Here is a 113,891-nt window from a genome sequence, read left to right on the forward strand (position 1 = left end):
CGACTCGGCATCGGACGCGGACACCGTCACCGTCGCACTGCCCACATAGTTACCGGAAGCGTCCTTCGTACCCGACACAGTCGCCGACGTCTCCGGCGCGGTGGTGTCGCCGCCGGCTGCGGGGGTGACGACGAGCTCGCCCGTCATCGACTGGTGGCCCGGCATCGCGCAGAAGTAGCGGTACACGCCGGGCTTGAGGTTGACCTCGGCCGTGTACTTGCCCCCGTTGGAATCGAAGGGGCTCGCGAAGATGTTGAGGCTGACGTCGTTGTTGTAGTCGGAGCTCGAGACGTCGAACGTCAACGTGTGCGGCATTCCCGTGGTGTTGCCGGTCGCCGCGCTGTTCTCGAACACGATCGTCGCCGGTCCGGCCTCCGCGGTCTTGGGTGCCGACCCGTACTTCGTGTAGTCGTCGCCGGCCGTCCAGGTGAGCACCTGGTTCGCCGCCTTCTCGGCCCCCCGGCTCGTCGCCGCGTACGCGGCCGGCACGGCCAGCGAGAAGGCTGCGAGGACAACGGTCACCAGCGCCACCAGCACCGGATGTGCGCGGAATCGGTTGCGTGGCGCTGATCTGGAGAGGGGCGGATCCGTATTGGCATGGAGCAGTCTTCTGAACACCGCTGCACCTTTCGCGAATTCGCTTGTGCGGCACCGCGCAGGGACTCGCGGTCCCGTCTAGTGGATGACCAGCCGCCAGGATGAGCGCGTCGAGGGGGTGGTCTCCCGGACCCAACCTCTCTCAAAGTGCGGCAACGATGGGAAGCTACCGGCCTTTTGACTACTCGCCAAGGTCTATGACCACAATCCAACCAACTTTGACCTGAGTCTGGAAAAACTGGAGGGGCGCCCGCTACGGTGAGGCGGTCCCGAGGCGAATCCCGTTCGCCAGCCGTCCCGATCCCCGCCGTATCCGGCACATCGAGCCAAGCCGGAGGGCTGCCACCGGAGTCCGATCCGACGACCGCCCCGCCTGCCCCCCGGCCCGAACGCCCCGCGCACCACCGCTCACCGCCCTGCCGGGACGGCAGCCGTCGGCGGCGGCTCACATCACCACCACGCGACGCCTTCGGGCCCGCACGCGTTTCGAGGATTGGAGAACGATGACCGACTCAGGCGCAGGTACGAGACGCCTTTCCCGGCGGGCCTTCGCCACCGGGGCGGCCGCCGCGGCGGTCGTACCCACGGTGCTCGGCATCACCGCCACCGCCGCTGCCCCGAAGGACAAGCCGGTGGAAGGAAACGGACAAGGAAACAACAAGGGCACCGTCCGCAACCTGACGCTGTACATGGAGAAGCTGCCGAACGGGGACATGGGCTACGGCCTGAAGCCGGGCGAGGCGACGGTTCCCGGTCCGCTCATCGAGCTGACCGAGGGCGACACGATGCACATCGAGGTCGTCAACAACCTGGACGTCGCCGCCAGTCTGCACGTCCACGGCCTGGACTACGACGTCGCCAGCGACGGCACCAAGATGAACGACAGCGTGGTCGAGCCGGGCGGCCGGCGGACCTACGTCTGGAAGACCCACGCCCCTTCGAACCAGGGCGGGATATGGGACGCCGGCAGCGCCGGTTACTGGCACTACCACGACCACAACGTGGGGACCGAGCACGGCACGGGCGGCATCAAGAAGGGCCTGTACGGCCCGGTGATCGTGCGCCGAAAGGGCGACGTGCTGCCCGACAAGCAGTTCACGGTCGTGTTCAACGACATGATGATCAACAATAAGGGCGCCCACGACGCACCCACCTTCAAGGCCGTCCGCGGTGAGCGGGTGGAGTTCATCGTGATCACCCATGGGGAGTTCTTCCACACCTTCCACATCCACGGCCACCGCTGGGTGGACAACCGCACCGGGATCCTCCAGGGGCCGCAGGACGTGAGCCGGGTCATCGACACCAAGACGGTCGGCCCGGCGGACTCCTTCGGGTTCCAGGTGGTCGCGGGTGACCACGTCGGCGCGGGCGCCTGGATGTACCACTGCCACGTCCAGAGCCACTCGGACATGGGCATGGCCGGCGTCTTCCTGGTGACCGAGGCCGACGGCTCGTACCCCGGCGGCGACATGCACCACCACTAGAGGACAGCGGCGGGGCCCGACCGGACCCGCCGCCCCCAAACCACGCCCGTCGTTCCACCTGACGGTCCGACGGGCGTGTACGACTGCCGCCGGCCGGTCCTCACCCGCAAGGACCTGAGGCGAACCCGGCCTCGTTCCTCCGGCACCCGTCCTTCCCGGGCATCGTGACCGCCCACCGGGATCCCCTCGTCCGGCGCACGCCCGGGCGGGACGTCCGCGGCAGCCCTCGCTCCATCCCCTGATCACTCTTCCGTTGTCGGATCGAGTCAAGGAGCAACCATGGGCAAGAGAGACAGATTCGCCCTCTCACGACGAAGCGGTGCGCCGCCGTCTCGTCCCGCGCGGGCATCTGGTCACGCGTGGTCCTGGCGCCGCGCCGTCGTCCTGCTGTCCAGCGCCGCGCTGACCGTGGGACTGTCCACGCTGCCGGCCGTGCAGGCGAACGCGCAGCCGCCCGCGGAGAACACCGGGGGCGCCGGCGGGAGCCAGGTGAACGTCCTGGTGTTCCACGGACCGGCCGCCAAGCAGGACGACCCCGTCAAGAAGGCCGCGGCCGCGATCGAGACGCTCGGCGAGAAGAACGGGTTCAAGGTCGTCGAGTCCGATGACGCTGGTGTGTTCACCGCCGCCGGCCTCGCCAAGTACCGAGGGGTGGTGTTCCTGTCGGCCGACGGCGTGACCCTCAACGCCGAGCAGGAATCCGCGTTCCAGTCGTACATCAAGAACGGCGGCGGCTTCGTCGGCGTCCACGACGCCGCCCGGGCTCAGTCCGACTCCTCCTGGTTCACCGGGCTGATCGGCACCCGCCCCGCCCTGGGCCTGCCCGACGCCGAGAAGGTCGCCGAGAGCGCGGTCAACTCGGAGAACCCGCCGAGCGAGACCAAGGACAAGCTGTTCGACGGCAAGGACGACACCAAGTGGCTGGCCCGTACGCCGACCGCCTGGGTCACCATGAAGCTGGACAAGCCGGTCGCGGTGGTCAACTACGCGCTGACCTCCGCCAACGACTACCAGGGGCGGGACCCGAGGGACTGGAAGCTCCAGGGCTCGCAGGACGGCCAGAACTGGACAACCCTGGACACACGGAGCGGCGAGACCTTCCCGTCGCGGTTCCAGACCAGGCAGTTCCAGTTCACCAACACGCAGGCCTACCAGCACTACCGGCTGGACATCACCGCGAACAGCGGTGAGCCGCTGACCCAGCTGGCCGAGCTGCGGCTGTTCAACGCCAACCCGACGCCTCCGCAGGCCTCCAAGGTCCAGCAGGCCGTGGTCGACGTGACGGACCGCCAGCACCCGGCCAACGAGGGCCTGCCGCTCAACTGGACCCGCTCCGACCAGTGGATCAACTGGGACCCCAACCCCATCGGCAAGGTCCACACCATCGCCCAGGTCGAGGAGTGGAAGTACAAGCCGGGAGCCGGCGCCAACGGCGCGTTCCACCCGATCTCGTGGTGCCGTGACTACGACGGCGGCCGGTCCTTCTACACCGGCATGGGCCGCACCGAGGAGAGCTACACCACCGACACCAAGTTCCAGAGCCACCTCCTCGGCGCCATCCAGTGGACCACCGGCATGGTGCGCGGCGACTGCCAGGCGACCATCGCGTCCAACTACAAGACGGAGCGGCTGACGGCCCAGAACCAGGCGGGGCAGCTCGACCAGATCGGTGAGCCGCACGGTCTCACCATGGCCCCCGACGGCAAGGCCTTCTACATCGGCAAGGCCGCCTGCCCGTCCGGCCCGATCGTCGACTGGAACAACCCCAAGGTCGGCCTGGGCTGCGGCACCATCCACCAGTGGGACCCCAAGACCCAGAAGGTCAAGCTGCTCACCACGCTCGACGTGATGGGCAACCGGGGCAGCGGTAGCGAACTGGTCAAGAACGAGGAGGGCCTGGTCGGCATCACCCTCGACCCGAAGTTCGAGAAGAACGGGTGGATCTACATCTACTGGATGCCGCACGAGTCGATCGACGTCGACAAGCGGATCGGCCAGCGGACGGTCTCCCGGCTGACCTACGACTTCGCTTCCGAGTCCATCGACCAGGGCACCCGCAAGGACCTGCTGCACTGGGACACCCAGATCCACAGCTGCTGCCACGCCGGTGGCGGCATGTCCTTCGACAAGGACGGCAACCTCTACATCGGCTCCGGCGACAACAACTCCTCCGAGGGCTCCAGCGGCTACTCCGGGAACAACTGGACGCAGGACTACAAGGGCGTCTCGTTCCAGGACGCACGCCGCACCTCCGGCAACACCAACGACCTCAACGGCAAGATCATCCGTATCCACCCCGAGGCCGACGGCACCTACACCATCCCCAAGGGCAACCTCTTCCCGCCGGGTACGGCCAAGACCCGCCCGGAGATCTACGTGATGGGTGTCCGCAACATCGCGCGGCTCTCCATCGACCCGGTGCACAACTGGCTGAACGCCGGCTGGGTCGGTCCGGACGCGGGAGCCTCCAGCCCGGAGCTGGGCCCGGCCAAGTACGAGACGGCCACGGTCATCACCTCCGCGGGCAACCAGGGCTGGCCGTACTGCATGGGCAACCGGCAGCCCTACCGTGACCGCAGCAGCACCGACGCCAGCGTCCTCACCGGCTGGTACGACTGCGACCACCTCAAGAACGAGTCGCCGCGCAACACCGGCCTGGTGGACATCCCGCCGGCCCGCGACAACATGATCTGGTACTCGCCCCAGGGCGGCGGACCGGTCTTCCCCGAGCGCTCCGACGGCAGCGGCCTCCCCAGCTACGTCGACAGCGAGGCCACCTACACCCAGCCGTACCTCAAGGGCGGCGGCCAGGCCATCATGTCCGGTCCGACCTACCACCGCTCCCAGGTGGACACCAAGAGCGGTGTCGCCTGGCCGGCGTACTGGGAGGACAAGTGGTTCATCGGCGACGAGTCCAACGCCAACAACCGGGTCGCGGTGACCCTCGACCCCGACCACATCAAGGACCAGGGCGCGCCGGCCTTCGGTGAGGACGTGCGCAGCATCATCGCGCCCGGCAGCGGCGCCACCCAGCTGCAGAGCTGGATGGACGCCAAGTTCGGTCCCGACGGTGCCCTGTACATGCTCGACTACGCGGGCGGCTTCTTCAGCCTGCACAACAACCAGAAGCTCATCCGCATCAGCTACCAGGGCGGCCCGGCCACCCCGAAGCCGCAGGACGCGGGGGCGCGGGTCATCACCCAGAGCAAGCCGAAGACGGTGGCCTTCTCCAGCGCCAAGACCGGCGGTGTGGCCTGGGAGTGGGACTTCGGCGACGGCAGCAAGCCCTCGCACGAGGCCAACCCCACGCACACGTACGCCGACTACGGCACGTACCACGCGAAGCTGACGGTCACCTACGCCAACGGTGAGAAGGCCACCGCGACGCTCGACGCCAAGGCCGGCTGCCCGGCTCCCGACGCGCGGCCGACCGTCCAGCTGCTGGACACCGACACGGGCGTGACCAACCACAAGGCCGGAGGCGGCTGCACCGTCAACGACCTGATCGACGACGAGGCCTCCTGGTCGAACCACGGCGAGTTCGTCAGCCACGTCAACTCCGTGGTCAACGACCTCCGCAAGGAGGGCGTCCTCGACAACCAGGAGTCGGCGGCGATCAGCAAGGCGGCGGCGAAGTCCGAGATCGGCAAGGTCGCCGGGTACAAGTCGATCTTCGACGGGACCGCGGCGAGTCTGTCCGACTGGCGGCAGGCGGGCGCGGGTTCGTTCTCGGTCCAGCCTGACGGCACCATGCGCAGCACCGGCGGCATGGGCATGCTGTGGTACGCCAAGGAGGAGTTGAAGGACTTCTCGGTCAGGCTCCAGTTCCGGGACGTGGCTCCGGGTACGGCCAACACCAACAGCGGAGTCTTCGTCCGGTTCCCGGACCCGCGGACACCGCTGGCGGAGCGCCCGGCCGGCAGTTGCGGGACGGTGGGCTCGGCCCGCACCGCCCCGGAGTGGGTCGCGATCTACTGCGGCCATGAGATCCAGATCTACGACGGGGCCACGGGCGAGGTCCAGAAGACCGGTTCCGTCTACAACTTCAAACCGCTCGGACTGGACAAGGCGGGGGTGACCCCGAAGGGCCAGTGGAACGACTACGAGGTGCGTGCGGTCGGACAGCACTACACGATCATCCGCAACGGCGTGGTGATCAACGAGTTCGACAACACGCCCGGCAAGTCGTCGTCCCGTGCGGGTGACCCGCCCACGGACCTGCGTCAGTTCCTCAGCGGGTACATCGGGCTGCAGAACCACAGCAACACCGATCTGACCGAGTTCCGCAACATCCGGGTACGCGGTCTGTAGCCGGCCGGCAGAAGGAGCCGGGCCCGGGGCGGCAGCCCCGGGCCCGGCTCTTGCCCGTCGTCAGCCCAGTTGGAGGTCCAGCCAGTGCATGATCTCGGGGGTCACGGGGTCGGTGATGTCGGCGAACTCCTCATGTCTCTTCAGGAACTTGGCCACGTATGGGCAGACGGGCACGATCCGCTTTCTGGACTCGCGCACATCGGTGAGCGCCTCCTGGACCAGCCGGGAGGCCAGGCCCTGTCCCGCGAAGGCGTCGTCGACCTCGGTGTGGAAGAAGACGCGCTGGTCACCGTGGTCACGGTAGGCGGTCAGGCCGACGCGCGCGCCGTCCACCAGGATCTCGTAGCGGTGTTTGGCGTCTGTCCGCCGGACGGTCGTCGAACTGGAAGGCTGACTCATGGATGTTCCTCTCGGATGGGTCGGTGACTGCTTCGGACGGATCAGTGGCGCGGTGGGTTCTTGCGCGGCCTGATGACGGCGTTCGGCAGGGCGGGGGCGGGGAGCCGGTCCCCCGGGTAGCCCTCGACGGCGCCGAAGCGGTCGGAGGAGCTCTGCCACTCGTCGCGGGCCTTGGCGATATCCTCGTGGCTGCGCCCGATGAAGTTCCACCACATGACGATCTCCTCCTCGAACGGGGTTCCGCCGAGCAGGACCGTCCGCGCGATGTCGTCCGACTCGTTCGTCAGCGTCAACGCGTCGGTGCCGGGGTGGACGTAGCCCAGCTCCGCGGCGCCCACGAGGGCGCCGGACAGGCGCACGTCTCCCTGGTCGACCAGGAGGCCGTGCTCGAAGCGGGGGTCCACGGCGAGGCTGAGGGTCGCGCGCGGCTGGAGGACGATCTCGGCGCCGAGCAGGGGTGTGAAGGTCCGTACCGGGGAGGTGCGGCCGGCGAGGGCGCCCAGGAAGACCTTGATCTCGGCGCCGTCGGTCCGCGCGGGCTCGGGTGCGTAGTGCTGGAAGTCGCGGTCGGCGTCCCGGTGCTCCTCCGGCAGCGCCACCCAGAGCTGGACGCCGTGCAGGACGGTGGTCCGCGGGGTGGAGACCTCGGAGTGGCTGATGCCGTACCCGCCGGTCATCAGGTTCAGCTCGCCGGGCCGTACGCAGGCGTGGCTGCCCAGGCTGTCCCGGTGCTCGATCTCGCCGCTGAACAGCCAGCTCACCGTCTGGAGCCCGGTGTGCGGGTGCGGGGCGACGTCCATGCCGCCGGTCACCGAGACGTCGTCGGGGCCGTAGTGATCGGCGAAGCACCAAGCGCCGATCAAGGTGCGGGCGCGCTGTGGTAGCGTCCGCCGCACGGTCATCGCCCGGGGACCGCCGAGGGGCACATCACGCGAGGTCAGGACGTCGATCCGGGCCGCGTCGGTGGCCCGCTCACCGTCCGCCGGCCCGCCGCAGCGCATTTCCGCGGGTTTGGTCTCGGCGTTGCTCACCGTGGACCGCCTCCCTCAAGGTTCGTTTCATTTTCAACTATTATGCTGGATAATAGGGCTCCGGCACCGGCAGGTACACCACCTGCCACCACCACACGACAAGGGGGCCGGACGGTCCCCGGAGGAGTCCCGGATTGAGCACCCGCGCGACGGAGTCCGAGCACCGGCGGATCTTCATCGACAAGCAGAGCCCGGCCGCCCATCGCGCGCTCGTGCAGACGTCGGAAGCGGTCCGTACGGTCGCCGCAGAGGCGGGACTCGACCGGACACTCGTGGAATTGATCAACCTGCGCGTGTCGCAGATCAACGGCTGCGCCTACTGCCTCAACGTACACACCAGGGCGGCCCTGCGCGCGGGCGAGACGACGCAGCGGCTCGGCGTGCTGGCGGCCTGGCGGGACACCGAACTGTTCACCCCCGACGAGCGCGCGGCTGCTCGCGCTGGCGGAGGCGACGACGAGTCCCGGTGACGCGGCACTCCAGGAGACCGCGTACGACACGGCCCGCGAGGTGCTCACCGACGACCAGATCTCCGCCGTGATCTGGGTGGCGGTCACCATCAACGCGTTCAACCGCGTCTCGATCATGAGCAAGCACCCGGTACGACCACAGTGACCGCACCCGGGGTCCACCGGCGCCGAAACACGGAAAGGGCCGCCTCCCACGAAGGGAAGACGGCCCTCGACCTGCTGCCTCGCAAGTCGGGACGACAGGATTTGAACCTGCGACCCCTTGACCCCCAGTCAAGTGCGCTACCAAGCTGCGCCACGTCCCGGTGCGTTCGTACGGTGGTCCGCCCGAACGCGCAGGTGAACCCTACCTTACGCGGGCGGGTGGGGCCGACTTCGGGCAACGGGCCGTTTCGCGACAGGCCTTAGGTCCTGTCGCCAAATTCCCGTCGTCGCCCGAAGGGCGGCCCCGCGGCGTCTGGTGCGTGCTCTCGGCGTGCCCGGGCGGAAGTCCTCGTACTGGACGTACTCGGGCTTTCGCCCGGTGCGGCGAGAGTGCGTGCCAGGCGTCGCGGGGCAGACGGGAATTTGACGACAGGTCCTATCCCTCGGCGCCCGTGTAGAAGGCAGTGGTGCGGTCGGCGGCCTCGCGTGCGTCTGCCGGGTCCTCGCCGCTCGCGACGTTGGCCTCGCACCAACCGTCGCTGCTCTCGGCGACGAACCGGCGGCCGTCCTCGGAGCCCATCCAGGTCATGGCCTTGCCGGGATCGACCTGAGCGCCGCTCGACAGGTGGAGGGTCAGGCCGATGAGCATCATGTCCCAGCCGACCCCGACCGCGCCGGGGCCGTACTCGCCCCACTTGGTGTCGTCGATGCGGAAGAGGTGGTCCAGCTCGAAGCGGGTGCCGCCGCCGTCCCGCGCGGTCAGGCGCAGCTCGATCCAGCTCGTCTCGTCGCCGTACTCCCAGGTCGCCGCGAAGCTCTCGGGCGGGTCGCAGCGCTCGATCGTGCCGCCCGCGTTGCCCTGGAGCTGATAGCGGCCGCCCAGGCGGAGTTCACCCGTGACGGGGAGAAACCAGCGCGGGATGCGCTCGGGGTTGGTACACGCGTCCCAGACGTCCTCGACCGGGGCGTCGTAGTCCTGGCTCACGGTGACCACGCGGGCCTCGGACGCCTTGAAGCTGCGGCGGCCGACCCGGCGGTGTACGGCGTTGATCTGCTGGGTCACGTCGATCATGGGATGCTCCTCGGAGGGTCGTCGGCACCGCGCAGCCGGCGTTCGCGCCTGCCGCGGGCCAGCTCGGTGGCCAGCGCATCCAGGGGCTGGGCCCAGAAGCCGCGGAACCGGTCGAGCCAGGCGTCGACGTCCCTGAGCGGCGCGGAGTTCACCGCGTACAGCCGCCGGGCGCCCTCGGGGCGGACGGTCGCGAAACCGTTCTCCCGCAGCACCTTCAGATGCTGCGACACCGCGGGCTGCGAGATCCCGAACTCGGCGGTCACGGCCTCGCAGACCGTGCCGGAGGTCTTCTCGCCGTCCGCGAGGAGTTCCAGTATCCGCCGCCGGACGGGGTCGCCGAGGACGTCGAACGCGTGCATGGCCGCCAAGATATCACCCGCCACTTATATAAGCCACCATTGATATGCACTCCGATGCGGACCCGGGACCCGCCGGACCCGGCGCCCCCTCAGCGGGTGCGTCGAGCGGTCTCGGCGGTCTCCTGTTCGTCGTCGACGTGCTGGGCGTAGACGAGGAAGTCGTCGACCATGCGATGGAAGAGTGCCGCGAGTCGGCGCAGATCCTCCGGGGACCAGTCGGCCAGGGCCAGCTCCATGCCGCGGGCCCCGGCCTCCCGGACGCGGGAGATGGCGTCCCGGCCGAGGTCGGTGAGCTGGATGCGCTGGGCACGGCGGTCGTCGGGGTCGGGGATCCGGGTCACATGGCCGGACCGCTCCAGTTGCTGCACCGTGCGCGTGACATGGGAGGCCTCCACGCCCAGCCGGTTGGCCAGCTCCCCCGGCCGCTGCGGCTCGCAGTCGGCGATCTGCCGCAGCAGGGCGACCGCCGCACGGTCCAGTGGCACACCGGCCAGGCTCATCAGTCTCTCGTGCTGCCGGGCCCGTGTACCCAGGTAGGTGATGCGCATCAGTGCGCGCTCGATCTCGGCCACTTCGGGCGAGACGGGTCCGGTGGGCAACGATGGAGTGACCATACGGGCAACTTTACCATATCATTGCCTTACTCAAGCAATTTGCAGCGCGCCGGCCCACGTCCCTGGGACGTCCCAGCCGTCCCCTGGGACACGGGGACGGCATTGCGGGGGTGCGGCGCGGAAACGCTGGGCGGCATGTGATCGCGACGCGTGATCACAGGAACGACAGCCCGGAGGCTTCCATGATCCGACGGACCCTCACCAGCGGTGTGCTGGCCACGGTCGCGGCGCTCGCACTCCTACCCACGGCGGCCGTCGCCGCCCCGGCCGACCTCGGCTCGCGCCCGGCCGTGTCGGCGGCCGCCTCGCACCTGCCCCCCTCGCTGCTGCCCGAGCCCGCCCAGCCGGCGGGTCACGTCAACCGGTTGGCGACGCACCACCGTTCGATCCACTCCCTCGGACGCGTGGTCACGCACTACCGGGCGCTGAACGTCCGCTCCGGCCCCGGCACCCGGTACCGGGTGATCGGCTCCCGGCACGCACACCGCCTGGTGGCGCTGAAGTGCCGGACGCACGGGTCCCGGGTGGGCGGCACCCGGCAGTGGTACCGCCTCGCGCACGTGCGGGGTTACGTCTCCGCGCACTACGTGCGGGTCCGGAACACCCTGCCCTGGTGCTGACGCACCGTCACACACGGCCGAGGTGACCGGCCGGGCCCGTTCGGGGGCTGCGCGCCCCCGAACGGGCCGTCGGCTCGAGGTGTACCAGTGCCCTCGACCCGGGAAACCATCCCGACAACCGGGGCGAAACGCCCAAAGCGGGAGTGGAGTCGGGAGCAGCAGCATGCGGCAACCCCAAGGAACGGCAGCCTCACCCGGGCAGTTGACGAGAGCCCTGCGCGAGCTGCGGGACCGTACGGGTCTGAGCCTGGCGGCCCTGGCCGCGCGCACTCCGTACAGCAAGTCCGCCTGGCACCGCTATCTGAGCGGAGCCAAGCGCCCTCCCCGTTCGGCCGTGGAGGCGCTCGCCCGGCTTTCGGGCGCCGATGCCGCCCCGGCGCTGGCCCTGTGGGACGCCGTCGACGCGTTCCCTTCCGCGCCGGCCGACCCCGGAACCGGGCCCGAGGCCGACCCTGGGCGCGACTCCCAGTCCCAGGCCCGGCTCCAGGCCGAGCCCAAGCCGCGGTCAGAGTCCCAGCCTGCGTCCGGGTCCGGGCCGGAGGTTCCGCCCAGGGCGCGGGCGGGCCGGCTGACGCTGCTGACGGTTCTCGTCCTGCCCGCCGCGGTCACCGTGGTGGCCGCGGTCCTCCTCACGTCCTCCCCCGGCAGGCCGGCGGGCACCCGGGTGGTGATGGCGGCGCCACGCTGTCACGGCACCCCCTGCCAGGGCGAGTTGCCCGACGCCTCGGCCTGCGCCGGGGACGCGCGGACCCAGAGCGCCGTGGCCGGCGCGACGTACACCGTGCGGCTGCGGTACTCACCCTCCTGCCGCACCGTCTGGTCCCAGGTGCGGGTACGGGGCGCGGTCGCCCGGGAGATCTCCGTACGGGTGGGCGGGAACGTCCTGTCGGCCACCTACGCCGCCGGCGACACCAGCGGCGACACGAGCCCGATGCTCAGCGTCTCCTCGCCCCGGGGCGTGGAGGCCTGCGCCGAGGTCGAGGGGAAGCTGGCCTGCACCGGTCTGGACCCCGACGCACCGGACCACCCGTGACGGTCTCCCCGCCCCAGGAGGGGCCGGTGGGCTCAGCTCGCGGTCAGGAGGTCCTGGCGGGAGCCGCTCCGCGCGGGTCGCTTCGGGGTGCGCAGGGCCGCCCCGGAGGCACGAGTCCGCACTCGACCGCGAACGGCCCGTTCGCCGCCCCCGGAAGCGACGAAGTGTCCCCGGACCGGCGCCGATCCCCCACACTCTGTCGGCGTTCCGGCGCCCTCCGCACCGGCTAGGGTCGCGGCATGACGCACAGTTTCGTTCTGCATGTCCCCGACGCCGACCTCGTGCCCGAGCCGCTCGAACCCGAGCAGATCGTGTCCGGGACGCCCGAGGTGACCGGCAAGGTGGTGTGGGAGTCGGCGGACGGCAAGCAGGTCCGCGGGATCTGGCAGATCACCCCCGGGGTCGTCACCGACACCGAGGCGGACGAGCTGTTCGTGGTGATCAGCGGCTCGGCGACCATCCAGGTCGAGGGCGGGCCGACCCTGCACGTCGGCCCCGGCGACATGGCGGTGCTGCGCGAGGGCGACCGCACGACGTGGACGGTGCACGAGACGCTGCGCAAGGCGTACGCGATCAACCTGTGAGGCCTGCAGGGGAGTTCAGCCGGCCACCGGGTGCGGCGGCATGTTGTACGGGGTCACCACCTGGATCGCCGACAAGAGCGTCGGTCCGGCGGGCGGCAGGGCGCCGTGGGCCCGCATCACCAGGTGGCAGGCCTCCCTCAGGTCCTGGCGAAGATCGTGGTGGAGCACGGCGGACAGGCGGTGCTCGCGCAGCAGACGGGTGTTGTCCTGGTCGAGGTCGTGGGCGATGAACACCGCACACTCGCGACCGAGGTCGGCGAACGCCCGCAGGGTGGCGATGTTGCCGCCGCCGATCGAGTAGACGGCGCGGATCTCCGGGTCGCGCTCCAGGGCGGCCCGCACGAGGTCGTACTGCGTGGCGTCCAGGCCCTGCCCCTCGGCGATCTCCACCAGGGTCCGCCGGGGGTGACGGGCGCGCATGGCGCCGCGGAAGCCCATCTCGCGTTCCTCCTCGTTGCGGAAGAAGCCGCTGCTGAGGCTGGTGAGCACATTGCCGGGCCGGTCGCCGAGCCACTGGCCCATCAGGTACGCGGCCGTCGCGCCCGCCGCCCGGTTGTCGCTGCCGACGTAGCCGAGCCGGGCGCTGGCGGGCAGGTCGGTGACCAGGGTGACGACCGGGATGCCGGCCGCCACCAGCCGGCCGACCGCCGCGGTGACCTCGGGGACGTCCGGGGCCTTGAGGATCACGCCCTGCGAGCCGCGCCGCGCGATCCGGTCGAGGACGGCGACCTGCTCCCGTACCGGACCGGTCTCGCGGAAGTGGAAGCGGGAGCGCACCACGGCCGGGTGCAGGGACGGCAGTTCGGCCTCCAGGGCGGCCCGAACGGCGGTGCTGAACCGCTCGGGCGCCTGCATCACGATGTCGACCATGAAGGTCCGGCCCATCAGCCGGACCTGGGTGCGCTGCCGGTCCAGGTCGGCGATGGCCCGGCGCACCTCGCCCGCGGTGCTCTCCCGCACCCCGCCGCGGCCGTTGAGCACCCGGTCGACGGTGGCCTCGCTCAGCCCTGCCTGACGTGCTATCTCGCGGATCGGGAAGGGGTGGCCCATGCGCCGGCTCCTTGAGGGGTTTTTGATGGCTCGCCGATGGTTGTTCGAGAAGTTTGTACTGACAAGAATGACAGGGCGCGACGGCCCTCGTGACGCGACGACCGAAAGGACGACGATGTCCTCCACCTCCGTACACCGCCGTGCCTGGCTGTCCGAGCAGGACTGCGACCTCGGCTCCTTCCGCGCGCTCGTCGAGCGCGGGACCGATCCCGCCGGCTATCCGCACGCCTCGGCGGTGGACCAGGGCGTCCTCGTCTACGACGCCGAGCGCGTGCGCGGGGCCGGGGACGGCCTCTCCCTGCGGGCCGAACTGGTCCGCGCCCTGGACGAGGGCCCCGGCATCGTGGTGTTCCGGGGCGCCTTCCCCGACACCGCGGTGGTCGACCGGGCCACCGCCGTCTTCCACGCCCTGATCGCCGAGCAGCGTGCCTCGGGCGCGGGCGCCGGGGACCACTTCGCCAAGCCGGGCGCCAACGACCGGGTGTGGAACGCCCTGGAGAAGGCGGCGCTGCACGACCCGGAGACGTTCGCCGACTACTACGCCAACGACGTCCTGGCGCTGGTCGGCGAGGCCTGGCTGGGCCCCGGCTACCAGGTCACCTCGCAGATCAACGTGGTCAACCCGGGCGGCGCGGCCCAGACCGTGCACCGCGACTACCACCTGGGCTTCCTGGCGAACGAGGTCGCCGCCGCCTACCCGGCGCACGTCCACCGGCTCTCCCCCGTGCTGACCCTCCAGGGCGCGGTCGCCCACTGCGACATGCCCGTGGAGTCCGGACCCACGATGTACCTGCCGTACTCGCAGCGGTACGAGCCGGGCTACCTCGCCTGGCGACTGCCCGCGTTCCGGGCCTACTTCGAGGACCACCACGTGCAACTGCCGCTGGCCAAGGGGGACGCCGTCTTCTTCAACCCGGCGCTCTTCCACGCCGCCGGGACGAACCGGTCGGCGGACGTCCGGCGCATGGCCAACCTGCTCCAGGTCTCCTCCGCCTTCGGGCGCGCGATGGAGACCGTCGACCGCGAGGCCGTCGCGGGCGCCGTCTTCCCCGTGCTGCTCAAGCGCAAGGCGGAGGGCGCCGACGCCGCGTGGCTGGACCGGGTCGTCGCCGCGAGCGCCGAGGGCTACCCGTTCCCCACCAACCTGGACAGCGATCCGCCGGTCGACGGTCTCGCCCCGCCCTCGCAGGCGGACCTCGTACGGCGGGCGGTACGCGAGGAGTGGACGCCGGCCGCGCTCCGCGCGGAGCTGCGGTCCGCCGCCGAGCGGCGCGAGAGCTGAGGACGGTCATGGGACTTCTCGGCAAAGCCGCGGACGGCCTGCTGCACGGCAAGGTCGTCCTCGTCAACGGCGGCAGCCAGGGTGTGGGGGCCGCGATCGCGCGGGCCGCCGTCCGCGAGGGCGCCGTGGTCGCCGTGTCCGGGCGGCGGACCGAGCCCGGCGAGGCACTGGTGGCGGAGCTGACGGCCGCCGGGGGCACGGCGGTGTTCGTCCGGGCCGACCTCGCCGACGCGGAGCAGGCCAAGGGGTCGGTGGAGCGGGTGGTCACCGCGCACGGACGGATCGACTGCCTGGTCAACTCCGCGGGGCTGACCTCGCGCGGCACGCTCCTCGACACCACGCCCGAGCTGTTCGACGCGCACATCGCGGTCAACCTCAAGGGGCCGTTCTTCGCGATGCAGGCGGCGGTGGCCGACATGGTGCGGCGCGGGGCCCCGGGCACGGTCGTCAACATCATCACGTCCTCGGCGCACGGCGGGCAGCCGTTCCTGGCCCCGTACGTCGCCGCCAAGGCCGGCCTGATGGGGCTGACCCGCAACGCCGCGCACGCCCACCGCTTCGACCGGGTGCGGATCAACGGCCTGAACATCGGCTGGACCGCGACCGAGGGCGAGGACGCCACCCAGCGCGCCTTCCACGGCGCCGGCGACGACTGGCGGGAGCGGGCCGCCAAGCGGCTGCCGATGGGCAAGCTCGGCCAACCGGACGAGATCGCCGACTTCGTGGTCCTGCTGCTGTCCGAGCGGTCCGGGGTGGTCACCGGTTCGGTGATCGACTGGGACCAGAACGTGCTCGGCGGACTGGACTGAGGCGCACCGAACCGACGTACTGCCGCACCACCACGCACCACCCACGCACCCAAGGAGCATCAGCCCCCATGCGCATCGGAATTCTCGGCCTCGGCCGGATCGGCGCCTTCCACGCCGAGACCCTCTCCGGACTCGACGCGGTCGAGTCGCTCGTCGTCGCCGACCCGTTCACGGACGCCGCCAAGGCCGCCGCCGAGCGGTTCGGGGCCGAGGTGGCCGACTCGCCCCGGGCGGTGCTGGCCGCCGGGGTGGACGGCGTCGTCGTGGCCGCGGCGACCGACGCGCACCCGGCGCTGATCCTCGCCGCCGTCGACGCCGGTGTCCCCGTCTTCTGCGAGAAGCCGGTGGCCCGCACCATGACGGAGGGAGCCGAGGTCCTCAAGGCGGTCCAGGACGGCGACGTGCCCGTGCAGATCGGCTACAACCGCCGCTTCGACGCCGGTTTCGCCGCCGCCCGCGCCGCCGTGCGGGCGGGCGAGCTGGGCAGGCTGCACACCGTGCGGTCCACCACGCTCGACCCGGCGCCGCCGCCGGCCGCGTACATCGCCTCCTCCGGCGGGATCTTCCGGGACTGCTCGGTGCACGACTTCGACATCATCCGCTGGGTGACCGGGCGGGAGGTGGCCGAGGTGTACGCCGTCGGCGGCAACCGGGGCGCCGGCTACATCAGGGAGGCGGGCGACGCCGACACCACCGGCGCCGTGCTCACACTGGACGACGGCACGATCGCGGTGGTCTCCAACAGCCGCCACAACGCCCGCGGTTACGACGTCCGGATGGAGCTGCACGGCTTCGAGGACTCGATCGCCGTCGGCCTGGACGACAAGCTGCCGGTGCGCTCGGTCGAACCCGGGGTGACCTTCCCCGCCGGCACCCCGCACGACTTCTTCATGGACCGCTTCGCCGCCGCCTACCGCGCCGAACTCACCGCGTTCACCGAGGTCGTGGCCGGCCGGCTGCCCTCCCCGTGCACGGTCGCGGACGCCCTGGAGGCCGGCTGGATCGCCGAGGCCTGCACCCTGTCCTTCCACGAACACCGCCCGGTACGCGTCGAGGAGGTACGGACGGTTTGATCCGGTCCACCGGGCGCCACCGGGCCGTAAGCGTCCTCAGGGCTGCGGGCCCGTGCTCGCCAGGGCGGCGCGTTCGCGGGCCGCGCGGACCGCTGCCGTCAGGGTGGTGATGTCGTAGGCGCCGTGGTGGCGGCGGCCGTTGATGAAGAAGGTCGGGGTGCCGGACACGGCGCTGAGGTCGGCCGACTCCACGTCGTCGGCCACCCGTTGCGCGCCCGCCCGCTCCCGCAGGTCCCGGCGGAAGCGGTCCATGTCGAGGCCGACCCGCTCGGCGTGGCGCAGCAGGTCCCTGGGGCTCAGGTCGCCCTGGTGGCTGATCAGGACGTCGTGCAGCTGCCAGAAGCGGCCCTGGCGCGCGGCGGCCTCCGCGGCCTCGGCGGCGAGCTGCGCGTTCGGGTGGACGTCGGTCAGCGGCAGGTGCCGCCAGACGTAGCGCACGTCGTCGCCGAAGTCGGCGAGCAGCTCCCGCACGACCGGCTCGGCGAGTCCGCAGTACGGGCACTCGTAGTCGCCGTACTCGACCAGGGTGACCGGCGCGTCGAGCGGCCCGCGGACGTGGTCGCGCTCGGGGTCGACGGGTTCGCCGAGGTCGACGATGACCCGGCCGCGGCCCAGCAGCGCGCGGGCCCGGCTGCGCGGGGGCAGCAGGGAGAGGACCCCGGTCACCAGCCAGGTGACGGCGAAGGAGCACAGGACGGTCGCCAGGATGCCGATCTTCGCCTCCTCCAGGCGGGGCCCGCGGAAGGCGAGGGTGGCGATCAGCAGGGACACGGTGAAGCCCACCCCGGCCAGACCGCCGCCCGCGGCGATCGCGCCCCAGCCGATCGGCGGGCGCAGCCGGCCGCGGCTGAGCCGTACGGCGAGCCAGGTGGAGCCGACGACGCCGATCGGCTTGCCGAGCACGTAGCCGAGCAGGATGCCGAGGGTGACGGGCGAGGTGAAGGCGTCCGCGAGCCGGGCAGCGCCGAGTGGGAGACCGGCGTTGGCCAGCGCGAACAGCGGCACGATCAGATAGCTGGTCCAGGGGTGGAGCATCCGCTGGAGTCGCTCGTTGGGCGACAGCGCGGTGGCCAGGCCCCGGCGCAGGGTGCGTTCCAGCTCGGGTGTGGGCTGCTCGCGGAAGCGCCGGAAGAGCCGGCTGGCGCGTTCCAGGGCGTGCCGCTGGGCGGGGTGGGCGTAGGTGAGCAGGCCCATGACCAGCCCGCTGACCACCGGATCGACGCCGGAGCGCAGCAGCGCGCCCCACAGGACGAGGGCGACCAGCGCGTACACGGCGGAGATCCGTACGCCGGCCACACGCATCGCGAGCAGCACGGCGAGGACGCCGATCGCGGTGAGCAGGGCGGGCACGTAGAGGGTGCCGCTGTAGGCGAAGGCGATGACGGCGAGCGCGAGGAAGTCGTCGGCGACCGTCACGCCGAGCAGGAAGACGCGCAGGCCGCCGGGGAGCCGGGAGCCGAAGACGGCGAGGATGCCGAGCGCGAACGCCGTGTCGGTGGACATGGCCGCGCCCCATCCGGGCGCGGTGGCGTGGCCCGCGTTGACGGCCAGGTAGATCGCCACGGGCACGGCCATGCCGCTGATCCCGGCGATCGCCGAGAGGGCGAGCCGTCTGCGCTCTCTCAGCTCCCCGATGTCGAACTCCCGGCGGGCCTCCAGGCCGACGACGAAGAAGAACAGCGCCATCAGGCCGCTGTTGATCCACTCCCGCAGTCCCAGGGAGACCCCGGTCGAGCAGACCAGGAGCGACACGTGGGTGCGCCAGAACGACTCGTACGTGCCGGGCGAGGCGTTGGCCCACACCAGCGCGGCGACGGCGGCGGCGAGCAGCACCGCGGCGCTGCCGGTCTCGGTGCGCAGGAAGGTGCGCAGCGGGCCGTGCGCGCCGGCGCCGCAGGCGGTCTGCCCGCTCATGGGCGGCGGTGCCGGAGGTGTGGTCGGGTTCCGGGACACGTCGTCAGTCCGTGGAGCGGCCGGTCACCGGGCGGCCGTCCGGGCCGGCAGGTCGAAGACGTGTCCCGGGGTGACGATCTTCGTGATCGCCTGGCCGAGCAGGGTGCTGGGCTCGGTCCCCGCCTCGGCGATGTCGCTGTTCAGCAGGACGACGAGGGTCGTGCGCGCCGAGGGGAGGTAGACCGTGAGGGACTCGTAGCCCGGCAGGGAGCCGTTGTGGCCGATCCAGCCGCGCACATCGAAGATGCCGAGGCCGTACGCGGCGCCGGGGACCGAGGTCGGGGATGCGGTGAGCCGCTGCTTCTGGGAGGCGGGGCTGATGAGCCTGCTGCCGTCGGGCAGGACGCCCGTGGCGACGGTGCGCGCCCAGACGCGCAGGTCGTCGAGGTTGGAGACCATCGCCCCGGCCGCCCAGGCCCAGGAGGGGTTCCAGCCGGTCGCGTCGCGCACCTCTCCGTTCGCCGTCTGGTTCGTGTAGCCGTGCGCGTGCGGGCGCGGGAACTGCGCCCCGGCCGGGAAGAAGGTCTCGTCGAGCCCGGCCGGGCGCAGTACGTGGGTGGCGATGTAGTCCGCGAGCGGCCGGCCGCCGGCCTTCTCGACGACCAGGCCCAGCAGGATGAGGTTGGTGTTGCTGTAGTCGAACTTCCGGCCGGGCGGGAAACGCGCGGTGTGCTTGAAGGCGTAGGAGAGCAGCTGGTGCGGGGTGAACGTCTGGCGCGGATTCGAGGTCAGCGCCTTGCGGAAGCCTGCGTCCGCCGTGTAGTCGAACAGTCCGCTGCGCATTCCGGCGAGCTGCCGCAGGGTGATGTTGTTCCCGTTCGGCACGCCGGCGACGTATGTGCCGACGGGGTCGTCCAGGCGCACCTTGTGCCGGTCCACGAGGTGCAGCAGCGCCGTCACGGTGAAGGTCTTGGTCTCGCTGCCGATCCGCATGTACAGCTCGGGCGACATCTTCCGCCCGGTGCTCTTGTCGGCGACGCCGAAGGACTTGACGTACTCCCCCTGGTCCGGCGTCCACAGCCCCACGGTCACCCCGGGCACGCCCGCCTGCCGCATGACGCGCAGCACGGCCTGGTCGAGCTGCCGGACCACGCCGGGGCTCAGTTTGCGCACCCCGGTCGGTGACATGCCCGGGGGCGCGGTGACGGTCACGGCGCCGGGGCGGGCCGCGGGACCCGCGGAGGCGGTCCCGCCGGCGAGCGGCACCACGAGGACGCCGACGGCGGTCGCGGTGACGACAGCCCGTCGCAGTCGTGGACACGCGTGGGTCATGCGCCGGCTCCAAACGCCTGGGAACGAGCCCGCGCCCGTCCCGGACGAGCGGGTGACGAGGGAGACCGCCCACGCTTCCGCGGCGACCCGCGCCGCCCATCAGCTTAGAAGCGCGGACACGGGCCCGCCTGTCGGCGCCGGTGAGCTGCCCGGGCCGCGGGAGGCCCTGCATCCCGCCCGGACGGGGTGTCAGATCACGGCGAGCCGGTCCACCAGCAGTTCTACCCTGCGCTCGGCGTCCCCCCGCGGCAGCCGTCCCGCCCGGGTCAGGGTGGCCAGCCCGTGCACGGCCGCCCAGAACACCTCGGCGAACAGCCCCGGGTGGACGCCGTCCCCGGCGACCTCGCCGAGGCTTTCCAGCAGGGCGGCGAAGGCGTCCTTCAGCGGCTCCGGGGTGTCCTCCTGCGCGAACGCCAAGCCGCCGTCGAGCTGGAACATGGCGTCGTAGACCGCCGGGTTGCGCTCGGCGAAGTCGAGGTAGGCGCGGGCGAGGGCGGTGACCCGGGCGCGCGGGCCGTCCGCGGCGGAGGCCGCGGCCCGCAGCGCCACGGCCATCTCGGCGGCACCCTCGAGGGCGACGGCGCCGATGATCTCGCGCTTGCCGCGGAAGTGGCTGTAGAGGACGGGCTGGCTGTATTCGATGCGCTCGGCGAGCCGGCGGGTGGTGACCGCGTCCCAGCCCTGCCGCTCGGCGAGTTCGCGGGCCGTCGCCACGATGAGGCGCTCGCGGTTCGCCCGTTCGCGCTGCTTGCGTTCCTGTACCGACATGACCCCATCCTAGCATCGCTAGACAATCGATCGGCAGTAGTACTAACGTTGCCTCGGCAGCTAGCAGCACTAGATCCCAGGGGGCATCATGCTCAAGGCACTCGAGGTCTTCACCATCGTGGTCGTCGGCCTGATGGTGGGGGTGGAGTTCTCCGTCGCCTTCGTCATCAACCCGATCCTGAACGGACTCCCCGGCGACAGCGGCCTGCGCGGCCGCACCCACGGGGGCCGGATGCTCGGCGCCGTGATGCCGTTCTGGTACATCGGCTCGCTCGTCCTCGTCGCGGCCTGGGCCATCGCCGGATGGCATCACCACGGCACCGGCCTCGTCGTCGCGGCCGCCGCGCTGCTGATCCTGAGCGTGATCATGTCGCTCCTGCTGCTCGTCCCGATCAACAACCGGGGCAAGACGTGGACCCCCGAGAACCTGCCCGAGGACTGGAAGGAGCAGATGAACCGCTGGGACCGCTTCCACTACGTCCGCGTCGCCGTCATCGTCGCCGCCTTCGCCCTGCTGGCCGCCGCCCTCGCCTGAGCCCGCGGGCCCGGCGTGGGGCCGCACGGTGGGGCCGCCCGGTGGGGGTCTACGCGCCGCGCCAGACGTTGGCGAAGGCCGCGTCCTCGATGGCGCGGCGCTGGCGGACGGCCTCCAGTTCCATCACCGCGTCGTGGACGGCGGCGAGAACGGTGAGGACGGCGTCGTCGGTGACGCCCGGTTCCGCGCTCATCTCGTCGCGGATGCCGACCGCCGCGGCGAGGGTGAGCAGCACCGGCTCGTCGGCCGCCCAGCGGTAGGCCGCGCGGCGCCGTGCCCCGGTGTCGCTGAGGACCGTGCGGCCGCCCCGGAAGGGCAGCCAGCGGCTGCGCTCCCAGGTGACCTGGCCCTCCTGTTCCAGGGCGGTCATATAGGCCCTGGCCAGGCCGCGCCCGCGCCGCCAGAGCCAGTCCTCCAGGCTCTCGTAGGGCACCTGGCGCACCAGCGAGGAGGCGGCCTCGGCCAGCAGCGGGTCGCCGAGCTCCGGCAGGAGCCGCGGCACGATCCGGTCGCCGTCCAGCTCCAGCAGTTCGGCCCGCAGAAGGTCGTACGCCTCGGCGCCGGCCAGCGCCAGGGAGAGGTCCCCGCGCTCGGGCGGCCGGCTCGGTTCCACGTCCAGGGCGACGATCATCAGGTCACGCGCTGTGCTCATTACGCTCCCCGTCGAGGAGGTGCCCGCCGCTGCGCCACCGGCACGCAGAACGCGACGTTTCGTGCTTCCCGTACGCCCCGACTTTAGCGCGGGGCGTACGGCGCGTGTCATCCGTACAGCGGCGGGCGTTCGGGCAGTTCCACCTCCACCCGGCCGCCCTCGGTCAGTGAGCGCACGCCCGCCGCGCAGACCGCGGCCGCGGCGAAGCCGTCCCAGGCGCTGGGCCCGGTGGGTGTGCCGTGGCGGACGGAGTCGATCCAGGTCTGCACCTCGCGGTCGTAGGCGTCCTCGAAGCGTTCGAGGTAGTCCTGGGCGATGATGCCGCCCCAGCGGCCGTCCGTCTGGGTGACCATCGCGTGGCCGTCGCCGACCTGGGCCGTGCCGCGCTCGCAGACGGCCTCGGCCCGCACCTGGTAGCCGAAGCCGCAGTTGACGAAGACCTCCACGTCGGCGATGGCGCCGCCGTCCGTCTCGAGGACGACGAACTGCGGGTCCTGGAGGCCGCCGGGGGCGTCGCGGGACGGCCTGGGGCGCAGGACGGTCACCGCGGTGATCTCCTGGCCGAGCAGCCAGCGGGTCGCGTCCGCCTCGTGCGCGAGCGAGTCGCCGATGAGCAGGTCGCTGGTCCAGCCGGGTGGGGAGGCCACGTTGCGGTGCCGCTGGTGGAGCAGCAGCGGGCGGCCCAGCCGGCCCGTCCGCAGGAGCTGTTCGAGCCGCAGGTACTCGGCGTCGTAGCGCCGCATGAAGCCGACCTGGATGCGCCGCCGGCCGAGCCGCCGCTCGGCTTCGAGCACGCGCAGGGCGGAGGCCGGGTCAGGGGTGAGGGGCTTCTCGCACAGGACGGGGAGGTCGTGGGCGAGGGCGGCGAGCAGGGCCGCCTCGTGGGCCGGGCCCGGCGAGGCCACGAGCACCGCGTCCACGTCGGCGGCGGCCAGCGCGGCGGCCGGGTCGGTGTGCGCGGCGCAGCCGCCGGCGCGGGCCGCGACGGCCGCTGCGCGTTCCGCGTCCAGGTCCACGACGGCGCTCACCCGGGCGCCGCTGACGACCTCCTGGATCCGGCGCACATGGTCGGCGCCCATGCGGCCCACGCCGATGACGGCGACGTTCAGAGTCGATGACCGGGTCATCGTCGTACCTCTCCTCGGCGTCCGGGCGTCGTCACGTCCTGGACCTCCGTGCCTTTCCCGGGAGGGTCAGGCGCCGCAGGACCGCAGGAACCTGCGCGTGCGGACCGCGATGGGCAGGGGCCTGTCCGGCTCGCACGGGTACATGTCCTGCTCGACGATCGCGAAGAGGTCCACGCCGAGTCCCTGCGCGGCCGTCAGGACCGGTTCCAGCGCCGGCACCCCGGCCGGCGGCTCACACATCACGCCCCGCTGGACCGCGGGACCGAACGGCACCTCGTTCGCCACCACCTCGGCGAGGATCTCCGGGTCGACCTGCTTGAGGTGCAGGTAGCCGATGCGTTCGCCGTAGGTCTCGATCAGCTTGACGCTGTCGCCGCCGCAGTAGGCGTAGTGCCCGGTGTCCAGGCAGAGGTTGACGAGACCGGAGTCGGTGGAGTCGAGGAAGCGCTCGACGTGGGCCTCGGTGTCGATGTGGGTGTCGGCGTGCGGGTGGACGACGATGTCGAGGCCGTATGTCTCCCTGACCTGACGGCCGAGCCGTTCCATGCCCCGGGTCAGGTGTGTCCACTGCTCGCCGGTCAGCTCGGGCTGCTCCAGGATCTCGGCGGTCTTGTCGTCGCGCCAGAAGGAGGGGATGACGACGAGGTGGCGTGCGCCCATGGCCCGGGTGAGTTCGGCGACCTGGCTGACGTGCTCCCAGGTGGACTCCCACACCGACGGGCCGCGGTGCAGGCCGGTGAAGACGGTGCCCGCCGAGACCTTCAGGTCGCGCCTGGCCACCTCGTCGGTGAGCCGGGCCGGGTCGGTCGGCAGATAGCCGTAGGGGCCGAGTTCGATCCAGGAGTAGCCGGCCTCGGCCACCTCGTCGAGGAAGCGTTCCCAGGGCACCTGCGCGCGGTCGTCGGGGAACCAGACGCCCCAGGAGTCGGGGGCGGAGCCGACCCGGATGCGGTCCAGCACGGGGGCCATGTCATCAGTTCCCTTCGGTGAGTTCCGGTGCGGACGCGGTGGGCGCGGCGAGGTCCTCCGCCTCCGGGAGCTCCTCGGTGTCGACACCGCGGACCTGCGACAGCTCGTGCTTGAGGGCGGCGAGTTCGGTGCCGCCCGCCATGTGGTGGGTCAGCTCCTCCAGACCGACCTCGCTGCGGCCCGCGCTGAGTTCGAGGGTGCCCAGGCGCAGCACGCTGAAATGGTCGCCGACCATATAGGCGTGGTGGGGGTTGTGGGTGATGAAGATGACGCCGAGGCCTCGGTCGCGTGCGGCGGCGATGTACTTCAGCACGACACCGGACTGCTTGACGCCGAGGGCGGCGGTGGGCTCGTCCAGGATGAGGACGCGGGCGCCGAAGTGGACGGCGCGGGCGATGGCGACGCACTGGCGCTGCCCGCCGGAGAGCGTGCCGATGGGCTGTTCCAGGTCGTCCAGGACGATGCCCATGTTGCGCAGTTCGTCGTCCGCGGTCCGTTTCATCCGGGCGATGTCGAGGCGGCGTACGGGCCAGGGGCCCCGGGTCAGCTCGGAGCCCAGGAAGAAGTTCCGCCACACGGGCATGAGCGGGACGGTCGCCAGGTCCTGGTAGACGGTGGCGATGCCCCGGGCGAGGGCGTCGCGCGGGCTGGAGAAGCGGACCGGTTCGCCGTCGACGAGGAACTCGCCCTCGGTGTGCTGGTGCAGTCCGGAGACGATCTTGATGAGGGTGGACTTGCCGGCGCCGTTGTCGCCGAGGACGCAGGTGACGCGTCCGGGGCGGACGGCGAGGTCGACGCCGTGCAGGGCGCGGATGTTGCCGTAGGACTTGCCGGCTCCGCGCAGTTCGACGACGGGCCCGTCGTGCGCGGGCGGGGTGTCGGGGAGGACGGCTCCGTGGGTCGCCGCCTTGTCGCTGGTCATGTCGGTCACCTCCGGGTCGCCGTGCGCCGTACCCACAGATTGATGAGGACGGCGCCGAGCAGCATCACGCCGAGGAAGGCCTTGAACCAGTCGGGGTTCCAGCCCGCGTAGACGATGCCCTGGTTCACCATGCCGAACATGAAGGCGCCGAAGACGGGACCGATGGCGGAGCCGTAGCCGCCGGTGAGCAGGCAGCCGCCGATCACGGCGGCGGCGATGTAGATGAGCTCCTGGCCGACGCCCTCGCCGGACTGCACGGTGTTGAACGAGAAGAGCTGGTGCATTCCCACGAACCAGGCGCCGAAGCCGACCAGCATGAACAGGGTGATCTTGGTGAAGGTGACGGGCACGCCGACCGCGCGGGCGCTGTCCTTGTTGCCGCCGACCGCGAAGATCCAGTTGCCGTACTTGGTACGCAGCAGGACCCAGGTGGCCAGTGCGGCGAAGACCAGCCACCACACCACCGTGATCTTCACCTCGACGCCGCCGACGTCGAAGGACGAGGCGAAGACCGCCTTGGCCTGCCCGAAGCCGTCCATGTCGCTGATGTCGTCGGTGGCCACGTTGCCGGTGACCAGTTTGGTGACGGCGAGGTTGACACCCTGGAGGATCAGGAAGGTGCCGAGGGTGACCAGGAAGCTCGGCAGGCCGGTCTTCACCAGCAGCCAGCCGTTGAAGGCGCCGATGCCCAGGGACACCGCCAGGGCGACGATCACGCCCACCCACACGTTCATGGTGAGCTGGTAGCTGAGCATGCTCGCGGTGAGCGCCGAGGTGATCACGGCGACACCCGAGGAGAGGTCGAACTCCCCGCCGATCATCAGCAGCGCCACCGGCAGGGCCATGATGCCGATGGTCGACGACTGGTACAGGACCGTCGCCATGGAGCCGCCCTGACGGACCGAGGGCGCGGCGACGAGGAAGAACACGAGCACGGCGACGGCGCCGAGGAAGACCCCGACCTCCGGGCGGGCCAGCAGCCGCAGCGCCATCGGGCGCCGTACGGTGCGGCCGTCGGTCTGCTGGGAGCCGGGAGCCGGCGGTGCGCTCACCGCCGGCGCGGCCTGTGGGGACATGTCGCTCACCGGGTGCCCTTCGCGGCGAACCCCGCGATCTGCTCGACGTTGGACTTGTCGACGAAGGCCGGTCCGGTCAGCACCGGCTGCTCACCGCCGCCGCTGTAGTTGCCGTTGTTCTTGTACAGCCACAGGCCGTCCACGGCCAGGTAACCCTGGAGGTAGGGCTGCTGGTCGACGGCGAACTCGATGTCGCCCTTCTTGACGGAGCCGGCCAGTTCCTTGTTGAGGTCGAAGGTGGCGACCTTGGCCTTGCTGCCCGCGTCGCCCACCGACTGCACCGCGGTCATCGCGACCGGGGCGCCGAGGGTGACGACGTGGTCGATCGAGCTGTCCTGCTTGAGCTTGGCGGTGATGGTGGACTTCACCGACGGCCTGTCCGCGCCGTTGACGTAGAGGTTCTCGATCGAGCCCTGGAAGGTCTTCTTCACACCGTCGCAGCGCTGGGTAAGGCCGATGTTGCCCTGCTCGTGGATCACGCAGACGGCCTTCTTGGCGCCGACCTCGTTCAGCTTCTTGCCGAACGCCTCGCCCGCCACCGACTCGTCCTGGCCGAAGAACTCCAGCAGGTTGAGCTTCTTCCAGTCGTTCAGGCCGGAGTTGAGTCCGACGACGGGTATGCCGGCCTGCTCGGCCTTGGCCAGCACGCTCCGCATCGCGTCCGGCTTGGCGAGGGTGACGGCGATGCCGTCGACCTTCTGGTCGATGGCGTTCTGGACGAGGTTGGCCTGGGTGCCCGCGTTGGGGTCGGCGGAGTAGACGAGCTTGATGTTGTCCTTGGCGGCGGCCGCCTCCGCGCCCTTGCGGACGATGTCCCAGAAGGTGTCGCCGGGCGCCTGGTGGGTGACCAGCGCGACCGTCATCCGGGGCGTGGTGGCCTTGCCCGCGGCGCTGCCGCCGTCCCCGCCGTCCTCGGCCTTCTTTCCACCCGAGCCGCTGGAGCAGCCGGCGAGAGCCAGGGCCGCCATCGCGGCCACGGCCACGAAGGGGGCGACTCTGCGGGAGCGGCGAGAAGAGCGGTCCATCTTTCCTGCACCTCACTGTGGCTGGGGAAAAGCTCGGGTGGAACTGGTTGGAACTTAGGGGAACTTGGGGGAACTTGGGAAAGCTAGGGCATCGGAGGGGTCCGGGCCCAGGGTCGGCGAGGACGAATCCAGGGCCAGGTGCCGCTTGCGCGACTGGTGCCGTTGCGACCGGATCCAATCCCGTGACACGCCCGCTGTCAATACTTTGTCAAGACATCTGTTCTACGACCTAGTCCGAATGTAAGAACAAACGCTTGACAGTGCGGCCCTCCGGGTCCTACATCTGGGAGGGCGGCAGGCCCCGGGATCCGCATCCCGTCACAGGGCCCCCTGGGATCCGCACCCCAGCCCAGCTCGAGGAGCGTCGCGCATGCCAGAGCCCGTTGAGTCCGCCGAGTCCGTCCCGTCCCTGGACCTGATCACCATGGGACGCATCGGCGTCGACCTCTACCCCCTGCAGTCGGGCGTGCCCCTGGCGCAGGTGGAGACCTTCGGCAAGTTCCTCGGCGGTTCCGCGGCCAACGTGGCCGTCGCCGCGGCCCGGCTCGGCCGCTCCACCGCGGTGATCACCCGCACCGGCGACGACCCGTTCGGCGCGTATCTGCACGAGGCGCTGAAGGGCTTCGGCGTCGACGACCGCTGGGTCACGCCGGTCGCCGCGTACCCGACCCCGGTGACCTTCTGCGAGATCTTCCCGCCGGACGACTTCCCCCTCTACTTCTACCGCCGGCCCAAGGCCCCCGACCTGGAGATCCACCCCGGCGAACTGGACCTCGCGGCCATCCGCGCGGCCCGGATCTTCTGGATCACCGGCACCGGTCTGAGCGAGGAGCCGAGCCGCTCGGCCACGCTCGCCGCCCTGGCCGCGCGCGACAAGGCGGGCACCACCGTCTTCGACCTCGACTGGCGCCCCATGTTCTGGCCGGATCCTGCCGGGGCCCGTCCGTACTATGCCGAGGCGCTGCGGCACGCCACCGTGGCGGTCGGCAACGTCGACGAGTGCGAGATCGCCACCGGCGTACGCGAGCCGGAGGCGTGCGCCGAGGCGCTGCTTGCGGCCGGTGTGGAACTGGCCGTCGTCAAGCAGGGCCCCAAGGGCGTCCTCGCCGTGCACCGGGACGGCAGCCGGGCCGAGGTCCCGCCGGTGCCCGTCGAGGTCGTCAACGGCCTCGGCGCGGGCGACGCGTTCGGCGGCTCGCTCTGCCACGGCCTGCTGTCCGGCTGGGACCTGACGACGACCATGCGGTACGCCAACGCGGCCGGCGCCCTCGTCGCCTCCCGCCTCGCCTGCTCCGCCGCGATGCCCACCCGTGCGGAGGTCGACGACCTCCTCGCGCGAGCCACTGCCTGAACGGAGCCTCCTCTTGAGCCTCAGCATCCCCGACCTGACCGCGGTCCGCGCCCGGCACCCCGAGGCCGTCGCGGAGGCGGCCGCGCGCCGGGTGCGCCGCCCGCTGATCGGCGACAGCGGCCGGCTGATGATCGTGGCCGCGGACCACCCCGCGCGCGGCGCGCTCGGCGTCGGCGGCCGCGGACTCGCCATGGCCAACCGGGCCGACCTGCTGGAACGCCTGTGCGTCGCGCTGTCGCGGCCCGGCGTCGACGGGGTGCTCGCCACCGCCGACGTCCTGGAGGACCTGCTGCTGCTCGGGGTGCTCGACGGCAAGGTCGTCATGGGCTCGATGAACCGCGGCGGCCTGTCCGGCGCCTCCTTCGAGATGGACGACCGCTTCACCGGGCACCGCCCCCGCGACATCGCCCGGTTCCGCTTCGACGCGGGCAAGCTGCTGCTGCGCATCGACTACGACGACCCCGGCTCACTGACCACCATGGAATCCACCGCGCGGGCCGTCGACGAGATGGCGGAGCTGCGCCTGCCGGTCTTCGTCGAGCCGTTCATCGCCCGCCGCTCCGGCGGCAGGGTCGCCAACGACCTGTCCGCCGAGGCCGTCACCCGCTCCATCGCCATAGCGTCGGGCCTGGGCGGCACCTCCGCCTACACCTGGCTGAAACTGCCCGTCACCGAGGACCCGGACGACATGGCCGAGGTCCTGCGGACCTCCACGCTCCCGGCCGTGCTGCTCGGTGGCGAGATCGGCGACGACCAGGAGGGCGCCTATGAGCGCTGGCGCAAGGCGCTCAGGCTCCCCACCGTGCAGGGCATGGTCGTCGGCCGGTCGCTGCTCTACCCGGCCACGGGCAGTGTGGAGAACGCGGTCGACACGGCGGTGAGCCTGCTGTGACCGGCCCCTTCCCGAGCGGTCCCGCCCCTTCTCGTCCGTAACCCGCCGCGCTCCAGCCGCGACAAGGAGGCATTTCGTGACCAGCCCGTACCACCTCCCCGCCGGAAAGGCCGTCAGTGGGCCCTACGCGGTGGACGTGAGCCCGGAGTCCGCCGGCTGGGGCCACTCCAGTCTGCGCGTCCTGGAACTGCCGCCGGGCGGCTCGCAGACCTTCGACACCGGCGACAGCGAGTGGATCGTGCTGCCGCTCGCCGGTGGCTGCACGGTCGTGGCCGACGGCGACCTCGGCAGTGACACGTTCCGACTCACCGGCCGCGACAGCGTGTTCAGCGGCGTGAGCGACTTCGCGTACGTACCGCGCGACGCCCGCGCGACCGTCTCGTCGACCGGCGGCGGACGGTTCGCGCTCACCGGCGCCCGCTGCACCCGGCGCCTGCCCGCCCGCTACGGTCCGGCCTCCGGCGTACCGGTGGAGCTGCGCGGCACCGGCACCTGCTCCCGCCAGGTCAACAACTTCGCCGCGGCTGACGTCTTCGAGTGCGACAAGCTGATCGCCGTCGAGGTGATCACCCCCGGCGGCAACTGGTCCTCCTTCCCGCCGCACAAGCACGACGAGCACCGGCCGGGCGAGGAGTCGGTCCTGGAGGAGGTCTACTACTTCGAGTTCGCCGACCACGACGGCACCCCCGGCCTCGGCTACCAGCGGGTCTCCCCGTCCGGTCCGGGCCGGGAGACGGACGTGCTGGCCGAGGTGCGCGGCGGTGACGTGGTCCTGATCCCGGACGGCTGGCACGGGCCGTCGATGGCCGTGCCCGGCCACCACATGTACTACCTCAACGTCATGGCGGGACCGGACGACGAGCGCGCCTGGCTGATCTGCGACCACCCCGACCACGCCTGGATCCGGGGCACCTGGCCCGAACAGCCCGTCGACCCCCGTCTGCCCCTGTACACCGCCCCTTCCCCGTGAGGTCACGATGAGCCACTCCACGATCCGCCTCACCGCGGCCCAGGCCCTGGTGCGGTTCCTCGCCGCCCAGTACACCGAGCGGGACGGCGTACGGCACCGGCTGATCGCCGGCACCTGGGGCATCTTCGGCCACGGCAACGTGGCCGGCCTCGGACAGGCGCTGATGGAGGCCGGCGAGGACGTCATGCCGTACCACCAGGGCCGCAACGAGCAGGCCATGGTGCACGCTGCGGTCGGGTACGCCCGGCAGCGCGGCCGGCTGTCCACGCAGGCGGTCACGACGTCCATCGGCCCCGGCGCCACCAACCTCGCCACGGGTGCGGCCCTGGCCACGATCAACCGCCTCCCGGTGCTGCTGCTGCCCGGCGACTACTTCGCCTCGCACGCCGCCGACCCGCTGCTCCAGCAACTGGAGCACCCCGTCGAGGCGGACGTCTCGGTCAACGACACCCTGCGCCCGGTCTCCCGCTGGTTCGACCGGATCACCCGCCCCGAGGCCCTGATCCCCTCTGCCCTGAACGCCATGCGGGTGCTCACCGACCCGGCCGAGACCGGCGCGGTCACCCTCGCGCTGCCGCAGGACGTGCAGGCGGAGGCCTTCGACTGGCCGGAGGAGTTCTTCGGCGAGCGGGTGTGGCGGGTCCGGCGCCCGGCCCCGGACCCGGCCGAACTCGCCGACGCGGTAGGGGCCGTGCGGGCCGCCCGGCGCCCGCTGGTCGTCGCGGGCGGCGGCGTCCACCACAGCGGGGCCGAGGACGCGCTGAAGGCGTTCGCCGACGCCACCGGCATCCCGGTCGCCTCCACCCAGGCGGGCAAGGGCTCGCTGCGCCACGACCACCCGGCCGACCTCGGCGGCATCGGCCACACCGGCACGGCCGTCAGTGACGACCTGGCCCGCACCGCGGATCTGATCATCGGCGTCGGCACCCGCTACACCGACTTCACCACGGCCTCCGGCACGCTCTTCCAGAACCCGGAGGTCCGGTTCGTCAACCTCAACGTCACCGCGTTCGACGCGCACAAGCTGGCGGCCACCACGCTCGTCTGCGACGCGCGGACCGGTCTCACGGCGCTCACGGAGGTGCTGTCCGGCCACCGCGTGGACGCCGCGTACGAGGCGGAATACCGCGCGGGCAAGGAGCGCTGGGAGCGGGTGGTCGAGGCGGCGTTCGGCGCCGGTGACGACAGTGCCGTACCGACCCAGAGCCAGGTGCTCGGCGCCCTGGACTCGGTCGTGGGCGACGACGACGTGGTGATCAACGCGGCCGGTTCCCTCCCCGGTGACCTGCACAAACTGTGGCGGGCCCGCTCCCCGCGCCAGTACCACCTGGAGTACGGCTACTCCTGCATGGGCTACGAGATCCCGGCCGCGATCGGCGTCCAGCAGGCCGCGCCGGACACGCCCGTGTGGGCGCTGGTCGGCGACGGCACCTATCTGATGATGCCGACGGAGATCGTCACCGCAGTCCAGGAGGGCCTGCCCGTCAACGTGGTGCTGGTGCAGAACCACGGGTACGCCTCCATCGGCGGCCTTTCGGAGTCGGTGGGCGCCGAGCGCTACGGCACCGCCTACCGTTACCGGGCCGCCGACGGCTCCTTCACCGGCGCGCCCCTCCCCGTGGATCTCGCCGCCAACGCCGCCAGCCTGGGCATGGAGGTGCTGCGCGCCAAGACGGTCGGCGAGCTGCGCCAGGCGCTCGGCGCGGCCCGTGCCTCCGACCGCCCGACGTGCGTCCACGTCGAGACCGACGTCGAGCGCCCCGCCCCGGCCGCGCCCCCGGCCGAGGCCTGGTGGGACGTGCCGGTGGCCGAGGTGGCCGCCCGTGAGCCCGCCGTCCGGGCCCGGGCGCGCTACGACCGCGAGGTGGCCGCCCGCCGCCGTCATCTGTGACCGTGCCCCGGCCTGTTCGCGCCCGTGTCCCACCAGACCCGACCCGAAGGGGGTGCCACTGTGGCGACGACCGGTGACCGGTCCCGTCCCGGGACCGTCTGCGCGCTCGACTCCCTGGACTTCGCCCTCGACCGGGGCAGTCCGGTACCGCTGTACTACCAGTTCGCCCAGCAACTGGAGGCCGCGATCGAACGCGGTCTCCTCACCCCGGGGAACCTCCTCGGCAACGAGATCGACCTGTCCACCCGCCTGGGCCTGTCCCGCCCCACGGTCCGCCAGGCCATCCAGTCCCTGGTCGACAAGGGCCTGCTGGTGCGGCGGCGCGGGGTGGGCACGCAGGTGGTGCACAGCCGGGTCAAGCGCCCTCTGGAGCTGAGCAGTCTCTACGACGACCTGGAGACGGCCGGGCAGGCCCCCACCACACTCGTCCTGCGTAACGAGCGCGAGCCCGCGACCGCCGAGGTGGCCGCCGCGCTCGGCCTCGCCGAGGGCGCCGAGGTCACGGCGCTGGAACGGCTGCGCTTCACACACGGCCAGCCGGTGGCGTACCTGTGCAACCACCTGCCGGCGGCCCTGCTCGAACCGGCCACCGCCCGGCTGGAGTCGACGGGCCTGTACCGCATGATGCGCTCGGCGGGCATCACCCTGCACAGCGCCCGCCAGACCATCGGCGCCCGCACGGCCACCCCCGAGGAGGCCCCCCTCCTCGACGAACACCAGGGCGCCGCCCTCCTCACCATGCACCGCACGGCCTACGACGACACGGGCCGCGCGGTCGAATACGCCCACCACGTGTACCGCGCGTCCCGGTACACCTTCGACTTCGAGCTGCTGGTGAGGTCGTGAGGTAACCGCGCGCACACGTGAGAGGGCCCCGCGGGCTGTCGCCCGCGGGGCCCTTTCACACCGTCGGGACGACAGGATTTGAACCTGCGACCCCTTGACCCCCAGTCAAGTGCGCTACCAAGCTGCGCCACGTCCCGGTGCGCGGTCGTGCGGTGGGCCGCTTGATCGCGCGAACGTCACTTTACCGCACCTGGGGGGCCGGGCCGAAAACGGGCGCGGGGTCGGGGAGAATCGGCGTATGAGCGGCACTTCCTCGGGCAGCACATCCTCCGGCAGCACTCCTTCCGGCGGGCCGTCGGACGCGCGGGACCGGGACAGCGAGGGGCGGGCGCGCAACGCGCGGCCCCGGGACGGGCTCGGGCGGCCCCTGCCGTACGGCGCCGACGGGGTGCCGCGGCAGCCCGAGGGCGTGGTGCGTACGCCGGCGGAGACGGTCGCCGAGGCTCAGGCGCTGCTGGACGCGGGCAAGCCGTTCCACGCGCACGAGGTCTTCGAGGACGCGTGGAAGTCGGGGCCGCAGGGGGAACGTGCGCTGTGGCGTGGTCTTGCCCAGCTCGCCGTGGGGCTCACGCACTCGGCTCGTGGGAACGTCACCGGCGGCGCCCGGCTGCTGCGGCGGGGCGCGGGGGCCGTGGAGGAGTGGGTGGCGGGCACCGGGGAGCGCACTCCGTACGGCATCGACGCGTCCGGGGTGGTGGCGTGGGCGCGGGAGCTGGCGAGTGGGGTGGAGAGCGGGGCGGCGGGCGCTGTCGACGCGGCTGAACGTGCGCCTCGGCTGAGCGGGGGTGGGGCGTAGCCGGCGGGCTGGGTGCGCGGTGCCGGTGGCAGTCGGTGCGGCACCGGGGGACGGGTTGTCGATGCCGTACGGCAGACTCGGGGCGTGCGAAAGATTCATGTGATCGGCATCGGCGCGGGCGACCCCGACCAGCTCACTCTTCAGGCGGTCAGGGCGCTGCGCGACACGGACGTGTTCTTCGTCCTCGGCAAGGGCGAGGCGAAGTCGGACCTCGTGGAGCTGCGCCGGGACATGCTTCGCACCCACATACCGGAGGGCACGTACCGCGTGGTGGAGGCGCGTGACCCGGAGCGGGACCGGACGGCGGGCGGTGCGGACTACTCCCCCGCCGTGGGCGACTGGCGCAGCGCACGCGCGGACATCTACGAGGAGCTGATCACCGGGGAACTGGGCGAGGACGAGACCGGCGCGTTCCTGGTGTGGGGCGATCCGGCGCTGTACGACAGCACGCTCGGCATTCTCCAGGAGGTGCTGGCGCGGGGCACCGTGGACTTCGCGTACGACGTGGTGCCCGGCATCAGCAGCGTCTCGGCCCTGGTGGCCCGGCACCGCACGGGGCTCAACCGGGTCGCCCGGCCCGTGCAGATCACCACCGGGCGGCGGCTGGCCGAGGGGTTCCCGGAGGGCGTGGACGACGTGGTGGTGATGCTGGACGCCCACCAGGCCTTCCGGCACTGCGCCGACCAGGACATCGACATCTACTGGGGCGCCTACATAGGCACCCCGGACGAGATCCTCGTCTCCGGCCCGATCGCCGAGGCCGCGCCGCGCATCGAGCGGCTGCGGGCCGAGGCCCGCGAGCGCAAGGGGTGGATCATGGACACGTATCTGCTGCGCCGCCACCCCGAGGGCCGGACGGAGTAGGCAGGACCGCCCGGCCGAGGTGTTCCAGTACGGCCGTGACGTCGGGTACGGCGGTCAGTTCCGGCGGCAGCGGCGGACGGCGTACGACGACGACCGGCAGTCCGAGTTCGCGCGCGGCCGCGAGCTTGGCCGCGGTGGCCGCTCCCCCGCTGTCCTTGGTCACCAGCACGTCGACGCGGTGCGCCCTGAGCAGCTCCTTCTCGCCGGTCACGGTGAACGGTCCGCGGGCGAGCACCACCCGCGTGTCCGGGGGCATCGGCGGTTCGGGCGGCTCCACCGACCGTACGACGAAGTGGGTGTCGGCCAGGTGGGCGAAGGCGGCGAGGTCCAGCCGTCCGGTGGTCAGGAACACCCGGCGACCGAGTCGCGGCAGCAGCTCCGCCGCGGCGGCCGGCGAGTCGACCGGGTGCCAGCGGTCCCCGGGTCCCGGCCGCCATCCGGGCCTGCGCAGCACCACCACGGGCACACCGGTGGCCGCCGCGGCCCGTGCCGCGTTCCGCGTGATCGCCTCGGCGAAGGGGTGGGTGGCGTCGACGAGGGCGTCCACGCGGTGCTCGCGCAGCCAGGAGGCCAGCCCCTCCGCCCCGCCGAAACCCCCGACCCGCACGTCCCCGTCCAGCGCCCCCGGCCGCGTCACCCGGCCTGCCAGCGAGCTGGTGACCCGTACCCCGTCACGGGCCGCGAGCACCGCGGCCAGCTCACGGGCCTCGGTGGTGCCACCGAGAACGAGGATGTGCGAGGACATGACATCCGAGCGTAGGGGGTGAGGGGCGGGAGCCCGGTGCGAGGGGGAGGCAAGCGGGGCTCGGGTACTCGGAGCGTTCCCGCTCACGGCAGCCCGTGTTCGGCGAGCGGGCCCACCGACCAGCCGGCCTCGCGGCAGGTGCCGATCAGGTCGGGCAGCGCGCGGAGGGTGGCCTTCCAGGAGTCGGGGGCGGAGGCGTGGTCGGTGTCGTGCAGGAGGATCGTGCCGCCGCCGCGCAGGTCCGCGGTGACGGTCGTACGGACGGAGGCGGGCGTCGCGTCCGCCGTCCAGTCGCGGCCCCAGGCGGTCCACAGCACGGGCCGCAGCCCGGCACGCCGGGCGGCGGCCCAGCGCCCCGCGGTGAGGATGCCGTAGGGCGGGCGGTACCACCGCGGCCGGCGGCCCGCGATGTCGTGTACGGCCAGCGCCGCCCGCGCGGTCTCCCGGGCGTCCCGGGCCGGGGCCGGCAGCCAGGGGCGGCTGTGGGTCCAGCCGTGCACGGCGAGTTCGTGTCCCCGGTCCGCGATGTGCCGGGTGAGGTCGGGGCAGCGGGTGACGCTCTCGCCCAGGACGAAGAACGTGGCGCGTACGGCGAGCCGGTCCAGCTCGTCCAGGAAGAGCGGCGTGGAGACCGGGTCCGGGCCGTCGTCGAAGGTCAGTGCGACATGGCCGGAGCGGCCGGTTCCGGCGAGGCCGGGGAAGCACAGCGCCCGGAAGCGGGGCAGCCAGGTGGCCGCCGGGACGAGGTGCGCGGCCGCGACGGCGGCCACCGGCGCGAGGACCGCCGACGCGGTGCGCGCGTGACGGCTGCCGGGTCCTCCCGCCATCTGCCGGATCCCCCTCGCGGGCGCTCTGTCTGCCACCTGACGGCTGCTCCTCACGTCCTCACTTCCTCATTCATCAGGTCCTCACGGGTGCTCCGCCTGCGCTTTTCCCGGACCGGAGGCCGCGCCGACCGCCGGTTCCGCGTCCCACTTGCCCGACACGGCGGGGGAACGGGACAGGCCGACCGTGCCGGCCGCGAGGAGACCGATACCGACCGCCTCGGGCACCAGTCGGACGCCCAGGGCGATGTGCTCCCCGAACAGCGCCCATCCCAGCGCCACGCTCGTCAGTGCGTCACCGAGGGTGAGAGCGGGCTGGGAGGCGACGAGCGTGCCCGCCCGGAGGGCGCACTGCAGCAGTCCGAAGGCGGCCAGCCCGGTGATCGCCGTGGCGTACGGCGTCCAGTGCGTCGCCAGCGTGGCCAGGCCCTGCTGGTAGAGGCCCGTCACCTCCTTGAGGAGGGCGGCCGTCGCCGCGAACAGCACGGCCGAGGCCAGGCCGAGCACGGCGGCCCGGGGTGGCCCCTTGACCAGCCGCGCCACACCGATCAGCAGGAGGACCAGGCACACCACGGCGACGCCGACCAGGATCCAGCGCGCCCCCTCGGCCGTGGCACGTCCGGCGGACGGCGCGGCGGCGGCGAGGAAGACGGCCAGTCCGGCGGCCAGGGCGAGGAACGACAGCCAGGTGATCCGGGCCGGCCGCCGACGGAAGACGATGCTGCCCATCGCCAGCGTGAACAGCAGTTCGGTCGCGAGGAGGGGCTGGACGAGTGACAGGCTCCCGACGGCCAGCGCGGCGGCCTGCAGGACCGCGGCCACGGCCAGCATGGCCGCCCCGCCCACCCAGAACCGCCGCCGCCTGACCTTGACGGCATGCGGCGAGCGGACGGCGGCCGGACCCTTTCCACCGTCCGTCACTCGGGTGGCGGAGCTGCCTCGACCGCCCTCCCCGCGCCTGTCCTCCGGCGTATCGCCCGCCGTCCCGCTCGGGTGACGGGCGCCGCCTCCCCCGCCGTCCGCCGTCTCCGTCGCCGCACGCCTCATCAGGACCGAGGCCGCGGCGTTGGCGCATGCGGCGAACAGTGCGAGGACGACGGTGAGCGCGTTCACCCCGAGCGTCACCCGAACCGTGCGGCAAGGCGGCGGTACAGGGCGGGCGCGGCGCCGCGCACCCGCCCGGGCAGGCGGGTCCAGCCGGGGACGTACACCTCGTCACGGCCCCGCGACACCGCCTCCCACACCGCGTCGGCGACCCGGCTCGCCGGGACGGGCCGGGGCCGGGAGCGCCGGTAGGGCACCCCGCGGCGGTCGAAGAACGGCGTGTCGACCACCCCGGGCACCACATGGCTGATGCCGACCCCCGTGCCGCGCAGCTCGTAGCGCACGGCGTCGGCGAAGGTGCCCAGGGCGGCCTTGGCGGCGGAGTAGACGGCCTCGTCGCGGACGCCGACCGTGCCGGCCAGGGAGCCGATGATGACCACGCGGCCCGTGCCCTGCCTGATCATCTGGGGCAGCAGCAGCCGGACCAGGCGCAGCGTCGCCAGCACGTTGACGTCGAACACCTCGTCGATGGCGGGCTGCGGCATGGTGCTGAACGGCCCGGCCCACCCGATGCCCGCGCCCGCGACCAGCAGGTCGACGCGGCCGACGCTGTCGAGCGCGAAGTCCGCCAGTCGCCGTTCGGCGCCCTGCCCGGACAGGTCCGCCGGGTAGGCCACGGCCGAGGTGCCCCGGGCGACCTCCTCCAGCCGGGTGCGGTCGCGCCCGTTGAGCACCAGGCGCCAGCCGCCCTCCGCGGCCAGCCGCCGTGCCACGGCCGCGCCGATCCCGGACGAGGCGCCGGTCACCAGGGCGCCCCCGCCCGGCGCCGCGGCACCGCCGCTCCGGCCGGGCGCCGCGCTCGGCGCCGCCGCTGCCTCGACCGGCGTGCCGGAGCCGGACCGTACGCGGGAGGGGGCGTGGGACATCGGGACGCACCTCGAGGATCGGACGGACCGAGGGCCGCCGGTGCGGCCCCGGCGGTACGGGACGGCCTCCGGGGTGGTGAAGTATCCCGGAGGCTGTGCCCGAAACGTGGGACGGGCGGAAGGGTGTGCCCGTTCGTTTGACTGCGGTGGGTGAGGGTTACTCACTTCCAGTGTCGTCCGAATCGTCCGTGCCGCCACCGCTGCCCGCCGCCGCGGAGCCCGCGACGCGCCCTGTGCCCGCCCGGCCGGCCCCGACGCCCCCGACGGAGGCGGAGCGGTTGCTCGTGGTGAGCGCGAGCATGGGGTCCGGCCATGACACGGTGGCCGCCGAGCTGGTCCGCCGCGCCCGCGCCGCGGGCAAGGAGGCCCAGGTCGTCGACGTACTCGCCCTGCTGCCCGGCGGCCTGGGAAGCGGTCTGCGCGGCTTCTACCGGACCGTCGTCCGCGAGGCCCCCTGGGTCTACGCCGGCATCTACGACCTGTTCCTCGCGCCCGGCCCCCGGCCACGACCGAGCGGCACCCCGCTGGCCCGGCTGGCCGGTGGGCGTCTGCTGAGCCTGGTGGGTGAGTGGCGGCCCGATGTGGTGGTGCCGGTGTTCCATCTGGCGGCCCAGCTCACCGGTCATCTCCGGGCGCGCGGCGCGCTGCGGGTGCCCAGCACGGTGGTCGTCGTCGACTTCGCGGCGCACCGGCAGTGGCTGCACCCGGGCAACGACCTGCATGTGTGCCTCACCGACGAGACCGCCCGGGAGGTGCGGCGGGGCACCGGGCGGGCCGCGGAGGCGACGGGGCCGGTCGTCGCTCCGGAGTTCTTCGCGGCGGCGCCGGGGACCGCCGTGTGGCGGCGCAGGCTGGAGCGGCACGGCGGCGGGCGGCCCGCGGTGCTGGTCTCCGCCGGTGCCTGGGGGGCCGGCAGCCGCCTGGCCGACACGGCCCGGCTGCTCGTCGCGCACGGCTTCCTGCCGGTCGTGCTCTGCGGACGCAACGAACGGCTGCGCCGCGCCCTGTCCGGCACACCGGGTGTCCTCACCCCCGGTTGGGTGACGGACATGCCGGAGCTGCTGCACGCGTGTGCCGCCCTGGTGGACAACGCGGCCGGGCAGACCGCCGTGCAGGCGCTCGCCGCGGGCCTGCCCGTCGTCGGCCACCGCCCGCTGCCCGGACACGGGGCGGAAGGGGTGCGCCGCATGGCGGCCCTCGGCGTCTGCGACCACGCGCCCGACCCGGCCGCCCTGCTGCGCTCCCTGACCCGCCTCACGGCGCCGGGCGCGCCGCGTGAGGAACGGATCGCTGCCGGGCGCGCCCTCTTCCGCAAGGATCCGCTCGGCCTGGTCGTACGGGCCGCGGGGGCGAGCCGCCCTTCCTGAACCCCGAAGCTCAGGGCCGGTCGCCCCGGGTCTCGTCCCGCCGGAGGTCCAGGCGTCCGACGCGGGCGACGTTCTCGCGGTCCTCGGCGTCCTCGCTCGGCGCGGCGGCGAACCAGGCGTCGAGGATCTCCTTGAGCAGCGGTTCGGAGGTCAGCCGCAGGCCGAGCGCCAGCACATTGGCGTCGTTCCAGCGGCGGGCGCCGTCCGCGGTGTAGGCGTCGGTGCACAGGGCGGCCCGTACGCCCGGCACCTTGTTCGCGGCGATGGACGCGCCCGTGCCGGTCCAGCAGCAGACGACGGCCTGGGCGGAGCGTCCCTCGGCGACGTCGCGGGCCGCGGCGGCCGAGCACGCCGCCCACTGGGGGTCGTCCCCGGGGCGCAGCGCGCCGTGGGTCACCACCTCGTGGCCGCGCTCGCGCAGCAGGGCGACCAGTGAGCGGGCGACGGGTTCGGCCATGTCCGAGGAGACGGAGATCCGCATGTGCCGGAGACTACTCAGCGCGCCGTCCGGACTCCAGGGGCGCCCGTCCGTCCCGGCTCCGCCCGCCTGGGGACGTTCGCTGGTTCCGGTCACGGCACTAGAACAACGTCATCCCGAGGAGCAGCGCGGACACGAACAGAACGGCGCCGCCCACGAGGGCGGCCACGCGGAAGTGGCGGCGCAGCGAGGAGCGCAGGCCGGGTCTGCGCGGGGGCACCCGGTGCACGCTCGTGTTCCAGCCGCCGGAGTCCGCGGCGGCGCCCCCTGCGGCGGCCGCGGCGCGTGCGGGGGCGGGAGCGGCGGCGCGGCGGTGCGAGGGGGCGGCGGCGCGCTGGCTCGGACCGCGGTGCTGCCCGTGGCCCGCGCCCCCGCCCCACTGCTCCGGGGGAAGCGGTTCGGGCACGCCGCGCCACGCGCCGCCCGCGAACCAGTCCGCGGCCTGCCGGGCCGTGGGCCGCTCCTCCGGCCGTTTGGCCAGCATGCTCAGCAGATACGCCTCGAAGGCGGGAGGCAGCGCCGCGCCCCGCTGGTGCGGCGGTACGGGCGCGGAGTCGACGTGCTGGTAGAGCAGGGCGGTCGCGGTCGACGCCTCGAAGGGCGGGGAGCCGACGGCCAGGTGGTAGAGCACGCAGCCGAGGGAGTACATGTCGGAGGCCGCGCTCGCCGGGGTGCCGATGGCCCGCTCGGGCGCCAGGTACAGGCCGGTGCCGACGATCTGTCCGGTGGTGGTGAGTGCGCCGGAGGGGTCGTCGACGAAGCGGGCGATGCCGAAGTCGGCGATGCGGACGGAGCCCTGCTGGTCGCTGAGCAGGTTGCCGGGCTTGACGTCCCGGTGCACGATGCCCTGGGCGTGCGCGGCGGCGAGGCCCTCGGCGGAGTGCTGGGCCACCTGGGCCAGCCGTTCCGGTGTGAGCGGGCCGCCGGCGGTCAGCTCACCGGCGAGGCTGTCGCCCTCGATCAGTTCCATCACGAGGAAGCAGCGGTCCTCCCAGGCACCGAAGTCGAGTGTTCCGACCACGTGCGGGTGGTTCAGCCGGGCCGAGGTCTGCGCCTCCAGTCTGAACCGGGCCTCGGCCGAGGCGTCCGATCCGTCGTTCAGCAGCAGTTTGACCGCGATCGGTCTGCCGAGCACCTCGTCGAGGCCTCGCCAGACCTCGCCCATCCCGCCGCGCCCGATGACCGTCTGCAGCCGGTACCGCCCCGCCACCAGCACCCGTAGCCCCGCCCTCAAGATCCCCGAAGTCCCGCCCTCACGGCCGCTTCCCGCAGCGGGCGCGGCAGCAGCCGGGCAGCGCATACGGGTCGCGGCAACCGCGGCTCATCTTAACGATCACTCGGGGCGCTCCCGACCCCCGCCCGGCCTTACCTGACGGATTGTCCGAACAAGAAACCTTCGGAGTCCGGGGCCGGGGCCCTCCGAGTGAAAACCAGGGAGTCGATCGTCATACAAATATGGAGAGCTGATCGCGTATGTCATCGTCGCCCTACCCGGCTGATCCACTCGGGAAGGAGAGGACGAACCGTGACTCCTCTGACATGGCTGCTCATCCCGCTGGCGACGGCGTTCATGGCGAGCATGTGGGGCGTACTCGCGGGACGGCCGCGACGTGCCCGCGACGTGACGGACGTGGAGCGCTACGACCGCTTCCGCGCGGCGCTGGCCCGCGCGGACCGTACGACCTGACCGTACGGCCCGATCGAACAGCCACACGACCGGACGACCGAACGACCGGACGACCGGCTAGTGCAGCAGAAGCTGCAGTCCGCCCACCACGGTGGCGGCGATCACCAACTGTTCGAACAGCCGTTGGTTGATGTGGTGCACCGCCCACTTGCCGAGCAGCGCCCCGGGCACGACGAAGAGGACGAGCACGGCGTCCAAGAGGAGCGAGCGGCCGTCGATCAGGCCGAGACCGGCGCTGAAGGGCACCTTGGAGACGTTGACGATGAGGAAGAAGAACGCCGACGTGCCCAGGAAGCCGAGCTTGCGGAAGCCCGCGGACAGCAGATACAGCGACATCACCGGGCCGCCCGCGTTGGCGACCATGGTGGTGAAGCCGCCGAGGACGCCGTAGGAGCGGGCCCTGAGGCGGCCCGGACGGGTGGTGACCGGGTCCGGCTCCTCCTCCCGGCCGGCGCCGCGCCGCCGCCACACCGTCACCCCCGCCATGAACAGCAGGATCGCCCCGATCGACGTCCGTACGATCCCGTCGTCCGCCCACATCAGGAACAGGGTGCCCACGACCACACCCGCCGCGACCGCGGGGAACAGCCGCCACAGCGTGGGCCAGTGGGCGTGCCGCCGGTAGGTGAGGACGGCGAGGACGTCGCCGGCGATCAGGACCGGCAGCAGCACTCCGGTGGAGGCGCGGGCGGGCAGGACGGCCGCGAAGACGGCGAGGCTGACCGTGTTGGCCCCGCTGACGGCGGTCTTCGAGAAGCCGACGAGCAGGGCCGCGAAGGCGAGCGCGGCGAATCCCCACCCGGATATGTTCCAGAGCGTCATCGTGTTCATGTGGTGATCGATGCTATGTCCTGACAACTGCGGGTCGTAAGGACCGTCTCACCTGGAGGAGCCATGGCCGGCGTTCGCGAGCACGTCCTGACCGGCACCCGGGGCACCCTCGCCGTCCGCGAGTGGCCGCACCCGCGGCCGCGCTACATCGCGCTCGTGGTGCACGGGTACGGCGAGCACTCCGGCCGCTACGAGGAGCCGGCCCGCGCGCTGGGGGCGCACGGTGCGGTCGTGTACGCACCCGACCACATGGGCCACGGCAAGTCGGCGGGCGAGCGGGTGGTGGTCGAGGACTTCGAGGAGGTGGTCACCGACGTGCGTGCCGTGGCGGACCTCGCCCGTGCCACGCACCCGGGGTTGCCGCTGGTGCTGATCGGCCACTCCATGGGCGGCCTGATCTCCGCCCGCTACGCCCAGCGCCACGGCGGGGAACTCACCGCGCTCGTGCTGTCCGGGCCGGTCGTCGGCGCCTGGGAACTGCCGGGCCGGCTGCTGGCCCTGGACGAGATCCCCGACACGCCGGTCAGCCCGGCCGCGCTGTCCCGGGACCCGGCGGTCGGTGCGGCGTACGCGGCGGACCCGCTCGTCTGGCACGGCCCGATGAAGCGGCCGACGGTCGAGGCGTTCGCGCGGACCCTGGAGGCCGTCGCCCGCGGCGGCGACGTCGGGGAGCTGCCCGTGCTGTGGCTGCACGGCGACGACGACCGGCTGGTGCCTCTGGGCGGTAGCCGGGTCGGGGTCGAGCGGCTGGGCGGCACGCTGACCGAGCGGATCTATCCGTGCGCCCGGCACGAGGTGTTCCTGGAGACGAACCGGGCCGCGGTGTTCGCCGACATGACGGATTTCCTGGACCGCGCACTCGCGCGCTGAGCGCCGCCTTGGAGCGCGGAAAGGGCGTCCGACCTGGGGCAAGCGGTTGTTTGCCCGCTCGCGGCGAGGGCACCCGCGCCTGCATGGAGCGGTTGCGCAGGGGCGGGACCGGCGAGGACGAACGCGTCGCACCGCTCCGTACCGCCAGAGACGACTCCCGAAGGAGAACCACCGTATGACTGTCGTGAAGAGCACGATCCCCGAATCGGCCCGTCAGGTCACCGGGGACGCGCTGCAGAGCACTCTCGTGGACCTTCTCGGGCTCTCCCTGATCGGGAAGCAGGCGCACTGGAACATCGTCGGACCGCGGTTCCGGTCCATCCACCTCCAGCTCGACGAGGTGGTGGCGGCGGCCCGCGAGTTCGCCGACACGGTCGCCGAGCGCGCCGCGGCGCTCGGGCTGCCGCCGGACGGACGCCCGGAGACGATCGCCTCGGCCTTCACGCTGCCCGGCCCGAAGGACGGCTGGGTGCGCGACGCGGAGGTCGTCGAGGTCATGGTCGAGTCCCTGGAGGCGGCCATCAAGCGGCTGCGCGAGCGCATCGACGCGACGGAGAAGCCCGACCCGGTCACCCAGGACCTGCTGATCACGATCACGGCCGAACTGGAGAAGCAGCGCTGGATGTTCGCCGCCGAGAACGTGAGCGAGCGCGGCTGAACCCGTACGACGGCGAGCCGGCCGGGCAGGCGCGCACCGCCGTCACCCGAGCGGCCCCGTCCCGCGGCGGCGGGCATGCGGGACGAGGGCCCCGCGCCTAACGTCGACAACGCACACCAGTGGCGGTGTCCTGGACGGCTCGCACGCCGTTCGAGGATGCCGGTTCGGCGTGGGAGGACGGTCAGCCATGCGACTCACCGAAGCACGCCGCCGAGGCCGGGCCCGGGACCGCCCTCTGCTCGTCACCAGATGGCGTGAGACGGCGGACCGGCATCTGACCCCGCTGCAACGGTCGTTGCTGATCACGTGGATCTCCTTCGGGGTCACCTTCGGCACCGTCCGCGTCATCACGCACGGCATCCGCGGCGGCTGGCTGCCGTGGGGCAACATCTCCGCCGGTGGCGAGCACCTGCACCACTACAACATCGGCATCGCCACCCTCGCGGGCGTGGGCCTGATCGCCGTACGCGGTGACGAGCGCGCGGTGGGACACCCCGGCGTCGCGGCCGCGTACGGCTGCGGCACCGCCCTCATCTGCGACGAGTTCGCACTCCTGCTGGACCTGCAGGACGTCTACTGGGCCAAGCAGGGCCGGATCAGCGTCGACGTCTCCCTCGGAGTCCTCTCCATGCTGGGGGCCTATCTGACGGCGAAGCCGTTCTGGCACGAGATCGGCCATGTCACCCGCCACCACATCGTCGCCGCGGCCACGCGCCACGGCGCCACCGCCTGATTCACCCACCCCCCTCCTTCCCGCACCCGCCTGATTCCCGCACGCCCACCACGGCCCGGCCACCGCCGTGCGCGCCGTGCGGGCGGTCGCGCCCACCGTGAGGAGCAAGGCATGAGCCCAGCCGAGCGCCAGGAGCAGGGCGCCGAGGCCGCCGTGCAGGAGCCCGCCCCGCAGCGGCCGTCCGCGATACGCATGCGCATATCGAGGGCCGATCCCTGGTCGGTGATGACGACGAGCTGTCTGGTGCTGCTGGGACTCGGGGCCTGCGTGCTCGTCACCATGGTGCTCGTCTGGGCCATGCTGACCGCGCTGGACCCGGAGGCCTGGCCCTCGTTCGGCTGGACGCTCGCCATCGCGGCCGGCGTCGTCACCCTGGAGGTGGTCCTGGGCACGGCCCTGGCTACCCTGGGCGCGTTCCTCTACAACATGTCCTCGCAGTACGCCGGGGGTGTCCATCTGACCCTGGCCGACGACGCGGCGGCGGCCTCGGATCCGCGCCCCGAGCTGCTGCCGGACGTGGGCCGGGTGTTCCGCCGGCTCCAGGCCCGGCTGGGATTCCCGCCGCCCGGCTGGGGCGCGCGCTACGTCGAGTTCGTCGACCACTGCGCGGACACGTGGCGGCGACTGAAGGGCCGGGCCACCGGGCTCGGCCGGGGCGGCGGGCACGGTCAGGACGAGCGTGAGCGGCGGGACCGGGACGACCCGGACACCCGGGTCGAGGAGACCACCTCCGGCTGAGGGCCGGCGCTTCGCCCGGCCCCGGGCACCCGGCGGCCAGGCCCTTCAGCGGCCGAGGACGACGGGCGGCAGGTGCAGCAGGCGCGCGACGGTGCGCAGGACGCCGTTGTCGTTGTTGGTCGGGGCCAGGTGGCGGGCCCGGCCGATGACCTCGGGGTGGGCGTTGGCCATGGCGAACGACCACTCGGCGGCGTCCAGCATCTCCAGGTCGTTGAGGTAGTCGCCGAACACCAGGGTCTGCGCGGGCGTGATGCCCAGGTCCCGCTGGAGCCGGCGCAGCGCGGCGCCCTTGTCCGCGGTGCGGTTCATGACGTCGACCCAGTGCTCGCCCGAGACGACGACCTGGTGGGTGCCGGCGAACGGCGCCAGCGCCGGGGCGGTGGTCCGCTCGGCCGGCCCGAAGTCGAACAGGGCCACCTTGATGATGTCGTCGTCGACGGCCGCCGCGTCCGGCACGATCCGGTGCCGTACGTAGTACTTGCGGACCTCCGCCAGGAACGCCTCGTCGGCCCGCTCCACATAGGCCGACCGCTTGCCGCAGACCACGGCCCCCACGTCCACGCCCTGGGCGACGAGTTCCCGTACGGCCCCGACGAGACGGGCCGCGACGGCCGGGTCCAGCGGGTCGGAGCTCAGCTCCACGCCGTCCCGGACCACGTAGGTGCCGTTCTCCGCGATGAACACCATGCCCTCGTCGTGGCCGGCGAACTGCTCGGCCAGCGTGGCGTACTGGCGGCCGCTCGCGGGGCTGAACAGCACACCGCGGCGGCGCAGCTCGGCCAGGGTCGGCCAGAGTCCGGCCGGCAGCCGCTTGGCGTCGTCCAGGAGCGTGCCGTCCATGTCGGTGACGATCAGCCGTATGCCGGCGGGGCCGGTGAGGGTCCCGGGGGCGGGTTCGGAGGCGGTGAGCAGGGGCGAGGGTGTACTGGACATGTCCGTTTTCCGTGGCGGGCGCGGCCGGCGCGTCCGGGTCGTGGGGCGCCGGCTCCGTTGCCGTGCGCGGGGCGTGCGGTGGCCGGCGCCGCAGCGGATCCGTGCCGTCGTCGGTCGGGTCGGTCGGGCCGTGGCGCCCCGGCCCCGCCAGCCTACCGGGGCCCGCGTGACCGGCCCGATTCGGCCGATTCCCGGACACGGTGATCAACGGGCGGCACAATGGCGGCGTCGGCCGCGGCAGGCCGCCGCCAGGGACCGAAGGGCCCGGGTCAGGTCGAGCCGGCCGGGTGTCGTGCCCGCGGTGGTGCCCGGACGGTGACTCCCCGCCGCGGTACCGCGGTGCGGCGCGGTCGCCGTGGCACCCTGACGCGGGCGGCACCGTCCGCCGGTTCGCCCGAGCCCGTCGAGGAGGACTATGACCACCCTTGCCGACCCCGTCCCCGGCGGGCGTCCCGGTGACGTCGAGCGGGCCACCGCGCTCGGCGGCGAACTCGCCGCGCGAGGCGTGCACGGCGTCGTCCTGGCCTACGTCGACACCGCGGGGATCGGGCGGGTCAAGACGGTCCCCACGGCGAAGCTGCCCTCGGCCGCGGCCTGGGGGGTGGGCATGTCCCCGGTGTTCGACACCTTCCTGGCGCACGACTCGATCGTCACCACCGACGTCCTCGGCTCACCCGACGGCGATCTGCGCCTCTACCCCGACCTCGACCATCTGGTGACCCTGTCCGGGCAGCCCGGCTGGGCCTGGGCGCCGGTCGACCGGATCACGCAGGAGGGCGAGCCCCATCCCGGGTGCGGCCGTACGTTCCTGCGCCGGATCACCGCCGACGCCGAGCGGCGCCACGGCCTCACCTTCAAGGCGGCCGTCGAGATCGAGTGGGCCTTCGGCCGGGCGGACGTGCCCGGTGGCGCGTTCGAGCCCGCGGTGTCGGGTCCGGCGTACGGGGCCGTACGGCAGGTGGAGCTGAGCGACTGCGCCGCCGACCTGCTGGCGGCCCTCGCGGCGCAGGGCGTGGACGTGGACCAGTTCCACCCCGAGTACGCGGCCGGGCAGTTCGAGGTGTCCGTCGGCGCGCTGGACCCGGTGGCGGCGGCCGACCGGAGCGTGCTGGTGCGGCAGACCGTGCGGGCCGTGGCCCGGCGGCACGGGCTGAAGGTGTCCTTCGCGCCGGCCGTGCTCGCGCGGGGCGTGGGCAACGGCGGCCACGTCCACCTCTCGGCCTGGCGCGACGGGACCAACCTGCACTCCGGGGGTGACGGCCGCTACGGCATGACGGCCGAGGCCGAGTCCTTCACGGCCGGTCTCCTCGCCCGCCTGCCCGCCCTGACGGCGGTGACCGCGCCGAGCCCGGCCAGCTATCTCCGGCTCAAACCCTCCCAGTGGGCCGGGGTGTTCACCGCCTGGGGCCGGGAGACCCGGGAGGCCGCGCTGCGCGTGGTCACGGGGACCCGGGGGCAGCGCGAGCAGGCGGCCAACCTGGAGGTCAAACCGGTCGATCTGGCGGCCAACCCGTACCTGGCGCTGGGCTGCCTGATCGCCGCGGGGCTCGACGGGACGGCCTCGTCCGCTGCCCTGCCCGAGGAGATCACCGGGGATCCGGCCCGGTTCGGCGAGGCGGAGGCGGCGGCCCTGGGTGTACGGCGGCTGCCGGTCTCGCTGGCGGAGGCGGTCGCCGCGTTCCGCGCGGACGACGTGGTGCGCACCGCCCTCGGACCGGTCCTCGCCGACGCGGTCACCGCCGTGCGGCAGGGCGAGATCGCGGCCGTCGAGGGGCTCGACGACGAGCAGGTCGCGGCGGCGTACCGCTGGGTCTACTGATGGGCGCGTCGGCAGGGGCCGCAGCGGTCCACGAGGTGCTGGCGGCGCTGCCGCTCGTGGACCACCACTGCCACGGGGTCGTCACGGCCGACCTGGACCGTACCGGCTTCGAGTCCCTGCTCACCGAGGGCGAGGTGTGGCCCGGCAGCGGGGTCTCGCCGTTCGACAGCCCGGTCGGCGTGGCCGTGCGCCGCCACTGCGCGCCGGTCCTCGACCTGCCGCGCCACGCGTCCGCGGAGGCGTATCTGGCCCGCCGGGCCGAGCTGGGCGCGGCGGAGGTCAACCGGCGCTTCCTCGGCGCCTGCGGCACGAACGTCTTCTGCGTCGACACCGGCTTCGCTCCCGAGCCCGGCACCACCCCGCGTGAGCTGGCCGGCGCGGCGGGCGGTGACGCGGTCGCCTACGAGGTCGTACGGCTGGAGCGCGTCGCGGAGGCCGTGGCGGCCGGGGGCGTCGAGCCCGGAGAGTACGGTGCCGTCTTCCAGGCGGCCGCGCGGGACGCCGTGCGGCGGCCGGGCGTGGTCGGGGTGAAGTCGGTGGCCGCCTACCGCACCGGCTTCGACCTGGACCCGGCGCGCCCCTCCCGGGAGGAGGTCGCCCGGGCGGCGGCGGGCTGGCTCGACCGCGGCGGCGGCCGTCTCGACGATCCGGTGCTCGTACGGCATCTGCTGTGGACGGCCGTGGACCTCGGTCTGCCCCTGCAACTGCACACCGGGTTCGGGGACGGCGACATCCGCCTGCACCGTACGGACCCCGCCCTTCTGACCGACTGGCTGCACCTGACCGCCGGTACGATCCCGGTCCTGCTGCTGCACTGCTGGCCCTACCAGCGCCAGGCCGCCTATCTGGCCGCCGTGTTCGAGCACGTGCACCTCGACGTCGGTCTGACGCTGCACCACGTGGGGCCCGCCCGGGCCCGGGCGGTGCTTGCCGAGGCCCTGGAGATCACGCCGTTCCGCAAGCTGCTCCACAGCTCCGACGCCTACGGTCTGGCCGAGTTCCACCACCTGGGCGCGGTGGCCTTCCGGCAGGGCCTGGCCGGGCTGCTGCGGGAACGGGTGGAGGCCGACGAGCTGAGCGCGGCGGACGCCCTGCGGATCGCCCGCTGGACGGGCCGGGACAACGCCCTGCGGGTCTACGGACCGACCGGCCTCGCCGACCTCGACGACCCCGGCTGACCCCCGGTCTCCTTGCCACCGACCTCCCCCATCGAGCACCACTGAAAGTATGATCAAGCGATGTCTGACATGACCGAAACCACGCCCGGTTGGCTGACCACGGACGAGTTGGAGTCGGCGCGCGCCCGCATGCCGATCCTGTACGTCGAGGCGGTACCGGTGCGCGTCGACGACAGCGGCGAAGTGACCAGCATCGGCCTGCTGCTGCGCATCGGACCGGACGGAACGGTCAGCCGGACCCTGGTCTCCGGCCGGGTGCTGCACCACGAGCGCGTCCGGGACGCCCTGCTTCGGCATCTGGAGAAGGACCTCGGCCCGGTGGCACTGCCCCGCGTGCCGGCGTCCCTCCAGCCGTTCACCGTGGCCGAGTACTTCCCGACGGCCGGTATCACGCCGTACCACGATCCGCGTCAGCACGCTGTGTCGCTGGCCTACATCGTGCCGGTCGCCGGTGACTGCCGCCCCCGGCAGGACGCGCTGGACCTGGTCTGGTTCAGCCCGCAGGAGGCGGCCTCCGCCGCGCTCCAGGGCGAGATGCCGGGCGGGCACGGGGTGCTGCTCAAGCAGGCCCTGGCCCACGTGGGCCTCACGTACTGACGGACACCGCGCGGTGCGCCACCGGCATCACCGGCGGCGCCCTCCCGGCGAAGGTGAGGACGGCCGTCGCGTGGCCCAGGTCCATGCCGGAGGCGGGGCGGGCGCCGAGGACGGGGGCCGCGGCGCCACCCAGGGCGCCCACGTTGTAGGTGAAGCCCAGCGCGGCGGGCCCTGGTGTGGGTCGGGAAGCGCCCGCTGATGCGATCAGCGATCCCGGTCGTGCCCGACGCGCTGCTCGGCGAAGGCGATCGCGTCCTGATGGCCGAAGAGGCCCGGCAGGCCTCCCGTGTGGAGGAAGACGGTCTTCTCGCCGGGCTCGATGTCCCCGTCCTGGACTGCGGAAACGAGTCCCGCCATGGCCCGGCCGGTGTAGACCGGGTCGAGGACGAGCCCTTCGGTGCGCGCCGCCAGCAACAGCGCGGCAGCCACCTGGTGGTGAACACCCCGTAGCCCTCGCCGACTTGGTCGTGACGGATTCTGAGGTCTTCGGCGGCCGGGGCGGTCACCGAGAGGGGGGCGGCGAATTCGCACACGGCGGCCGCGACTTCGGCGCGGGCACCGGTGTCGACGCCGAGAACACGTTCCGCGCCGAGCCCTGCGACCAGGCCGGCCATCGTGCCGCCGGCTCCCAGAGCCACCACGGCATGGCGCAGATCGGCGACCTGCGCCATGAGTTCTTCCGCGCAGCGCAGGTAGCCGTGCGCGGCGAGCGGGCTCGAGCCCCCTAAGGGAATGAGAGCGGGCCGCTCGCCCTGACGCCGCAGCCGCTCGGTCACCGCTGCGGCTTCCCGCGCCAGACAGTCGGCGGCGGCGTCGCCGGCCCAGACGCCCAGCAGGCCGTCCAGGGCCAGGTTGCCCGAGTGCGAAGCTCCGGGGGAACCGGGGAAGACCAGCACGGCCTTCATGCCGACGCGTGCGGCTGCCGCGGCGGTGAGGCGGGCGTGATTGCTCTGCGGGGCGCCGGTGGTCACCAGTGTGGTGGCCCCCTCGGCGAGGGCGGCGGCTCCCACGGTCCATTCCAGCTTGCGGATCTTGTTCCCGCCGCCGCCGAGCCCGGTCAGGTCATCACGCTTGACCCACAGATCGTCCGGCTGAAGACCGACGGCGGCGGCTGCAAGGCTCATGTGCCTGCTTCTGACGTGCCGAACGAGGGCGTTCCACCGACAGGCTGCCTTCCGCCTGCGGGCCGCCGCGGGAGGCTCGGCGCGATCGGGCAGGCGGCCGGGGCGGATTCGCCGTGCTGTTGGGGGACGAGGACTAGGATCTGCGCATGCCGGAGATCGAGCTCACCTCGGGAACCATCTCCTACGACGACACCGGTGGCGACGGCCCGGTCGTGGTCCTGCTGCACGGCCTCGTCCACGACGCGACCGTCTGGCGCGACGTCACCGCCCGGCTCCGCGCCGGTCACCGGGTGATCGCACCCACGCTGCCCTACGGCTCCCACCGCACCCCCATGCACCGGCCGCCCACCCCCGACCTCGTCATCGAGCTGATCGTGGAGTTCCTCGACCGGCTCGACCTGCGGGACGTCACCCTGGTGGAGAGCGACTGCGGCCGGGCCCAGACGGTCGCGGCCCGGCACCCCGAGCGGCTGGCCCGGCTGGTGCTGATCTCCTGCGAGGCCTTCGACAACTATCCGCCCGGCCTGCCCGGCAAGATGATCGGGGCGGCCTGCCGGGTGCCCGGCGCCCTGCCGCTCTTGGTCCGCGTCCTGGGTTTCAAACCACTGCGCCGGCTGCCCGTCGGCATCGGCGCCCTCACCAAGCGTCCCGTGCCGGACGAGATCGTCGACCGCTGGCTGCGCCCCCTGCGCACCGACCCGGCGATCCGGCGCGACTTCCGCCACTACAACACGAACATCCGCAAGAGCGAACTGCTCGAAGCGGCCGAAGGGCTGCGGAAGTTCGACAGGCCCGCGCTCGTCGTCTGGGCCGCCGAGGACCTGATGATGCCCCGCGCCCACGGCCGGCGCCTGGCCGAACTCCTCCCCCAGGGACGGCTGGTGGAGATCGAGGACACGAGGACCCTGATCGCCGAGGACCAGCCGGAACGGCTGGCCGCCGTCCTGAGGGAGTTCATCACCGGGACGTGACCGCCAGAAATGATCAAGGGCCCCACCCTGGACGGAGACACTTGACCCGCTGACCCCGGCCCCCGGGAATGATCAAGGGCCGGTTTCGGATGCCTCCGAAACCGGCCCTGACCTGCGACTCTCACAAGTCGGGACGACAGGATTTGAACCTGCGACCCCTTGACCCCCAGTCAAGTGCGCTACCAAGCTGCGCCACGTCCCGTTGCCCGTCTGACCTGGGGTTTCCCCTGGCTGAACGCGCAGGAAAACAATACCGCACTCGGGTCGGTGGTCGCGCACGGGTTTTGTCCGGAAGGTGCGGGGCAGTGCGGGGCGGCGGGACTTGACCTCAAGTTTGGTTGAGGTCACACCATCGTGGCATGACGATCACCGAGGAGACCGAACGCGCCCACGGCTACGCCGACCTGCCCGGGCTGATGGGGCTCATGACGGGCGACGAGAAGCACGGACCGGCGGCCACGTCCACGCTGGACGTGCTCTGGGTGCTCTACGACCGGGTGCTCAGGGTCCGCCCGGAGCAGCGGGACGACCCTGAGCGGGACCGGTTCCTGCTGTCGAAGGGACACGGACCGATGGCGTACTACGCGGTGCTCGCCGCGAAGGGCTTCGTGCCGGTCGGCTGGCTGCCGGACTTCGGCACCTACGACTCCCCGCTCGGCCACCATCCGGACCGCACGCTGGTACCGGGCGTCGAGATCGGCAGCGGGTCGCTCGGGCACGGACTGCCCATCGCCGTCGGCACGGCCCTGGGGCTGCGTGCCCAGGGGCTGCACCGGCCACGCGTGTGGGTGCTGACCGGGGACGCCGAACTGGACGAGGGCAGCAACCACGAGGCCATCGCCTTCGCCGGGCCCGCCGGACTCGAACAGCTGCACGCCGTGGTCGTCGACAACGCCTCCGCCAGCCATGCCCGTCCCGGCGGGATCGCGGCCCGTTTCGAGGCGGCGGGCTGGTCGACGGCGACCGTCGACGGCCGCGACCACGAGGCGCTGTACGCGGCGTTCACCGCGCCGCATCCGGGCCGCCCGCACGTGGTGGTGGCCCGGGTGGAGCCGAAGAACCCGTGATCCGGAACCCCGGATCCGCGTCCCCTGACCCCCGACCTACTCCGACTTCCGACACAGAAGGGCTCGACCTTCATGGACACCATGCGTGACCGTCTCGCACCGGCCGTCTCGCGCCTGCTCGACGAGGATCCGCGGGTCGCGGTCGTCATCGCCGAGATCGGCAAGGACGGCTTCACCGAAGCGCTGCGCCGGCATCCCGACCGCGTGATCAACGTCGGCATCCGCGAGCAGCTCCTCGTCGGAGCCGGCGCCGGGCTGGCGCTGAGCGGTATGCGACCCGTCCTGCACACCTTCGCGAGCTTCCTCGTCGAGCGCCCCTTCGAACAGGTCAAACTGGATCTCGGGCACCAGGGCGTGGGCGCGGTGCTGGTCAGCGCCGCCGCCTCCTTCGACTGGCCCGCAGGCGGCTACACCCACATGGCACCCGGCGACGTGGCGCTGCTCGACACCCTGGACGGCTGGACCGTCCATGTGCCCGGGCACCCGGACGAGGCCGAGACGCTGCTGCGGCACGCGGTCGCCGCGGGCGACGACAGGGTCTACGTACGGCTGTCCGTGCAGTCGAACGCGCACCGCCACCCGGTCGACGGCGAGCACTTCGTGACCGTCCGCGAGGGGCGCTCGGGCGTGGTGGTCGCCGTCGGGCCCCTGCTCGACGCCGTGCTCACCGCGACGGAGGGCCTGGACGCCAACGTGCTGTACGCGACGACCGTACGGCCCTTCGACTCGGCCGCGCTGCGCCGGGCCACCGAGGCGGCCGGTACGGACGTCGTCCTGGTCGAGCCCTACCTGGCGGGCACGTCGACCTCCGCGGCGAACGACGCGCTCCGCGACGTCCCGCACCGCGTCCTGGGGCTCGGTGTGGGCCGCGCCGAGCTGCGGCGCTACGGGACCGCGGAGGAGCACACCGCCGCGCACGGGCTCGACCCCGGGTCGCTGCGGGAACGGATCTCGGCGTTCCTCGGGACACGGACCGGGGCGGGCGTCGCGGGCACGTCGGGCACCTCGGGCACGTGGGGCGCCTGAAGACCGGTGCCTGCAGGCCCGCGCTGAGGTCAGTGGGGCTCTGGGGGTGTCCGCCCGGGTGCCGCCTCCACGGCCCCGTCGTGTGCCTGCGGCCCGCGGCTGCCGCGCGCGTCGGCCCGTATGAGGCCGCGTATCGCGGGCACCGCCAGCAGGGCCGTCGGGACGACGAGGCTCATCGCGGCGGACACCAGCAGCACATGGTCCGCGCCCAGGGCGGTGGCGGCCGGGCCGGCCAGGGCCTGGCCGACGGGCATCATGGCGAGGGAGCCCGCCACGTCGTAGGCGTGGATGCGGTTGAGGACGTCGGACGGGACCTGGGTCTGCACGCTGGTCGCCCACATCACGCCCCAGAACGACATGCCCGCCCCGGCGACGGCGGCGCCCGCCGCCATGGCCGGTACGCCGAAGCCGGCCCCGACCGTCGCCGGGAAGCCGACGAAGGCGAACAGGGCGAACGCGCCGGCGCGCAGCATGCGGCGGGGACGCAGCCGCAGGGCCAGGAAGCCGCCGACGACGGTGCCGGCGCCGAGGGCGGAGTTGATCAGGCCGTAGGCGCGCGGGCCGTGCTGCTGGACCACTTCGGTGGCCACCAGCGGGACGGTCGGGCCCCACACGGCGATCATGTACAGGCACCACACGGCGATGACGCCCCAGAGCCATGTCCTGGCTCTGAACTCCCGCCATCCTTCGACCAGATCGGCTCTGAAGGCACTGGTGGCGGTGCGGTCCGGGGCACCGGTCCGGGTGAGCCGGGGCAGCCGGAGCAGGAGCAGGCACAGGGCGCTGACCCCGTAGGTGGCGGCGTGCGCCGCGAACACCCCGCCGGGTGAGGCGAAGCCGACGAGCAGGCCCGCGGCGGCGGGACCCGCGAGCTGGGCCGCCGACTCGGCGATCCGTATGGCGCCGTTGGCCGCCTGGACGTCGGAGGCGAGCCGAGGCACGGTGCTGGCCACGCCGGGCTGGAACACGGCGCCCGCCACGCCGTTGACGAGGCCGATCGCGCAGATCTCCCAGAGCACCACGTGCCCGGAGTAGAAGAGCACGGCGGCCAGGGACTGGGTGCCGACCCGCACCAGGTCGGCGCCGATCATCAGCTTGCGGGTGCTGAACCGGTCGGCGATGACCCCGCCGAAGACCACGAGCCCGGCGAAGGCGGCGGCCGTCGAGGCCATGGCGAGACCGACCGCGCCCGCGCCGTACCCGTGCATGAGCAGGCCCGCGGCGAGCGCGACCGGCAGCATGGTGTCGCCGAGCCTGGCGACGGCCCGCGCGACGAAGAACAGCGCGAAGTCCCGCGACCACACCGACCGCGCCCGGCCGCCGTCGCCCACTCCGGCTCCGGCCTCGCCCCGGACTCCCGCTCCGGCCCCGGCCCCGGCGGCGAGGCCGTCCCGCCCCGGCGCCTCCCCCGGCGACTGCGACGACGTCCCGGTCATCCCTGCGACACTCCCCTCCCCGACCGATCCCCCGCTCCCCCGCCGCCCGCGGCCCCTCCCGCGCCGGCCGGCCCCACTGCCTCCGGATCATGCCACGGCCCACTGACAACGCCCGAGCGGATTTCAGCGCGCGGTGGGCAGTCCCAGCTCCGGATGGGCCTCCAGCAGCCGAGGCGGAGCGGCCTGGCGCCAGGAGTCGGCGAGGATGTCCCGCAGCTCGGCCTCGTCCTCCAACGCCGCGAGCCGGACCCGTACCCAGGCGAACTGCGCCTCATGACCGGCGATCCAGAACTTCTCCGGCTCGGCCAGGACCAGTTCGTCGCGCTCCTCCTTCGGACAGCGGACGGCTATGGAGGTCTCCTCCTCCGGCAGGGTGGCGAACATCTTCCCCGCGACCCGGAACGTGGGCATGCTCCAGGCGGTCTTCTCCGCGGTGTCCGGCAGGGACAGGGCGATACGGCGTACATCATGGGCATCCGGCATGCCACGCACGCTAACCCGTCGCACTGACAGCCACCCCCGAACAGCCGGGCGCTATGCCTGCGCGGCCTCGTCCAGGGCCTGGAGCACCGGGCGGATCAGCGGGTGCCCCTCGGCTCCCCGGCGCACCGCCGCGAAGACCCGGCGGGTGGGCGCCACGCCGTCCACGGGGCGGACGACCACGCCCGTGAGGTCCATGCCACGCAGCGCCGAGCGCGGGACGAGGGCCACGCCCGCGTCGGCCGAGGCGAGGGCCACGACGGCGCGGAAGTCGTCGGAGGAGTGTTCCAGGCGGGGCTGGTAGCCGGCGCTCTCGCAGGCCAGGACGACCACGTCGTGGCAGGGGTTGCCGGGGTAGGGGCCGATCCAGGGGTCCTTGGCCAGCTCGGCGAGCTGGACCTCGGTGGCGTCGGCCAGCCGGTGGGCGACCGGGACGACCGCGTCGAACGGCTCGGCGTACAGCGGTACGTGGGTCAGCCGGGGGTCGTCGGCGGACGGGGCGCCCCGGTACTCGACGGCGACCGCCACGTCGACCTGCCGGTCCAGCACCATCGGCAGGCTGGCGTCGCCCTCCGCGTCCCGCACACGGATGCGGATGCCGGGCGCCGTCGCGGCCAGGCGGGCCACCGCCGGCGCCACCACCTGCGCGATGCCCGTGGCGAAGGCGGCGACCGTCACCGTGCCGGCCTCGCCGGAGCCGTAGGCGGCGAGCTCGGCCTCCGCCCGCTCCAGCTGGGCGAGGACCGCGTTGGTGTGGCTGAGCAGGATCTCACCGGCCGGGGTCAGCCGTACGCCCTTGGCGCCGCGCTCGACCAGCCGGTGGCCGGTCTCCTGCTCCAGGGCGGTGAGCTGCTGCGAGACGGCCGAGGGGGTGAGGTAGAGCGCGGCGGCAGCGGCGGTCACCGTGCGGTGGTCGGCCACCGCACGGAGGATGTGCAGCCGCCGCGCTTCGATCATGCGATCGATTATCGCAAGACCTGGGACCGGTCGGCCTCCGGCTCAGCCCTCCAGCTCGGCGCGCGCCGCGACGAACGCGTCCACCGCGCGGTTCACGTCCTCGACGGAGTGCGCTGCGGAGAGCTGCACGCGGATGCGCGCCCGGCCCTGCGGCACGACCGGGTAGGAGAAGCCGATCACGTACACGCCGCGCTCCAGGAGCAGCTCCGCCATGCGGGCCGCCTCGGCCGCGTCGCCGATCATCACCGGGGCGATGGCGTGGTCGCCGGGGAGGATGTCGAAGCCCTCCTCGGTCATCCGGCGGCGGAACAGCGCGGTGTTCTCGGCGAGCCGGACCCGCAGGTCGTCCGCGGACTCCAGCAGGTCGAGCACCTTCAGGGAGGCCGCCGCGATCACCGGGGCGAGCGTGTTGGAGAACAGGTACGGCCGGGAGCGCTGGCGCAGCAGGGCGACGATCTCGGCGCGGGCGGCGACGTAGCCGCCGGAGGCGCCGCCGAGCGCCTTGCCGAGGGTGCCGGTGATGATGTCCACGCGGTCCATGACGCCGTGCAGTTCGGGGGTGCCGCGGCCGCCGGGGCCGACGAAGCCGACGGCGTGGGAGTCGTCGACCATGACCATGGCGTCGTAGCGGTCCGCGAGGTCGCAGATCTCTCGCAGCGGCGCCACATAGCCGTCCATCGAGAACACGCCGTCGGTGACGAGCAGCTTGCGGCGCGCCCCGCCCTCGGTGGCCTCCTTCAACTGCCGCTCCAGGTCCGCGAGATCGCGGTTGGCGTAGCGGAAGCGGCGGGCCTTGGACAGCCGGATGCCGTCGATGATCGAGGCGTGGTTGAGGGCGTCGGAGATGACGGCGTCCTCCGGGCCGAGCAGCGTCTCGAACACGCCGCCGTTGGCGTCGAAGCAGGAGGAGTACAGGATCGTGTCCTCCTGGCCGAGGAACGCCGACAGCCGGGCCTCCAGTTGCTTGTGCACCTCCTGGGTGCCGCAGATGAAGCGCACCGAGGCCATGCCGTAGCCCCAGCGGTCCAGGGCCTCGTGGGCGGCGGCGACGACCTCGGGGTGGTCGGCGAGGCCGAGGTAGTTGTTGGCGCAGAAGTTGAGGACCTCGCCGGGGCGGCCGCCCGCGGTGACCTCGACGGTCGCGGACTGCGGGGTGCCGATGACGCGCTCGGGCTTGTGCAGCCCGGCGGCGCGGATCTCGTCGAGGGTGGCGCGCAGGTCGTCGCGCACGGAGTCGAACATCAGGGTGCTCCTTGAAGGTGCCGGCGGAAGAAGCGGAGGAAGCGGGAGAAGCGGAAGGAGGTGGGGTACGCGGTCACGCGGTCCAGTCGAGGATGATCTTTCCGCCCTTGCCGCTCGCGGCGTCGGCGAAGGCGGCCTCGAAGTCCTCGTAGCCGTACCGGCCGGTGACGACGGGGGCGAGGTCGAGGCCGCCCTCCAGCAGCACCGACATGGCGTACCAGGTCTCGAACATCTCCCGGCCGTAGATGCCCTTGATGGTGATCATCGAGGTGACGACGCGGGCCCAGTCGACGGGGAACTCCTGGGCGGGCAGGCCGAGCATGGCGATCTTGCCGCCGTGCGTCATGTTCGCGATCATGTCGCGCATCGCCTCGGGGCGGCCGGACATCTCCAGGCCGACGTCGAAGCCCTCGCGCAGGCCGAGCGTGCGCTGCCCCTTTGCGATCGTGTCCCGGGAGACGTCGAGGGCGAGGCTGACGCCGATCTTGCGGGCCAGTTCGAGGCGCTCCTCGCTCACGTCGGTGATGACGACGTTGCGCGCGCCGGCGTGCCGCGCGACGGCCGCCGCCATCAGGCCGATCGGGCCGGCGCCGGTGATCAGGACGTCCTCGCCGACCAGAGGGAAGGACAGCGCGGTGTGCACGGCGTTGCCGAACGGGTCGAAGATCGCGGCGATGTCGAGGTCGACGGGGACGCGGTGCACCCAGACGTTGGCGGCGGGCAGCGCGACGTACTCGGCGAACGCGCCGTCGCGCCCGACGCCGAGTCCGATGGTGGCCCGGCACAGGTGGCGGCGTCCGGCCAGGCAGTTGCGGCACTTGCCGCACACCAGGTGGCCCTCGCCGCTGACCAGGTCGCCGGGCTTGATGTCGGCGACGTCCCGGCCGGTCTCGACGACCTCGCCGACGAACTCGTGCCCGACCACGAGCGGGGTGCTGATCGCCTGCTGGGCCCAGCCGTCCCAGGCCCGGATGTGCAGGTCGGTGCCGCAGATACCGGTCCGCAGGACCTTGATCAGTACGTCGCCGGGACCGATGGCGGGCTCGGGGACGTCCGCGAGCCACAACCCGGGCTCCGCCTTCTGCTTGACCAGCGCCTTCAACGCAACCGCTCCAGTGCTTCCGGCCCCGGGCCAGGGCATGCCGGGGCAGCCCGCGTCCAGGGAGAGGGGTGGATTCCTTCAGCAATCTGCCGTACGGCGGCACGCCGGTCCATCGAGGATTTCTTAAGCGCGGCCACAGCTCCGCTTCACACCGTCCTCCGGGCGTCGCCACAGGTCAGAACAGGAAGCCCTCCATATCGCGGCGCTCCAGCCCCGGGGCGAGTTCCGCGGCGGCCGCCTTGATGGTCCGCAGCCCCTCCCGGCCCCACGGCCGCGGTTCGACGTCGACGACGCACACCGTGCCGAGCACCGTCTGCGTGCTGTCGATGAGCGGGGCGCCCAAGTAGGAGCGGATGCCGAACTCGTCCACGATCGCGTTGCCCGCGAACCGCGGATAGTCGCGGACGTCCTCCAGCACCAGGGCCTTGCGCCGCACCAGGACATGCGGGCAGAAGCCGTAGTCGCGGGCCAGGCGGCGGCCCAGCTCGCGCCGGTCTCCGTCGCCATCGCGTCCGGTGTCGGTGTCGACGGTCAGGACGTCGCGTTCGGGCCGGTGCAGTCCGGCGAAGAACTGCCCCTTCTCGTCAAGGAAGTTGACCATCGCGTACGGCGCCCGGGTGAACGCGGCGAGGCGGTCGGCGAAGGCGTCGAGAGCGGGCTCGGGCCGCTCTCCGAGGCCCAGTCGGCGCAGCCGCTCGGTGCGGGCGGGGGCGTCCTTGTCCTCGGGGGTCAGCAGCAGGCGACCGGCCGGGCGGGGCGGGTCGTAGCTCATGGCCGGGCTCCGTCGCTGTCGGCGTATGTCATTACGGGCTCCGTGACGGTGTGCGGGGGTCAGTGTGCCGGGGTCATCTGTGCGCGCCCTGGGTCGGCGCGGGAACGGCGGGTGCGTGGGCGATGAGATGCCGGACGAGGGTCAGCAGGGTCTGGATGCCCGAGCTGGAGATACGGACGTCGCAGCGGACCACGGGGATCCGCGGGTCGAGGTCGAGCGCCGCCCGCACCTCCGCGGGGTCGTAGCGGTGGGCGCCGTCGAACTCGTTGACGCCGACGACGAAGGCCAGGCCGCGCCGTTCGAAGAAGTCGACGGCGGCGAAGCACTCCTGCAGCCTGCGGGTGTCGGCGAGGATCACCGCGCCGAGGGCGCCCTCGCACAGTTCGTCCCACATGAACCAGAAGCGCTCCTGGCCGGGCGTGCCGAACAGGTAGAGCACGTGCCGCGGGTCCAGGGTGATGCGGCCGAAGTCCATCGCGACGGTCGTCTCGACCTTGTCCTCCACGCCGTCGAGATTGTCCGTGGCCGCGCTGACCGTGGTGAGCAACTCCTCCGTGCTCAGCGGCGCGATCTCGCTGACCGCGCCGACGAAGGTCGTCTTGCCCACCCCGAACCCGCCCGCCACCAGGATCTTCAGCGCGGTGGGGAAGGGATCGAGGCTGTCGTCGTAGTCAGAGCTGTCGTCGTAGTCCATCGAGCACTGCCTCCAGAAGAGCCCGGTCGGTGGGGTGATGGTGGTACGCGGGGGGCCTGGTGGTCAGCGCCCCGCAGTCGACGAGGTCGGACAGCAGCACCTTGGTCACCACGGCCGGCAGCTTCAGATGGGCGGCGACCTCGGCCACCGGGAGCGGGGCGCGGCACAGGTCGAGTGCCTGGCCGTGCTCCGGTCCGAGGTAGGCCAGCGGCGCCGTCCCGGTGGCCATCACCTGGGACATCAGGTCGAGCGCGATGCTGGGCCGGGTGCGGCCGTCGCTGACGGTGAAGGGACGCACCAGCCGTCCGGCCGCGTCGTCGAGCCAGGGCCTGTCGCCGGCCGCCGCCGCGCTCAAGGCCGCGGCGCCCGGGATTCGACGGAATGCCGCCGGGGCGCGGTCTCGAGGTAGGGGCGGACGCTCTTGACGAGCATCGCCATCTCGTAGCCCAGCACGGCCGCGTCGGCCTCACGGCCGGCGAGTACGGCCAGGCAGGTGCCGGTACCGGCGGTGGTGACGAACAGCAGCGTCGAGTCCAGTTCGACGACGACCTGGCGTACCTCGCCGCCGTCGCCGAAGCGGACGCCGGCGCTGCGGCCGAGGGAGTACAGGCCGGAGGCCAGGGCGGCCATGTGGTCGGCGCTGTCGTGGTCGAGTCCGTGCACGGACTTCACCAGCCCGTCGCAGGACAGCAGGACCGCGCTGGTGGTGTGCGGTACGCGTTGTACGAGGCCGCTCATCAGCCAGTCGAGGTCGGAGGCACGGCCGGTCGGCGCTTCGCTCGCCATGGTGGATCGACTCCTTGGGGTCCGAAGGTCTGCGCGGGCTCTGGGGTGGGCGGTGGTGGCGGGGCTGGGCCGGCCGGCGGTCATCCGGCCGGCTCGCTCCCGTCGTGCCGGAGGGTGAGGTGCTGACCCGGCAGGAGCACGGGCCGCGCCTCTGCCGGCCCGGACGCGTCGAGGGGGCACACGGGGTACGCGACGTCCGGCGAGTACGGCTCCTGCGAGCGGGCCGGCTCCGCGGCGGCCGGGTCCTGGCGCTGCTCCGACTCCGCGAGCCCCATGCCGCGCTGGAAGGCGGCCATCAGCCCGGGGTCGTGGCCGGCGACGTACCCGGATTCCTGGCGTGGCACCGGGGCACCGCGCAGTTGGGGCACGAGGTGCTCCTGGGCGCGCCGCCGGGGCAGTTGGGGCTTCGCCATGGTCCCGCGCACCGCTCCGGCGCGCGGCACGGGCGGCGCCCCGGCGCTCGCCTCCACGGCGGCCCGGTCGGCGGGCCGGATCCCCGGCACCGCCTCGGCGGGATTGTCCTGCCCCTCCCGCGCGGTCCGCCGCGGCAGGGGTTCGAGGTGGCCCCGGTCGGCGGACTCAACCGGGCGTACGTCGTTGCGGGGTGGGGCGGGGGCGGGCAGCAGATCGCCACCGGGGTCACCGCCACCTGGCGCGGGCGCGGGTACCGGCGCGGGCCTGTCGCCCTCGGACACGGGCGCAGCCACGGACATGGGCGCGTCGCCTCCGAACACAGGCGCGGACCCGGACGAGGGTGTGTCGCCACCCGACATGGGGACGGGCTCGGACGAGGATGCGCCGCCGCCGGACACAGGCCCGGACACGGACGAGAACGTGTCGCCCCCGAACACAGGCGCGGGTACGGGCAATGGCATGTCACCACCCGGCATGGGCGCAGGCTCGGACAGGAGACCGTCGGCCTCGGACACCGGCGCGGGAACCGACGAGGGCCTGTCCCCACCCGCCATGGAGACGGGCTCAGGCGAGGATGCGCCGCCGCCGGACACGGGCGCGGACACGGACGAGAACGTGTCGCCCCCGAACACAGGCGCGGGTACGGGGAATGGCATGTCACCACCCGGCATGGGCGCAGGCCCGGACGCGGACAGGGGTGCGTCGCTGTCGGGCACAGACCCCGGCAGGTCACCCCCGGGCACGGGGGCGGGTGCAGACATCGGCACATCACCCCCGGGCGCGGGGGCGGGCACGGACACCGGCAGCTCGCCGCCGGAGGTGTGCGCGGGCATGGTCCCCCGCATCCCGCCCCCGGAGGTGGGCGCGGACGCCGGCATGCCGCGCCCTGCCCCGGGCGCAGGGATGGGTGCCGGCACGCCATCCACTGGCCCGGGCGGAAGAGAGACCGGCACGCCATCCCCCGCCGCAGGCGGGGGTACGGAGACCGGTCGACGGCTTCCGGGCGTGCCGGGGACGCGGCCCGTGTGCGGGCCCGCCACCGGATGCATCCCGCCCTCGCGTTGGCGCGTGTCGCCGGGGCGGGCGGGGGCGCCGAGCAGGCCGGTGCCGGGCACGCCGGGCACGGCCGGCGCGCGGTGGGTGCCAGGGCCGTGCAGGGACGGGGACGGCCACGCGACCGCGGGTCGTGCGCCGGTGTCCAGCGCCCCGAACGACGTGCCGGAGGCTCCCGTCGACGCTCCCAGCAGGGCCGGCGGCAGGACGACGACCGCCTGCACTCCGCCGTAGATGTTGGTCTGCAGCCGGACGTGGATGCCGTGCCGCCTGGCGAGCTGGGAGACCACGTACAGCCCGATGCGGCCGTCGGCGAGCAGGCTCGCGACGTTGACCTGGTCGGGGTCGGCCAGCAGGGCGTTCATCCGGACCTGCTCGCCGACCGGCATGCCCAGGCCCCGGTCCTCGACCTCCACCGCGAGCCCGGAGGTGACGAGGCCGGCGCGCAGCAGGATCTGAGTCTGCGGGGCGGAGAACAGCGTGGCGTTCTCGACGAGTTCGGCCACCAGGTGGATCACGTCGGCGACGGCGTGGCCGCGCAGCCGCCCCTCGATCGGCGGGGCGAGCTTGACCCGCGAGTACTGCTCGACCTCGGCGATGGCCGAACGCAGCACCTCCGTCATGCAGACCGGGTTGCTCCACTGGCGGCGGGAGACGGCGCCGCCGAGGACGGCGAGGTTCTCGGCGTGCCGGCGGACCCGGGTGGCGAGGTGGTCGACATGGAAGATGCCCTTGAGCAGGTCGGGGTCCTCGATGTCGTTCTCCAGCTCGTCGAGGATGGAGATCTCCCGGTGCACCAGGGACTGGAGGCGCCGGGCGAGATTGACGAAGACCTCCAGTTTCTGTTCGCTGCCGGTCCGGCTGGAGAGCTGGGCGGCCTGCACGACGGCGGCGAGGGCCCCGTCGTGGGCGCGTGCCAGGTCGGCGGCGAGCAGGTCGATCTCGTCGGTGTCCTCCGGCGGGCCGCCGCGCGCCCTGCGCCGCGGCGGGGCCTCGCCGCGGCGCAGGGCGTCGACGAGGGCGCGCAGTTCGGCCTCGCGGCGCTCGGTGCCGTGCCGCAGGGCGCCGATCCGGTCGTGCACCGACCGGGCTGCGCGGCCGGCGGCGACGGCGGCGATCGCGATGCCGGCGAGCGTGACCGCGAACGCACCGGCGAGCACGGCCCACAGGACGGGACCGGGACGTGTGCCGGTGGACCGCACGGTGAAGAGCACGGCCGCGCCGGCGCTGAGCGCGACCGAGGTCGGCGGCAGCACCGCCAGGCGCAGCAGCTGCGGCCGTAGGCGGGTCTCGGGCAGCGAGGGGACGGTGCGGGTCACCGGCCGCCCGTGCCGCCCGCCCTCACGGCGGTCTGCGCGGGCGGCCGGTGCACGGAGGTGAGACATCGGTTCCTCGTACGGGTCCGTCGGGCCTGTGTACTCGCGCCCGGGGCGCGAGCGGGCATGCGCCATCGCTGTGCCGGTCGACAGCGGCGCGTGTACGGCCCCGTGTCGCCCCACGGCCACTCACAGTAGTCACCAACGCACCAGGGGAAATGGACAGTTGACGAAATCGCCCAGGAAGCGTCCCGCTCTGGTATGAGCGTTCGCACGACAGAGCGATCACCGAAGCCGCCGCACGGCAGCGAACCGAAAGAGAACGAATCGCACCTGATCAGAACCGGTCACAAGCGGACGGCGGGGCCGGAGGGTCCTCCCTCCGGCCCCGCCGTCCGCCCCGCCGTCCACACCACCGTCGTCCCGTCCGGGTCCGGCCTAGTCCGGCCGGAGCGATCCCGGCCCGTCCTCTCCCCCGGCCGGCGGTCTTCGCATCGTCACCCGCTGTGTCGGTCGGCCCATCAGGATCTGGGGTCGGCGACCGGATCGGGCTCGTAGGAGTGGCGCCGGGCCAACTGCGGTACGGACTGGATGGAGCGCAGGGGGGCCGGGGGGTAGACGCCGCGTGGTGGTGTGGCGCCGCCCGCCGTCCATCCCGCCGGGGCACGCCCGCGAGGCGGCTCGGCGCCCGGGCGGACGCGGGGGGTGAGCAGACCGAGTTCCGCGGCACGCACCCCCGCCTGGAACCGGGATCGGGCGTCGAGGATCTCCATGATGGTGGCGATGTGCCGGCGGTAGGTGCGCACGGAGATGGACAGCTCGCGCGAGGCGGCCTCGTCGGTGGCCCCGGTGTGGAGGTAGTGCAGTATCTGCTGGACGAGTTCGACGCGGGCATGGGCGCCAAGGCACACCCAGGCGGTGGCGTCGACCGCGTGGCTCCAGACGGTGTCGTAGAGGGTCTGGCCGCACTGGGTGACGGAGGACGCCCGCAGGACGGACGCCTGGCGCTCGCCGGCCGTCTCGGTGCACACCAGCGTCGTCCGGCCGTCGGCGATCAGGGCCGTCATCAGCGGAATGCGGGCGATGCGGACGGCTTTGCGCCCCCTGCGGGCGAGTTCCCGCACCAGTTCGTGGTCGAGCGTGTCACGGGTGCACAGGATCCGGACGCGCACCAGGTCGCCACGTCTGCACAGCAGTTCTCGGAGCATCGCGTAGGCGGCCTCCGCGTGACCCGGTAAGGCGACCACGGCGTCGACCGTGCGTCCGGCCCCGCCCGCCAGTTCCACGGCGGCCGCCAGGATCTCGGCGTCGCCCGGGTTCAGCGCGGTGGCGAGCGGTTGACCGGACATCCCGTCCCGGTGCTCCTGGTACTCCCGGTGCTTCGCCACCGTGGAGAGGATCACGGAATGCACGTCCTGGAGGGCCTTGTCCATGTCGTGCCGGCCGGCCCCCTCCCCGCCGGCTTCCCCGTGTTCATGCGACCTTCCCCCGAACTGGTTCCGCATTCCTCACCCCGTCTGGCCGGATCTGGCTGCACCTGAGTGCTCGACCGTACGGCGACGGGCATGCCCGGTGAAGGCCGCGCCCGCGCCCCCGTTCGCGCACTGCCGACCGCCGGGCCGCGCGATTGGGACGGCAGGCGCCGACGGTTCGGGCGCGAGTCCCCAGCCCTCATGGGACGTGGGGGCCCACCTGGGACACGTTTGATGTCTGTGAACTGGAGGGGACGCTAGTTCCGCAACATGTTCCACGTCAACGGCCCCTGGAACAAAGAAAGTTCTGCCGGGAAGTAAACCTTCGGAGACGGTCGTGACCTCCTCTCGGCGCCCCCTTCCGGCGAGCCTTGCTCACTCTTCCAGCCGGATGGCCCGGGCCGGACAGACCGCGGCGGCCTGCCGGACGTCGTCCGCGCGGTCGGCGGGCGGGGTGTCGTCGAGCAGGACGGCGATGCCGTCCTCGTCCCGCTGGTCGAACACGTCGGCGGCGGTCAGCACGCACTGGCCGGAGGCGACGCACGTGTCCTGGTCGATGAGAACCTTCATGACTTCCTCCTCGAAACGCCCTCGGGGCCGCGAACGGGCTGACCTGTGCGGGCGCGGCGGCACCACCCCGAGGGCGCGCCCGCCCCGCGCACAGATCAGCCCACGGCCGGCGGCTACTTGCCGGCCGCCGCCTCCATCTCACGCACCAGGCTGAGCGGCCGCATGTCGGTCCAGTTCTCGTTGACGTACTCCAGGCACGCCTCCCGGCCGGCCCGGCCGTGCGCGACCGTCCAGCCGGCCGGGACCTCGGCGAAGGCCGGCCAGAGCGAGTGCTGCCCCTCGTCGTTGACCAGCACGTAGTACTCGGCCTCGTTGTCCTCGAAAGGATTGGTGCTCATATACCCTTCTCCATCCTGCGATGCGGTCCGCCTGAACCGGGTTGTCCCCAGCGGCGATTGCGGGAATCCTTCGTATCGGTGATTTCGCTCCCCGGCGATGGTTGAATGCAAAACGGGCGGGTCGCCGAGGAATGTCAGAGGCTGACGGGAAGCGCGGCCGGAGACCTGACGAGCAGGGCCGGCTGATAACGCAGTTCCGACGGGTGCACGGCGAGTCGGACGTCCGGGAAACGTTCGAAGACGCGCCGGATCGATATCTCCGCCTGGGCCCGCGCCAGATGCGTTCCGATGCAGTAGTGGATGCCGTGGCCGAAGGTGAGGTGCACCGGCTTCGGGCGGTCGATGTCCAGTTCGTCCGGCCGGTCGGGGAAGGCCTCCGGGTCGTGGTTCGCGCTGGCCGGGGAGAGCATCACGATCTCGCCCGCCGGAATCGTGGTGCCCGCGATCTCGACGTCCTCCAGGGTCAGCCGCTGAAGGGTGTACATCATGGGGCCGGCGTACCGGATCAGCTCGTCGACGGCCTGCGGGATCCGGTCCAGGTCGGCCTTGAGCCGCGCGGCCTGCTCCGGGTGGGTCAGCAGCCCCACGAAGCAGCCGGTCACCAGCGCGGTGGTGGTCTCGTTGCCGCCGGTCATCAGCGCGAACGCGGTGGAGAGGATCTCCTTCGGGGTCAGCAGCTTGTCGCCCTCGGCGTGCACCATCGCGGAGACGAGGTCGTCCGTCGGGTGCCGCTGCTTCTCCGCGATCAGCTCGGTCATGTAGGTGGACAGTTGCCGGGTGTGCTCGGCCAGGACACCGGTCGGATCGGCGGCGTCGGTGGACCGCAGCGTGTTCGACCAGACCTTGAAGTGCCGCCAGTCCGCGGCAGGCACACCAAGGAGCTGGGCGATCGCGATGATCGGCAGCGGCTCGGTGAGACCGGCCAGCAGGTCCGGACGCGGCTGCCCGGCCAGCTCGTCGAGCAGCCCGTCGACGACCTTCTCCAGGCTGGGGCGCATGTTCGCGACCCGCTTGGGCGTGAAGGCGAACACCAGCGCCTTGCGCAGCCGGGTGTGCCGCGGCGGGTCGGAGTTGGCCAGGTGGTGGGTGATCTCGTCGGCCGGTTTCAGCTCCTTGCCGATCTGCCGGCCGAGCGCCCGGTACAGGTTCCCGATGTCCCGGCTCATCCGGGGATCGGCCAGTGCGTTGCGGACGTCCTCGTGCCGGGTGACCACCCAGGCCCGTGCTCCGTCGGGCGTCTGCACCATGGTCACCGGCTGTTCGGCGCGCAGCACGGCGAAGGTCGGATACGGGTTCTGGGTGTATTCGTCACTGAACATCCAGTGCTTCGAAAGCGCTCCGCCGGCTGCCATCGATGCTCTCCCTGCGGTCGTCCGGTGAGCCCCCGCACTGCTCGCGGGGCACGTCCGGCCCACCAGCCTGGCCGGGACGGGCGCGGCCGTCAGCGCTGATGTGGAATCTTCGATGTGCCGGTTCCGGCCAGGCCGCACATGGCTGATTCGAATTCTTCGTACCGGTCTGGTGAACGCCCGTTCGCCCCGGCTACGTTCGCCGAGGCGTGTGAGTGATGCGCCGAATTCCAAGAGGAATTGCCGGCATGAGTGGGGAACTTCCGTGCCGGCCTTGGTGATCGAACTCGTCCATTCCATGCACGGCTCGTTCGGGCCGGCGTCATCATCACGAGGGAGCAGGAGCGATATGACGACCTCTGCGGAGAGCACGTCCGAGAAAATCAAGGAAATCGTCTGCGACATTCTCGAGCTGGAGGAGGACGAGGTCACCGAGAGCAGCCTGTTCAAGGAGGACCACGGCGCCGACTCGCTGCGCGCGATCGAGATCCTCGCCGCCCTGGAGAAGCACTTCCACGTCGTCATCGACCAGGCCGAACTGGGCCGCATGGTCAACCTCAAGGGCGTGGAAGAGGTCGTCGCGGAAGCCGCCGGCAAGTAGTCACGGCCGAGCGGTACCGCCGCGGCACCGCCGATCGAAACCGGACGGAGAGACCATGCGTGCAACTGCAACCAGCAACGGGTCGGCACCACCAGCGCATCGCGTGGTCCTGACCGGCTTCGGAGTCTTCTCGAGCATCGGTGTGGGCGCGGTCGAGTTCGCCGAGGGGCTGCGGGCCGGGCTCAGCGGCGCCAAGCCGATCACCAGGTTCGCGACCGAGGGTTTCGCCCACGCCAACGGCTGCGAACTGGTGGGCTTCGAGCCGCGCCGGTGGATCCGCAACCTGGACGTCGACGAACTCGGCCCCGCCACGCGCTTCTCGGTGGCAGCGGCCAGGATGGCCGTCGCCCACGCCGGACTGAGCGAGGAGGTCCTGCGCGGACAGCGCGGCCTGATCTCCATCGGGTCCACCGACGGGGAGTCGCACGACCTCGACCGCCTGGTCGAGACCGAGATCGAGCACGGACCCGAGAAGATGGACCCGCAGGTGGTCCGACGCGTCCCGGCGAGCCGGCTGGCCACGGCCGTCGCGCACGAACTGGGCCTGGAGGACGTCGAGGCGGTCACCATCCCGACCGCCTGCGCCGCGGGCAACTACGCCATCGGCTACGGCTTCGACGCGGTGCGCACCGGCGAGGTCGAGTTCGCGCTGTGCGGCGGCGCGGACGCGATGTGCCGCAAGACCTTCGCCGGCTTCTACCGGCTGGGCACGATCGCGCCGGACTGCTGCCGGCCGTTCGACAAGGACCGCAAGGGCATCCTGACCGGTGAGGGCGCCGGCGTACTGGTCCTTGAGAGCCTGGAGTCGGCGCTGCGCCGCGGCGCCACCATCCACGCCGAGGTCCTGGGCTACGGGCTCAACTGCGATGCCGACCACCCGGTCGCACCCAACCAGGGCAGCATCGCCCGCTGCATGGAACTGGCCCTGAACAACGCCGGGGTGAAGCCGTCCGAGGTCGATCTGATCTCCGCGCACGGCACCGGCACCAAAGCGAACGACGTCACCGAGACCCGCGCGGTCCGCGACGTCTACGGCGAGGCGCCGCCGCGCACCGTCTCGCTGAAGTCGATGCTCGGCCACACCATGGGCGCCGCCAGCGCGCTCGCCGCGATCGCCTGTGCCCTGGCCGTCGAGGGCGGGTTCATCCCGCCGACCATCAACCACCGGGAGACCGACCCCGAGTGCGAGGTCGACTGCGTGCCCAACCACGCCGTCGACGCCGATCTGAGGATCGTGCAGAACAACGGGATGGCCTTCGGCGGCAACAACGCCGTCGTGATCCTCGCCAAGTACGAGGAGCAGGCCTCATGAGCCGGCCCATCGTCGGAATCGGCGCGGTCGCGAGCATCGGGCGCGATCCGTCCGAGCTGTTCGAGAGCCTGTGCGCCGGGCGGAGCGGGCTGGCTCCGCTGCGGGGCTTCGACCGGTCGAAGTTCAAGGCGGGTCACCTCTTCGAGATCGACGACCGGCCCGCGCCGGGCGTCGACGTGCCGGGCCGGGCGACCGGGTTCCTGCTCGACGCGGTCGGTCAGGCGGCCCGTGACGCCGGCCTCGGTGAGGACCTCCGCGATGTGCCGATCCTGGTCGGCACCGGGCTGCGGGAGCTGCGGTCGCTGGAGCTGTGGTGGCGCGACGGCGCCGAGTTCACGGCCGGACGGATGCACTTCGGCACCGCCCTGCGGGAACGCTTCGGCGCGGTCGACACGCACACCTTCTCCAACGCCTGCTCGGCCTCGCTGTACGCGCTGGCGCTCGCCGTCGACCAGTTGGACTCCGGCGTGGTGGAGCACGTGATCGTGGCGGGCACCGACTCGATCACCGAGAGCATGTTCGGGCTGACCGACGCCTTCCAGCTGGAGCCGCCCGGCCGGCTCAGACCCTTCGACGTCGACCGCAAGGGCACCATCCTCGGCGAGGGAGCCGGCGCGATCGTGCTGGCCCGCGAGCCGGACGGCCACCGCCGGGTCCACGGCCGGGTGCGCTCGGTCGGCGTGAACTGCGACGCCCACCACACCACCGCGCCCCTCCAGGCCGGGGTCGCCGCCGCGATGAGGCAGGCGCACCGGCGGGCCGGGGTGAAGCCGGAGAACGTGGACCTGGTCATGCTGCACGGCACCGGCACCCCGCTCAACGACGAGGTGGAGGTGCGGGCGCTGCGCGAGGTCTTCGGCGAGCACGAGCGGGTGCCGCTGGTGACCGCCGTCAAGTCGATGACCGGGCACACCGCGGGCTCGGCCGGGGTGCTGAGCCTCATCACGGCCCTGCGGGCCATGTCGACCGGGCGGATCCCGCCGGTGACCGAACTCGACGAACCGACCGAGGACGTGAGCGCGTTGCGGCTGGTGCACACCACCGAGACCACCGGCCGCGTCGAGGTGGCGCAGGTCAACGGCTTCGGCTTCGGCGGGCTGAACGCGGTGGCCGTCCTGGAGGCGGCCCGATGACCGAGTCCCCGAGGATCGTGGTCAGCGGTGTGGGTCCGGCGCTGCCCGGAGTGACCGGCACCGGTGACCTGGTGGCCGGACCGGACTTCCCCGCGGAGCCGGTGGACCCGGCCGCCCTGCTGGGCAAGAAGGGCCTGAAGTACAAGGACCGCGCCACCCGGCTCGGTCTGTGCGCGGCCTTCGCCGGCCTGTGCGACGCCGGGCTGCGGGACGCGGACGGCCCGTTGACCGAGGGCGGCGGCGTCGGTGTCGTGGTGGCGTCCAACTACGGCAACGCGGACACCGTCTGCCGGGTGGTCACGACCATCGCGGCCGAGACGACCCGGGGCACGAGCCCCATGGACAGCCCCAACGCCTCCAGCAACATCGTCGCCTCCGAGATCGCCATCCGCTTCAAGCTGGGCGGCCCCAACCTGACCGTCTGCAACGGCGACTCCTCGGGGCTCGACGCGCTGCGCTGGGCCGCCGCCCTGCTGGGTTCCGGGCGGGCCGAGCACGTGCTGGTCGTCGGGGTCGAGCCGGACAACGAGGTGGTGCGCGAGCTGGTCGGCGCGGACCGGATCGTGGACGGGGCCGTCGCGGTGGTCCTGGAGCGTGCCGAGACCGCGCGGGCGCGCGGTGTGCGGCCGAGGGCCCGCCTGGGCGGATTCGTACGCACCGGCGGGGTCGGGGAGTGCGTCGGGCGGCTCGACGCACTCGGCGGGGACACTCCGGCCGGCTGGTACCCGCCGGAGACCGCCGGCGGCACCGAACCGCCCGCCGAGCTGCTCGCCGGGGTTCCCCGGCACCGGATGCCCGAGGACTGGGGCGCGCTCTCCGGCGCGCTGGGTCTGGTGCAGTGCGCCGCCGCCACCGGCCGGTTCGACGCGGGCGAGCCCGGACCCCTCTACGCCCTGGCCGGCCGCGGGGACGACGGTGTGGCCGGGCTCCTCCTGCTCGCCCCCGGAGACGCCCGGTGAGCCCTGCCCGGCCGCGGTCGCCGGACCCGACCGGCGACACGGCGTGCACCGTGCACCGCAAGCGGCCCACCGGCGGTGCCCGCGCGCTCCTGCTGCACGGGCTGGCCAACAGCTCCTCCGTGTGGGACGAGTTGGCCGCCAGGGAGGCCGGCGACCTGGATCTGTGGGCCGCCGAACTGCCCTGGGGCGGCGGGCGGTCACCGGCCTGGGCCTACGGCCCGCACGCCTCCCGGGCCGTCGCGGACGCGCTCGGGCAGGTGCCCGGCGGCGCCCGCATCGTGGTGGCCCACTCCTTCGCCACCGTGCTGCTGCTGGACCTGCTCGGCGAGGAACTCGCCCGGGGCGGCGACCCGTTCGCACGCCACGGCATCGAGGGCCTGGTGCTCGTGTCGCCGTTCTACCGCCGCGATCCGGAGAGTTTCGAGTACGGCGTCGTCGGCGACATGCTGGAGAACTTCCGCCGCACCATGGAAGAGGGCATCCGGGTGGTCGCCGGGCCACGGCTCGACCCCTCGCTGCGCCGCGACATGGCCCAGCGGGTCTGCGAACGCGTCGGCCCGTACGGCTATCTGAGCTTCTTCCGCAGCTATCTGCAGACGCCCTGGCTGCGCACCGACCTGATCACGGTGCCCTGCCTGGTGATCGGCGGGGAGGACGACTTCACCGCCGTCCCCGCCGAGAGCACGGCGCTCGCCGCCGATCTCCCCGACGCCCGTTGCCGGTTCGTCCCCGGGGCCGGCCACTTCCCGATGGTGGAGCAGGCGGACGCCTTCTCCGCGGCCCTCGGTGAGTTCCTCGACGCCATCGGGCGCCCCGTGCCCGCGGCCGTCGACCAACCCGCTTGACAGAACAGGAGCCTGAGCAGCATGACGTCCCCGATCAGCAGTGTCCCCGAGCCGACCGAGCAGTCGTTGAACGACTTCTTCGACGTGACCGGCCACTTCTCGCTGCGGCCGTCCTACGAGGGCGGCAACATCAGCACGACCATCGGCTTCAAGCACGTGCACTACGTGCTCGAGGCCGCCGTGCTCGAGCACTTCCGCGCCGCCGGCCTGGGAGCCACCGCTCTCTACGTCGAGTACGGCGTCGGCTTCGACGTGGTCTCCGTGGACACCCGGCTGCACACGGTGCTCACCCTGGACGACACGGTCGCCGTCGAGGTCAGGCCGGTCACCAAGGACTCCGACACCCGGCTGCGGTTCGCGGTCACCGGGACCGTGGAGCGGGACGGGGCGCCGCGCAAGGCGGTGACCAGCAAGGTCGAGGTCTCCCTGCGGGCCATCGAGCACGTACCGGCCCCGAAGCCGCTGCCCGGGCGCCTGACCCGCTTCGTGGTGCCGCGGCTGGGGCAGGCGACGCCGAAGGAGCTCGCCGCCGTACCGGTGGACAACATCGACCTGTCCGCGCAGCGCGGTGTCACCACACGCTCCGGCGACCCGGTGCTAACCGAGATCGTCGGCGACGGCAACGCGTTCGGCTGGAAGTGGCGCGTGCCGTACTTCTACTGCCACTTCACCAGCCACATGCAGATGTCCGGCTTCCTGCGGCAGATGGAGGAGGTGCTGCACCTGTTCGTCGCCGACCGGGGCATCGCCATCCACCGCCTGCTGGACGAGCGCAACTGGATCCCGGTGGTGACCAAGTGCGACATCGAGCTCACCGACGAGGTGCGGATCGAGGACGAGCTGTACACCGTCTTCACCGTCGAGGACATCTTCAAGTCCATGCTGTTCACCGCCCGGATGGACTGCTACGTGGTGCGTGACGGCGCGCTGGTGCCGGTCGCCACCGGACACATCACGCACGGCTACGTCACCAAGGAGTCGCCGGAGCGCGACTGGTCCCTGGTCACCTTCGACGACGAGGTGCTGGCCGCGCTCGGCGGCAAGACCCCCGCCGCCGGCTGACCTGACCTGTCGGAAGGAGCTGTCGCCATGAGCAGCGACACCAAGGGCGCCGCCCGCAGACCGGTGATCACCGCCTGGTCGGCCGTGTCCCCGTTCGGAATGGGGCGCGCGGCGTTCGTCGAGGGGATGCACGAGGGCGGTGAGACCGCCGTCCGGATCGACCGCGAGCAGTGGCAGGTGCCCGACGAGCGGGCCAGGCTGGTGCCCGGGTTCAGCCCGCGCGCGGCGCTGGGCCGCAAGGGCACCCGGTCGATGGACCGGGTGACGGGACTCGCGGTCAGCGCCGTCGGTGCGCTGCTCGACGACGCCGAGCGCAACCGCGAGGTCGCCACCGGCGACCGCGGTGCCGTCGTGCTCGGCACCACCACGGGCAGCGCGCAGAGCATGATGGACTTCACCCGGGACTCGCTGACCGGTGAGCAGCCGTACTTCGTCGACCCCGCGCAGATGCCCAACACGGTGATGAACTGCGCGGCCGGCCAGTGTGCGATCCGGCACCGGATCAAGGGCCCGAACGCCACCATCGCCGGCGGCCGGCTGGCCGGGCTGCTCGCGCTGAACTACGCGCGCAGACTGCTCGGTGCGGGCCGGGCCGAGGCGGTGCTGTGCGGCTCCGCGGAGGAGTACTCCAACGAGCGGTCCTGGCTGGAGTGGCACACCAGGGGCGACGAGGAGAGGCAGGCGCTGCTCGGCGAGGGCGCCGGCATGCTGCTCCTCGAGCCCGAGGAGTCCGTCGCCGCCGAGCACGTGCTTGCCGAGGTGCTCGCCGTGGAGAGCGGCGTGTTCGCCGAGGGACGGCTGCCGATGGTGCTCGGCTCCTGCCTGCGCCGCGCCATGGACCGTGCCGGGGTGGACCCGTCGCAGGTGTGGGCGGCCGTGCCGTGCGGTGCCGGCGACGCGCTCGGAGAGCGGGAACGCGGCGTACTGACCGAGGTGTTCGGCACCGCTGCCCTCGAACAGGTGCGGAACACCGAGCTGTTCGGGGACGCGTCGGCGGCGTCGGTGAGTCTTCAGATCGCCTCCGTGCTCGCGGTCGCCGAGCGGACGCCCGGTGCCGCCGGGCGGATCGCGGTGGTCACCGCGGTGGAGCGCGACGGCGGAACCGGCTGCGCGCTGCTGCGGCTTCGCTGAGCGCCGGGCCGTGCCCGGAACCGGCCGGGCCGTGCCCGGAACCGGCCGGGCCGTACCGGGAAACGAATCGAACGGAGGAGAGCGGTAGTCATGACGGCACAGCCCTTCGAGAAGCTGGACAGGGAAGAACTGCGGCGGACCCTGGCCGATGTGATCGACGTCGACGCCACCGACATAGAGGAGGCCACCGACTTCGTGGAGGAGTTGCAGGTCGACTCGCTGCTCCTGCTGGAACTGGTCGTGGTGCTGGAGAAGAAGTACCAGGTCAAGTTCACCGAGCAGGAGATGCGGACGGCCCGCACCTTCAGCCAGGCGCGCGCGCTGCTCGAACGCAAGCTGGCGGTGTCGGCGTGACCACCTCCCCACCCGTGGCGCCGGCCGAGCCGGTCGCCCACGGCTCCCACGCGCCGGTCGTCCGGGTCTCCTACGCCCCGAAGCCGTCCCCGGTGGACGCCGGGATCGAGGTGACCTCGATGGCCAGGTCCGGGACGGACGCCGGGGGTGGACGCGTGCTCAGCGCGGTGGCCACCGTCGCGATCGACGAGGCGGAACCGGTCTTCGCCGGCCACTACCCCGACTTCCCGATCTTCCCCGGTGTGTGCATCGTCGAATGCGTACAGCGCGCCGCGCTCGCGGTGGCCGAGCGGTCCGGGATGCCCGAACCCCGGCTGCTGGCAGTGCAGTCCACCCGTTTCCTCGGCGCCGTACGTCCCGGCGACCTGCTCACCGTGCGCCTGGAGCTGCGCGACCACGAGGGCGGCATGCGCTGCCGGGCCACGGCGAGCACCGAGCGGGGCGAGGCCGCGTCGGTGCGGCTGCTGCTGTCCGGAGAGGTCGGCGTATGAACACCGTCCAGGTCGAACGCCTGCTTCCGCACCGGTTCCCCATGCTCCTCGTCGACCGGGTGGTCGACCTGGTGCCGGGCGAGAGCGTCACCGCGACGAAGGCGATCACCCGCAACGAGCAGTGCTACCGCAGCGTCGGCGCGCACACGGACGGCGTCTGCCTCGAGTACCCGCCGACGCTCCTGATCGAGTCGTGGGGCCAGACCGCCGGCATCCTGGCGACCTGGCGTTCCCCCGGCGGGCCCAGCGAAGCGCACGAGGCCGACCGGGTGATGCTGCTCGGCGGGCTCTCCGGGGTCGTGTTCCACCGGCCGGTGCTGCCGGGGGACGTGCTCCTGCACAGGGCCCGGCTCTCCCGCGCCCTGTCCGACACCGCGATTTTCGAGGGCGAGACCTCGTGCGACGGCGAGGTGGTGATGTCGGTCGAGCGGATGGTGATGGCGTTCCGCCCCTCCGGCCGGCTGCTGCCGTCCGCCGGTTGAGCCGACGTACAGCCGGCATGCGGACGGCATACGGCCGATACGCAGCCGATAAGGAGGAACGCCTGATGGCACGGGAAACCAAGCCGGTCGCGCTGGTCAGCGGCGGCTCGCGCGGCATCGGCCGGGCCGTGGTGAAGCGGCTCGCCGCCGACGGCCACGACGTCAGCTTCTGCTACCAGTCCAACGACGAGGCAGCGAGCGCCCTGGAGAAGGAACTCGCCGAGTTCGACGTCCGGGTGCTGGCCAGGAAGGTCGACGTGGCCTCGCCCGACGCGGTGCGCGCCTGGGTGGCCGAGACCCAGGAGACCCTGGGCACGGTGGACGTCGCGGTCACCGCCGCGGGCATCACGCGGGACAACCCGCTTCTGATGATGACCGACGAGCAGTGGAAGGACGTGCTCGCGGTCAACCTCGACGGCACGTACAACGTCTGCCGCTCGGTGGTGTTCGAGATGATGAAGCGCCGCTCCGGCTCGCTGGTGCTGCTCTCCTCGGTGGCCGGGGTCCACGGCCACGCCACCCAGTCCAACTACGCGGCGACCAAGGCCGGGATCATCGGCTTCGCCAAGTCGCTGGCCAAGGAGGTCGGCCGCTACGGCATCCGGTCCAACGTGGTCGCCCCCGGATTCATCGAGACCGACATGACGGCGGTGTTGAGCGACAAGGTCCGCGAACAGATGCTGGCCTCGATCCCCCTGAACCGTTTCGGCGGCGCGGACGAGGTCGCCGACCTGGTGTCGTTCCTGGCCTCCGAGCGCGCTGGCTACATCACCGGCTCCGTCTTCCAGGTCGACGGCGGCATCACCATCTGAGCCCACTCCCGATTTTCCCACCGAAGGACGCCGCCATGGCCAAGAAGCCGCCCCGCTGGTACTTCTCCCTGCGCAGCCCGTACTCCTGGTTCGCCCACCACGATCTGAAGAAGCACCACCCCGATGTCCTGGACAGCGTGCGGTGGATCCCGTTCTGGGAGCCGGACGCGCGCAGCGAGGAACTGCTCGCGCGGGCCGGGGTCGAGCTGCCGCTGGTGCCGATGGCGCGGGAGAAGAACTTCTACATCCTCCAGGACGCCCGGCGGCTGGCCGAGGACCGCGGGCTCGACGTCACCTGGCCGATCGACCGGGAACCGGTCTGGGAGGTGGCGCACCTGGCGTATCTGGTGGCCGAGGACGCCGGAAAGGGGCAGGAGTTCGTCGACCGGGTCTACCGCGCCCGCTGGCAGGAGTCGCAGAACATCTCCGACCCCGCCGTCATCGGTGCGATCGCCGGAGAACTGGGCCTGGACGCGGACCGGGCCGCGGGCGCGGCCGACGATCCGCAACTGCGCGCCCGGGGCGTGGAGATCCTGGCCGCCTCGGCGAAGGACGGCCTGTTCGGGGTGCCGTTCTTCGTCCACGGACACGACAAGTTCTGGGGCGTCGACCGGGTGGCCGCCTTCGTCGCCGCGCTTCGCGGTGTCCCGCGCTCCGCCGTCGCGGTGCCGGACGCGGAGGCGGCCGCGCTGCCGCTGATGGCCCCGGCGGGGGCGGACGCCGGCCACGCCGGCGGCTGCGGCTGAGCCGCCTCCGAGACGATCCCGAGGGGGCGCGATGAGCGACGAGCACCGGCTCGCGGACGACTGGGACGCGATCGTGGTCGGCAGCGGCATGGGCGGTCTGACCTGCGCCGCGTACCTGGCGGTGACCGGCCACCGGGTGCTGGTGCTCGAACAGGCCGGGGTGCTGGGCGGCAACAGCCATGTCTTCCGCCGCCGTTCGGCCTACGAGTTCGACGCCGGCGTGCACTACATCGGCGACTGCGGGCCCGACGGCGTGCTGCCGTCGATCCTGCGGGGACTGGGCCTCGGCGACCGCGTCACGTTCCGGGAGATGGACCCGGACGGATTCGACGAGGTGGTCCTGCCCGGGCTGCGGATGTCCGTACCCGTGGGCTGGGACCGCTATCTCGACCGGCTGGCCGAGGTGCTGCCGGAGGACAAGGACGGGCTGCGGGAGTTCGTGGCCGTGTGCTCGGCGGTCGGCGCGGAGATGCGCTGGACGCTGCTGTCCGCGGTCGGCGCCGAACCGGCCGAGGTGCTGCGCCGCACGCCCACGGCGGTGGCCTGGGGCCGTCGCACGCTGCACGAACTCTTCGAGCACTGCGGTCTGTCCGCCGCCGCGCGCACCGTGCTGGCCGCGCAGGCGCTCAACTACGGGATCGGGCCCGAGGAAGCCACGGTCGGCATGCACGCGAGCGTGACCGACCACTATCTGCGCGGCGCCGCATATCCGGTCGGCGGCGGCCAGATGCTGGCGGCGTCGCTGACCGAGGCGATCACCGGGCACGGCGGCGCGGTCAGGACCGGGCACCGGGTGGAGCGGGTGCTGGTCGAGCAGGGCCGGGCGTGCGGTGTCGTATTGGCCGATGGCGGGCGGGAGTTGCGCGCGCCGGTCGTGGTGTCCAACGCGGACTATGTGCGCACGGTCCGGGAGTTGGCCGGCGAGGAGCACTTCCCCGCGTCGATCGGCAAGCGGGCACGGACCGCGGTGACGGGCTTCCCCCTGGTGGTGCTCTACGTGGGGCTCGACCGGGAACTGCCGGGCAGGACCGGGGCGAACCTGTGGTGGCACGGGAACGCCGACATCGAGGAGGCGTTCCGCGGGCTGGCCGAGGGGCGGTTCGACACTCCGCCGTCGGTGTTCATCTCGTTCGCCTCGCTCAAGGACCCGGACACCGCGGCCCTCCGGCCGCCAGGGCACGCCAACTTCCAGGTGATGGCGCTGTGTCCGCGGTCACTGGAGGCGTGGGGCGCGGCGGCCGCGTCCGAGAGCGGCGGACCGTACCGCCGCGACCCGGCCTATCTGGCGGAGAAGGAGAGGGTCACCGAGGCGATGCTGGCCACCGCGGAACGCGCGCTCGGCCCCTTCCGCCGGTATGTGACCCATCTGGAGCTGGCCACCCCGGCCACGCAGCGCCGCTACACCCGGTCGACCGGCGGATCGCCCTTCGGGCTGGCCCGCTGGGGCGGCACGGGCGCCAGGCCGGACACCCGGACCAGCGTGACCGGGCTGTACGTGGTGGGGCAGAGCACCCGCTACGGCAGCGGGATCACCGGCGCCGCCGTCAGCGGCACCGCCTGCGCCGGGCAGATCCTCGGCCGCCCACTCCTGCCGGAGGTGCACGCGGGCGCGGTGCTGGGCGACCCGAGCCGGCTTCCCGGACGCGGGCCGGACTGGGACCCGCTGCGCCTGTGCGGGGGCCGGGCCCGCCGCGGAACGCGCCCCGGCTGAAGCCGTGTTCGCGGCCGGGGCGCCCTTTCCCGGTAAATGCTCGGGCGACCTGCGGCGATGGTTTATCGAGGCTTCTTATAAGGCCGTTCCCGTACGCCGGGTGAGCGGTAACGTCCCAGGCGCGGGGGCGAGATCTGCTCCCCCGCCCGGCCCGGATGCGCCCGATCGGTGTGGCCCGCGGGGGCTGTTCTCCACCAGTTTTCCGATTCAAGGGGAGTGAGTAGTCGTGCCACAATCCGGTGAGATCCGACTCCCTCTGACGCCGGCTCAATCGGGTATCTGGTTCGCGCAACGGATCGACTCCGGCAACACGGTCTACAACATCGCCGAGTACCTGGACATTCACGGGCCGGTCGACCCGGACCGCTTCGAGACCGCGCTGCGCCGGGTGGTCGGCGAGACCGACGCGCTGCGCGTGCGGTTCGCGGAGCACGGTGAGATCCCCGAGCAGCGGATACTCCCCGCCGTCGATTTCCCGTTCCCCGTCGTGGACCTGTCCGGCGAGGCCGACCCGGAGGCCGGCGCGCGGAAGTGGATGGACGAGGACCGGGCCCGGCCGATCGATCTGTTCGGCGACTCGCTGTTCACCTTCGCCCTGTTCAGGATCGCCGAGGACCGCTGGTGGTGGTACCACCGGGTCCACCACATCGTGCTGGACGGTGCCGGCGTGGCCATGTTCGCGCCGAGGGTGGCCGAGGTCTACTCCGCGCTGACGGCGGGCACCCCCGTACCGGCGAGTCCCTTCCCGCCGCTCAAAGAACTGGTGGACGCCGCCCGGGCCTACGCCGAGTCCCCGGACCACGCCGACGACGCCGCGTACTGGACCGGGCGGCTCACCGGCGCACAGCCCCCGGTCGGCCTGTCCGGCGGCCGGCAGCACCTGCCCAGCAGCGTGATCCGCCGCAGTGTGACGCTCGGCGCCGACGAGACCGAGGCGATCCGCGGGCTCGCGCGCGAGGCCGGCACCGGCTGGCCGACCGTGGTGGTCGCCGCGCTCGCCCTCTACGTGCAGCGCCTCACCGGCACCGACGAGGCCGTCGTCGGCCTGCCGGTCGCCGCCCGCCAGGGCAAGGGGCTGCGCAACGTGCCCGGCAGCGTGTCCAACCTGGTCCCGCTGCGGCTCGGCGCGGGACCGGACACCCCGGTGGGCGACCTGCTCACCGCCGTCTCCGCCGAGATGCGGCAGGCCGTGCGCCACCAGCGGTACCGGCACGAGGACATGCGGCGCGATCTGCGTCTCGGCCCCGAGCAGCACCTGATCGGACCGCACGTCAACCTGGTCCTGTTCGGCTACGACCTGGACTTCGCCGGACACGGCGCGACCGTGCACAACCTGCCGGGCGGCCCGATCACGGACCTCGCGATCGTGCTGGACACCCGCTCCACCGACGGCGCGCTGCGCTTCGACTTCGACGCCAACGCGGCGCTGTACGACGAGGAGTCGCTCGCCGCGCACCAGCACCGCTTCCTCGACCTCCTCTCCCGGCTGTGCGCCTGCGACCCCGGGACGCCGGTCGGGCGGCTGGACACCGCCACCGACGAGGAACGCGCGCGGGTGCTCACCCCGCCCGTCCCGGTCGAGACCCCCGCCCTGACGCTGCCGGAGCTGTTCGAACGGGTCGCGGCCGAGCACCCCGAGCGCACGGCCGTGGTGAGCGACGGAGTGGACCACAGCTACCGGGAGATCAACGCCCGCGCCAACCGGCTGGCCAGGACGCTGATCGAGCGGGGCGCGGGCCCGGAGCGGTTCGTCGCGCTGGCGCTGCCGCGTTCGGCGGAGATGGTGGTCGCGCTGCTGGCCGTCCTCAAGGCCGGCGCCGCCTACCTGCCGCTGGACCCGGCCTACCCGGCCGAGCGGATCGCGTTCATGCTCGCGGACGCCGCACCGGACCTGGTGCTGACCGACACCGCGCACGCGGAGCGGCTGCCGGACACCGAAGGCGTCCCGCTGCTGGCTCTGGACGACGCCCGCACCGCCGCCGAACTGGCCGCCCGGGCCGCCGGCGACGTCACCGACGCGGAGCGTGCCGCGCCGCTCGACCCGCGGCATCCGGCGTACATGATCTACACCTCCGGGTCCACCGGCCGGCCCAAGGGCGTGGTCGTCCCCCACCGCAACGTGCTGCGGCTGTTCACCGCCACCGAGCAGTGGTTCGGCTTCGGGCCCGAGGACGTGTGGACGCTGTTCCACTCCTACGCCTTCGACTTCTCGGTGTGGGAGATCTGGGGTCCGCTGCTGCACGGCGGCAGGCTGGTCGTCGTCCCGCACGAGGTGAGCCGTTCGCCGGTGGAGTTCCTGCGGCTGCTGGCCGACGAGCGCGTCACGGTGCTCAACCAGACCCCGTCCGCGTTCTACCAGCTCATGCAGGCCGACGAGGAGAACCCCGCGGCCGGCGGCGGTACCGCGCTGCGGTTCGTGATCTTCGGCGGTGAGGCGCTGGACCTGCGGCGCCTGGAGCGCTGGTACGCCCGGCACCCGGACGACGCGCCGGTCCTGGTGAACATGTACGGCATCACCGAGACCACGGTGCACGTCAGCCATGTGGCGCTGGACCGGCACACCGCTGACGGGCGGCCGGGCAGCGTCATCGGCTCCCCCATCCCCGACCTCGGTGTCCACCTGCTGGACGGCGCGCTGCGGCCGGTTCCGCCCGGTGTCGCGGCGGAGATGTACGTCTCCGGCGACGGGCTCGCCCGCGGCTACCACGGGCGCGCCGACCTGACCTCGCACCGGTTCGTCGCCGACCCGTTCGGCCCGCCCGGCAGCCGGATGTACCGCACCGGCGACGTGGCGCGCTGGACGGCGGACGGCGAGCTGGAGTTCGTCGGCCGGGCCGACCAGCAGGTGAAGATCCGTGGTTTCCGGATCGAGCCGGGCGAGATCGAGGCCGTGCTGGAGAGCGTGGCCGAGGTCGCCGGGGCCGCGGTGGTCGTGCGGGAGGACCAGCCCGGCGACAGGCGGCTGGTCGCCTATGTCACGCCGGCCGGCGAGCGCGGCGCCCTCGATCCCGGCGTGCTGCGCGAGGCGGTGGCCGCCGCGCTGCCGGACCACATGGTGCCGTCGGCGTTCGTCGTGCTGCCGCGGCTGCCGCTCACCGCCAACGGAAAGCTGGACCGCGCGGCGCTGCCGGAACCGGAGTCGGTGGCCGGCTCGGCCGGGCGCGCGCCGCGCACCCCGGTCGAGGAGGTGCTGTGCGGACTGTTCGCCGAGGTACTGGGCGTGCCGGGCGTCACCATCGACGACAACTTCTTCGACGTGGGCGGCCACTCCCTGCTGGCCACCCGGCTGGTCAGCAGGATCCGTTCGGTGTTCGGTGTGGAGCTCCAGATCCGGACGCTGTTCGAGGCGCCGACCGTCGCCGCCGTGGCGGACCGCGTCACCTGCGCCGACCACGCCCGCTCCGGCATCGCGCCGCTGCCGCGCCCGGCGGAGATCCCGCTGTCCTACGCGCAGAACCGGCTGTGGTTCGTCGACCGCCTGGAGGGCCCCAACTCGGCCTACAACATCCCGCTGGTGCTGCGTCTGTCCGGGCCGCTCGACCGGGGCGCGCTGCTCGCGGCGTTCGGTGACCTGCTGGCCCGGCACGAGAGCCTGCGCACCGTCTTCCCCGATGTGAAGGGCGTGCCGAGCCAGGTCGTGCTCGACCCGGAGACGGCCGTGGTGGAGCTGCCCTTCTCGGCGATCGGCGCCGAGGAGCTGCCCGTGGCGCTGGCGAGCTGTGCGGCCGGGGCGTTCGACCTGGCCACGGAACTCCCCCTGCACGTGGACCTGTTCTCGCTCGGCGAGGAGGAGCACGTGCTGTCCGTGGTGGTGCACCACATCGCGGCGGACGGATGGTCCCTCGGCGTGCTGGCCCGCGACCTGTCCACGGCGTACGCGGCCCGGCTGAGCGGGGCGGGACCGCGGTGGCGGCCGCTGCCGGTGCAGTACGCCGACTACACGCTGTGGCAGCGTGACACCCTCGGCGACGACCGGGACCCGTACAGCACCATGGCCCGGCAGATCGCCTTCTGGCGTTCGGAGTTGGCCGGCCTGCCGGACGAGATCACGCTGCCCGCCGACCGGCCGCGTCCGGCCGAGGCCGACTATCGGTCCGACGTGGTCGAGCTGCGGTTGCCGGCCGAGCTGCACCGCGGCCTCGCCGACCTCGCCCGGCAGACCGGCACCACCCTGTTCATGACGCTCCAGGCCGGGCTGGCGTCGCTGCTGTCGGTGCTGGGCGCCGGCCCCGATGTGGTCCTCGGCAGCCCGGTGGCGGGCCGCACCGACGACTCCCTGGACGACCTGGTCGGCTTCTTCGTCAACACGCTGGTGCTGCGCACCGATGTCTCCGGCGACCCGACGTTCCGCGAACTCCTGGGCCGGGTCAGGGAGTCGGACCTGGCGGCCTACGCCCATCAGGACGTGCCGTTCGAGCGTCTCGTCGAGGTGCTGAACCCGGAGCGTTCACTTTCGCGCCACCCGCTGTGCCAGGTGCTGTTCTCGCTCCAGAAGAAACTCGACACCGCCCTGGAATTCCCCGGTCTGAGGGCGGTCGCCGAACCGGGCGTGCGCACGATGGCCAAGTTCGACCTGTCCTTCGAATTCGGCGAATGCGTCGGTGAGACGGGAACACCGGACGGTATCGAGGCGGTCGTCGAATTCCGGACGGATCTCTTCGACCGTTCCACTGTGGAATTGCTCGGCGACCGGCTGGTGCGTTTCCTTCAGGCGCTCGTCGCCGAACCGGACGCCCCGGTGCGGGGGCTGGACATGCTGTCGCCGGCCGAGCGGCGGCGGCTGCTGCACGAATGGAACGACACGGAACGGGACGTCCCCGCGGGGACGCTGGTCGAGCTCCTGGAGCGGGCGGCGGCGGAGCATCCGGACGCGGTGGCGGTGTGCGACGGGCCGCGGTCGATGACGTACCGCGAGGTGCACGAGGCCGCCAACCGGCTCGCGCGGGAGCTGATCGCCCGGGGCGCGGGTCCCGAGCGCGTGGTGGCGCTCGGCATGCCGCGTTCGGCGGAGCTGATCGTCGCGCTGCTCGCGGTGCTCAAGTCCGGCGCGGCGTATCTGCCGGTCGACCCCGGCCATCCCGTCGAGCGGGTCGCCCTGCTGCTGTCCGACGCCGCTCCGGTGCTGCTGCTGAGCACCGAGGGCGTGCTGGCGGGCTGGCCGCGGGAGGTCCTGGCCGGGGTCCCGGCGCTGGCGCTGGACGCCCCCGGCACGGTGGAGGCGGTCGCGGCCCGCCCCGGCACGAACCCGGTCGACGAGGATCGCGGGGCGCCGCTGCGGGCGGACAACGCCGCCTACGTCATCCACACCTCCGGCTCGACCGGAACGCCCAAGGGCGTCGTGGTGGAGCACCGCAACGTGGTCAACCTGGTCACCTGGGCGGCGCGCGAGATCGGCGCCGACGCCCTGTCCCGGCCGCTGGCGTCGACGTCGCTCAGCTTCGACGTGTCGGTCTTCGAGATCTTCGCGCCGCTGACGGCGGGCGGGCGCATCGACGTGGTGCGCGACCTGCTGGCGCTGGCCGAGCGGGAGGACGGCTGGTCGGGCAGCATGATCAGCGCGGTGCCGTCCGCGCTGGCCGAGCTGATCGGCCAGGACAACGTCTCCGCCTCGGCCGGCCTGGTGGTGCTCGCCGGCGAGGCGCTCACCGGGCGGGCGGTGGCGGACATCCGCGCGGTCATGCCCGAGGCCCGTATCGCCAACATCTACGGGCCGACCGAGGCCACGGTGTACGCGACCGCCTGGTACTCCGACGGCGGGCCCGCGGAGCCGCTGATCGGCCGGCCGGTCGCCAACACCCGGGTGTACGTGCTGGATCCGTGGCTCCGGCCGGTTCCGGCCGGTGTCGCGGGTGAGCTGTACCTGGCGGGCGCGGGTCTGGCCCGCGGCTACCTGGACCGGCCGGCCCTGACCGCGCAGCGGTTCGTGGCCAGCCCATTCGGGCCGCCCGGCTCCCGGCTGTACCGGACCGGCGACGTGGTGCGCTGGACCGCGGACGGCGAGCTGGCCTACCTGGGTCGCTCCGACGAGCAGGTGAAGGTGCGCGGTTTCCGCATCGAGACCGGCGAGATCGAGTCGGTGATCGCGTCGGACCCGGCCGTGGCGCAGGTGGTGGTGGTCGCGCAGGAGGACCAGCACCGCCACAAGCAGCTCGTGGCCTACGTCGTGCCCGCCTCCGGGGCCGAGGCGGACACCGCGCGGCTGCGCGAGCTGGTGGCGGCCACCCTGCCCGGCTACATGGTGCCGGCGGCCTTCGTCGCCCTGCGCAGGCTGCCGCTCAACGCCAACGGCAAGCTCGACCGCGGCGCTCTGCCGGCGCCGCGGTTCGCCGGCGGGCCGGGCGGCCGGCAGCCGCGCACCCCGCAGGAGCAGGTGCTCTGCGGTCTGTTCGCGGAGATCCTCGAACTGTCCTCGGTCGGCGTCGACGACAGCTTCTTCGACCTGGGCGGGCATTCGCTCATCGCCAACCGGCTGATCATCAGGATCCAGTCGGTGCTCGGCGTCGACCTCGCGGTGCGCGACCTGTTCGAGGCGCCGACGGTGGCCCAGCTCGCGGAACTGGTCGAGCGGGCCGGGACGGCCAGGCCCCGGGCGGTCCCGATGCCGCGCCCGGACCGGCTGCCGGTGTCGTTCACCCAGCAGCGGCTGTGGTTCCTCAACCGTCTGGAGGGTCCGAGCCCCACCTACAACCTCGGTGTCTCGCTGCGCTTCACCGGCCGGATCGACCGCGACGCCCTCTACGAGGCCCTGCACGACGTCATGGCCCGGCACGAGAGCCTGCGCACGGTCTTCCGCGACCACGACGGCGTACCGGTCCAGTGCGTCGTCCCGGAGCGGGAGGCCCGCCTGCGGATCCCGGTGACCGAGCTGACCGAGCCTGAACTGGACACGGCGCTGACCGCGGCCGCCCGCCGGGGCTTCGACCTGGAGAACGAACTGCCCGTCCGGGCCCAGCTGTTCGTGCTCAGCCCCACCGAGCAGGTGTTCCTGGTCCTGGTGCACCACATCGTGGCCGACGGCTGGTCGTTCGCGTCGCTGGTGGGCGATCTGTCCACCGCCTACGCCGAGCGGCGTTCGGCGCGCGCCCCCCAGTGGGCGCCGCTACCGGTGCAGTACGCCGACTACACGCTGTGGCAGCGGGAGGTCCTCGGCGACCTCACGGACCCGGACAGCGTGCTGGCGCGGCAGATCGGCTACTGGAAGGACACGCTGGCCGGGCTGCCGGACCAGCTCGACCTGCCGGCCGACCGGCCCCGCCCGGCGGCCCCCAGCCACGACGGCGGATTCGTGCCGATCACCGTCGGACCCGAGGTGCACGCACGGCTCCTTGAGATCGCCCGCGGCAGCGGCGCCAGCCTGTTCATGGTGATGCAGGCCGCGCTGGCCGCGCTGCTGAACCGGCTGGGCGGCGGCACGGACATCCCCATCGGCACCTCGGTCGCCGGGCGGGGCGACGAGTCGCTGGTCGACCTGATCGGCTTCTTCGTCAACACCCTGGTCCTGCGCAACGACCTCAGCGGCGACCCGACCTTCCGGCAACTGCTCGGCCGGGTGCGCGAGGCGGACCTGTCCGCGTACGCCCACCAGGAGGTGCCGTTCGAGCTGCTCGTGGAGACGCTCAGGCCGGAGCGCTCGCTGTCCCGGCACCCGCTGTTCCAGGTGCTGCTGAACTTCGAGAACACCCCCGAGATGGAGCTGGGCTTCCCCGGGGTGCGCACCCGGCTGCACCCGGTGAACACCGAGGTCGCCAAGTTCGACCTGTCGTTCTCCGTGCGCGACCGTTACGCCGACGACGGCTCCCCGGCCGGCATCAGCGGCCTGCTCAACTACAGCGGCGACCTGTACGACCGGGCCACCGCGGAGGACGTCTCCGCCCGGCTGAGCCGCCTGCTGGAGTCCGTCGCGGCCGATCCGGCGCAGCGCGTCAGCGAGTTGGACCTGCTGGGCGAGGCCGACCGCCACCGCATCCTCGCCCTCGGCGTCGGTGAGATACGCCCGGAGGTCCCGCCGACATTCGTCGAGCGGTTCGAGCGGCAGGTCGCGACGACCCCGGACGCCGTCGCCCTGGCCTGCGGGGAGGAGCAGGTGACGTACCGCGAACTCAACGAGCGCGCCAACCGGTTGGCCCACCACCTGATCGCGCGCGGTGTGGGCGCGGAGGACTGGGTCGCGGTCGCCCTGCCGCGCACCCCGCAGTTGGTGGTCGCCCTGGTTGCGGTCCTGAAGGCGGGCGCCGCCTATCTCCCGCTCGACCCGGACTACCCGCCCGAGCGCATCGAGTTCATGATCGAGGACGCCTCGGCCATGCTGCTGCTCACCGACGGCGCCATCGGCGCGGGCCTCCCGGACTCCGACGGCCTGCCGCGGTTGCTGCTGGACGAGCCGGACACCGTCGAGGCCGTGGCCGGCCGTCCGGTCACGGATCCGACCGACGCCGACCGGCTGCACCCGGTCCATCCGCACCACTCCGCGTACGTCATCTACACCTCGGGATCCACCGGGCGCCCCAAGGGTGTGCTGACCGAACAGCACTGCCTGAGCGACTACTTGCGGTGGAGCACGTCGGGCTACCCGAGCACCGTGGGAGCGGCGGTGCTGCACAGCCCGATCTCCTTCGACCTGACGGTGACGGCGCTCTACACGACGCTGTCCGTCGGCGGCACGGTGATCCTGGCCACCCTGGACGACGGCGATCCGCGGACGCTGGCGGCCCTGGAGCGCACGCCGTGCACGTTCCTCAAGGCCACCCCGAGCCATCTGTCGCTCCTCGAGGCGCTGCCCGACGCGTTCTCGCCCCGCCGCGAACTGATGCTGGGCGGCGAGCTGCTGCTCGGCGAGACGCTGACCGAGTGGCGTGCGCGCTTCCCCGAGGCGCACATCTACAACGGCTACGGGCCCACCGAGACCACGGTCAACTGCACCCAGCACGTGATCAGGGCCGGCGAACCGGTGGACAGCGGCCCGCTGCCGATCGGCCGTCCCATGCCCAACACCTGGCTGTACGTGCTGGACGCGTCCCTGCGGCCGGTGCCCATGGGCGTGGCCGGCGAGCTGTACGTGGCGGGCGAGGGCATCGCCCGCGGCTATCTGCACCGGCCGACGCTGACCGCCGAGAGGTTCGCGCCCAACCCGTTCGGCCCGCCCGGCTCCCGCATGTACCGCACCGGCGACGTCGTGAAGTGGACCCCGGACGGCGAGCTGTACTTCCTGCGGCGCGTCGACGACCAGGTCAAGATCCGCGGCTTCCGGGTGGAGATCGGCGAGATCGAGAACGCGCTGCTGCGCCGGGCGGGCGTCGCCCAGGCCGCCGTCGTGCTGCGGGAGGACCTGCCGGGCGACCAGCGCCTGGTCGCCTACCTGGTGCCGGACGGCCCGCTGGACAGGGCCGAGGTCGCCCGCGAGGTGGCCGGGGACCTGCCGGACTACATGGTGCCCGCGGCGTTCGTGGTCCTGGACGAGCTGCCCCTCAGCCCCAACGGCAAGGTCGACCGGCGGGCCCTGCCGGCGCCGGACCACCACTCCCCCGCCGCCACCGCCGGCCGCGCACCGCGCACACCGCAGGAAGAGCTGCTGTGCGCTCTGTTCGCGCAGATCCTGAACGTGCCCGCGGTCGGCGTCGACGACAACTTCTTCGACCTGGGCGGCCACTCCCTGCTGGCCACCCGGCTGGTCAGCAGGATCCGCTCGGCCTTCGGCACGGAACTCCCGATCCGGGCGCTGTTCGAGAGCCCGACCGTCGCCGCCCTGGCCGGATCACTGCGCGAGGCTCCGCAGGGACGGCAGGCACTGCGCGCCGCCCCGCGGCCGGCGCACCTGCCGCTGTCGCACGGCCAGCGGCGGCTGTGGTTCCTGAACCGCCTGGAAGGCCACAGCGCCACCTACAACCTGCCCATCGCGCTGGACCTGGACGGTCCCGTGGACGCCTCCGCGCTGCGCGCCGCGCTCGCCGACGTCGTCGCCCGCCACGAGTCGCTGCGCACCATCTTCCCCGAGCGGGACGGCAGTCCGTACCAGGTGGTGCTCGACCCGTCGGTGGCCGCACCGGAGTTCACCGTGCTCGACGTCGCGGCGCGCGAACTGGACGGGGAGCTGCGGCGCATCGCGGGTCGGGGCTTCGACCTGACGGTCGAACTGCCGCTGCGGGCAGCCCTGCTGCGGGTCGGCGAGCGGGAGTCGGTGTTCGTGGTGGTGATGCACCACATCGTCGTCGACGGCTGGTCGACCGGGCCGTTCGGCCGGGACCTCGCCACCGCGTACGCCGCCCGGCGCGCCGGCACGGCCCCCGCGTGGACGCCGCTGCCGGTGCAGTACCCGGACTACATGCTCTGGCAGCACACGGTGCTGGGCGACGAGGACGACCCCGGCAGCGTGGCCGCACGGCAGTCGGCGTACTGGCGCGAGGCGCTGGCCGGACTGCCGGACGAGCTGAGCCTGCCGGTGGACCGGCCGCGCCCGGCGACCCCCTCGTACCGCGGCGGCTGGGTCACCTTCCGGCTGGAGCCGCGACTGCACCGGGACCTGGCGACCCTCGCCCGCCGCCGCGGGGTCAGCATGTTCATGGTCGTCCAGGCCGGACTGGCGGTGCTGCTGCACCGGCTGGGCGCGGGCGCCGACATCCCGCTGGGCACGCCGATCGCGGGCCGCACGGACGAGGCCCTGGACGATCTGGTGGGCTTCTTCGTCAACACGCTGGTGCTGCGCACCGACCTGTCCGGCGCCCCCACCTTCGCCGAACTCCTGGACCGGGTACGGGAGACCGACCTGGCCGCGTACGCCCACCAGGACGTGCCGTTCGAGCGGCTGGTCGACCTGCTGAACCCCGAACGGGTCATGGCCCGCCACCCGCTGTTCCAGGTGATGGTCAGCCTGCACAACAACCCCGAGGCCGACTACGACCTGCCCGGGGTGTCCGCGCGGCGCCGCATGCTCGACCTGAACACGGCGAAATTCGACCTCAACGTCAATCTGCGCGAGCTGTTCGACGACGACCGGGCGCCCGCCGGGATCGACGCGGTCGCCGAGTACAGCACGGACCTGTTCGACCACGACACGGTGGTGGGGCTGGCCGGACGGTTCACGCACCTGATGGAACGGCTGTGCGCCGAGCCCGACCGGCCCGTCGGCGAGGTGGACGTCCTGACCCCCGCCGAGCGCACCCTGCTGCTGGACGACTGGAACGCCACAGGCGCCGACTTCGGCCCGCACTCGCTGACCGAGGCGATCGAGGCCGCGGCCGCCCGCACCCCGGACGGGGTCGCGGTGGTCGCGACCGACGGTGAGATCACCTACGCCGGACTGAACGCCAGGGCGAACCGGCTGGCCCGGTACCTGACCGGCCGCGGCGCCGGTCCCGAGGTCCGGGTGGCGGTGAGCCTGCCGCGCGGAACGGACCTGGTGGTGGCGCTCCTGGCGGTACTCAAGTCCGGCGCGGCCTACATACCGCTCGACCCCGCCTACCCGGCGGAGCGGGTGCGCCACATCCTCACCGACGGCTCGCCCGCCCTGGTGCTGACGACCTCCGGACTCGCCCGCGAGCTGCCCGTACCGGCGGGAGCGGAGACGGTCGCCGTGGACGACCCGGCACTGCGGGCACGGATCGCCGACCTGCCGGACACCGACCTGCCGGGCACGGCGCACGGCGACCACCCGGCCTACGTGATCTACACCTCCGGGTCCACCGGCCGCCCCAAGGGCGTGGTGGTCACCCGCGCCAACATCGCCAACTTCGTGCGGGACATGCGTGAGCGGCTGCCGGTCACCGAGGCGGACGTCCTGGTGGCGGTCACCACCGTCGCCTTCGACATCGCCGGTCTCGAGCTGTACGTGCCCCTGGTCGCCGGGGCCCGGCTGGTGCTCGCGACCACCGAGCAGGTGCGGGACGTCGACGAGCTGGCCGAGCTGATCACCGGAACGCGCGCCACCGTGGTCCAGGCGACCCCGACGCTGTGGCAGGCGCTGGTGTCGGGGCGCCCGGACGCCCTCGCCGGACTGCGGGTCCTGGTCGGCGGCGAGGCGCTGCCCGCGGGCCTGGCCGCCCGGCTGCGCGAACTGGCCCCCGGTGTACGCAACTTGTACGGACCCACCGAGACCACGGTGTGGTCCACCACCGCCGCACTGGACGACCGGCCCGGCGCGCCGGTGATCGGCCGGCCGATCGCGAACACCCGCGTGTACGTGCTGGACGACCGGCTCGCTCCGGTCCCGGCCGGGGTCGCGGGCGACCTGTACCTCGCGGGCGACGGCGTGGTCCGCGGCTACCTGGGCAGGCCCGGACTGACCGGTGAACGGTTCGTGGCGGACCCGTTCGGCCCGGCCGGCACCCGGATGTACCGCACCGGCGACATCGCCCGGTGGAACACCGCGGGCGAGCTGGAGTTCGTCGGGCGGGCCGACGACCAGGTCAAGGTGCGCGGTTTCCGCATCGAGCCGGGCGAGATCGAGGCCGTGCTCGCCGGCCACCCGGCGCTGGCCCAGGCCACCGTGGTGGCCCGGGCGGACGGCGACGGGAACAAGCGCCTGGTGGCCTATCTGGTCGCCGCGCCCGGCCGGGAGGTGCCGGACGCGGCCGGCATGCGGGAGCACGCGGCGCGCGTTCTGCCGGACTACATGGTCCCGGCCGCGTTCGTCGCCCTCGACGCCCTGCCGCTCACCCCGAACGGCAAGGTGGACCGCAAGCTGCTGCCCGCCCCGGACTTCGCCGTGCTCGTCGGCGACGAGCAGCCGCGCACACCGCGCGAGGAAGCCCTGTGCGAGGTGTTCGCCGAGGTCCTCGGCCTGCCCTCGGTGGGCATCCGGGACAGCTTCTTCGACCTCGGCGGCGACAGCATCGTCTCGATCCGGCTGGTCGGCCGCGCCCGGGCGCGGGGGCTGAGGATCAAGCCGGAGGACGTGTTCGTCCAGCGGACCGTCGAAGGGCTCGCGTCCGTGGCGACCGACGTCCCCGACCTCGTCGTCGAGTCGCCCGATGCCGGTGTCGGCGGTGTCCCGCTGCCACCGCCGGCGCACGCGCTGCGGGAGCGGGGCGGCCCGGTCCGTGCGTACCACCAGACGCTGCTGCTTGACGTCCCGGCGGGTCTCGGCCTCGACCGGCTGCGCGAGCTGGTGGGCATGCTCACCGACCGGCACGACGCGCTGCGGCTGCTGCTCGACCGTCACGAGGGCGGCCGGGACGGCGAGGACGGCGCCCGGTGGAGCCTTCAGGTCCGGCCTCCCGGCACGGTGGACGCCGACGAGCGGGTCGCCCGCGTGGCGGTCGACGGACTGGACGCGGACGAGCTGGCCGCCGCGGTGCGCGAGCACACCGGGCGGGCGGCCGACCACCTCGACCCGGAGACCGGCGACGTCGCCCGGTTCGTCTGGTTCGACGCCGGGCCCGGACAGCGGGGCCAACTGCTGGTGGCGCTGCACCGGTTCGCCGTGGACGGGGTGTCCTGGCGCCTCCTGCGCACCGAACTCGCCACCTGCCTGCGTGTGGTGACCGGGGAGAGCCGGGACGCCCCGCGCCCGGCCGGCACCTCCTACCGCCGCTGGGCGCAGCAACTGGTCGCCGCGGCGCAGGACCCCGAACGCGAGCGCGAACTCGACTGGTGGAAGGCGACGCTCACCGCCGCGGAACCCCGGCTCACCGACCGGCCGTCCGACCCGGACGCCGACGCGTCCGGCGTCCTGGGCACGCTGCGTCGCACGCTGCCTGCGGCGCGGACGGGACCGCTGCTCGACCGGGTGCCCGCCGCGTTCCACTGCGATGTGGACGACGTGCTGCTCACCGCGCTGGCGCTGGCCGTCCCGCACTGGCGGCGCCGGCATCTGCGGGACCACCTCGGCGGCACGAGCGTGCTGGTGGACCTGGAGCGCGACGGACGCGAGCCGTTCGCCGAGGGCCAGGACCTCTCCCGCACCCTGGGCCGGTTCGCCGCCGCGCACCCGGTGCGCCTGGACGCCGGTGCCGTCGACCGGTCCGAGCTGACCGCGGGCGGCACGGCCGTGAGCAACGCGGTCAAGGCGGTCAAGGAGCAGTTGCGCGCGGTGCCGGACGGCGGTGTCGGCTACGGCATGCTGCGGTACCTCAACCCGCGTACCGCCCCTGTGCTGGCCCAACTTCCCCCGCCGGACATCGGCTACACCCACCTCGGCAGGCTCGACGAGGCCGCGCCCGCCGAGTGGCCGGTGTCCGCCGGACCCACCGAGCGGGCGCCGGAGGCAGGGCACGCGCTGGAGCTGACCGCCTCGGTCGTCGCCGGTCCCGAGGGGCCGTGCCTGACCGTGACCTGCGCCTGGCCGGGCGAACTGTTCGGCGAGGCGGCCGTACGCGAACTGGTCGACGACTGGTTCGGCGCGCTGGAAGCCATCACCACCCGCTGCGAGGCCGCGGACGCGGGCGGGCACACCCCGTCCGACCTGTCCCTGACCGGTCTCGACCAAGGCGACATCGACGTGCTGGAAGCTGACGGAAGGTACTTCTCCTCATGACGAAGCCGGGGTTCCAGGACGTCCTTCCGCTCTCGCCCCTCCAGGAGGGCCTGCTCTTCCACACCGTCTACAACGAGCGCTCGCTCGACATCTACACGGCGCGACTCTGCCTCGACCTCGAAGGCGAGCTGGACGCCGGGGCGTTGCGGGCGTCGGTGGCGGGCCTGCTGCGCCGGCACCCCAATCTGCGGGCCGCCTTCCGCTACGAGCGGCTGAGCCGCCCGGTGCAGCTCATCCCGCGCGAAGTCCCGCTGCCGTGGGACGAGTTCGATCTGCGCGGCCTGCCCGGGGAGCAGCAGGAGGCGCGGCTGCGGGAGCTGACCGCGGCCGCGTCGGAGCGCACCTTCGACCTGGAGCGGCCGCCGCTGCTGCACTTCACGCTGATCCACCACGGCGAGCGCGCCCACCGGCTCGTCATGGCGCACCACCACATCCTGCTGGACGGCTGGTCGGTGGGCCGGCTGATGACGGACCTGTTCACGCTCTACGCCGCCGGGGGCGAGGAGTCGGCGCTGCCGCCGGTGACGCCGTACCGCGACTACCTCGCCTGGCTGGCCGGGCAGGACCGGCCGGCGGCCGAGGAGGCGTGGCGGACGGTGCTGAGCGGCGTCGAGGAGCCGACGCGGCTGGTGTCCGACGACCGGCTGCGCACCCCGGTCGCGCCGGAGCGCCTGCTGGTGGAGGTTCCGGCGGAGCTGAGCCGGGAGCTGACCGCGGCGGCCCGCGGACGGGACCTGACCGTCAACACGGTGTTCCAGGGCGCCTGGGGGCTGGTCCTGAGCCGGCTGACCGGACGCACCGACGTGGTGTTCGGCGGCACCGTCTCCGGACGTCCGGCGGACCTCCCCGGGGTGGAGAACATCGTCGGCCTGTTCATCAACACCCTGCCGGTGCGGCTGCGGCTCGACCCGTCGGAGCCGGTGGGCGGGATGCTGGCCCGGTTCCAGCGGCAGCAGGCCGCCCTGATGTCCCACCAGCATCTGAACCTGCCCGACGTGCACGCCCTGGCCGGGGCGTCCGGGGAGCTGTTCGACACCATCACCGTCACCGAGAACTACCCCTTCGACGAGAAGGGGTTCCGCGAGCTGGCCGGGCTGACGATCGTCGGCGCGCACGGCGCGGACGCCAACCACTACCCGCTCAGCGTGGCCGCCCTGCCCGGCGAGACGCTGCGGATCCGTTTCGGCTACCGGCCGGACGTCTTCCGTCCGGCGGACGTGGAGGCGATCGGCGCCCGGCTGGTGCGGGTGCTGGAGGCGGTGGTGCGCGACCCGGAGTGCCCCGTCGGCCGGCTGGACGTGCTCGGCCCGAAGGAGCGCGAGGAGGTCCTGCTCCGGCGCAACGACACGGGAGGCGAGGGCCCGAGGACCCTGCCGGAGCTGTTCGCGGAGCGGGTCGCCCTGGCCCCGCGGGACCCTGCCGTGGTCTTCGAGGACACCACGCTGTCCTACGCCGAGCTCGACCGACGCGCCAACCGGCTGGCCCACCACCTCGTCTCCGCCGGGGTGGGGCCGGAGCAGTACGTCGCCCTGGCGCTGCCCCGGTGCGCGGACCTCGCCGTCGCCGTGCTCGCCGTCCACAAGGCCGGCGCCGCGTATCTGCCGGTGGACCCCGACTACCCGGCCGACCGCATCGCCTACATGCTCGCCGACGCGCGGCCCGGTGTCGTCCTCACCACCTCCGCCCTCGCCGCCTCCCTGCCGGCCGGCGACCGGCTCCTCGTCGCGCTGGACGATCCGGCCACCGCCGCCCGCGTCGCCGCCGCCCCCGGCGACCACGCCCCCGCCACGAACCCGACGGCCGATCACCCCGCCTATCTGATCTACACCTCCGGTTCCACCGGCAGGCCCAAGGGCGTGGTCGTCACCCACCGCGGCATCGCCTCCCTCGTCGCCGCCCAGACCGAGCGCTTCGAGGTCGGCCCCGGCAGCCGCGTCCTCCAGTTCGCGTCCATCAGCTTCGACGCCGCCTTCTGGGAGCTGGCCATGGGCCTGCTCACCGGTGCGACGCTCGTGCTCGCCCCCTCGGAGCGGCTCCGCCCCGGTCCGCCGCTGGCCGGCCTCGTCGCCGAGCAGGGTGTCACCCACGCCACCATCCCCCCGGCCGCACTCGCCGTCCTCGACCGGGACGCCCTGCCCGAGGGCATCACCCTGGTGGTCGCCGGGGAGGCCACCGCGCCCGAACTCGTCGGCCGCTGGTCCGCGGGCCGCCGCATGATCAACGCCTACGGCCCCTCCGAGACCACGGTGTGCGCCACCATGAGCGCCCCGCTCGCCGGAGAGGTCGTCCCGCCCATCGGCGGCCCCATCACGGGCGCCCGCGTCTACCTCCTGGACTCCGCGCTGCGCCCGGTCCTGCCCGGGGTCCCCGGCGAGCTCTACGTCTCCGGGGCGGGCCTCGCCCGCGGCTACCTCGACCGTGCCGCGCTCACCGCCGAACGCTTCGTCGCCAACCCCTTCGAGAGCCCCGGCGCCCGTATGTACCGCACGGGAGACATCGCCGCCTGGGACCAGGACGGCCAACTCGTCTTCCAGGGGCGCGCCGACACCCAGGTGAAGCTCCACGGCTTCCGCATCGAGCCGGGCGAGATCGAGTCGGTGCTGCTGGCCCAGGACGGCGTCGCCCAGGCCAGTGTGATCGTCCGCGAGGACCGGCCGGGAGACCACCGGCTGGTCGCCTACCTGGTGCCGGAGTCCGGCGCCGCCGCGCCGGCCGTGGCCACCGTGCGCGCCGCCGTCTCGGACGCGCTGCCCGCCCACATGGTGCCCGCGGCGTTCGTGACGCTCGACGAGCTGCCGGTGACGCCCAACGGGAAGCTCGACCGGCGGGCGCTGCCGGCACCGGACTTCTCCGGCGTGGCCTCCGGGCGCACCCCGCGCACCCCGCAGGAGGAGATCCTGTGCGGGCTGTACGCGGAGATCCTCGGCGCGTCCGTCGTCGGCATCGACGACAGCTTCTTCGAGCTCGGCGGCCACTCGCTGCTGGCGACCCGCCTGGTCACCCGGATCCGCTCGGTGTTCGGCGTGCGGCTCTCGCTGCGCAGCCTGTTCGAGTCGCCGACCGTGGCCGCGCTGGCCCAACTGCTCACCTCCGAAGGACCGGTGACCCGGCGGATCGAGCCCGCGCCGCGCCCGGCCGACGTCCCGCTGTCGCTCCAGCAGACCAGGCTGTGGTTCATCAACCGGTTCGAGGGCCCGAGCCCGGCGTACAACGTGCCGATGGCGGCCCGGCTGACCGGCCCGCTGGACGTGGCGGCGCTGCGCGCGGCGCTGGCCGACGTGGCTCGGCGGCACGAGTGCCTGCGCACGGTCTTCCCGGACCGCGACGGCACGCCCTGCCAGGTCGTCGTGGACACCGTCCCCGAGCTGCGGGTGACCGACGTGGAGCCGGCCGGTCTCGACGCGGCGCTGGCCGGGGCCGCGGGCGAGGGCTTCGACCTGACCGCCGAGCCGCCGGTGCGGGCGCGGCTGCTGCGGCTGGGCGACGAGGAGCACGTGCTGCTGGTGGTGATGCACCACATCGTGATGGACGAGTGGTCGGCCGTGCCGTTCGGCCGCGACCTGTCCGCCGCCTACGGCGCGCGAAGCGAGGGCGCTGAGCCGTCGTCCGAGCCGCTGCCCGTGCAGTACGCGGACTTCGCCCTGTGGCAGCGCGAGGTGCTCGGCAGCGAGGACGACCCGGACAGCGCGGTCTCGCGGCAACTGGCCTTCTGGCGCGAGACGCTGGCCGGACTGCCGGACGAGCTGAACCTGCCGGCCGACCGGCCGCGTCCCGCGACCCCCTCCTACCGGGGCGGCACGGTGGGCTTCCGGATCAACCCGGAGGTCCACCAGCGCCTGGTCGCGCTCTCCCGCTCCTGCCAGGCCAGCGTGTTCATGACGTTGCAGGCGGGCCTGTCGGTGCTGCTGCACCGGCTGGGCGCCGGCTCGGACATCCCGCTCGGCACCCCGATCGCCGGGCGCGGCGACGAGTCGCTGGACGATCTGGTCGGCTTCTTCATCAACACCCTGGTGCTGCGCACCGACCTGTCCGGTGACCCCGACTTCCGTGAGCTGCTCGGCCGGGTGCGGGAGGCCGACCTGGCCGCCTACGCCCACCAGGAGGTGCCGTTCGAGCGGCTGGTCGAGGTGCTGAACCCGAGCCGTTCGATGTCCCGGCACCCGCTGTTCCAGGTGATGCTCACCCTGCACAACAACCCGACCGCGCCGTTCCGGCTGCCGGGTGTGCGGGTCGGCACGCAGCGCGTCGACACCGGGGTGTCCAAGTTCGACCTGCTGTTCAGCCTGCGCGAGAGCTACACGGCCGACGGGCGGCCCGGCGGCGTCGAGGGCTTCGTGGAGTACAGCGCGGACCTGTTCGACGAGCCGACCGCGCAGCGGATCGCGGCGGCCTTCGTACGGGTGCTGGAGGGCGTCGTCGCCGAACCGGCCCGCCCGGTGAGCAAGGTCGACGTACTGGACCCGGTCGCCCGCCACGAGCTGCTGGTCGCCCGCAACGCCACCGAGCACCAGGTGCCCGCCGCCCGGCTGCCGGCACTCTTCGAGGCCGGGGTCGCGCAACACCCCGCCGCCACCGCGCTGGTGTGCGGCGACGAGGAGCTGACCTACGCCGAGCTGAACGCGCGGGCCAACCGGCTCGCCCGGCTGCTGATCGGCCGCGGCATCGGCCCCGAGCACATCGTGGGGCTGGCCCTGCCCCGCTCGGTGGACCTGGTCGTGGGTCTGCTCGCCGTGCTCAAGTCCGGCGCGGCCTATCTCCCGGTCGACCCGGAGTACCCGGCCGAGCGGATCGCCTTCATGCTGGCCGACGCCGCTCCCCGGCTGGTGCTGTCCACCACCGGGGTCGCCGGCCGCCTGCCCTCCGGGCCGACGACGGCACTGGACGACCCGGACGTGGTTGCCGAACTGGCCGCGCTGCCGGACACCGACCCCGGCGACGACGAGCGGACCGGGCCGCTGCTGCCGCGGCACCCCGCCTACCTGATCTACACGTCCGGCTCGACCGGCCGCCCCAAGGGCGTGGTGATGCCCGGCGGCGCGCTGGTCAACCTGCTGTCCTGGCACTCCGAGGCCGTCCCCGCCGAACCGGGCGCCCGGACCGCCCAGTTCACCGCGATCAGCTTCGACGTCTCGGCCCAGGAGATCCTGTCGGCCCTGCTCGACGGCAGGACGCTGGTGGTGCCCGACGAGGAGACCCGGCGCGACCCGGCGAGGTTCGCGACCTGGCTGCGGGAGCGGCACGTCACCGAGCTGTACGCGCCCACCATGATGCTGGACGCCCTCGGCGAGGCCGTCGCCGAGCACGGCACCGGCCTGCCCGGCCTGCGGCACATCGCGCAGGCCGGTGAGGCCCTGGTGCTGGGCGACCGGGTGCGCGACCTGTGCGGCGCGGACCCGGGGCGCGTGCTGCACAACCACTACGGCCCCTCCGAGACGCACGTGGTCACCGCGCACACCCTGCCCGCGGACCGGTCGGCCTGGCCACGGACCGGGGCGCCGATCGGACGTCCGGTGTGGAACACCCAGGTGTACGTGCTGGACGCGGCCCTGCGGCCGGTGCCGGACGGAGTGAGCGGCGAACTGTACATCGCGGGCGCGCAGTTGGCCCGCGGCTACCACGACCGTCCGGGCCTGACGGCGGAGCGCTTCACCGCCGACCCGTTCGGGCCGCCCGGCGCCCGGATGTACCGCACCGGCGACCTGGTGCGCTGGAACCGCGACGGTGAACTGGAGTACGCCGGCCGCGCGGACCACCAGGTGAAGATCCGCGGTTTCCGGATCGAGCCGGGCGAGATCGAGGCCGTGCTGCGCACCCACCCCGAGGTGGCGCGGGCCGCCGTGGCCGCCCGGGACGACGGGCGCGGCGGCCGCCGTCTGGTGGGCTACGTGGTGCCGGCGGCCGGCGCGATCGGGCGGGCGGAGCTGCGCGCGCACGTCGCGGCGGCGCTGCCGGACCACATGGTGCCCGGGGCGTTCGTGCTCATGGACGCGTTCCCGCTGACGCCCAGCGGCAAGCTGGACCGGGCCGCGCTGCCGGCTCCCGAGGCCGAGGCGCCCGAGGGGCGTGCCCCGCGCGGCCCGCGGGAGGAGATCCTGTGCGGTCTGTTCGCCGAGGTGCTCGGCGTCGGATCGGTCGGCGTCGACGACGACTTCTTCGCCCTCGGCGGCCACTCGCTGCTGGCGACCAGGCTGGTCGGCCGGATCCGCGGCGCACTGGGCGTGGAACTGGCCGTGCGGGACGTCTTCGAGTCCCCGACCGTGGCGGGCCTGGCGGGCAAGGCGTCCGGCGCGGCGGGCGCGCGCCCCGCGGTCCGCGCGATGCCCCGCACGGACCTCGTCCCGCTGTCGTTCGCGCAGCGCCGGCTGTGGTTCCTCAACCGCCTCGAGGGCCCGAGCTCCACGTACAACCTGCCGCTGGCCGCCCGGCTGAACGGCGCGCTCGACGTCGAGGCGCTGCGCGCCGCGCTCGGTGACGTGGTGGCCCGGCACGAAAGCCTGCGCACCACGTTCCCCGAGGTCGACGGCGTCCCCCGCCAGTCGGTCGCCCCGGCCGGGCAGGCAGTCCCCGAATTCACCGTCACCGAGGCCGACGAGGCCGGTCTGGACGCCGCGCTCGAGGAGGCCGCCTTCCGCGGCTTCGACCTGGCCGGTGAACTGCCCTTGCGGGCACATCTGTTCCGGCTGGGCCCGGACCGCCATGTGCTGCTCCTCGTGATGCACCACATCGCCGGCGACGGTCTGTCCATGGCGCCGATGGCGCGCGACCTGGCCGAGGCGTACGGCGCCCGGCTGGCGGGCCGCGCTCCCGGCTGGGCGCCGCTGCCGGTCCAGTACGCGGACTACACGCTGTGGCAGCGCGAGGTGCTGGGCAGCGAGACCGCACCGGACAGCGAGATCGCGCGGCAACTGGAGTTCTGGCGGGCCTCGTTGACCGGACTTCCGGACGAGCTGCGGCTGCCCGCCGACCGTCCGAGGCCCGCGGTGGCCAGCCACCGGGGCTCCACGGTCCCCTTCGCGGTCCCCGCCGAACTGCACGCGCGGATGGCACGGTTGGCCCGGCGGACCAGGACCAGCCTGTTCATGGTCGGCCAGGCCGCGCTCACCGCGCTGCTGACCCGGCTCGGCGCGGGCACCGACATCCCACTGGGCACCCCGGTCGCAGGCCGCGACGACGAGGCGCTGGACGGCCTGGTCGGCTTCTTCGTCAACACCCTGGTGCTCCGCACCGACACCGGCGGCGACCCGAGCTTCACCGCACTCCTCGACCGGGTCCGGGACGACAACCTCGCTGCCTACGCGCACCAGGAGGTGCCGTTCGAGCGGCTGGTGGAGGTGCTCAACCCCGAACGCTCGCTCGGCCGCCATCCGCTCTTCCAGGTGTGGCTGAACCTGCAGAACACCGCCGACGTCGAGATCGGCCTGCCCGGTCTGGAGATCGGCGCGCAGGGCGTCGGCATCGGCGCCGCCAAGTTCGACCTGGCCTTCAGCCTCCGTGAACGCTACGACGAGCGGGGCGCACCGCTCGGCATGACCGGCCTGGTCGAGTACAGCGACGACCTGTTCGACCCGGAGACCGTCTCGCGCATGGCCGACCGGCTGCTGCGTCTGCTGGACGCCGCGTGCGCCGACCCCGACCTGCCGATCAGCCGGCTCGAGGTGCTTTCTCCTGAGGAGCGGCAGCAGGTCCTGCACGACTTCAACGCGACCGCGCACGACGTGCCGCGGGGCACGATCGCGGAGCTGTTCGGCCGTCAGGTCGCCGCCACGCCGGACTCGGTGGCGATCAGTCACGACGGCACGGAGCTGAGCTACGCGCGTCTGGACGCCGAGTCCAACCGCCTCGCGCATCTGCTGGTCCGCGGGGGCATCGGCCCGGAGGACGTGGTGGCGGTCGCCCTGCCGCGCACGCCGCGGCTGGTGGTCGCCCTGCTGGCGGTGCTCAAGGCCGGTGCCGTCCACCTGCCGGTGGACCCTGCCTATCCGGCCGAGCGGATCGCCTTCATGCTCGCCGACGCCGGTCCCGCCGCACTGCTGACCGAGGGACCGGCCGCCACCGGGCTGCCCGAGTCGGACGTACCGCGGGTGCTGCTGGACGACGCCGGTGTGCGCGCCGAGCTGGCCGCGCTGCCGGACACCGTGCCGGACACCAGCCGTACGGCGTCCCCCGCCAACGCGGCCTACATGATCTACACCTCCGGTTCCACCGGCACGCCCAAGGGTGTGGTGGTCACCCACGAGGGCATCGGCGGATTCGGCGCCATCCGCGAGCAGTTCGGCCTCGGCGCGAGCAGCCGGATGCTCCAGTTCGCCTCCTCCAGCTTCGACGCCGCCATCTGGGAGGTGCTCGCCCCGCTGCTGGTCGGCGGTGTCCTGGTGATGGCCCCCGCCGACGACCTGGCGGTCGGCGAGCCGCTGACCGCGCTGCTGGCCCGCGAGCGCGTCACGCACGCCAACATCCCGCCGGCCGCGCTCGCCGTGCTGCCGCAGGGCGCGCTCCCGGACGGCATGAACGTGATCGTCGCGGGGGAGGCCTCCGCGCCCGACCTGATCGCCCGCTGGGCACGGGGCCGCCGGCTGCTCAACGCCTACGGCCCGACCGAGGCGACCGTGTGCGCCACCGTCAGCGGACCGCTCACCGCGGGCGTCAAGGCGCCGATCGGCCGCCCGCTGTGGAACGTCCGGGTGCTGGTCCTCGACGAGGCGCTGCGGCCGGTCCCGGTCGGCACGCCCGGCGAGGCCTACCTGGCCGGCGCCGGTCTGGCCCGCGGTTACGCCGGCCGGCCGGGACTGACCGCCGAGCGGTTCACGGCCGACCCGTACGGCCCCGCCGGCTCCCGGATGTACCGGACCGGCGACCTGGTGCGGTGGCTGCCGGACGGCGACCTGGAGTTCGTCGGACGCGCCGACGACCAGGTCAAGATCCGCGGTTTCCGGATCGAGCCGGGCGAGATCGAGTCGCTGCTCGCCGCCCACGGCGACGTCGCGCAGGCCGCCGTGCTCGCCCGGGAGGACGAGCCCGGCGAGCGGCGCCTGGTCGCCTATGTGGTCGCCGTGGAGGGCCGTAGCGCACCCTCGGCGGCGGCGCTGCGGGAGCATGTGGCCGCGCGGCTGCCGGAGTACATGGTGCCGTCGGCCTTCATGGTGCTCCCGGCGCTGCCGTTGACTCCCAACGGGAAGATCGACCGCAGGGCGCTGCCCGCGCCGGAGCCCACCGGCCCGTCCGGCGGCCGTGCCCCGCGCAACGCGACCGAGGCCGGGCTGCGCCGGATCTTCGCCGAGGTGCTGGGCGACGAGAACATCGACGTCGAGGCGAACTTCTTCGAGCTCGGCGGGCATTCGCTGCAGGCGACCAAGCTGGTCAGCCGGATCCGCAGCGAGTTCGCCGCCGAACTGCCGCTGCGCGACTTCTTCGAGAACCCCACGGTGGCCGGCCTGGCCGTGCTGCTCGGCGGGGCCGGGGACGCCCGGCGGACCGTGCTGCCGCAGCCGCGGCCCGAGCACGTCCCGCTGTCGTTCGCGCAGCGCCGGCTGTGGTTCCTCAACCGCCTGGAAGGCCCGAGCCCCACCTACAACATCCCGCTGTCCATGCGGCTCACCGGCCCCCTCGACGTGGAGGCGTTGCAGTCCGCGATCGGTGACGTGGTGGCCCGGCACGAGAGCCTGCGCACCACGTTCCCCGAGTCCGACGGCACCCCCCGCCAGGAGATCCTCGACCCCGGGACGGCGACACCCCGGCTGCGGATCGCCGAGGTGGCACCGGAGGAACTGGACGCCGCGGTCGCCGGGGCGGTCGCTCACGGCTTCGACCTGGCCGCCGAACTGCCGGTGCGCACCCACCTGTTCACCGTGGGACCGCGCGACCACGTGCTCGTCTTCCTGGTCCACCACATCAGTTGCGACGGCTGGTCGCTGGGCCCGCTGCTGCGCGACCTGTCCGACGCCTACCGGGCACGGACGGCCGGGCGGGCGCCGCAGTGGACGCCGCTCACCGTGCAGTACGCCGACTACGCCCTCTGGCAGCGCGACGTGCTGGGCAGCGAGGACGACCAGGACTCGCGGCTGGCGGCGGAGCTGGGCTACTGGCGCGAGCACCTGGCGGGGATGCCGGAGGAGCTGGCGCTGCCGACCGACCTGCCGCGCCCGGCCCGGCCCAGCCACCAGGGCGGCCTGGTCCGGCTGCGGCTGGAGCCCCCGGTGCACCGTGCGCTGGTGGAGCTGGCGAAGTCCGCCGGGGCCAGCCCCTTCATGGTCCTGCAGGCCGCGCTCGCCGCACTGCTCGACCGGATCGGCGCGGGCAGCGACATCCCGCTCGGGACCACGGTCGCCGGACGCACCGACGACGCCCTGGACGAGCTGGTCGGCTTCTTCGTCAACACCCTCGTGCTGCGCACCGACACCAGCGGCGACCCGAGCTTCCGGGCTCTGGTGGAGCGGGTGCGGCGCACCGACGTCGCCGCCTTCGAGAACCAGAACGTGCCCTTCGAACGGCTCGTCGAGGTGCTGTCCCCCACGCGTTCGATGTCCCGGCATCCGCTGCTCCAGGTCATGCTCAACCTGCTGAACACCCCGCCCGCCGCGCTGAGCCTCGGCGACGGCCTGACCATCGCCCAGCAGCCCCACGGCCTGCGGGTGGCCAAGTTCGACCTGGCGTTCAACCTGGCCGAGACGGAGGACGCGGACGGCCGGCCCGACGGCATCGTGGGTGTGGTCGAGTACAGCACCGACCTGTTCACCGAGGGCACCGCCCAGTCGCTGGCGGACCGGCTGGTCGCCCTGCTGGAGCGGCTGCTGGCCGAGCCTGACCGGCCGATCGGGGAGCACGACCTGCTCACCGCAGGCGAGCGGGAGCTGCTGCTCGGTCCCTGGCGCGGCACCGAGCCCGAGGCGCCCGCGGGCACCCTTGCGCAGCTGTTCGAGGCGCAGGCGGCACGTACCCCGCACGCGACCGCCCTGTGGTGCGAGGGCGAGCGGACCAGCTACGCGGAGCTGAACCAGCGGGCCAACCGGCTGGCCCACGAGCTGATCGCCCGTGGGGTCGCCCCGGGCCGGATCGTCGCGGCCGCCGTCCCGCGCTCCCCGCTCCAGGTCGCCGCGTTCCTGGCGGTGGCCAAGGCGGGCGCCGTCCACCTGCCGGTGGATCCGGAGTACCCGGCCGAGCGCGTCGCGTTCATGCTCGCCGACGCGGCACCGGCCGCCCTGCTCGCCACCGAGGCGTCCCACGGCCTGCTGCCCGGCGCACCGGCCGTGCCGGCCTGGGTCCTGGACGAGCCGGGGTTCGCGGCCTCGGTGGCCGCGCGCCCGGCGACGGACCCGCCGGCGGCGGCAGCCGCCGACAGCCCCGCGTACGTCGTCTACACCTCCGGGTCGACCGGCCGGCCCAAGGGCGTGCTGGTCGGGCACACCGGTCTGGCGTCGTTCGTGCACAGCCACGTCGAACGGCTGGGCCTGGACGGCGGAAGCCGGGTGCTCCAGGTGGTGTCGACCAACTTCGACGTGTCGGTCGGCGATCTGGCGATGACCCTGCTGTCCGGGGCCACGCTCGCCCTTCCGGGCACGGGCCGCGAACTGGTCGGTGAGGGCCTGGCCGACGTCATCGAAGCGGCCGAGGCCACTCATGTCATGCTGCCGGCCCCGCTGTTGGGCACCCTGCCGGAGCGCGAGCTGCCCAGCCTGCGCTGTGTCGTCTCCGGCGGGGAGGCGCTCTCGCCGGGCCTGCTGGCCCGCTGGTCGGCCGGACGCACCGTCGTCAACGCCTACGGCCCGACCGAGACCACCATCGCCGCCACGCTCAGCGGCCCGCTGTCCGGCGACGCGACGCCGCCGATCGGCCGCCCCGTCGCGGGCACCCGCGTGGCGGTCCTCGACGAGCGGCTGCGGCCGGTGCCGGTGGGCGTCGCCGGCGAACTCTGCATCGCCGGTTCCGGAGTGGCCCTGGGCTACCTGGGCCGCCCGGCGCTGACCGCGGAGAGGTTCGTGGCCGACCCGTTCGGTCCGGCCGGCTCCCGGATGTACCGGACCGGCGACCTCGTACGGTGGAACCGCGACGGTGAGCTGGAGTTCGTCGGCCGCTCCGACCAGCAGGTCAAGATCCGGGGCTTCCGGATCGAACCCGGCGAGATCGAGACCGTACTGCTCGCCCGGCCCGGACTCGCCCAGGCCGCGGTGATCGTACGAGAGGACCGGCCGGGCCTCAGGCAGCTCGTCGCCTACGTGGTCCCGGACGAGGGCGCACGGCCACCGGAGCCCGCCGTGCTGCGCAAGGACGTCGCGGCCGCGCTGCCGGACTACATGGTCCCCGCCGCCTTCACCGTCCTGGACGCGCTGCCGCTCACCGCGAACGGCAAGCTGGACCGCGCCGCGCTGCCCGCGCCCGACTTCGGCGGCGAGCCCGGCCGCGGCCCGGCCACCGAGCGGGAGGCCGCCCTGTGCCGGATCTTCGCCGAACTGCTCGGCCGGGAGACGGTCGGGGCCGACGACGGCTTCTTCGACCTCGGCGGCGACAGCATCGTCTCCATCCAACTGGTCAGCCGGGCCCGGACGGCCGGGATCGAACTGACGGTGGCGGACGTGTTCGAGCACCGCACCCCCGCGGCGCTCGCCCGGATCGCCGAGGCCGCGACCGAGCCCCTCACCGAGGAAGCGGACGCGGGCATCGGAGAACTGCCGCTGACCCCGATCATGCACTGGTGGCGGGAGCACGGAGGCCCGATCGACGGCTTCCACCAGGCGATGACGGTCCGGACGCCCGCCGCGCTCGACCTGCCCGGACTGACCGCCGCCGTACAGGCCGTGCTCGACCGGCACGACGCGCTGCGGCTCCGGCTCACCAGGAACGGCGCCGAGGACTGGCGGACCGAGGTACGCCCCCGAGGCGAGGTGCGCGCCGAACTCCTCGTGGACCGCGTGGACTTCGCGGACGCAGCCGCCTCCGGCGACGAAGAGGCGCAGCGCGACCTGCTCGTGGAGCACGGCCGGGCGGCCGCGCGGCGGCTCACCCCGGAGTCGGGCTCGCTGGTGCGGGCGGTCTGGTTCGACGCCGGCACCGGCCGGCCGGGACTGCTGCTGCTGGCCGTGCACCACCTGGTGGTGGACGGCGTGTCCTGGCGGATCCTGCTGCCGGACCTGGCCGCCGCCTGGTCCCAGGTGGCGGCCGGCCGGGAGCCGGAGCTGGAGGCGGTGCCCACCTCGCTGCGCACCTGGGCCGGACGGCTGGCCCAGGAGGCGGGCAGCACGCACCGGGTCGAGGAACTGCCGCTGTGGCGGGCCGCGTTGAGCGGTCCCGACCCGCTGCTGGGCGCCCGGCCGCTGGAGCGGGAGCGGGACGTGTTCGGCACGGCGCGCAGCCTGCGCCTCACCCTGCCCGCGGAGGTGGCCGAGCCGCTGCTGACGAGCGTGCCGGCCGCCTTCGACGCCGGGATCAAGGACGTGCTCCTCACCGCCTACACGGTGGCCGTCGCCTCCTGGCGGGCCCGGCGCCGCCCGACCCGGGGCAACGCGGTGCTGGTCGAGATGGAGGGGCACGGCCGCGAGCCGGTGGTCAGGGGCGCCGACCTCGGCCGTACCGTCGGCTGGTTCACCAGTTCCTTCCCGGTGCGTCTCAACCCCGGGCAGGTGGACTGGAACGACTTCTGGGGCGGCGGCGAGGCGGTGGACGCCGTGCTCGCCAAGGTGCGCGCCCAGCTCGCCGAACTGCCCGACGGCGGCATCGGCTACGGGCTGCTGCGCTACCTCAACGAGCGCACGGGGCCGCAACTGGCCGCCCTGCGCACGCCGCAGCTCGGGTTCAACTATCTGGGCCGGTTCACCGCGGGCGGCGGTGACGCCCCGGCCCAGGACTGGAGCCCGCCGCCCGGCCTGGCCGGGCTGACCGGCGGCGGCGACGCCGCCATGCCCATGGCGCACAGCCTGGATCTCAACGCCCAGACCGAGGACCGTCCCGACGGCCCGCGGCTGGTCGCCGCCTGGGCGTGGCCCGACGGGATGTTCGACGAGGCGGACGTACGGGACCTGGCCGAGGCCTGGTTCCGGGCGCTGACGTCCATGGTGGACCGCGCCCGCGCCCTGACGGCGGCGCCCGCCCGGCCGGGCACGCCCACCCTGGTCCCGGTGGACCAGCAGGAACTGGACGAGTTCGAGAACGAACTGGACGACGAGGGGTTGTCATGGTGAACCAGTCGCGTATCGAGGATCTCCTGCCCTTGTCGCCCTTGCAGGAAGGGCTGCTGTTCCACTCCCAGTACGCGCAGGACGACGAGAGCGCCCTCGACGTCTACACGGTGCAGATCGCGGTGGACCTGGACGGGACCGTGGACACCGGCCGGCTCCGGGACGCGGCCACCTGGCTGCTGCGCCGGCACGCCAACCTGCGGGTCGGCTTCCGCCGCCGCAAGAACGGCGATCCGGTGCAGGTGGTGTACCGCAGCGTCGAGCTGCCCTGGTCCGAGACCGACCTCACCGACGGTCCGGCGGACCGGCAGGAGGAACGGCTCGCCGAGCTGATGGCCGCCGACCGGGTGCGCCCGTTCGACCTGAGGCGTGCGCCGCTGCTGCGCTTCACCCTGATCCGGCTGGGCGAGAACCGCTGCCGGTTCCTGATGACCAACCACCACATCCTGCTCGACGGCTGGTCGGGGCCGCTGCTGATGCGCGAGCTGTTCGCGCTCTACTCCGGCGATGCGCTGCCGCCGGTGACGCCCTACCGCGACTACCTGACCTGGCTGGGACGGCAGGACCGGCGGGCCGCCCTCGCCGCCTGGCGCGACGCGCTCGGCGACGTCTCGGAGCCCACCCTGGTCGCGCCGGACGCCGAGCGCGGCGCGGTGGTCCCGCAGGACCTGCTGGTCACGCTGCCGGAGGAGCTGAGCAGCGGGCTGGCCGAGACGGCCAGGCGCTGCGGTGTCACGCTGAACACCGTCGTGCAGGCGGCCTGGGGCGTGCTGCTGGGCAAGCTGACCGGACGCGACGACGTCGTCTTCGGCGGCACCGTCTCCGGCCGGCCGTCGGCGGTCCCCGGCGTGGAGAACATGGTCGGCTCGTTCATCAACACCCTGCCGGTACGGGTCTCCGCGCGGCCGGCCGAGTCCTGGACGGGGCTGCTCCAGCGGCAGCAGCGGCGGCAGGTGGACCTGCTGGACCACCACCACCTCACACTCGCCGACGCCCAGGCGCAGTCCGGGGTGACCGGCGAACTGTTCGACACCCTGGTCGTGTTCGAGAACTACCCGGTGGAGGCCGACGGGCTCGGCGAACTCGCCGAGGGCCTGCGGATCACCGGCGCGGTCGGCCAGGACGCGACCCACTACCCGCTGAGCCTGTTCCCGGCGCCCGGCCGGCGCATGCGGATCCGGCTCGGCTACCGCCCGGACCTGTTCGACCGGGAGCGCGCGCAGGGCATCCTGGACGCGCTGGTCGGCATCCTCACCCTGATCCACGCCGACCCCGAGGCCCCCGTGGGCCGGGTCCAGGCCCTGCCGCCGGCCGAACGCCGCCTGCTGCTGACGGAGTGGAACGACACCACGGTGCCCGTGGGCGCCGAATCCGTCGTCGACGCCTTCCAGCGGCACACGGCGCTCACCCCGGACGCCGTCGCCGTGATCGACGCCGACGGCGAGGTCTCCTACCGGGAGCTGGACCGGCGCGCCAACCGGCTCGCCCGCCACCTCGCGGCGGCGGGCGTCGGACCGGAGTCATGGGTCGCCGTGGCCCTGCCGCGCGGGGCCGCGCTGCTGACGGCGCTGCTCGCGGTCCTGAAGACGGGCGGCGCCTACGTCCCCCTGGACCCGGAGTACCCGGCCGAGCGGATCGGCTACATCCTCGACGACGCACGCCCCTGCGCGCTGCTCACCGACTCCTCCGTGACCGGCCTGCCCGATGTCCCCGGGGTGCGGCGCGTCGTACTGGACGAGAGCGCGGTCGCCGACGCCCTCGCGCAGCTTCCCGGCACCGGACTGACCGACGCCGACCTGACCGCGCCGGTCCGCCCGGCCCACCCGGCCTACGCGATCTACACCTCCGGCTCCACCGGCCGCCCCAAGGGCGTCGTGGTCTCCCGCGCCAACATCGCCAACCTGGTCGCCGACATGCGCGCCAGGTTCAGCGTCGACGGGGCCGACCGGCTGGTCGCGGTCACCACCGTCGCGTTCGACATCGCCGCGCTGGAACTGTTCGTGCCGCTGAGCGCGGGCGCCACCGTGGTCATCGCCTCCCGCGACCAGGTGCTCGACCCGCCGGCGCTCGGCCGGCTGATCACCGGCACCGGCGCCACGCTCATGCAGGCGACCCCCACCCTGTGGCAGGCCCTGGTCTCGGAGCGGCCGATGGCGCTGGCCGGACTGCGGGTCCTGGTCGGCGGCGAACCCCTGCCCGCCGGCCTGGCCACCCGGCTGCTCGCGCTGGCCGCCGAGGTCACCAACGTCTACGGTCCGACCGAGACCACGGTCTGGTCCACCTCGGCCCTGCTGGGCGACCGGCCGGGGCTTCCGCCGATCGGCCGCCCGATCGCCAACACCCGCGTCTACGTGCTGGATTCGGCCCTGTCCCCCACCCCGGTCGGTGTCCCGGGCGACCTGTACCTGGCGGGCGACGGCGTGGCCCGCGGCTACGCGGGCCGGGCCGGTCTGACGGCCGAGCGGTTCACGGCCGACCCGTTCGGCGCGCCGGGCTCCCGCATGTACCGCACCGGCGACGTGGCGCGCTGGTCGGACGACGGCCAGCTTGAGTTCGTCGGCCGGGTGGACGACCAGGTGAAGATCCGCGGCTTCCGGGTCGAACCCGGCGAGATCGAGGCGGTCCTGGCCGAGCACGAGGACGTCTCCCAGGCCACCGTGGTCGCCCGGTCCGACGAGTCGGGCGAGCACCGCCTGGTCGCCTATCTGGTACCGGTCTCCGGCCGGTCGGTGCCCGCGGTGGACGCGCTGCGCGCCCACGCGGCGACCCGGCTTCCCGACTACATGCTGCCGGCCGTCTTCGTGCCGCTGGACGCGCTGCCGCTGACCCCCAACGGAAAGGTGGACCGCAAGGCGCTGCCCGCCCCCGACTTCGCCGCGCTGGTCACCCGCCAGGGCCCGCGCACCCCGCAGGAGGAGATCCTGTGCGGACTGTTCGCTGAGATGCTCAACCTGACGTCGGTCGGCGTCCACGACAACTTCTTCGAGCTGGGCGGCCACTCGCTGCACGCGACGCGTGTGGTCAGCCGGATCCGGTCGGTCTTCGAGGTCGAACTGCCGCTGCGGGAGCTGTGGGAGGCGCCCACGGTCGCCGAACTGGTCGGCCGGATAGGCGGCGCGGCCGGCGCCCGCGCCCCCCTGCGGCCGTGGGAACGGCCGACGGAGATCCCCCTGTCCTACGCACAGCGCCGGCTGTGGTTCATGAACCGCTTCGAGCAGGCCAGCACCGCCCACAACATCGTCCTCGCGGTGCAGATCAGCGGGCCGCTCGACGTCGACGCGTTGCGCACCGCCGTACGGGACGTGGTCGCCCGGCACGAGAGCCTGCGCACCGTCTTCCCTGACCGGGACGGGGAGCCGCGCCAGGACATCCTTCCCCCGGACCGTGGCTGCGAGTTGGCCGTCGTGCGGACCACCGCAAAGGACCTGGACACCGCCATCGCGGCGGCCTCGGCGCAGAGCTTCGACCTGGCCGTGGAAACCCCGCTGCGGGTCACCCTGTTCGAGACCGGACCGGAGTCCCACGTCCTGCTGACCGTGCTGCACCACATCGCCGGGGACGGCTGGTCGCTCGACCCGTTCTCGGCCGACCTGGCACGCGCCTACACCTCCCGCGCCGCAGGCACGGCGCCCGACTGGCAGCCGCTGCCGGTGCAGTACGCCGACTACACCATGTGGAACTACGGGATCCTGGGCTCCGAGGACGACCAGGACAGCCTGATCCACCGGCAACTCGCCTTCTGGAAAGAGACGTTGAGCGGCCTGCCGGACGAGCTGCGGCTGCCCACCGACCGGCCGCGGCCTGCCGAGGCCGACTACCGGGCCGACTCGGTGCTGCTCCACCTGCCGGCCGGGCTGCACCGCGATCTGGCCGCGCTGGCCCGGCAGACCGGCACCACGCTGTTCATGGTGCTCCAGGCGGGCCTGGCCTCGCTGCTCTCGGTGCTGGGCTCGACGTCCGACGTGGTGCTGGGCAGCCCGATCGCGGGCCGCACGGACGACGCTCTTGAGCGGGTCGTCGGCTTCTTCATCAACACGCTGGTGCTGCGCACCGACCTGTCCGGCGACCCGACCTTCACCGAGCTGCTGGGCCGTGTGCGTGAGGCGGACCTCGCGGCCTACGCCCACCAGGACGTGCCGTTCGAGCGGCTGGTCGAGGTGCTCAACCCGGAGCGCTCACTGGCACGCCACCCGCTCTTCCAGGTCTCGCTGGCGCTGCAGAACACGCCGGAGAGCAGCATGGGCCTGTCGGGCCTGAACTGCACCGTGCGCCAAGTGCCCGTCAAGTCGACCCAGTTCGACCTCTCCCTCAGCTTCAACGAGAGCATCGACCGCGCGGGCGAACTCCAGGGGATCAACGGCCTCGTGGAGTTCCGCCTCGACCTGTTCGACCGCTCGACCGTCGAGGAGCTGGGCGAGCGGCTGGTGCGCTTCCTGGAAGCGGTCGTAGCCGACCCGGAACTCCCGGTGCGGGCCGTCGACGTGCTCTCGGCGCCCGAGCGGCGGCAGTTGCTGCACGACTGGAACGACACGGCGCGTGGTGATGTGGTGCCGGTGACGTTCCCGGAGTTGTTCGGCGCGACCGTGGAACGGCACCCGGACGCGGTGGCGCTGGTGCACGGCGAGGAGTCCCTGTCGTACCGGGAGACGGACGAACGCGCCAACCGGCTCGCCCGCGTCCTCATCGACGCCGGAGCCGGCCCCGAGCGCCTGGTCGCCCTCCTCCTGCCCCGCTCGGTCGACATGGTCGTGGCCCAACTCGCCGTCCTCAAAGCAGGCAGCGCCTACCTCCCCATCGACCCCGACTACCCGGCCGAACGCATCCAGTACATCCTCAACGACGCCGCACCCACGCTCATCCTCTCCACCCAGGACACCACCGAACGCCTCACCGACATAGGCGGCGACGCACGCCGGCTGACCCTCGACACCGACATCGACCCCGACACGGACGGATCCCCGCTCAGCACTCCCGCTCTGCGACCCGACCACCCCGCCTACGTCATCTACACCTCAGGCTCCACCGGCCGCCCCAAGGGCGTCCTCGTCTCCCACCGAGGCCTCGCCGCCTTCGCCACCTCCTGCGTCGAACGCTTCACCGTCCAGGCCGACTCACGCGTCCTGCTGTTCTCCTCACCCAGCTTCGACGCCTCCGTACTCGAACTGTGCACGGCCATCACCGC

The 113,891-nt window shown here is 73.0% G+C and carries 82 protein-coding genes, 3 tRNA genes and 4 pseudogenes; 45 read left to right on the top strand and 44 right to left on the bottom strand.

Translation table 11 applies throughout. The features are described from left to right. A partial coding sequence (locus ACF09J_RS28890; protein WP_392308382.1) for a plastocyanin/azurin family copper-binding protein occupies positions 1–522 on the bottom strand: 522 nt, incomplete at its 3' end. Between the two features lie 578 nt (positions 523–1,100). Between ACF09J_RS28890 and ACF09J_RS28895 the strand changes: the two genes are divergently transcribed. Together ACF09J_RS28895 and ACF09J_RS28900 are read left to right on the top strand one after the other, a co-directional pair. Then, on the top strand, positions 1,101–2,081 hold the full coding sequence (locus ACF09J_RS28895; RefSeq protein WP_392308383.1) for a multicopper oxidase domain-containing protein: 981 nt from the start codon (positions 1,101–1,103) through the stop codon (positions 2,079–2,081). A gap of 279 nt (positions 2,082–2,360) precedes the next feature. After that, on the top strand, positions 2,361–6,392 hold the full coding sequence (locus ACF09J_RS28900; RefSeq protein WP_392308384.1) for a ThuA domain-containing protein: 4,032 nt from the start codon (positions 2,361–2,363) through the stop codon (positions 6,390–6,392). Between the two features lie 60 nt (positions 6,393–6,452). On the opposite strand, the gene ACF09J_RS28905 is transcribed toward ACF09J_RS28900, so the two are convergent. Both ACF09J_RS28905 and ACF09J_RS28910 read right to left on the bottom strand, forming a co-directional pair. Next, entirely contained in the window at positions 6,453–6,791 is a 339-nt protein-coding gene (locus tag ACF09J_RS28905) for a GNAT family N-acetyltransferase (RefSeq protein ID WP_392308385.1), read from the bottom strand. A 41-nt stretch (positions 6,792–6,832) separates the two neighbouring features. Further along, positions 6,833–7,822: a pirin family protein gene (locus tag ACF09J_RS28910; RefSeq protein ID WP_392308386.1), complete on the bottom strand. Its 990-nt coding sequence runs from the start codon at positions 7,820–7,822 to the stop codon at positions 6,833–6,835. A gap of 134 nt (positions 7,823–7,956) precedes the next feature. On the opposite strand from ACF09J_RS28910, the pseudogene ACF09J_RS28915 reads away from it, so the two are divergent. Further along, positions 7,957–8,437: pseudogene (locus tag ACF09J_RS28915) on the top strand (carboxymuconolactone decarboxylase family protein). A gap of 86 nt (positions 8,438–8,523) precedes the next feature. Here ACF09J_RS28915 and ACF09J_RS28920 read toward each other — a convergent pair. The 4 genes from ACF09J_RS28920 to ACF09J_RS28935 all read right to left on the bottom strand — a co-directional run bounded on the left by ACF09J_RS28920 (position 8,524) and on the right by ACF09J_RS28935 (position 10,481). Continuing rightward, a tRNA-Pro gene (locus tag ACF09J_RS28920) sits at positions 8,524–8,597 on the bottom strand. A gap of 275 nt (positions 8,598–8,872) precedes the next feature. Then, positions 8,873–9,508, bottom strand: a complete 636-nt coding sequence (locus ACF09J_RS28925) for an SRPBCC family protein (protein ID WP_392308387.1) — start codon at positions 9,506–9,508, stop codon at positions 8,873–8,875. After that, entirely contained in the window at positions 9,505–9,867 is a 363-nt protein-coding gene (locus tag ACF09J_RS28930) for an ArsR/SmtB family transcription factor (protein ID WP_392308388.1), read from the bottom strand. Before ACF09J_RS28930 ends, ACF09J_RS28925 begins: the two co-directional genes overlap by 4 nt. A gap of 89 nt (positions 9,868–9,956) precedes the next feature. Beyond that, on the bottom strand, positions 9,957–10,481 hold the full coding sequence (locus ACF09J_RS28935; RefSeq protein ID WP_392308389.1) for a MarR family winged helix-turn-helix transcriptional regulator: 525 nt from the start codon (positions 10,479–10,481) through the stop codon (positions 9,957–9,959). Between the two features lie 182 nt (positions 10,482–10,663). On the opposite strand from ACF09J_RS28935, the gene ACF09J_RS28940 reads away from it, so the two are divergent. From ACF09J_RS28940 to ACF09J_RS28950, 3 genes are all read left to right on the top strand, one after another. Next, the gene (locus tag ACF09J_RS28940) at positions 10,664–11,101 is read left to right on the top strand and encodes an SH3 domain-containing protein (RefSeq protein ID WP_392308390.1); all 438 of its coding nucleotides are present in this window, start codon (positions 10,664–10,666) and stop codon (positions 11,099–11,101) included. A 163-nt stretch (positions 11,102–11,264) separates the two neighbouring features. Then, a complete protein-coding gene (locus ACF09J_RS28945; protein ID WP_392308391.1) occupies positions 11,265–12,134 on the top strand; it encodes a DUF2690 domain-containing protein in 870 nt (289 codons plus the stop codon). Between the two features lie 239 nt (positions 12,135–12,373). Further along, entirely contained in the window at positions 12,374–12,718 is a 345-nt protein-coding gene (locus ACF09J_RS28950) for a cupin domain-containing protein (protein WP_392308392.1), read from the top strand. A 15-nt stretch (positions 12,719–12,733) separates the two neighbouring features. Here the strand turns inward: ACF09J_RS28950 and ACF09J_RS28955 are convergent, their stop codons facing one another. Next, positions 12,734–13,768: a LacI family DNA-binding transcriptional regulator gene (locus ACF09J_RS28955; RefSeq protein WP_392308393.1), complete on the bottom strand. Its 1,035-nt coding sequence runs from the start codon at positions 13,766–13,768 to the stop codon at positions 12,734–12,736. 115 nt (positions 13,769–13,883) lie between these two features. Here ACF09J_RS28955 and ACF09J_RS28960 point away from each other — a divergent pair, with 115 nt between their 5' ends. From ACF09J_RS28960 to ACF09J_RS28970, 3 genes are all read left to right on the top strand, one after another. Continuing rightward, positions 13,884–15,050 carry a phytanoyl-CoA dioxygenase family protein gene (locus tag ACF09J_RS28960; protein WP_392308394.1) on the top strand — a complete coding sequence of 389 codons (1,167 nt, stop codon included), beginning with the start codon at positions 13,884–13,886 and terminating at the stop codon, positions 15,048–15,050. A gap of 8 nt (positions 15,051–15,058) precedes the next feature. After that, positions 15,059–15,859 carry an SDR family oxidoreductase gene (locus tag ACF09J_RS28965; RefSeq protein ID WP_392308395.1) on the top strand — a complete coding sequence of 267 codons (801 nt, stop codon included), beginning with the start codon at positions 15,059–15,061 and terminating at the stop codon, positions 15,857–15,859. Positions 15,860–15,927: 68 nt separating this feature from the next. Then, a complete protein-coding gene (locus ACF09J_RS28970; protein WP_392308396.1) occupies positions 15,928–16,932 on the top strand; it encodes a Gfo/Idh/MocA family oxidoreductase in 1,005 nt (334 codons plus the stop codon). Positions 16,933–16,968: 36 nt separating this feature from the next. On the opposite strand, the gene nhaA is transcribed toward ACF09J_RS28970, so the two are convergent. The 3 genes from nhaA to ACF09J_RS28985 all read right to left on the bottom strand — a co-directional run bounded on the left by nhaA (position 16,969) and on the right by ACF09J_RS28985 (position 20,925). Then, the gene (nhaA, locus tag ACF09J_RS28975) at positions 16,969–18,846 is read right to left on the bottom strand and encodes a Na+/H+ antiporter NhaA (protein WP_392308397.1); all 1,878 of its coding nucleotides are present in this window, start codon (positions 18,844–18,846) and stop codon (positions 16,969–16,971) included. 63 nt (positions 18,847–18,909) lie between these two features. Continuing rightward, a complete protein-coding gene (locus tag ACF09J_RS28980; RefSeq protein ID WP_392308398.1) occupies positions 18,910–20,157 on the bottom strand; it encodes a serine hydrolase domain-containing protein in 1,248 nt (415 codons plus the stop codon). A 189-nt stretch (positions 20,158–20,346) separates the two neighbouring features. Further along, positions 20,347–20,925, bottom strand: a complete 579-nt coding sequence (locus tag ACF09J_RS28985) for a TetR/AcrR family transcriptional regulator (RefSeq protein ID WP_392308399.1) — start codon at positions 20,923–20,925, stop codon at positions 20,347–20,349. An 88-nt stretch (positions 20,926–21,013) separates the two neighbouring features. Between ACF09J_RS28985 and ACF09J_RS28990 the strand changes: the two genes are divergently transcribed. Continuing rightward, entirely contained in the window at positions 21,014–21,460 is a 447-nt protein-coding gene (locus tag ACF09J_RS28990; protein ID WP_392308400.1) for an anthrone oxygenase family protein, read from the top strand. A gap of 49 nt (positions 21,461–21,509) precedes the next feature. Here the strand turns inward: ACF09J_RS28990 and ACF09J_RS28995 are convergent, their stop codons facing one another. The 6 genes from ACF09J_RS28995 to ACF09J_RS29020 form a co-directional block, all read right to left on the bottom strand. Continuing rightward, positions 21,510–22,112, bottom strand: coding sequence for a GPP34 family phosphoprotein (locus tag ACF09J_RS28995; RefSeq protein WP_392308401.1), 603 nt, complete (start codon positions 22,110–22,112; stop codon positions 21,510–21,512). A 107-nt stretch (positions 22,113–22,219) separates the two neighbouring features. Next, on the bottom strand, positions 22,220–23,239 hold the full coding sequence (locus ACF09J_RS29000; RefSeq protein WP_392308402.1) for a Gfo/Idh/MocA family protein: 1,020 nt from the start codon (positions 23,237–23,239) through the stop codon (positions 22,220–22,222). A gap of 66 nt (positions 23,240–23,305) precedes the next feature. Then, positions 23,306–24,208: a sugar phosphate isomerase/epimerase family protein gene (locus ACF09J_RS29005; RefSeq protein WP_392308403.1), complete on the bottom strand. Its 903-nt coding sequence runs from the start codon at positions 24,206–24,208 to the stop codon at positions 23,306–23,308. A 4-nt stretch (positions 24,209–24,212) separates the two neighbouring features. Then, the gene (locus tag ACF09J_RS29010; RefSeq protein WP_392308404.1) at positions 24,213–25,130 is read right to left on the bottom strand and encodes an ATP-binding cassette domain-containing protein; all 918 of its coding nucleotides are present in this window, start codon (positions 25,128–25,130) and stop codon (positions 24,213–24,215) included. A 5-nt stretch (positions 25,131–25,135) separates the two neighbouring features. Beyond that, a complete protein-coding gene (locus tag ACF09J_RS29015) occupies positions 25,136–26,206 on the bottom strand; it encodes an ABC transporter permease (RefSeq protein WP_392308465.1) in 1,071 nt (356 codons plus the stop codon). A 5-nt stretch (positions 26,207–26,211) separates the two neighbouring features. Next, positions 26,212–27,231, bottom strand: coding sequence for a sugar ABC transporter substrate-binding protein (locus ACF09J_RS29020; protein ID WP_392308405.1), 1,020 nt, complete (start codon positions 27,229–27,231; stop codon positions 26,212–26,214). A gap of 370 nt (positions 27,232–27,601) precedes the next feature. On the opposite strand from ACF09J_RS29020, the gene iolC reads away from it, so the two are divergent. From iolC to ACF09J_RS29045, 5 genes are all read left to right on the top strand, one after another. Next, on the top strand, positions 27,602–28,582 hold the full coding sequence (gene iolC / locus ACF09J_RS29025) for a 5-dehydro-2-deoxygluconokinase (protein ID WP_392308406.1): 981 nt from the start codon (positions 27,602–27,604) through the stop codon (positions 28,580–28,582). A gap of 13 nt (positions 28,583–28,595) precedes the next feature. Beyond that, positions 28,596–29,474 (top strand): deoxyribose-phosphate aldolase, encoded by an 879-nt coding sequence (locus ACF09J_RS29030; protein ID WP_392308407.1) that lies wholly within the window; start codon positions 28,596–28,598, stop codon positions 29,472–29,474. Positions 29,475–29,550: 76 nt separating this feature from the next. Then, on the top strand, positions 29,551–30,444 hold the full coding sequence (iolB, locus tag ACF09J_RS29035) for a 5-deoxy-glucuronate isomerase (protein WP_392308408.1): 894 nt from the start codon (positions 29,551–29,553) through the stop codon (positions 30,442–30,444). 7 nt (positions 30,445–30,451) lie between these two features. Further along, positions 30,452–32,335, top strand: a complete 1,884-nt coding sequence (gene iolD, locus ACF09J_RS29040) for a 3D-(3,5/4)-trihydroxycyclohexane-1,2-dione acylhydrolase (decyclizing) (RefSeq protein ID WP_392308409.1) — start codon at positions 30,452–30,454, stop codon at positions 32,333–32,335. Positions 32,336–32,395: 60 nt separating this feature from the next. Then, the gene (locus tag ACF09J_RS29045; RefSeq protein WP_392308410.1) at positions 32,396–33,181 is read left to right on the top strand and encodes a GntR family transcriptional regulator; all 786 of its coding nucleotides are present in this window, start codon (positions 32,396–32,398) and stop codon (positions 33,179–33,181) included. A gap of 63 nt (positions 33,182–33,244) precedes the next feature. Here the strand turns inward: ACF09J_RS29045 and ACF09J_RS29050 are convergent. After that, positions 33,245–33,318 (bottom strand) — tRNA-Pro (locus ACF09J_RS29050). 101 nt (positions 33,319–33,419) lie between these two features. On the opposite strand from ACF09J_RS29050, the gene ACF09J_RS29055 reads away from it, so the two are divergent. Together ACF09J_RS29055 and cobF are read left to right on the top strand one after the other, a co-directional pair. Continuing rightward, on the top strand, positions 33,420–33,977 hold the full coding sequence (locus ACF09J_RS29055; RefSeq protein WP_392308411.1) for a DUF309 domain-containing protein: 558 nt from the start codon (positions 33,420–33,422) through the stop codon (positions 33,975–33,977). Between the two features lie 84 nt (positions 33,978–34,061). Then, entirely contained in the window at positions 34,062–34,841 is a 780-nt protein-coding gene (gene cobF / locus ACF09J_RS29060; protein ID WP_392308412.1) for a precorrin-6A synthase (deacetylating), read from the top strand. Here the strand turns inward: cobF and ACF09J_RS29065 are convergent. The 4 genes from ACF09J_RS29065 to ACF09J_RS29080 form a co-directional block, all read right to left on the bottom strand. Next, positions 34,792–35,586: a cobalt-precorrin-6A reductase gene (locus tag ACF09J_RS29065; protein ID WP_392308413.1), complete on the bottom strand. Its 795-nt coding sequence runs from the start codon at positions 35,584–35,586 to the stop codon at positions 34,792–34,794. The genes cobF and ACF09J_RS29065 overlap by 50 nt on opposite strands. 83 nt (positions 35,587–35,669) lie before the next feature. Further along, positions 35,670–36,413: a polysaccharide deacetylase family protein gene (locus ACF09J_RS29070; RefSeq protein ID WP_392308414.1), complete on the bottom strand. Its 744-nt coding sequence runs from the start codon at positions 36,411–36,413 to the stop codon at positions 35,670–35,672. Between the two features lie 81 nt (positions 36,414–36,494). Further along, complete coding sequence (locus tag ACF09J_RS29075; protein WP_392308415.1) at positions 36,495–37,523, bottom strand: DMT family transporter; 1,029 nt, start codon at positions 37,521–37,523, stop codon at positions 36,495–36,497. Between the two features lie 8 nt (positions 37,524–37,531). Beyond that, on the bottom strand, positions 37,532–38,380 hold the full coding sequence (locus tag ACF09J_RS29080; RefSeq protein WP_392308416.1) for an SDR family NAD(P)-dependent oxidoreductase: 849 nt from the start codon (positions 38,378–38,380) through the stop codon (positions 37,532–37,534). Positions 38,381–38,679: 299 nt separating this feature from the next. Between ACF09J_RS29080 and ACF09J_RS29085 the strand changes: the two genes are divergently transcribed. Beyond that, positions 38,680–39,747, top strand: a complete 1,068-nt coding sequence (locus ACF09J_RS29085) for a galactosyldiacylglycerol synthase (RefSeq protein WP_392308466.1) — start codon at positions 38,680–38,682, stop codon at positions 39,745–39,747. A gap of 10 nt (positions 39,748–39,757) precedes the next feature. Here ACF09J_RS29085 and ACF09J_RS29090 read toward each other — a convergent pair whose 3' ends face one another. Together ACF09J_RS29090 and ACF09J_RS29095 are read right to left on the bottom strand one after the other, a co-directional pair. Further along, the gene (locus tag ACF09J_RS29090) at positions 39,758–40,228 is read right to left on the bottom strand and encodes an RpiB/LacA/LacB family sugar-phosphate isomerase (RefSeq protein WP_392308417.1); all 471 of its coding nucleotides are present in this window, start codon (positions 40,226–40,228) and stop codon (positions 39,758–39,760) included. Between the two features lie 97 nt (positions 40,229–40,325). After that, positions 40,326–41,441, bottom strand: coding sequence for a serine/threonine-protein kinase (locus ACF09J_RS29095; RefSeq protein ID WP_392308418.1), 1,116 nt, complete (start codon positions 41,439–41,441; stop codon positions 40,326–40,328). A 309-nt stretch (positions 41,442–41,750) separates the two neighbouring features. Between ACF09J_RS29095 and ACF09J_RS29100 the strand changes: the two genes are divergently transcribed. Then, positions 41,751–41,912, top strand: coding sequence for a hypothetical protein (locus ACF09J_RS29100; RefSeq protein WP_388484567.1), 162 nt, complete (start codon positions 41,751–41,753; stop codon positions 41,910–41,912). 57 nt (positions 41,913–41,969) lie between these two features. On the opposite strand, the gene ACF09J_RS29105 is transcribed toward ACF09J_RS29100, so the two are convergent. Beyond that, positions 41,970–42,743, bottom strand: coding sequence for a sulfite exporter TauE/SafE family protein (locus tag ACF09J_RS29105; protein ID WP_392308419.1), 774 nt, complete (start codon positions 42,741–42,743; stop codon positions 41,970–41,972). A gap of 63 nt (positions 42,744–42,806) precedes the next feature. Here ACF09J_RS29105 and ACF09J_RS29110 point away from each other — a divergent pair, with 63 nt between their 5' ends. The 4 genes from ACF09J_RS29110 to ACF09J_RS29125 all read left to right on the top strand — a co-directional run bounded on the left by ACF09J_RS29110 (position 42,807) and on the right by ACF09J_RS29125 (position 45,742). Next, the gene (locus ACF09J_RS29110; protein ID WP_392308420.1) at positions 42,807–43,613 is read left to right on the top strand and encodes an alpha/beta fold hydrolase; all 807 of its coding nucleotides are present in this window, start codon (positions 42,807–42,809) and stop codon (positions 43,611–43,613) included. A gap of 175 nt (positions 43,614–43,788) precedes the next feature. Beyond that, entirely contained in the window at positions 43,789–44,271 is a 483-nt protein-coding gene (locus tag ACF09J_RS29115; protein ID WP_392308421.1) for a Dps family protein, read from the top strand. Positions 44,272–44,458: 187 nt separating this feature from the next. Next, positions 44,459–45,004, top strand: a complete 546-nt coding sequence (locus ACF09J_RS29120; RefSeq protein ID WP_392308422.1) for a hypothetical protein — start codon at positions 44,459–44,461, stop codon at positions 45,002–45,004. A 111-nt stretch (positions 45,005–45,115) separates the two neighbouring features. Beyond that, positions 45,116–45,742, top strand: coding sequence for a DUF3566 domain-containing protein (locus ACF09J_RS29125; RefSeq protein ID WP_392308423.1), 627 nt, complete (start codon positions 45,116–45,118; stop codon positions 45,740–45,742). A gap of 45 nt (positions 45,743–45,787) precedes the next feature. On the opposite strand, the gene ACF09J_RS29130 is transcribed toward ACF09J_RS29125, so the two are convergent. Beyond that, positions 45,788–46,675 carry a Cof-type HAD-IIB family hydrolase gene (locus ACF09J_RS29130; protein WP_392308424.1) on the bottom strand — a complete coding sequence of 296 codons (888 nt, stop codon included), beginning with the start codon at positions 46,673–46,675 and terminating at the stop codon, positions 45,788–45,790. A gap of 415 nt (positions 46,676–47,090) precedes the next feature. On the opposite strand from ACF09J_RS29130, the gene ACF09J_RS29135 reads away from it, so the two are divergent. The 3 genes from ACF09J_RS29135 to ACF09J_RS29145 all read left to right on the top strand — a co-directional run bounded on the left by ACF09J_RS29135 (position 47,091) and on the right by ACF09J_RS29145 (position 50,269). Further along, positions 47,091–48,494, top strand: a complete 1,404-nt coding sequence (locus ACF09J_RS29135) for a glutamine synthetase (protein WP_392308425.1) — start codon at positions 47,091–47,093, stop codon at positions 48,492–48,494. Continuing rightward, the gene (locus ACF09J_RS29140) at positions 48,494–49,672 is read left to right on the top strand and encodes an amidohydrolase family protein (protein WP_392308426.1); all 1,179 of its coding nucleotides are present in this window, start codon (positions 48,494–48,496) and stop codon (positions 49,670–49,672) included. The genes ACF09J_RS29135 and ACF09J_RS29140 overlap by 1 nt, the downstream gene beginning before the upstream one ends. A gap of 69 nt (positions 49,673–49,741) precedes the next feature. Next, on the top strand, positions 49,742–50,269 hold the full coding sequence (locus ACF09J_RS29145) for an NUDIX hydrolase family protein (protein ID WP_392308467.1): 528 nt from the start codon (positions 49,742–49,744) through the stop codon (positions 50,267–50,269). A 43-nt stretch (positions 50,270–50,312) separates the two neighbouring features. Here ACF09J_RS29145 and ACF09J_RS29150 read toward each other — a convergent pair. The 3 genes and pseudogenes from ACF09J_RS29150 to ACF09J_RS29160 all read right to left on the bottom strand — a co-directional run. Then, a pseudogene (locus tag ACF09J_RS29150) lies at positions 50,313–50,472 on the bottom strand (MFS transporter); the annotation flags it as partial. 1 nt (position 50,473) lies between these two features. Next, entirely contained in the window at positions 50,474–50,698 is a 225-nt protein-coding gene (locus ACF09J_RS29155) for a hypothetical protein (protein ID WP_392308470.1), read from the bottom strand. Between the two features lie 71 nt (positions 50,699–50,769). Beyond that, positions 50,770–51,393, bottom strand: a pseudogene (locus ACF09J_RS29160) (pyridoxal-phosphate dependent enzyme); the annotation flags it as partial. Between the two features lie 146 nt (positions 51,394–51,539). Here ACF09J_RS29160 and ACF09J_RS29165 point away from each other — a divergent pair. After that, positions 51,540–52,364 (top strand): alpha/beta fold hydrolase, encoded by an 825-nt coding sequence (locus tag ACF09J_RS29165; RefSeq protein ID WP_392308427.1) that lies wholly within the window; start codon positions 51,540–51,542, stop codon positions 52,362–52,364. 128 nt (positions 52,365–52,492) lie between these two features. Here the strand turns inward: ACF09J_RS29165 and ACF09J_RS29170 are convergent. Then, positions 52,493–52,566, bottom strand: a tRNA-Pro gene (locus ACF09J_RS29170). A gap of 157 nt (positions 52,567–52,723) precedes the next feature. Between ACF09J_RS29170 and ACF09J_RS29175 the strand changes: the two genes are divergently transcribed. Continuing rightward, positions 52,724–53,431 (top strand): transketolase, encoded by a 708-nt coding sequence (locus ACF09J_RS29175; RefSeq protein WP_392308428.1) that lies wholly within the window; start codon positions 52,724–52,726, stop codon positions 53,429–53,431. A gap of 72 nt (positions 53,432–53,503) precedes the next feature. Next, positions 53,504–54,457, top strand: coding sequence for a transketolase family protein (locus ACF09J_RS29180; protein ID WP_392308429.1), 954 nt, complete (start codon positions 53,504–53,506; stop codon positions 54,455–54,457). Positions 54,458–54,486: 29 nt separating this feature from the next. Here the strand turns inward: ACF09J_RS29180 and ACF09J_RS29185 are convergent, their stop codons facing one another. The 14 genes and pseudogenes from ACF09J_RS29185 to ACF09J_RS29250 form a co-directional block, all read right to left on the bottom strand. Further along, positions 54,487–55,893 carry an MFS transporter gene (locus tag ACF09J_RS29185; protein WP_392308430.1) on the bottom strand — a complete coding sequence of 469 codons (1,407 nt, stop codon included), beginning with the start codon at positions 55,891–55,893 and terminating at the stop codon, positions 54,487–54,489. A 123-nt stretch (positions 55,894–56,016) separates the two neighbouring features. Beyond that, positions 56,017–56,376: an MmcQ/YjbR family DNA-binding protein gene (locus ACF09J_RS29190; RefSeq protein WP_392308431.1), complete on the bottom strand. Its 360-nt coding sequence runs from the start codon at positions 56,374–56,376 to the stop codon at positions 56,017–56,019. Positions 56,377–56,427: 51 nt separating this feature from the next. Then, entirely contained in the window at positions 56,428–57,330 is a 903-nt protein-coding gene (locus ACF09J_RS29195; RefSeq protein ID WP_392308432.1) for a LysR substrate-binding domain-containing protein, read from the bottom strand. A gap of 42 nt (positions 57,331–57,372) precedes the next feature. Then, entirely contained in the window at positions 57,373–58,572 is a 1,200-nt protein-coding gene (locus ACF09J_RS29200; RefSeq protein WP_392308433.1) for a glycine C-acetyltransferase, read from the bottom strand. A gap of 73 nt (positions 58,573–58,645) precedes the next feature. Next, positions 58,646–59,674, bottom strand: a complete 1,029-nt coding sequence (tdh, locus tag ACF09J_RS29205; protein WP_392308434.1) for an L-threonine 3-dehydrogenase — start codon at positions 59,672–59,674, stop codon at positions 58,646–58,648. Between the two features lie 175 nt (positions 59,675–59,849). Further along, the gene (locus ACF09J_RS29210; RefSeq protein ID WP_392308435.1) at positions 59,850–60,446 is read right to left on the bottom strand and encodes a GAF domain-containing protein; all 597 of its coding nucleotides are present in this window, start codon (positions 60,444–60,446) and stop codon (positions 59,850–59,852) included. 73 nt (positions 60,447–60,519) lie between these two features. Next, positions 60,520–61,140 carry an ATP/GTP-binding protein gene (locus ACF09J_RS29215; protein ID WP_392308436.1) on the bottom strand — a complete coding sequence of 207 codons (621 nt, stop codon included), beginning with the start codon at positions 61,138–61,140 and terminating at the stop codon, positions 60,520–60,522. After that, complete coding sequence (locus ACF09J_RS29220; RefSeq protein ID WP_392308437.1) at positions 61,118–61,495, bottom strand: DUF742 domain-containing protein; 378 nt, start codon at positions 61,493–61,495, stop codon at positions 61,118–61,120. The genes ACF09J_RS29215 and ACF09J_RS29220 overlap by 23 nt, the downstream gene beginning before the upstream one ends. Next, positions 61,492–61,926, bottom strand: a complete 435-nt coding sequence (locus ACF09J_RS29225; RefSeq protein ID WP_392308438.1) for a roadblock/LC7 domain-containing protein — start codon at positions 61,924–61,926, stop codon at positions 61,492–61,494. Before ACF09J_RS29225 ends, ACF09J_RS29220 begins: the two co-directional genes overlap by 4 nt. 1,190 nt (positions 61,927–63,116) lie before the next feature. Then, positions 63,117–64,778: pseudogene (locus ACF09J_RS29230) on the bottom strand (ATP-binding protein); the annotation flags it as partial. A 452-nt stretch (positions 64,779–65,230) separates the two neighbouring features. Continuing rightward, positions 65,231–66,142, bottom strand: coding sequence for a LuxR family transcriptional regulator (locus ACF09J_RS29235; RefSeq protein ID WP_392308439.1), 912 nt, complete (start codon positions 66,140–66,142; stop codon positions 65,231–65,233). Between the two features lie 414 nt (positions 66,143–66,556). Beyond that, entirely contained in the window at positions 66,557–66,751 is a 195-nt protein-coding gene (locus tag ACF09J_RS29240; protein ID WP_100570044.1) for a ferredoxin, read from the bottom strand. A gap of 113 nt (positions 66,752–66,864) precedes the next feature. Further along, on the bottom strand, positions 66,865–67,089 hold the full coding sequence (locus tag ACF09J_RS29245) for an MbtH family protein (protein ID WP_392308440.1): 225 nt from the start codon (positions 67,087–67,089) through the stop codon (positions 66,865–66,867). Positions 67,090–67,223: 134 nt separating this feature from the next. After that, positions 67,224–68,408 (bottom strand): cytochrome P450, encoded by a 1,185-nt coding sequence (locus ACF09J_RS29250; protein ID WP_392308441.1) that lies wholly within the window; start codon positions 68,406–68,408, stop codon positions 67,224–67,226. 379 nt (positions 68,409–68,787) lie between these two features. On the opposite strand from ACF09J_RS29250, the gene ACF09J_RS29255 reads away from it, so the two are divergent. The 16 genes from ACF09J_RS29255 to ACF09J_RS29330 form a co-directional block, all read left to right on the top strand. Further along, entirely contained in the window at positions 68,788–69,039 is a 252-nt protein-coding gene (locus ACF09J_RS29255; protein WP_100570041.1) for an acyl carrier protein, read from the top strand. Between the two features lie 55 nt (positions 69,040–69,094). Next, on the top strand, positions 69,095–70,351 hold the full coding sequence (locus tag ACF09J_RS29260; protein WP_392308442.1) for a beta-ketoacyl-[acyl-carrier-protein] synthase family protein: 1,257 nt from the start codon (positions 69,095–69,097) through the stop codon (positions 70,349–70,351). Further along, positions 70,348–71,484 carry a beta-ketoacyl synthase N-terminal-like domain-containing protein gene (locus ACF09J_RS29265; RefSeq protein ID WP_392308443.1) on the top strand — a complete coding sequence of 379 codons (1,137 nt, stop codon included), beginning with the start codon at positions 70,348–70,350 and terminating at the stop codon, positions 71,482–71,484. The genes ACF09J_RS29260 and ACF09J_RS29265 overlap by 4 nt, the downstream gene beginning before the upstream one ends. Next, a complete protein-coding gene (locus ACF09J_RS29270; RefSeq protein ID WP_392308444.1) occupies positions 71,481–72,443 on the top strand; it encodes a beta-ketoacyl synthase N-terminal-like domain-containing protein in 963 nt (320 codons plus the stop codon). The genes ACF09J_RS29265 and ACF09J_RS29270 overlap by 4 nt, the downstream gene beginning before the upstream one ends. Then, positions 72,440–73,288 (top strand): alpha/beta fold hydrolase, encoded by an 849-nt coding sequence (locus ACF09J_RS29275; RefSeq protein WP_392308445.1) that lies wholly within the window; start codon positions 72,440–72,442, stop codon positions 73,286–73,288. Before ACF09J_RS29270 ends, ACF09J_RS29275 begins: the two co-directional genes overlap by 4 nt. Positions 73,289–73,309: 21 nt before the next feature. Continuing rightward, positions 73,310–74,350 carry a thioesterase family protein gene (locus ACF09J_RS29280; RefSeq protein ID WP_392308446.1) on the top strand — a complete coding sequence of 347 codons (1,041 nt, stop codon included), beginning with the start codon at positions 73,310–73,312 and terminating at the stop codon, positions 74,348–74,350. A 27-nt stretch (positions 74,351–74,377) separates the two neighbouring features. Then, positions 74,378–75,481, top strand: coding sequence for a beta-ketoacyl synthase N-terminal-like domain-containing protein (locus ACF09J_RS29285; RefSeq protein WP_392308447.1), 1,104 nt, complete (start codon positions 74,378–74,380; stop codon positions 75,479–75,481). A 90-nt stretch (positions 75,482–75,571) separates the two neighbouring features. Continuing rightward, on the top strand, positions 75,572–75,835 hold the full coding sequence (locus tag ACF09J_RS29290) for an acyl carrier protein (protein ID WP_392308448.1): 264 nt from the start codon (positions 75,572–75,574) through the stop codon (positions 75,833–75,835). Further along, positions 75,832–76,326, top strand: a complete 495-nt coding sequence (locus ACF09J_RS29295) for a 3-hydroxyacyl-ACP dehydratase FabZ family protein (RefSeq protein ID WP_392308449.1) — start codon at positions 75,832–75,834, stop codon at positions 76,324–76,326. The genes ACF09J_RS29290 and ACF09J_RS29295 overlap by 4 nt, the downstream gene beginning before the upstream one ends. Further along, positions 76,323–76,808, top strand: a complete 486-nt coding sequence (locus ACF09J_RS29300; protein WP_392308450.1) for a 3-hydroxyacyl-ACP dehydratase FabZ family protein — start codon at positions 76,323–76,325, stop codon at positions 76,806–76,808. Before ACF09J_RS29295 ends, ACF09J_RS29300 begins: the two co-directional genes overlap by 4 nt. 65 nt (positions 76,809–76,873) lie before the next feature. Further along, entirely contained in the window at positions 76,874–77,620 is a 747-nt protein-coding gene (fabG, locus tag ACF09J_RS29305) for a 3-oxoacyl-[acyl-carrier-protein] reductase (protein ID WP_392308451.1), read from the top strand. 35 nt (positions 77,621–77,655) lie between these two features. Next, entirely contained in the window at positions 77,656–78,366 is a 711-nt protein-coding gene (locus ACF09J_RS29310) for a 2-hydroxychromene-2-carboxylate isomerase (RefSeq protein ID WP_392308452.1), read from the top strand. A gap of 31 nt (positions 78,367–78,397) precedes the next feature. Then, complete coding sequence (locus ACF09J_RS29315) at positions 78,398–80,077, top strand: phytoene desaturase family protein (protein WP_392308453.1); 1,680 nt, start codon at positions 78,398–78,400, stop codon at positions 80,075–80,077. A gap of 226 nt (positions 80,078–80,303) precedes the next feature. Next, positions 80,304–94,544 carry an amino acid adenylation domain-containing protein gene (locus tag ACF09J_RS29320; protein ID WP_392308454.1) on the top strand — a complete coding sequence of 4,747 codons (14,241 nt, stop codon included), beginning with the start codon at positions 80,304–80,306 and terminating at the stop codon, positions 94,542–94,544. Next, positions 94,541–108,712, top strand: a complete 14,172-nt coding sequence (locus ACF09J_RS29325) for an amino acid adenylation domain-containing protein (protein ID WP_392308455.1) — start codon at positions 94,541–94,543, stop codon at positions 108,710–108,712. Before ACF09J_RS29320 ends, ACF09J_RS29325 begins: the two co-directional genes overlap by 4 nt. Beyond that, positions 108,706–113,891, top strand: a 5,186-nt coding sequence (locus tag ACF09J_RS29330; RefSeq protein ID WP_392308456.1) for an amino acid adenylation domain-containing protein, incomplete at its 3' end; no start/stop codon positions are given. The genes ACF09J_RS29325 and ACF09J_RS29330, both read left to right, overlap by 7 nt.

Source organism: Streptomyces sp. NPDC014889, assembly GCF_043081205.1.
Lineage (GTDB): Bacteria > Actinomycetota > Actinomycetes > Streptomycetales > Streptomycetaceae > Streptomyces.

Bases quoted from the DNA above. Each gene is read 5' to 3' on its own strand.
- ACF09J_RS28895 (WP_392308383.1), top strand. From the start codon at position 1,101: ATGACCGACTCAGGCGCAGGTACGAGACGCCTTTCCCGGCGGGCCTTC.
- ACF09J_RS28900 (WP_392308384.1), top strand. From the start codon at position 2,361: ATGGGCAAGAGAGACAGATTCGCCCTCTCACGACGAAGCGGTGCGCCG.
- ACF09J_RS28905 (WP_392308385.1), bottom strand. From the start codon at position 6,791: ATGAGTCAGCCTTCCAGTTCGACGACCGTCCGGCGGACAGACGCCAAA.
- ACF09J_RS28925 (WP_392308387.1), bottom strand. From the start codon at position 9,508: ATGATCGACGTGACCCAGCAGATCAACGCCGTACACCGCCGGGTCGGC.
- ACF09J_RS28930 (WP_392308388.1), bottom strand. From the start codon at position 9,867: ATGCACGCGTTCGACGTCCTCGGCGACCCCGTCCGGCGGCGGATACTG.
- ACF09J_RS28935 (WP_392308389.1), bottom strand. From the start codon at position 10,481: ATGGTCACTCCATCGTTGCCCACCGGACCCGTCTCGCCCGAAGTGGCC.
- ACF09J_RS28940 (WP_392308390.1), top strand. From the start codon at position 10,664: ATGATCCGACGGACCCTCACCAGCGGTGTGCTGGCCACGGTCGCGGCG.
- ACF09J_RS28945 (WP_392308391.1), top strand. From the start codon at position 11,265: ATGCGGCAACCCCAAGGAACGGCAGCCTCACCCGGGCAGTTGACGAGA.
- ACF09J_RS28950 (WP_392308392.1), top strand. From the start codon at position 12,374: ATGACGCACAGTTTCGTTCTGCATGTCCCCGACGCCGACCTCGTGCCC.
- ACF09J_RS28955 (WP_392308393.1), bottom strand. From the start codon at position 13,768: ATGGGCCACCCCTTCCCGATCCGCGAGATAGCACGTCAGGCAGGGCTG.
- ACF09J_RS28960 (WP_392308394.1), top strand. From the start codon at position 13,884: ATGTCCTCCACCTCCGTACACCGCCGTGCCTGGCTGTCCGAGCAGGAC.
- ACF09J_RS28965 (WP_392308395.1), top strand. From the start codon at position 15,059: ATGGGACTTCTCGGCAAAGCCGCGGACGGCCTGCTGCACGGCAAGGTC.
- ACF09J_RS28970 (WP_392308396.1), top strand. From the start codon at position 15,928: ATGCGCATCGGAATTCTCGGCCTCGGCCGGATCGGCGCCTTCCACGCC.
- nhaA (WP_392308397.1), bottom strand. From the start codon at position 18,846: ATGAGCGGGCAGACCGCCTGCGGCGCCGGCGCGCACGGCCCGCTGCGC.
- ACF09J_RS28980 (WP_392308398.1), bottom strand. From the start codon at position 20,157: ATGACCCACGCGTGTCCACGACTGCGACGGGCTGTCGTCACCGCGACC.
- ACF09J_RS28985 (WP_392308399.1), bottom strand. From the start codon at position 20,925: ATGTCGGTACAGGAACGCAAGCAGCGCGAACGGGCGAACCGCGAGCGC.
- ACF09J_RS28990 (WP_392308400.1), top strand. From the start codon at position 21,014: ATGCTCAAGGCACTCGAGGTCTTCACCATCGTGGTCGTCGGCCTGATG.
- ACF09J_RS28995 (WP_392308401.1), bottom strand. From the start codon at position 22,112: ATGAGCACAGCGCGTGACCTGATGATCGTCGCCCTGGACGTGGAACCG.
- ACF09J_RS29000 (WP_392308402.1), bottom strand. From the start codon at position 23,239: ATGACCCGGTCATCGACTCTGAACGTCGCCGTCATCGGCGTGGGCCGC.
- ACF09J_RS29005 (WP_392308403.1), bottom strand. From the start codon at position 24,208: ATGGCCCCCGTGCTGGACCGCATCCGGGTCGGCTCCGCCCCCGACTCC.
- ACF09J_RS29010 (WP_392308404.1), bottom strand. From the start codon at position 25,130: ATGACCAGCGACAAGGCGGCGACCCACGGAGCCGTCCTCCCCGACACC.
- ACF09J_RS29015 (WP_392308465.1), bottom strand. From the start codon at position 26,206: ATGTCCCCACAGGCCGCGCCGGCGGTGAGCGCACCGCCGGCTCCCGGC.
- ACF09J_RS29020 (WP_392308405.1), bottom strand. From the start codon at position 27,231: ATGGACCGCTCTTCTCGCCGCTCCCGCAGAGTCGCCCCCTTCGTGGCC.
- iolC (WP_392308406.1), top strand. From the start codon at position 27,602: ATGCCAGAGCCCGTTGAGTCCGCCGAGTCCGTCCCGTCCCTGGACCTG.
- iolD (WP_392308409.1), top strand. From the start codon at position 30,452: ATGAGCCACTCCACGATCCGCCTCACCGCGGCCCAGGCCCTGGTGCGG.
- ACF09J_RS29055 (WP_392308411.1), top strand. From the start codon at position 33,420: ATGAGCGGCACTTCCTCGGGCAGCACATCCTCCGGCAGCACTCCTTCC.
- ACF09J_RS29065 (WP_392308413.1), bottom strand. From the start codon at position 35,586: ATGTCCTCGCACATCCTCGTTCTCGGTGGCACCACCGAGGCCCGTGAG.
- ACF09J_RS29070 (WP_392308414.1), bottom strand. From the start codon at position 36,413: ATGGCGGGAGGACCCGGCAGCCGTCACGCGCGCACCGCGTCGGCGGTC.
- ACF09J_RS29080 (WP_392308416.1), bottom strand. From the start codon at position 38,380: ATGTCCCACGCCCCCTCCCGCGTACGGTCCGGCTCCGGCACGCCGGTC.
- ACF09J_RS29085 (WP_392308466.1), top strand. From the start codon at position 38,680: ATGGGGTCCGGCCATGACACGGTGGCCGCCGAGCTGGTCCGCCGCGCC.
- ACF09J_RS29090 (WP_392308417.1), bottom strand. From the start codon at position 40,228: ATGCGGATCTCCGTCTCCTCGGACATGGCCGAACCCGTCGCCCGCTCA.
- ACF09J_RS29105 (WP_392308419.1), bottom strand. From the start codon at position 42,743: ATGAACACGATGACGCTCTGGAACATATCCGGGTGGGGATTCGCCGCG.
- ACF09J_RS29110 (WP_392308420.1), top strand. From the start codon at position 42,807: ATGGCCGGCGTTCGCGAGCACGTCCTGACCGGCACCCGGGGCACCCTC.
- ACF09J_RS29115 (WP_392308421.1), top strand. From the start codon at position 43,789: ATGACTGTCGTGAAGAGCACGATCCCCGAATCGGCCCGTCAGGTCACC.
- ACF09J_RS29120 (WP_392308422.1), top strand. From the start codon at position 44,459: ATGCGACTCACCGAAGCACGCCGCCGAGGCCGGGCCCGGGACCGCCCT.
- ACF09J_RS29125 (WP_392308423.1), top strand. From the start codon at position 45,116: ATGAGCCCAGCCGAGCGCCAGGAGCAGGGCGCCGAGGCCGCCGTGCAG.
- ACF09J_RS29130 (WP_392308424.1), bottom strand. From the start codon at position 46,675: ATGTCCAGTACACCCTCGCCCCTGCTCACCGCCTCCGAACCCGCCCCC.
- ACF09J_RS29135 (WP_392308425.1), top strand. From the start codon at position 47,091: ATGACCACCCTTGCCGACCCCGTCCCCGGCGGGCGTCCCGGTGACGTC.
- ACF09J_RS29140 (WP_392308426.1), top strand. From the start codon at position 48,494: ATGGGCGCGTCGGCAGGGGCCGCAGCGGTCCACGAGGTGCTGGCGGCG.
- ACF09J_RS29145 (WP_392308467.1), top strand. From the start codon at position 49,742: ATGACCGAAACCACGCCCGGTTGGCTGACCACGGACGAGTTGGAGTCG.
- ACF09J_RS29165 (WP_392308427.1), top strand. From the start codon at position 51,540: ATGCCGGAGATCGAGCTCACCTCGGGAACCATCTCCTACGACGACACC.
- ACF09J_RS29175 (WP_392308428.1), top strand. From the start codon at position 52,724: ATGACGATCACCGAGGAGACCGAACGCGCCCACGGCTACGCCGACCTG.
- ACF09J_RS29180 (WP_392308429.1), top strand. From the start codon at position 53,504: ATGGACACCATGCGTGACCGTCTCGCACCGGCCGTCTCGCGCCTGCTC.
- ACF09J_RS29185 (WP_392308430.1), bottom strand. From the start codon at position 55,893: ATGACCGGGACGTCGTCGCAGTCGCCGGGGGAGGCGCCGGGGCGGGAC.
- ACF09J_RS29190 (WP_392308431.1), bottom strand. From the start codon at position 56,376: ATGCCGGATGCCCATGATGTACGCCGTATCGCCCTGTCCCTGCCGGAC.
- ACF09J_RS29195 (WP_392308432.1), bottom strand. From the start codon at position 57,330: ATGATCGAAGCGCGGCGGCTGCACATCCTCCGTGCGGTGGCCGACCAC.
- ACF09J_RS29200 (WP_392308433.1), bottom strand. From the start codon at position 58,572: ATGTTCGACTCCGTGCGCGACGACCTGCGCGCCACCCTCGACGAGATC.
- ACF09J_RS29210 (WP_392308435.1), bottom strand. From the start codon at position 60,446: ATGAGCTACGACCCGCCCCGCCCGGCCGGTCGCCTGCTGCTGACCCCC.
- ACF09J_RS29215 (WP_392308436.1), bottom strand. From the start codon at position 61,140: ATGGACTACGACGACAGCTCTGACTACGACGACAGCCTCGATCCCTTC.
- ACF09J_RS29225 (WP_392308438.1), bottom strand. From the start codon at position 61,926: ATGGCGAGCGAAGCGCCGACCGGCCGTGCCTCCGACCTCGACTGGCTG.
- ACF09J_RS29235 (WP_392308439.1), bottom strand. From the start codon at position 66,142: ATGGACAAGGCCCTCCAGGACGTGCATTCCGTGATCCTCTCCACGGTG.
- ACF09J_RS29240 (WP_100570044.1), bottom strand. From the start codon at position 66,751: ATGAAGGTTCTCATCGACCAGGACACGTGCGTCGCCTCCGGCCAGTGC.
- ACF09J_RS29245 (WP_392308440.1), bottom strand. From the start codon at position 67,089: ATGAGCACCAATCCTTTCGAGGACAACGAGGCCGAGTACTACGTGCTG.
- ACF09J_RS29250 (WP_392308441.1), bottom strand. From the start codon at position 68,408: ATGTTCAGTGACGAATACACCCAGAACCCGTATCCGACCTTCGCCGTG.
- ACF09J_RS29255 (WP_100570041.1), top strand. From the start codon at position 68,788: ATGACGACCTCTGCGGAGAGCACGTCCGAGAAAATCAAGGAAATCGTC.
- ACF09J_RS29260 (WP_392308442.1), top strand. From the start codon at position 69,095: ATGCGTGCAACTGCAACCAGCAACGGGTCGGCACCACCAGCGCATCGC.
- ACF09J_RS29265 (WP_392308443.1), top strand. From the start codon at position 70,348: ATGAGCCGGCCCATCGTCGGAATCGGCGCGGTCGCGAGCATCGGGCGC.
- ACF09J_RS29270 (WP_392308444.1), top strand. From the start codon at position 71,481: ATGACCGAGTCCCCGAGGATCGTGGTCAGCGGTGTGGGTCCGGCGCTG.
- ACF09J_RS29280 (WP_392308446.1), top strand. From the start codon at position 73,310: ATGACGTCCCCGATCAGCAGTGTCCCCGAGCCGACCGAGCAGTCGTTG.
- ACF09J_RS29285 (WP_392308447.1), top strand. From the start codon at position 74,378: ATGAGCAGCGACACCAAGGGCGCCGCCCGCAGACCGGTGATCACCGCC.
- ACF09J_RS29290 (WP_392308448.1), top strand. From the start codon at position 75,572: ATGACGGCACAGCCCTTCGAGAAGCTGGACAGGGAAGAACTGCGGCGG.
- ACF09J_RS29300 (WP_392308450.1), top strand. From the start codon at position 76,323: ATGAACACCGTCCAGGTCGAACGCCTGCTTCCGCACCGGTTCCCCATG.
- fabG (WP_392308451.1), top strand. From the start codon at position 76,874: ATGGCACGGGAAACCAAGCCGGTCGCGCTGGTCAGCGGCGGCTCGCGC.
- ACF09J_RS29310 (WP_392308452.1), top strand. From the start codon at position 77,656: ATGGCCAAGAAGCCGCCCCGCTGGTACTTCTCCCTGCGCAGCCCGTAC.
- ACF09J_RS29315 (WP_392308453.1), top strand. From the start codon at position 78,398: ATGAGCGACGAGCACCGGCTCGCGGACGACTGGGACGCGATCGTGGTC.
- ACF09J_RS29325 (WP_392308455.1), top strand. From the start codon at position 94,541: ATGACGAAGCCGGGGTTCCAGGACGTCCTTCCGCTCTCGCCCCTCCAG.